The sequence below is a fragment of the Arenimonas sp. genome, from assembly GCF_044353605.1.
GTDB lineage: Bacteria > Pseudomonadota > Gammaproteobacteria > Xanthomonadales > Xanthomonadaceae > Arenimonas.
On sequence record NZ_JBILBO010000003.1, the window covers coordinates 55,772 to 166,424 of the forward strand.

At 58.4% G+C, this 110,653-nt stretch carries 119 protein-coding genes and 5 tRNA genes (2 of these 124 cut by a window edge); 41 read left to right on the plus strand and 83 right to left on the minus strand.

The window, feature by feature from the left end; all coding sequences use genetic code 11:
* Positions 1–192, plus strand: the 3' portion of a protein-coding gene (gene yhbY, locus ACIQ1A_RS02670) for a ribosome assembly RNA-binding protein YhbY (RefSeq protein WP_297799403.1). The gene continues 114 nt to the left of window position 1, outside the view; the window shows 192 of its 306 coding nt (coding positions 115–306); the start codon falls outside the window, past its left edge; its stop codon occupies positions 190–192.
* Entirely contained in the window at positions 192–566 is a 375-nt protein-coding gene (locus ACIQ1A_RS02675; RefSeq protein WP_395769535.1) for an Mth938-like domain-containing protein, read from the plus strand. Before yhbY ends, ACIQ1A_RS02675 begins: the two co-directional genes overlap by 1 nt.
* A gap of 13 nt (positions 567–579) precedes the next feature.
* On the opposite strand, the gene ACIQ1A_RS02680 is transcribed toward ACIQ1A_RS02675, so the two are convergent.
* Positions 580–1,965 carry an MBL fold metallo-hydrolase RNA specificity domain-containing protein gene (locus ACIQ1A_RS02680; protein ID WP_395769536.1) on the minus strand — a complete coding sequence of 462 codons (1,386 nt, stop codon included), beginning with the start codon at positions 1,963–1,965 and terminating at the stop codon, positions 580–582.
* 63 nt (positions 1,966–2,028) lie between these two features.
* A complete protein-coding gene (locus ACIQ1A_RS02685) occupies positions 2,029–4,119 on the minus strand; it encodes a S46 family peptidase (protein ID WP_395769669.1) in 2,091 nt (696 codons plus the stop codon).
* Between the two features lie 187 nt (positions 4,120–4,306).
* Between ACIQ1A_RS02685 and tdh the strand changes: the two genes are divergently transcribed.
* Positions 4,307–5,326, plus strand: coding sequence for an L-threonine 3-dehydrogenase (gene tdh, locus ACIQ1A_RS02690; protein ID WP_395769670.1), 1,020 nt, complete (start codon positions 4,307–4,309; stop codon positions 5,324–5,326).
* Positions 5,327–5,399: 73 nt separating this feature from the next.
* Here the strand turns inward: tdh and ACIQ1A_RS02695 are convergent, their stop codons facing one another.
* Entirely contained in the window at positions 5,400–6,083 is a 684-nt protein-coding gene (locus ACIQ1A_RS02695) for a TorF family putative porin (protein WP_395769537.1), read from the minus strand.
* A gap of 271 nt (positions 6,084–6,354) precedes the next feature.
* On the opposite strand from ACIQ1A_RS02695, the gene kbl reads away from it, so the two are divergent.
* On the plus strand, positions 6,355–7,551 hold the full coding sequence (gene kbl / locus ACIQ1A_RS02700; RefSeq protein WP_395769538.1) for a glycine C-acetyltransferase: 1,197 nt from the start codon (positions 6,355–6,357) through the stop codon (positions 7,549–7,551).
* Here kbl and ACIQ1A_RS02705 read toward each other — a convergent pair.
* Complete coding sequence (locus tag ACIQ1A_RS02705) at positions 7,534–8,304, minus strand: pseudouridine synthase (protein WP_395769539.1); 771 nt, start codon at positions 8,302–8,304, stop codon at positions 7,534–7,536. The two genes, kbl and ACIQ1A_RS02705, sit on opposite strands and share 18 nt — an antisense overlap.
* Here ACIQ1A_RS02705 and ACIQ1A_RS02710 point away from each other — a divergent pair.
* Genes ACIQ1A_RS02710 through ACIQ1A_RS02745 form a run of 8 tightly spaced genes read left to right on the plus strand, consistent with a single transcriptional unit; the run spans position 8,303 to position 15,327 of the window.
* Positions 8,303–8,749, plus strand: a complete 447-nt coding sequence (locus ACIQ1A_RS02710; RefSeq protein ID WP_395769540.1) for an OsmC family protein — start codon at positions 8,303–8,305, stop codon at positions 8,747–8,749. The two genes, ACIQ1A_RS02705 and ACIQ1A_RS02710, sit on opposite strands and share 2 nt — an antisense overlap.
* A gap of 42 nt (positions 8,750–8,791) precedes the next feature.
* Positions 8,792–9,706, plus strand: coding sequence for an acyl-CoA desaturase (locus tag ACIQ1A_RS02715; protein ID WP_395769541.1), 915 nt, complete (start codon positions 8,792–8,794; stop codon positions 9,704–9,706).
* Complete coding sequence (locus ACIQ1A_RS02720; protein WP_395769542.1) at positions 9,703–10,941, plus strand: NAD(P)/FAD-dependent oxidoreductase; 1,239 nt, start codon at positions 9,703–9,705, stop codon at positions 10,939–10,941. Before ACIQ1A_RS02715 ends, ACIQ1A_RS02720 begins: the two co-directional genes overlap by 4 nt.
* Positions 10,938–11,714, plus strand: coding sequence for a DUF1365 domain-containing protein (locus tag ACIQ1A_RS02725; RefSeq protein WP_395769543.1), 777 nt, complete (start codon positions 10,938–10,940; stop codon positions 11,712–11,714). Before ACIQ1A_RS02720 ends, ACIQ1A_RS02725 begins: the two co-directional genes overlap by 4 nt.
* Complete coding sequence (locus ACIQ1A_RS02730; protein ID WP_395769544.1) at positions 11,701–12,942, plus strand: class I SAM-dependent methyltransferase; 1,242 nt, start codon at positions 11,701–11,703, stop codon at positions 12,940–12,942. The genes ACIQ1A_RS02725 and ACIQ1A_RS02730 overlap by 14 nt, the downstream gene beginning before the upstream one ends.
* Positions 12,939–13,499, plus strand: coding sequence for a DUF2878 domain-containing protein (locus ACIQ1A_RS02735; RefSeq protein WP_395769545.1), 561 nt, complete (start codon positions 12,939–12,941; stop codon positions 13,497–13,499). The genes ACIQ1A_RS02730 and ACIQ1A_RS02735 overlap by 4 nt, the downstream gene beginning before the upstream one ends.
* Positions 13,496–14,290, plus strand: a complete 795-nt coding sequence (locus ACIQ1A_RS02740) for a DUF1295 domain-containing protein (protein WP_395769546.1) — start codon at positions 13,496–13,498, stop codon at positions 14,288–14,290. Before ACIQ1A_RS02735 ends, ACIQ1A_RS02740 begins: the two co-directional genes overlap by 4 nt.
* The gene (locus ACIQ1A_RS02745; RefSeq protein WP_395769547.1) at positions 14,287–15,327 is read left to right on the plus strand and encodes an SAM-dependent methyltransferase; all 1,041 of its coding nucleotides are present in this window, start codon (positions 14,287–14,289) and stop codon (positions 15,325–15,327) included. Before ACIQ1A_RS02740 ends, ACIQ1A_RS02745 begins: the two co-directional genes overlap by 4 nt.
* 31 nt (positions 15,328–15,358) lie before the next feature.
* On the opposite strand, the gene ACIQ1A_RS02750 is transcribed toward ACIQ1A_RS02745, so the two are convergent.
* Together ACIQ1A_RS02750 and ACIQ1A_RS02755 are read right to left on the minus strand one after the other, a co-directional pair.
* On the minus strand, positions 15,359–16,552 hold the full coding sequence (locus tag ACIQ1A_RS02750; RefSeq protein ID WP_395769672.1) for a hypothetical protein: 1,194 nt from the start codon (positions 16,550–16,552) through the stop codon (positions 15,359–15,361).
* A gap of 132 nt (positions 16,553–16,684) precedes the next feature.
* Entirely contained in the window at positions 16,685–17,743 is a 1,059-nt protein-coding gene (locus tag ACIQ1A_RS02755) for an outer membrane beta-barrel protein (RefSeq protein WP_395769548.1), read from the minus strand.
* 402 nt (positions 17,744–18,145) lie between these two features.
* Between ACIQ1A_RS02755 and ACIQ1A_RS02760 the strand changes: the two genes are divergently transcribed.
* On the plus strand, positions 18,146–20,170 hold the full coding sequence (locus tag ACIQ1A_RS02760; protein WP_395769549.1) for an FAD-dependent oxidoreductase: 2,025 nt from the start codon (positions 18,146–18,148) through the stop codon (positions 20,168–20,170).
* Positions 20,171–20,176: 6 nt separating this feature from the next.
* On the opposite strand, the gene ACIQ1A_RS02765 is transcribed toward ACIQ1A_RS02760, so the two are convergent.
* From ACIQ1A_RS02765 to ACIQ1A_RS02795, 7 genes are read right to left on the minus strand one after another with little or no spacing between them, the layout of a single operon-like run.
* Positions 20,177–20,632 carry an ion channel gene (locus ACIQ1A_RS02765; RefSeq protein ID WP_395769550.1) on the minus strand — a complete coding sequence of 152 codons (456 nt, stop codon included), beginning with the start codon at positions 20,630–20,632 and terminating at the stop codon, positions 20,177–20,179.
* Positions 20,629–21,843, minus strand: a complete 1,215-nt coding sequence (prpF, locus tag ACIQ1A_RS02770) for a 2-methylaconitate cis-trans isomerase PrpF (RefSeq protein WP_395769551.1) — start codon at positions 21,841–21,843, stop codon at positions 20,629–20,631. The genes ACIQ1A_RS02765 and prpF overlap by 4 nt, the downstream gene beginning before the upstream one ends.
* A gap of 1 nt (position 21,844) precedes the next feature.
* Positions 21,845–24,463, minus strand: a complete 2,619-nt coding sequence (gene acnD / locus ACIQ1A_RS02775) for a Fe/S-dependent 2-methylisocitrate dehydratase AcnD (RefSeq protein WP_395769552.1) — start codon at positions 24,461–24,463, stop codon at positions 21,845–21,847.
* Positions 24,460–25,605, minus strand: a complete 1,146-nt coding sequence (gene prpC / locus ACIQ1A_RS02780; protein ID WP_395769553.1) for a 2-methylcitrate synthase — start codon at positions 25,603–25,605, stop codon at positions 24,460–24,462. Before prpC ends, acnD begins: the two co-directional genes overlap by 4 nt.
* Positions 25,606–25,614: 9 nt before the next feature.
* Positions 25,615–26,490: a methylisocitrate lyase gene (gene prpB / locus ACIQ1A_RS02785; protein WP_395769554.1), complete on the minus strand. Its 876-nt coding sequence runs from the start codon at positions 26,488–26,490 to the stop codon at positions 25,615–25,617.
* Between the two features lie 46 nt (positions 26,491–26,536).
* Entirely contained in the window at positions 26,537–27,520 is a 984-nt protein-coding gene (locus ACIQ1A_RS02790; RefSeq protein WP_395769555.1) for a malate dehydrogenase, read from the minus strand.
* Between the two features lie 16 nt (positions 27,521–27,536).
* Positions 27,537–28,736, minus strand: a complete 1,200-nt coding sequence (locus ACIQ1A_RS02795) for an aminotransferase class I/II-fold pyridoxal phosphate-dependent enzyme (protein ID WP_395769556.1) — start codon at positions 28,734–28,736, stop codon at positions 27,537–27,539.
* A gap of 119 nt (positions 28,737–28,855) precedes the next feature.
* Between ACIQ1A_RS02795 and ACIQ1A_RS02800 the strand changes: the two genes are divergently transcribed.
* From ACIQ1A_RS02800 to ACIQ1A_RS02810, 3 genes are read left to right on the plus strand one after another with little or no spacing between them, the layout of a single operon-like run.
* On the plus strand, positions 28,856–29,611 hold the full coding sequence (locus ACIQ1A_RS02800) for a hypothetical protein (protein ID WP_395769557.1): 756 nt from the start codon (positions 28,856–28,858) through the stop codon (positions 29,609–29,611).
* Complete coding sequence (locus ACIQ1A_RS02805; RefSeq protein WP_395769558.1) at positions 29,608–30,771, plus strand: M48 family metalloprotease; 1,164 nt, start codon at positions 29,608–29,610, stop codon at positions 30,769–30,771. The genes ACIQ1A_RS02800 and ACIQ1A_RS02805 overlap by 4 nt, the downstream gene beginning before the upstream one ends.
* Complete coding sequence (locus ACIQ1A_RS02810) at positions 30,768–31,367, plus strand: hypothetical protein (protein WP_395769559.1); 600 nt, start codon at positions 30,768–30,770, stop codon at positions 31,365–31,367. The genes ACIQ1A_RS02805 and ACIQ1A_RS02810 overlap by 4 nt, the downstream gene beginning before the upstream one ends.
* Before the next feature lie 58 nt (positions 31,368–31,425).
* On the opposite strand, the gene ACIQ1A_RS02815 is transcribed toward ACIQ1A_RS02810, so the two are convergent.
* Entirely contained in the window at positions 31,426–31,932 is a 507-nt protein-coding gene (locus tag ACIQ1A_RS02815) for a peptidylprolyl isomerase (RefSeq protein WP_395769560.1), read from the minus strand.
* Between the two features lie 127 nt (positions 31,933–32,059).
* Here ACIQ1A_RS02815 and typA point away from each other — a divergent pair, with 127 nt between their 5' ends.
* From typA to ACIQ1A_RS02830, 3 genes are all read left to right on the plus strand, one after another.
* The gene (typA, locus tag ACIQ1A_RS02820; RefSeq protein WP_395769561.1) at positions 32,060–33,886 is read left to right on the plus strand and encodes a translational GTPase TypA; all 1,827 of its coding nucleotides are present in this window, start codon (positions 32,060–32,062) and stop codon (positions 33,884–33,886) included.
* Between the two features lie 62 nt (positions 33,887–33,948).
* The gene (locus tag ACIQ1A_RS02825; RefSeq protein ID WP_395769562.1) at positions 33,949–34,722 is read left to right on the plus strand and encodes a sulfite exporter TauE/SafE family protein; all 774 of its coding nucleotides are present in this window, start codon (positions 33,949–33,951) and stop codon (positions 34,720–34,722) included.
* Positions 34,723–34,817: 95 nt separating this feature from the next.
* Positions 34,818–35,315 (plus strand): TlpA family protein disulfide reductase, encoded by a 498-nt coding sequence (locus ACIQ1A_RS02830; protein ID WP_395769563.1) that lies wholly within the window; start codon positions 34,818–34,820, stop codon positions 35,313–35,315.
* A gap of 9 nt (positions 35,316–35,324) precedes the next feature.
* Here the strand turns inward: ACIQ1A_RS02830 and cysK are convergent, their stop codons facing one another.
* From cysK to ACIQ1A_RS03105, 55 genes are all read right to left on the minus strand, one after another.
* Complete coding sequence (cysK, locus tag ACIQ1A_RS02835) at positions 35,325–36,278, minus strand: cysteine synthase A (protein ID WP_395769564.1); 954 nt, start codon at positions 36,276–36,278, stop codon at positions 35,325–35,327.
* A 114-nt stretch (positions 36,279–36,392) separates the two neighbouring features.
* Positions 36,393–37,742: a class II 3-deoxy-7-phosphoheptulonate synthase gene (locus ACIQ1A_RS02840; RefSeq protein WP_395769565.1), complete on the minus strand. Its 1,350-nt coding sequence runs from the start codon at positions 37,740–37,742 to the stop codon at positions 36,393–36,395.
* 8 nt (positions 37,743–37,750) lie between these two features.
* A complete protein-coding gene (locus ACIQ1A_RS02845; protein WP_395769566.1) occupies positions 37,751–38,254 on the minus strand; it encodes a disulfide bond formation protein B in 504 nt (167 codons plus the stop codon).
* A 117-nt stretch (positions 38,255–38,371) separates the two neighbouring features.
* Positions 38,372–38,755, minus strand: a complete 384-nt coding sequence (gene rplQ / locus ACIQ1A_RS02850) for a 50S ribosomal protein L17 (protein WP_297799332.1) — start codon at positions 38,753–38,755, stop codon at positions 38,372–38,374.
* A 49-nt stretch (positions 38,756–38,804) separates the two neighbouring features.
* On the minus strand, positions 38,805–39,800 hold the full coding sequence (locus ACIQ1A_RS02855; protein ID WP_395769567.1) for a DNA-directed RNA polymerase subunit alpha: 996 nt from the start codon (positions 39,798–39,800) through the stop codon (positions 38,805–38,807).
* A gap of 24 nt (positions 39,801–39,824) precedes the next feature.
* On the minus strand, positions 39,825–40,451 hold the full coding sequence (gene rpsD / locus ACIQ1A_RS02860; RefSeq protein ID WP_297799329.1) for a 30S ribosomal protein S4: 627 nt from the start codon (positions 40,449–40,451) through the stop codon (positions 39,825–39,827).
* A 20-nt stretch (positions 40,452–40,471) separates the two neighbouring features.
* Complete coding sequence (rpsK, locus tag ACIQ1A_RS02865; protein WP_297799328.1) at positions 40,472–40,867, minus strand: 30S ribosomal protein S11; 396 nt, start codon at positions 40,865–40,867, stop codon at positions 40,472–40,474.
* Between the two features lie 12 nt (positions 40,868–40,879).
* Entirely contained in the window at positions 40,880–41,236 is a 357-nt protein-coding gene (gene rpsM, locus ACIQ1A_RS02870) for a 30S ribosomal protein S13 (protein ID WP_395769568.1), read from the minus strand.
* 196 nt (positions 41,237–41,432) lie between these two features.
* Positions 41,433–42,776, minus strand: coding sequence for a preprotein translocase subunit SecY (gene secY, locus ACIQ1A_RS02875; RefSeq protein ID WP_395769671.1), 1,344 nt, complete (start codon positions 42,774–42,776; stop codon positions 41,433–41,435).
* 31 nt (positions 42,777–42,807) lie between these two features.
* Positions 42,808–43,245 (minus strand): 50S ribosomal protein L15, encoded by a 438-nt coding sequence (gene rplO, locus ACIQ1A_RS02880; protein ID WP_395769569.1) that lies wholly within the window; start codon positions 43,243–43,245, stop codon positions 42,808–42,810.
* 20 nt (positions 43,246–43,265) lie between these two features.
* Positions 43,266–43,448, minus strand: a complete 183-nt coding sequence (rpmD, locus tag ACIQ1A_RS02885; RefSeq protein WP_297799320.1) for a 50S ribosomal protein L30 — start codon at positions 43,446–43,448, stop codon at positions 43,266–43,268.
* The gene (gene rpsE, locus ACIQ1A_RS02890) at positions 43,448–43,966 is read right to left on the minus strand and encodes a 30S ribosomal protein S5 (RefSeq protein ID WP_297799318.1); all 519 of its coding nucleotides are present in this window, start codon (positions 43,964–43,966) and stop codon (positions 43,448–43,450) included. Before rpsE ends, rpmD begins: the two co-directional genes overlap by 1 nt.
* Positions 43,967–44,069: 103 nt before the next feature.
* A complete protein-coding gene (gene rplR, locus ACIQ1A_RS02895) occupies positions 44,070–44,423 on the minus strand; it encodes a 50S ribosomal protein L18 (protein WP_297799316.1) in 354 nt (117 codons plus the stop codon).
* A gap of 32 nt (positions 44,424–44,455) precedes the next feature.
* Complete coding sequence (rplF, locus tag ACIQ1A_RS02900) at positions 44,456–44,983, minus strand: 50S ribosomal protein L6 (protein ID WP_395769570.1); 528 nt, start codon at positions 44,981–44,983, stop codon at positions 44,456–44,458.
* Between the two features lie 12 nt (positions 44,984–44,995).
* Entirely contained in the window at positions 44,996–45,391 is a 396-nt protein-coding gene (gene rpsH, locus ACIQ1A_RS02905; RefSeq protein WP_297799312.1) for a 30S ribosomal protein S8, read from the minus strand.
* A 53-nt stretch (positions 45,392–45,444) separates the two neighbouring features.
* The gene (gene rpsN, locus ACIQ1A_RS02910; protein WP_395769571.1) at positions 45,445–45,750 is read right to left on the minus strand and encodes a 30S ribosomal protein S14; all 306 of its coding nucleotides are present in this window, start codon (positions 45,748–45,750) and stop codon (positions 45,445–45,447) included.
* Positions 45,751–45,762: 12 nt separating this feature from the next.
* Complete coding sequence (gene rplE / locus ACIQ1A_RS02915; protein WP_395769572.1) at positions 45,763–46,308, minus strand: 50S ribosomal protein L5; 546 nt, start codon at positions 46,306–46,308, stop codon at positions 45,763–45,765.
* A gap of 11 nt (positions 46,309–46,319) precedes the next feature.
* Positions 46,320–46,634 (minus strand): 50S ribosomal protein L24, encoded by a 315-nt coding sequence (gene rplX, locus ACIQ1A_RS02920; protein ID WP_395769573.1) that lies wholly within the window; start codon positions 46,632–46,634, stop codon positions 46,320–46,322.
* A 14-nt stretch (positions 46,635–46,648) separates the two neighbouring features.
* Complete coding sequence (rplN, locus tag ACIQ1A_RS02925; RefSeq protein WP_188448695.1) at positions 46,649–47,017, minus strand: 50S ribosomal protein L14; 369 nt, start codon at positions 47,015–47,017, stop codon at positions 46,649–46,651.
* Positions 47,018–47,031: 14 nt separating this feature from the next.
* Positions 47,032–47,298: a 30S ribosomal protein S17 gene (rpsQ, locus tag ACIQ1A_RS02930; RefSeq protein WP_395769574.1), complete on the minus strand. Its 267-nt coding sequence runs from the start codon at positions 47,296–47,298 to the stop codon at positions 47,032–47,034.
* A gap of 14 nt (positions 47,299–47,312) precedes the next feature.
* The gene (gene rpmC / locus ACIQ1A_RS02935) at positions 47,313–47,498 is read right to left on the minus strand and encodes a 50S ribosomal protein L29 (protein WP_297799302.1); all 186 of its coding nucleotides are present in this window, start codon (positions 47,496–47,498) and stop codon (positions 47,313–47,315) included.
* Positions 47,498–47,911 carry a 50S ribosomal protein L16 gene (rplP, locus tag ACIQ1A_RS02940; RefSeq protein WP_188448688.1) on the minus strand — a complete coding sequence of 138 codons (414 nt, stop codon included), beginning with the start codon at positions 47,909–47,911 and terminating at the stop codon, positions 47,498–47,500. The genes rpmC and rplP overlap by 1 nt, the downstream gene beginning before the upstream one ends.
* A 5-nt stretch (positions 47,912–47,916) precedes the next feature.
* Positions 47,917–48,621: a 30S ribosomal protein S3 gene (rpsC, locus tag ACIQ1A_RS02945; RefSeq protein ID WP_297799298.1), complete on the minus strand. Its 705-nt coding sequence runs from the start codon at positions 48,619–48,621 to the stop codon at positions 47,917–47,919.
* Positions 48,622–48,629: 8 nt separating this feature from the next.
* Positions 48,630–48,971 (minus strand): 50S ribosomal protein L22, encoded by a 342-nt coding sequence (rplV, locus tag ACIQ1A_RS02950; protein ID WP_297799296.1) that lies wholly within the window; start codon positions 48,969–48,971, stop codon positions 48,630–48,632.
* 12 nt (positions 48,972–48,983) lie between these two features.
* The gene (gene rpsS, locus ACIQ1A_RS02955; protein WP_395769575.1) at positions 48,984–49,253 is read right to left on the minus strand and encodes a 30S ribosomal protein S19; all 270 of its coding nucleotides are present in this window, start codon (positions 49,251–49,253) and stop codon (positions 48,984–48,986) included.
* Between the two features lie 6 nt (positions 49,254–49,259).
* A complete protein-coding gene (gene rplB, locus ACIQ1A_RS02960) occupies positions 49,260–50,087 on the minus strand; it encodes a 50S ribosomal protein L2 (protein WP_297799292.1) in 828 nt (275 codons plus the stop codon).
* A gap of 10 nt (positions 50,088–50,097) precedes the next feature.
* Positions 50,098–50,391 carry a 50S ribosomal protein L23 gene (rplW, locus tag ACIQ1A_RS02965; protein ID WP_297799290.1) on the minus strand — a complete coding sequence of 98 codons (294 nt, stop codon included), beginning with the start codon at positions 50,389–50,391 and terminating at the stop codon, positions 50,098–50,100.
* Positions 50,388–50,990, minus strand: a complete 603-nt coding sequence (gene rplD, locus ACIQ1A_RS02970) for a 50S ribosomal protein L4 (protein WP_297799287.1) — start codon at positions 50,988–50,990, stop codon at positions 50,388–50,390. Before rplD ends, rplW begins: the two co-directional genes overlap by 4 nt.
* Positions 50,991–51,001: 11 nt before the next feature.
* Positions 51,002–51,652: a 50S ribosomal protein L3 gene (gene rplC / locus ACIQ1A_RS02975; protein WP_395769576.1), complete on the minus strand. Its 651-nt coding sequence runs from the start codon at positions 51,650–51,652 to the stop codon at positions 51,002–51,004.
* 8 nt (positions 51,653–51,660) lie between these two features.
* Positions 51,661–51,972: a 30S ribosomal protein S10 gene (rpsJ, locus tag ACIQ1A_RS02980; protein WP_188448671.1), complete on the minus strand. Its 312-nt coding sequence runs from the start codon at positions 51,970–51,972 to the stop codon at positions 51,661–51,663.
* Between the two features lie 239 nt (positions 51,973–52,211).
* A complete protein-coding gene (gene tuf, locus ACIQ1A_RS02985) occupies positions 52,212–53,402 on the minus strand; it encodes an elongation factor Tu (RefSeq protein ID WP_395769577.1) in 1,191 nt (396 codons plus the stop codon).
* Positions 53,403–53,429: 27 nt separating this feature from the next.
* Entirely contained in the window at positions 53,430–55,520 is a 2,091-nt protein-coding gene (fusA, locus tag ACIQ1A_RS02990) for an elongation factor G (RefSeq protein WP_395769578.1), read from the minus strand.
* Positions 55,521–55,541: 21 nt separating this feature from the next.
* Entirely contained in the window at positions 55,542–56,009 is a 468-nt protein-coding gene (rpsG, locus tag ACIQ1A_RS02995) for a 30S ribosomal protein S7 (RefSeq protein ID WP_395769579.1), read from the minus strand.
* Positions 56,010–56,065: 56 nt separating this feature from the next.
* Positions 56,066–56,437 carry a 30S ribosomal protein S12 gene (gene rpsL / locus ACIQ1A_RS03000; RefSeq protein WP_395769580.1) on the minus strand — a complete coding sequence of 124 codons (372 nt, stop codon included), beginning with the start codon at positions 56,435–56,437 and terminating at the stop codon, positions 56,066–56,068.
* Between the two features lie 183 nt (positions 56,438–56,620).
* The gene (gene rpoC, locus ACIQ1A_RS03005) at positions 56,621–60,829 is read right to left on the minus strand and encodes a DNA-directed RNA polymerase subunit beta' (RefSeq protein ID WP_395769581.1); all 4,209 of its coding nucleotides are present in this window, start codon (positions 60,827–60,829) and stop codon (positions 56,621–56,623) included.
* Positions 60,830–60,892: 63 nt separating this feature from the next.
* On the minus strand, positions 60,893–65,047 hold the full coding sequence (gene rpoB / locus ACIQ1A_RS03010) for a DNA-directed RNA polymerase subunit beta (RefSeq protein ID WP_395769582.1): 4,155 nt from the start codon (positions 65,045–65,047) through the stop codon (positions 60,893–60,895).
* A gap of 187 nt (positions 65,048–65,234) precedes the next feature.
* Positions 65,235–65,603, minus strand: a complete 369-nt coding sequence (rplL, locus tag ACIQ1A_RS03015; protein ID WP_395769583.1) for a 50S ribosomal protein L7/L12 — start codon at positions 65,601–65,603, stop codon at positions 65,235–65,237.
* Between the two features lie 58 nt (positions 65,604–65,661).
* A complete protein-coding gene (gene rplJ / locus ACIQ1A_RS03020; RefSeq protein WP_395769584.1) occupies positions 65,662–66,189 on the minus strand; it encodes a 50S ribosomal protein L10 in 528 nt (175 codons plus the stop codon).
* Between the two features lie 324 nt (positions 66,190–66,513).
* Positions 66,514–67,215: a 50S ribosomal protein L1 gene (gene rplA, locus ACIQ1A_RS03025; RefSeq protein WP_395769585.1), complete on the minus strand. Its 702-nt coding sequence runs from the start codon at positions 67,213–67,215 to the stop codon at positions 66,514–66,516.
* Between the two features lie 3 nt (positions 67,216–67,218).
* Complete coding sequence (rplK, locus tag ACIQ1A_RS03030) at positions 67,219–67,647, minus strand: 50S ribosomal protein L11 (RefSeq protein WP_395769586.1); 429 nt, start codon at positions 67,645–67,647, stop codon at positions 67,219–67,221.
* A gap of 94 nt (positions 67,648–67,741) precedes the next feature.
* Positions 67,742–68,302: a transcription termination/antitermination protein NusG gene (nusG, locus tag ACIQ1A_RS03035; protein ID WP_395769587.1), complete on the minus strand. Its 561-nt coding sequence runs from the start codon at positions 68,300–68,302 to the stop codon at positions 67,742–67,744.
* A gap of 10 nt (positions 68,303–68,312) precedes the next feature.
* On the minus strand, positions 68,313–68,690 hold the full coding sequence (secE, locus tag ACIQ1A_RS03040) for a preprotein translocase subunit SecE (RefSeq protein ID WP_395769588.1): 378 nt from the start codon (positions 68,688–68,690) through the stop codon (positions 68,313–68,315).
* Positions 68,691–68,716: 26 nt separating this feature from the next.
* Positions 68,717–68,792 (minus strand) — tRNA-Trp (locus ACIQ1A_RS03045).
* Positions 68,793–68,878: 86 nt separating this feature from the next.
* Complete coding sequence (gene tuf / locus ACIQ1A_RS03050) at positions 68,879–70,069, minus strand: elongation factor Tu (RefSeq protein ID WP_395769577.1); 1,191 nt, start codon at positions 70,067–70,069, stop codon at positions 68,879–68,881.
* 59 nt (positions 70,070–70,128) lie between these two features.
* Positions 70,129–70,204: transfer RNA gene (locus ACIQ1A_RS03055), tRNA-Thr, on the minus strand.
* Positions 70,205–70,239: 35 nt separating this feature from the next.
* Positions 70,240–70,313, minus strand: a tRNA-Gly gene (locus tag ACIQ1A_RS03060).
* Between the two features lie 37 nt (positions 70,314–70,350).
* Positions 70,351–70,436: transfer RNA gene (locus ACIQ1A_RS03065), tRNA-Tyr, on the minus strand.
* Between the two features lie 55 nt (positions 70,437–70,491).
* Positions 70,492–71,583, minus strand: a complete 1,092-nt coding sequence (gene ychF / locus ACIQ1A_RS03070; RefSeq protein ID WP_395769589.1) for a redox-regulated ATPase YchF — start codon at positions 71,581–71,583, stop codon at positions 70,492–70,494.
* Between the two features lie 28 nt (positions 71,584–71,611).
* Positions 71,612–72,196 carry an aminoacyl-tRNA hydrolase gene (gene pth / locus ACIQ1A_RS03075; protein ID WP_395769590.1) on the minus strand — a complete coding sequence of 195 codons (585 nt, stop codon included), beginning with the start codon at positions 72,194–72,196 and terminating at the stop codon, positions 71,612–71,614.
* Between the two features lie 48 nt (positions 72,197–72,244).
* On the minus strand, positions 72,245–72,928 hold the full coding sequence (locus ACIQ1A_RS03080) for a 50S ribosomal protein L25/general stress protein Ctc (protein WP_395769591.1): 684 nt from the start codon (positions 72,926–72,928) through the stop codon (positions 72,245–72,247).
* A 125-nt stretch (positions 72,929–73,053) separates the two neighbouring features.
* Positions 73,054–74,010, minus strand: a complete 957-nt coding sequence (locus ACIQ1A_RS03085) for a ribose-phosphate diphosphokinase (RefSeq protein WP_395769592.1) — start codon at positions 74,008–74,010, stop codon at positions 73,054–73,056.
* Positions 74,011–74,039: 29 nt separating this feature from the next.
* Positions 74,040–74,116: transfer RNA gene (locus tag ACIQ1A_RS03090), tRNA-Gln, on the minus strand.
* A 6-nt stretch (positions 74,117–74,122) separates the two neighbouring features.
* On the minus strand, positions 74,123–74,998 hold the full coding sequence (gene ispE / locus ACIQ1A_RS03095; RefSeq protein ID WP_395769593.1) for a 4-(cytidine 5'-diphospho)-2-C-methyl-D-erythritol kinase: 876 nt from the start codon (positions 74,996–74,998) through the stop codon (positions 74,123–74,125).
* Positions 74,991–75,566: an outer membrane lipoprotein LolB gene (locus ACIQ1A_RS03100; RefSeq protein ID WP_395769594.1), complete on the minus strand. Its 576-nt coding sequence runs from the start codon at positions 75,564–75,566 to the stop codon at positions 74,991–74,993. The genes ispE and ACIQ1A_RS03100 overlap by 8 nt, the downstream gene beginning before the upstream one ends.
* Entirely contained in the window at positions 75,563–77,146 is a 1,584-nt protein-coding gene (locus tag ACIQ1A_RS03105; RefSeq protein WP_395769595.1) for a hypothetical protein, read from the minus strand. Before ACIQ1A_RS03105 ends, ACIQ1A_RS03100 begins: the two co-directional genes overlap by 4 nt.
* 123 nt (positions 77,147–77,269) lie before the next feature.
* Between ACIQ1A_RS03105 and hemA the strand changes: the two genes are divergently transcribed.
* The 4 genes from hemA to ppk2 are packed head-to-tail and all read left to right on the plus strand — an operon-like array spanning position 77,270 to position 80,907.
* Positions 77,270–78,535 (plus strand): glutamyl-tRNA reductase, encoded by a 1,266-nt coding sequence (hemA, locus tag ACIQ1A_RS03110; RefSeq protein ID WP_395769596.1) that lies wholly within the window; start codon positions 77,270–77,272, stop codon positions 78,533–78,535.
* A complete protein-coding gene (gene prfA, locus ACIQ1A_RS03115) occupies positions 78,522–79,613 on the plus strand; it encodes a peptide chain release factor 1 (protein ID WP_395769597.1) in 1,092 nt (363 codons plus the stop codon). Before hemA ends, prfA begins: the two co-directional genes overlap by 14 nt.
* The gene (moaB, locus tag ACIQ1A_RS03120; RefSeq protein WP_395769598.1) at positions 79,610–80,116 is read left to right on the plus strand and encodes a molybdenum cofactor biosynthesis protein B; all 507 of its coding nucleotides are present in this window, start codon (positions 79,610–79,612) and stop codon (positions 80,114–80,116) included. Before prfA ends, moaB begins: the two co-directional genes overlap by 4 nt.
* A gap of 14 nt (positions 80,117–80,130) precedes the next feature.
* Positions 80,131–80,907: a polyphosphate kinase 2 gene (gene ppk2, locus ACIQ1A_RS03125; RefSeq protein WP_395769599.1), complete on the plus strand. Its 777-nt coding sequence runs from the start codon at positions 80,131–80,133 to the stop codon at positions 80,905–80,907.
* On the opposite strand, the gene ACIQ1A_RS03130 is transcribed toward ppk2, so the two are convergent.
* Positions 80,904–81,410: a TlpA family protein disulfide reductase gene (locus ACIQ1A_RS03130; protein WP_395769600.1), complete on the minus strand. Its 507-nt coding sequence runs from the start codon at positions 81,408–81,410 to the stop codon at positions 80,904–80,906. The two genes, ppk2 and ACIQ1A_RS03130, sit on opposite strands and share 4 nt — an antisense overlap.
* Positions 81,407–82,675: a YihY family inner membrane protein gene (locus ACIQ1A_RS03135; RefSeq protein WP_395769601.1), complete on the minus strand. Its 1,269-nt coding sequence runs from the start codon at positions 82,673–82,675 to the stop codon at positions 81,407–81,409. The genes ACIQ1A_RS03130 and ACIQ1A_RS03135 overlap by 4 nt, the downstream gene beginning before the upstream one ends.
* Before the next feature lie 37 nt (positions 82,676–82,712).
* Here ACIQ1A_RS03135 and wrbA point away from each other — a divergent pair, with 37 nt between their 5' ends.
* From wrbA to ACIQ1A_RS03150, 3 genes are read left to right on the plus strand one after another with little or no spacing between them, the layout of a single operon-like run.
* Positions 82,713–83,303 (plus strand): NAD(P)H:quinone oxidoreductase, encoded by a 591-nt coding sequence (gene wrbA / locus ACIQ1A_RS03140; RefSeq protein ID WP_395769602.1) that lies wholly within the window; start codon positions 82,713–82,715, stop codon positions 83,301–83,303.
* Positions 83,300–83,674 carry a DUF2069 domain-containing protein gene (locus ACIQ1A_RS03145; protein WP_395769603.1) on the plus strand — a complete coding sequence of 125 codons (375 nt, stop codon included), beginning with the start codon at positions 83,300–83,302 and terminating at the stop codon, positions 83,672–83,674. The genes wrbA and ACIQ1A_RS03145 overlap by 4 nt, the downstream gene beginning before the upstream one ends.
* 33 nt (positions 83,675–83,707) lie before the next feature.
* Positions 83,708–84,193, plus strand: a complete 486-nt coding sequence (locus tag ACIQ1A_RS03150) for an asparaginase domain-containing protein (protein WP_395769604.1) — start codon at positions 83,708–83,710, stop codon at positions 84,191–84,193.
* Positions 84,194–84,197: 4 nt separating this feature from the next.
* Here the strand turns inward: ACIQ1A_RS03150 and ACIQ1A_RS03155 are convergent, their stop codons facing one another.
* Both ACIQ1A_RS03155 and sufT read right to left on the minus strand, forming a co-directional pair.
* A complete protein-coding gene (locus ACIQ1A_RS03155) occupies positions 84,198–84,383 on the minus strand; it encodes a hypothetical protein (RefSeq protein WP_395769605.1) in 186 nt (61 codons plus the stop codon).
* Between the two features lie 452 nt (positions 84,384–84,835).
* Positions 84,836–85,396, minus strand: coding sequence for a putative Fe-S cluster assembly protein SufT (gene sufT / locus ACIQ1A_RS03160; protein WP_395769606.1), 561 nt, complete (start codon positions 85,394–85,396; stop codon positions 84,836–84,838).
* A gap of 50 nt (positions 85,397–85,446) precedes the next feature.
* Between sufT and ACIQ1A_RS03165 the strand changes: the two genes are divergently transcribed.
* Complete coding sequence (locus ACIQ1A_RS03165; protein WP_395769607.1) at positions 85,447–85,884, plus strand: hypothetical protein; 438 nt, start codon at positions 85,447–85,449, stop codon at positions 85,882–85,884.
* Here the strand turns inward: ACIQ1A_RS03165 and ACIQ1A_RS03170 are convergent.
* From ACIQ1A_RS03170 to ACIQ1A_RS03185, 4 genes are read right to left on the minus strand one after another with little or no spacing between them, the layout of a single operon-like run.
* Positions 85,859–87,262, minus strand: coding sequence for an NAD(P)(+) transhydrogenase (Re/Si-specific) subunit beta (locus ACIQ1A_RS03170; protein ID WP_395769608.1), 1,404 nt, complete (start codon positions 87,260–87,262; stop codon positions 85,859–85,861). The genes ACIQ1A_RS03165 and ACIQ1A_RS03170 overlap by 26 nt on opposite strands.
* Before the next feature lie 2 nt (positions 87,263–87,264).
* A complete protein-coding gene (locus tag ACIQ1A_RS03175) occupies positions 87,265–87,558 on the minus strand; it encodes an NAD(P) transhydrogenase subunit alpha (protein WP_395769609.1) in 294 nt (97 codons plus the stop codon).
* Positions 87,558–88,661: an NAD(P) transhydrogenase subunit alpha gene (locus tag ACIQ1A_RS03180; RefSeq protein WP_395769610.1), complete on the minus strand. Its 1,104-nt coding sequence runs from the start codon at positions 88,659–88,661 to the stop codon at positions 87,558–87,560. The genes ACIQ1A_RS03175 and ACIQ1A_RS03180 overlap by 1 nt, the downstream gene beginning before the upstream one ends.
* A 52-nt stretch (positions 88,662–88,713) precedes the next feature.
* The gene (locus ACIQ1A_RS03185) at positions 88,714–90,876 is read right to left on the minus strand and encodes a DUF1631 family protein (RefSeq protein ID WP_395769611.1); all 2,163 of its coding nucleotides are present in this window, start codon (positions 90,874–90,876) and stop codon (positions 88,714–88,716) included.
* Positions 90,877–91,148: 272 nt separating this feature from the next.
* On the opposite strand from ACIQ1A_RS03185, the gene ACIQ1A_RS03190 reads away from it, so the two are divergent.
* From ACIQ1A_RS03190 to ACIQ1A_RS03200, 3 genes are read left to right on the plus strand one after another with little or no spacing between them, the layout of a single operon-like run.
* Positions 91,149–91,610, plus strand: a complete 462-nt coding sequence (locus tag ACIQ1A_RS03190) for a nitroreductase (RefSeq protein ID WP_395769612.1) — start codon at positions 91,149–91,151, stop codon at positions 91,608–91,610.
* On the plus strand, positions 91,607–92,485 hold the full coding sequence (locus ACIQ1A_RS03195; RefSeq protein ID WP_395769613.1) for a 5'-3' exonuclease H3TH domain-containing protein: 879 nt from the start codon (positions 91,607–91,609) through the stop codon (positions 92,483–92,485). The genes ACIQ1A_RS03190 and ACIQ1A_RS03195 overlap by 4 nt, the downstream gene beginning before the upstream one ends.
* A 7-nt stretch (positions 92,486–92,492) precedes the next feature.
* Positions 92,493–93,026 carry an NUDIX hydrolase gene (locus tag ACIQ1A_RS03200; RefSeq protein WP_395769614.1) on the plus strand — a complete coding sequence of 178 codons (534 nt, stop codon included), beginning with the start codon at positions 92,493–92,495 and terminating at the stop codon, positions 93,024–93,026.
* On the opposite strand, the gene pip is transcribed toward ACIQ1A_RS03200, so the two are convergent.
* Positions 93,023–93,964, minus strand: coding sequence for a prolyl aminopeptidase (pip, locus tag ACIQ1A_RS03205; protein ID WP_395769615.1), 942 nt, complete (start codon positions 93,962–93,964; stop codon positions 93,023–93,025). The two genes, ACIQ1A_RS03200 and pip, sit on opposite strands and share 4 nt — an antisense overlap.
* Before the next feature lie 78 nt (positions 93,965–94,042).
* Between pip and ACIQ1A_RS03210 the strand changes: the two genes are divergently transcribed.
* Positions 94,043–94,702: an HNH endonuclease gene (locus tag ACIQ1A_RS03210; RefSeq protein WP_395769616.1), complete on the plus strand. Its 660-nt coding sequence runs from the start codon at positions 94,043–94,045 to the stop codon at positions 94,700–94,702.
* Positions 94,703–94,783: 81 nt separating this feature from the next.
* Positions 94,784–96,646: a 1-deoxy-D-xylulose-5-phosphate synthase gene (gene dxs, locus ACIQ1A_RS03215; protein WP_395769617.1), complete on the plus strand. Its 1,863-nt coding sequence runs from the start codon at positions 94,784–94,786 to the stop codon at positions 96,644–96,646.
* Here the strand turns inward: dxs and prmC are convergent.
* Entirely contained in the window at positions 96,643–97,476 is an 834-nt protein-coding gene (gene prmC / locus ACIQ1A_RS03220; RefSeq protein WP_395769618.1) for a peptide chain release factor N(5)-glutamine methyltransferase, read from the minus strand. The two genes, dxs and prmC, sit on opposite strands and share 4 nt — an antisense overlap.
* Before the next feature lie 99 nt (positions 97,477–97,575).
* Here prmC and ACIQ1A_RS03225 point away from each other — a divergent pair, with 99 nt between their 5' ends.
* The 5 genes from ACIQ1A_RS03225 (at position 97,576) to ACIQ1A_RS03245 (ending at position 102,969) form a co-directional block, all read left to right on the plus strand.
* Positions 97,576–98,496 (plus strand): LysR substrate-binding domain-containing protein, encoded by a 921-nt coding sequence (locus tag ACIQ1A_RS03225; RefSeq protein WP_395769619.1) that lies wholly within the window; start codon positions 97,576–97,578, stop codon positions 98,494–98,496.
* A gap of 70 nt (positions 98,497–98,566) precedes the next feature.
* The gene (locus tag ACIQ1A_RS03230) at positions 98,567–100,294 is read left to right on the plus strand and encodes a glutamine--tRNA ligase/YqeY domain fusion protein (protein WP_395769620.1); all 1,728 of its coding nucleotides are present in this window, start codon (positions 98,567–98,569) and stop codon (positions 100,292–100,294) included.
* A 3-nt stretch (positions 100,295–100,297) separates the two neighbouring features.
* Positions 100,298–100,855, plus strand: coding sequence for a nucleoside deaminase (locus ACIQ1A_RS03235; protein WP_395769621.1), 558 nt, complete (start codon positions 100,298–100,300; stop codon positions 100,853–100,855).
* On the plus strand, positions 100,830–101,897 hold the full coding sequence (rlmM, locus tag ACIQ1A_RS03240; protein WP_395769622.1) for a 23S rRNA (cytidine(2498)-2'-O)-methyltransferase RlmM: 1,068 nt from the start codon (positions 100,830–100,832) through the stop codon (positions 101,895–101,897). Before ACIQ1A_RS03235 ends, rlmM begins: the two co-directional genes overlap by 26 nt.
* 10 nt (positions 101,898–101,907) lie before the next feature.
* Positions 101,908–102,969, plus strand: coding sequence for a branched-chain amino acid aminotransferase (locus ACIQ1A_RS03245; protein WP_395769623.1), 1,062 nt, complete (start codon positions 101,908–101,910; stop codon positions 102,967–102,969).
* Positions 102,970–102,976: 7 nt separating this feature from the next.
* On the opposite strand, the gene ACIQ1A_RS03250 is transcribed toward ACIQ1A_RS03245, so the two are convergent.
* Positions 102,977–103,837 (minus strand): sterol desaturase family protein, encoded by an 861-nt coding sequence (locus tag ACIQ1A_RS03250; protein WP_395769624.1) that lies wholly within the window; start codon positions 103,835–103,837, stop codon positions 102,977–102,979.
* Positions 103,838–103,959: 122 nt separating this feature from the next.
* On the opposite strand from ACIQ1A_RS03250, the gene ACIQ1A_RS03255 reads away from it, so the two are divergent.
* Positions 103,960–104,568 (plus strand): hypothetical protein, encoded by a 609-nt coding sequence (locus tag ACIQ1A_RS03255; protein ID WP_395769625.1) that lies wholly within the window; start codon positions 103,960–103,962, stop codon positions 104,566–104,568.
* On the opposite strand, the gene ACIQ1A_RS03260 is transcribed toward ACIQ1A_RS03255, so the two are convergent.
* Positions 104,550–105,722, minus strand: a complete 1,173-nt coding sequence (locus ACIQ1A_RS03260) for an FAD-dependent oxidoreductase (protein WP_395769626.1) — start codon at positions 105,720–105,722, stop codon at positions 104,550–104,552. The two genes, ACIQ1A_RS03255 and ACIQ1A_RS03260, sit on opposite strands and share 19 nt — an antisense overlap.
* Positions 105,719–106,897 (minus strand): 2-octaprenyl-6-methoxyphenyl hydroxylase, encoded by a 1,179-nt coding sequence (gene ubiH / locus ACIQ1A_RS03265; protein WP_395769627.1) that lies wholly within the window; start codon positions 106,895–106,897, stop codon positions 105,719–105,721. Before ubiH ends, ACIQ1A_RS03260 begins: the two co-directional genes overlap by 4 nt.
* Positions 106,898–106,989: 92 nt before the next feature.
* Between ubiH and ACIQ1A_RS03270 the strand changes: the two genes are divergently transcribed.
* Entirely contained in the window at positions 106,990–107,550 is a 561-nt protein-coding gene (locus ACIQ1A_RS03270) for a DUF6580 family putative transport protein (protein ID WP_395769628.1), read from the plus strand.
* Positions 107,550–108,104, plus strand: coding sequence for a cob(I)yrinic acid a,c-diamide adenosyltransferase (locus ACIQ1A_RS03275; protein ID WP_395769629.1), 555 nt, complete (start codon positions 107,550–107,552; stop codon positions 108,102–108,104). The genes ACIQ1A_RS03270 and ACIQ1A_RS03275 overlap by 1 nt, the downstream gene beginning before the upstream one ends.
* Here the strand turns inward: ACIQ1A_RS03275 and msrB are convergent.
* Positions 108,101–108,496, minus strand: a complete 396-nt coding sequence (gene msrB, locus ACIQ1A_RS03280) for a peptide-methionine (R)-S-oxide reductase MsrB (protein WP_395769630.1) — start codon at positions 108,494–108,496, stop codon at positions 108,101–108,103. The genes ACIQ1A_RS03275 and msrB overlap by 4 nt on opposite strands.
* Positions 108,497–108,562: 66 nt before the next feature.
* Between msrB and lptD the strand changes: the two genes are divergently transcribed.
* Positions 108,563–110,653, plus strand: partial view of an LPS assembly protein LptD gene (lptD, locus tag ACIQ1A_RS03285; protein WP_395769631.1) — the 5' portion only. 120 nt of this gene lie beyond the right edge of the window; only the first 2,091 of its 2,211 coding nucleotides appear in the window; it begins with the start codon at positions 108,563–108,565; its stop codon lies beyond the right edge, outside the window.

Here is a 110,653-nt window from a genome sequence, read left to right on the forward strand (position 1 = left end):
CTGGACGGCGCTCTGGAGCGGCATGAGTTGCTGAAAGTGAAATTTGCTGCCGATGACCGCGACACACGTGACGCCTGGATCGCGCATCTGGTCGAACAGTCGAAGGCGGACCTGGTCGCCCGCATTGGCAATATCGTGGTACTGTTCCGCCGCAGCAAAGACAAGCCCTTGATTATCCTTCCCAAGGCCTGATGCAGATTTCACTGGAAAACCCGGATTATCGTTATATCTGCCGGGGCGTCAGTGCCTCGGGAGTTCGGGTGAATGACCGGGAAATCAGCACCAGTTTTCTACTGGGGCCGAACGTGCTGGTTGAAAACTGGCCATTGACCGATATTGGAACGCCTGCCCCCGAGGCCTGGGAGGCCGTTTTGGCGCTGAAACCATCGCTGTTCATTCTCGGCACCGGGGACAGCCAGATTTTCCCCGAACCGAAGCATCTGGCCTTCTTTCTGCAGCGCGGCATCGGCTTTGAAGTGATGAACAATGCTGCTGCGGCAAGGACCTTCAACATCCTGGCCCAAGAGGGCCGCAATGTCGTGGCGGGTTTCATCCTTCCGGGCTGATTGGTGCCGAGCCTCAGACCGTCATTGTTTCGGCATACGCAGGAATCACTGCATCCACATCGAAACGCATTTTCAGCGACAACGCGCAGGCTTTACGGGCATCGTCCTCACCGTGGACCAGGGCGATGCGGGGGTGTTCTGAAAAAGCACCGTACCAGTCCAGCAGGCCGGCCTGGTCGGTATGCGCCGACAGACCGCCGATGGTATGACGGTGCGCTTTGATTTTGATGTCATCACCGAACAGCTTGATCGAATCGATGCCGTCGACCAGAAGCCTGCCGAGAGTGCCGACCGACTGGTAACCGACAAACAGAATATGGTTCTTGGCACTGCCCAGATTGTGGCGCAGGTGATGTCGGATACGGCCGCCGTTGCACATGCCGGAGCCGGCGATGATGATGCAGCCACCGTTGTGCTCGTTGATGGCTTTGGAGTCTTCGACATCGGCGGTGTATTTCAGGTTGGGCAGCCGGAACGGATGCTGCTTGCCATGGAACATGGCCTTGGCATCGTCGTCGAACAATTCATCGTGGCGGTCATAGATATCAATGACTTTCGATGCCATCGGACTGTCCATGAACATGCGCCAGCGGCCGAGCTTCCAGTCCTCAAAGTGTTTTGCGAACCAGTACAGAAGCTCCTGGCTGCGCCCGACAGCGAAGGCCGGAATCAGGATGTTTCCGCCGGCCTTCCAGGCGGACTCGAAAATCTCACCCAGTTCCTGTACCGTAGCAGCACGCTCTCGATGCAGACGACCGCCATAGGTGGACTCCATCAGCACCAGATCGGCCTGCTGGAAGGGGTCTGGATCGCAAAGGATAGGCGTATTCAGTGGCCCGACATCGCCGGAGAACACCAAGGTGCGGGTTTCACCGCCCTCTACCGCCTGAATCCGGACACTGGCCGAACCGAGGATATGCCCGGCATCCTGAAGGGTGACCGTTACGCCCGGAAAGAGCGTTTCCGGCTTGCGGTAATCGAGTCTTTCCAGCTGGCGAACCACTTGGCCGACATCGTGACGGGTAAACAATGGCTTGTGGTGGTTATGACCGTCTTTACGGAACCGGTTGCGGCGCTCGGCATCCATCACGGCGAGCGACGCAGCATCCTCAAGCATTACCGGCAGCAGATCGGCTGTGGCGCGGTGGGTATAGATGGGGCCGTGATAGCCGAACTGTGACAGCACCGGCAGCCGGCCGCAGTGATCAATATGGGCATGGCTGAGAATGACGGCATCAATGGTCTTGACGTCGAAGTCGAAGGGTAATGCATTTTTGGCCTCTTCAATTTTACTGCCCTGGATCATGCCGCAATCGAGCAATATCCGCTTGCCAGCGGCCTCCACCAGATGACAGGATCCGGTAACAGCGCCGGCAGCGCCAAATACAGTGACCTTCATGTTCCACTCCTTGCTTGCATGCAATCCATACTAACAAAAAAGCCGGCTTGCGCCGGCTTTGGTTTATTTGCGGGATTCTTTGATTTCACGGAGCACATTCGGAGCCGGGAAAGCCTTGTCGATGATCCACAGCATGTAACGGGAGTCCACCGAAATCATCCGGTTGAGACTACCGTCATAGACCCAGTTGGAACTGACCGATTCCCAATTGCCATCAAACGCCAGACCGACCAGTTCGCCCTTGCCATTCATGACCGGCGATCCGGAGTTGCCGCCGGTGATGTCGAGGTTCGACAGGAAATTAACCGGCAAGGTACCGAGCTTGCTGTCAGCATAGCTCCCGTAATCCTTGGCAGCAACCAGATCCAGCACGCGCTTGGGTGCATTGAACGGTTCGTCCTTGCCCGCTTTTGCCGCCATGCCTTCAGCGGTGGTGAACGGCACATAGACCGCACCATCCTGAGGCTTGTAACCGGTGACATTGCCGTAGGTCAGACGCAGACTGCTGTTGGCATCCGGGTAGACCGCTTCGCCACGGCTGCGCTTGTAATCAATGACCGCCTGCAGATAGACCGGACGGTACTTGGCGTATTCGCCGCTGCGTGACTTGCCAGTATTTTCCACAGCCAACAGGCTGGGATACAGGGCGACCGCCAGTTTCACGATGCTGTCGTTGCTGGCTTCGAAATCGCTTTTACCGGCCTTCAGCCATTTTTCGCGCTCAACCAATTCGCCATAGCGCGTACCCGCGTATAGCGTATTCACCGTACGATCAACGGCAGCCTGATCATTGCCGCCCAGCCAGGCGTCCAAGGCCGGATTGCGCGAGCCCGCCGGAAGCTGGATGTACTGGCCAAGCCAGAAGGACATCAGCTGTTTTTCCATCGCCGGATGGTAGCGGTTCTGCAGTTCACGCACGCCGCCCTCAATGCGGGCGCGGTCGCGTTCCTGATAGCCCGGAGTGCGTTCGGCATTCGGCTTGGTGTTTTCCACCGCGAGCCGGTAGAGGCCGCGGGCATTGCCCAGCAGGCCCAGATTGGCAATCGATCCGACAACGGTATCCCGTTCCTGCGTCGCACGGTCCTGCATGTGAAGCGCCACAAGTTTGGCATGGGCATCGCGCGCGGCTTTACCTTTGGCGCCCTGCTTGTCGAGCCAATCCATTACGGCTTTTTCATCAGCGCGCTTGATGGCGGCGGCCCCGCTTTTGCGGAAGCCGAGCAGCTGGCCGTCATAGTTCTTCAGGGTATTTTCCCAGCCACGCACGGTATTGGCGTATTTGATTTCGATGTCCTTGTCGGTCTTTCCCGCGGCGTGCACAAGATCACGGACATTCTTCAAGTTCCGGCTGATGTAAGGGTAGGACCAGTTCTCGGTATTCTCGAATTCGGCCGCAAGTGCGTAGCGGTTGGTGCGGCCCGGATACCCTGCAACCATGACGAAATCGCCCTCGCGCAACGGATCGGCCGCCACGCGCAGCCAGTGCTTGTTGCGGTAGGGAATATTGTCTTTCGCGAATGCCGCCGGCTTGCCGTCCTTGCCGACGTAGGCGCGGATCAGGGTGAAATCACCGGTATGGCGCGGCCACATCCAGTTGTCGACTTCGCCGCCGTAATTGCCGATGCTGCCCGGAGGCGCATACACCAGACGCACATCGCGGATTTCAATCTGTTTGAACAGACGGTACTGCACCCCGCCGAAAAAGCTGGACACCGTGCAACGGTAACCGGCCTCGGCTTCGCACTCGGCCACAATGGCCTTGCTGGTGTTTTCCAGCGCCGCTTGGCGTTGCAGACCATCCATGCCTTCATTGACGGCGGCGTTCATGCGCGTGCTGACGTCGGTGATGGAATCCATGACGAAGATCCGGGAGTTCGGACCGGCATTGACTTCATCGGCATTCGTTTTGGCAATGAAGCCGTTACTGAGCAGATCATTCTGCGGAGTCGAATTCAGCTGGATACCGCCGTAGGCACAATGGTGGTTGGTGGCGACCAGACCATTCGGGGAAATGAAGGAGGCGGTACATCCGCCCAGACTGACCACGGCGCCCATCGGCTGCCCAGTCAAATCAGCGAACTCCGACGGGCTAAGGACCAATCCGGCTTTTTTCAACGGCCCGGCAATTTCGCCCAGTTGCTGCGGGACCCACATGCCCTCGTCAGCCTGAACGGATACCCCAGCCAACAGCATCAATGACAACAGTTTGATTCGCATACAACAGAACCTCTTTTCGGATTAAAACCCAATTATCCAACAAATCCGCATCAAGAGGGCGTCAATCGGCGAGCCGGGGCGTATAATGTGCGCCTTGAACCGGGAGCACCTTATGTCCGCCATGATGAAAGCCTTAGTCAAACGCCACGCCGAGAAAGGAATCTGGATGGAGCAGGTGCCCGTCCCAGAGGCCGGCCCCAACGAAGTCCTGATCAAGCTCGAAAAGACCGCCATCTGCGGTACCGATCTGCATATTTACAAATGGGACGAATGGAGCCAGCGCACCATCAAACCCGGCTTGGTCATCGGTCATGAATTCGTTGGGCGTATCGCGGCCATCGGTCCGGGTGTCACCGGCTATCAGCTCGGCGACCGGGTCTCGGCCGAGGGGCATATCGTCTGCGGCCATTGCCGCAATTGCCGGGCCGGCCGACAGCACCTGTGTCCGAACACCGTCGGCATCGGGGTCAACCGCAACGGCGCCTTCGCCGAATACATCGTGATGCCCGCTTCCAATCTCTGGCCGATTCCCGATCAGATTCCGAGCGAACTGGCCGCATTTTTCGATCCCTACGGCAATGCCGCACACTGCGCGTTGGAATTCGACGTGATCGGTGAAGATGTCCTGATTACCGGCGCCGGTCCGATCGGCATCATCGCTGCCGGCATCTGCAAACACATCGGTGCGCGCAATGTGGTGGTGACCGATGTCAATGATTACCGCTTGAAGCTCGCTGCGGACATGGGGGCAACCCGCGTCGTCAACGTTTCAAAGCAAAGCCTAAAGGACGTGATGGCCGAGCTGCACATGGAAGGTTTCGATGTCGGCCTTGAAATGAGCGGCGTACCGCAGGCCTTCAATGACATGCTCGACTGCATGTACCACGGCGGCAAGGTCGCCCTACTCGGCATTCTGCCCAAAGGCGCCGGCGTTGACTGGGACCGCATCATCTTCAAGGGTCTGACGGTGCAAGGTATTTACGGTCGCCGAATGTACGAAACCTGGTACAAGATGACCCAAATGGTATTGACCGGCTTTCCGCTGCAAAAGGTGCTGACCCACCAAGTCCACATTGACGACTTCCAGAAAGGCTTCGACTTGATGGAAGCCGGCGTCTGCGGCAAGGTCGTCTGCAGCTGGTAAGTGCTCGAAGCTAAAAAATCAGGATAAAAAAAGGGCGCCGGAGCGCCCCTTTTCATTTGCATCGGCTGAATTATTAACCGCCGATCTTGACGCTCAGCACGACAGAGTCGGAAGCGTTGAAGTTCAGGTTGGTGTCGTAGTAGTTCAGACCGAATTCCAGCGCGCCGAAGCTCTTGCTGACGCCGACGTTCCAGTCATTGTAGTCGCCAGCATCGGCGAAGGTACGGCCGAAACCGGCGTTCAGACTGTAATCGTTACCCAGATCCCAGTTGTTGCCGAGGTTCACATAGGTCACGTTTTCGCCGGTGTTGCTGTAGTCGTTGGTATAACCGACGGTCAGGGTGGCGACATCGTTCATGGCGAACTTGGTGATCAGTTCGTTGTAATCGATGTTGCCGTAGGTGGATTCCGCACCGTGGTAGGTGTAGCGGGTCAGCATGACATCGAGGTTGAACTTGTCACCCAGATCGGTGTTGTAACCGACATAGGCATCCAGTTCGATGGACGGACCGTCAGCTGCTTGGAAGTCGACGTTCGAACCCCAGGCGCCGGCGTAGAAGCCGCTGTCACCGAAGGCATAGTCGAGACCGCCCTGGAAGGCGACGTCACGGTTGGATTGGGAAACGCCGCGGAACACGTAATCGGAAACGATGCCGGCATTCCAGCTCAAGTTGGATTCTTCGGCTTCTTGGGCGAAGGAAACAGCCGGAGCTGCGAGCAGAGCGGCCAGAATGGCGGCTTTCAGATTCTTTTGCATTGAGATATCTCCAATGGTTTAGTTTAACAACAAGGCGGAATATGCCCCCTGCATACCAGTTTTAAACCAGTTAGCTGGCAACGATGTTAACGTATTTTTAGCAATCTGGGTAGCATGTTGTTGTTTATTCAACACTATTTAAGTTCCATTCAGAATTCAACATCACTTCAATGTCGGCAAATATAAATAATATAAATATATATTTCAATATGTTATGGAATTAGAGGGCCATTCGGCTGTAAAATAGGGCTTTCTTTAATGAGCGTCCACCATGAACAAAAGCGCCCTGGAATTCTATCAATCCGAGCTGGACAGCATTGAAAAACAGGGGCTGCTGAAGCGGGAACGCATCATCACCAGCGCCCAGTCCGCCGAAATCCAGCTGGAAGATGGCCGGACCGTGCTGAATTTCTGTGCCAACAACTACCTCGGATTGGCCGATAACCCCGACATCATCCAATCGGCCAAGGAGGCCCTCGACACGCATGGTTTCGGCATGGCCTCGGTCCGCTTCATCTGCGGGACCCAGGATCTGCACAAAACGCTTGAAGCCCGGATTGCGGCATTCTTCGGAACCGAGGACGCCATTTTGTACGCAGCCTGTTTCGACGCCAACGGCGGTCTTTACGAACCCTTGCTTGGCGAAAACGATGCCGTGATTTCCGACGCCCTGAACCATGCTTCAATCATCGACGGTGTCCGCCTCTGCAAGGCCAAACGCTTCCGTTATGACAACTGCGACATGGCCGGCCTGGAGGCCCAGCTTCAGGCCGCCGATGCCGCCGGTTGCCAGATCAAACTGATTACCAGCGATGGCGTGTTCTCGATGGACGGTTCGATTGCGCCGCTTGCCGAACTGACCGCACTCGCGGAGAAATACAACGCCCTGGTGCACATCGATGAATGCCATGCCACCGGCTTTCTGGGTGCCAGCGGGCGCGGTTCGGCTGAAGTACACGGGGTCATGGACAAAATCGACATCTTCACCGGCACGCTGGGCAAATCGCTCGGTGGCGCACTGGGTGGCTTCACCACCGGGCCGAAAGCGGTCATTGAACTGCTGCGCCAGCGCTCGCGGCCCTACCTTTTTTCAAATTCGCTGCCGCCGCCGGTGGTTGCCGCCGGCATCCGGGTTTTCGACATGCTGGCCGGTGCCGATGATCTGCGTCGGAAGCTCGAGGACAATACCCGAATCTTCCGTGAACAGATGACTCTCGCGGGCTTCACCATCAAACCCGGCACCCATCCGATTGTGCCGGTCATGCTGTTCGATGCGGTTCTGGCACAGGAATTCGCCCGACGTCTGCTCGATGAAGGCATTTACGCGGTCGGCTTCTTTTTTCCGGTGGTAGCCCAGGGACAGGCACGTATTCGCACGCAGATGAGTGCCGCGCATAGCCGTGAACACCTCGAGCGTGCGGTCGCCGCCTTCACGAAAGTCGGTCGCGAGCTAGGCGTGATTCAATAAAGTCAAATCATCCTCGGTCAGTTTTCGCCATTGCCCTTTCGGCAAACTGCCGAGCGGAAGCGCGCCGATGGCGGTTCGAATCAGGCGCAGCACACCGATGTCGAAGCCCTCGAGCAGCCGGCGTATCTGCCGGTTGCGCCCCTCATCAAGGACGATTTCCAGCCAGGCATTCTTTTGACCCTGACGAAGCAACTCAATGCGCTTGGCCGCGAGGAATCCGACTTCGGTCTGCACACCCGCTCTAAGACGTTTCAGCAGGCCCTGATCAGGAACGCAATCAATCTGGACATGATAGGTTTTATCCGGACCGGATTCCGGACTGGTAATGCCGGCAGCCCAGGCCGGATCATTGCAGAACAACAGCAGGCCTTCACTGGCTTTATCCAGTCTGCCGACCGGTGAGAGCCAAGGCATGTCTTCAGGCAAATAGTCGTAGACCGTGGCCCGCTGCTTTTCGTCCGAACGCGTGGTCAACAGACCGCGGGGCTTGTTCAGCATGATGGCCATGAATTGGCGGGTTTCAGCATGCCCTGCTCCGGTTTCAATGCGATCAAGACCCATGCGCACCGGATATTCTGGGTCACGGATGATTTTACCGTTAACCCGCACCATTCCGCCCATGATCTGCCGTGCAGCCTCGGTTCGGGAGGCCAGGCCCATTTTTGAAATTGCTCTTGCCAGGCCATGGCGTTTACTGGAAGCGGAAGCGGTAGTCATGCGTGTAGAATAAGTTAATCGAAAGGAGCACGCCATGGCAGAACACACCGCTGAAATCCACTGGACTGCAAAACCGCATGCCGACCAGCCCGACACCTTTTCCCGCGACCATACCGTTCGGCTGGAAAACGGCCATGAACTATTGAATTCTTCGGCGCCCGCCTATTTCGGAAACCCGTCCGCCTCGAATCCGGAAACCCTGCTGCTGGCGGCGCTGGCGTCCTGTCATATGCTGACCTTCCTGGCGATTGTCAGCAAGCGTGGATTCAGCGTGGCGGAGTATTCCGACCGTGCGGCGGGCACTCTGGGCAAGAATGCCGAAGGACGCATGGCCATCACCCATTGCACTCTGAGTCCGCAGATTACTTTTTCTGGCGAAAATCAACCCAGTGCCGAGGAATTGCAGCGATTCCATGACAGCGCACACCGAAACTGCTTCATCGCCAACAGCCTCAGTTGTACCGTCGATATCATCGCCTGACCCTTCACGGCGGTATCACCGCACCAACGCGAAAATGCCACAATGATACCCAAATCGTCCCGCACCGCATCCATCATTGCCTGGTTCGACAGTGATGCCGTCGATGGCTCAGCCGCCAAGGGTATTGCCTGGCTCCGCGTTATTCCCTTCATCGCGCTGCATATCGCCTGCTTTGCTGTGTTTTGGGTCGGTTACTCCCACACTGCACTGATTGCGATGCTTCTGGCCTACGCCGTCCGCATGTTCGCCATTACCGGCTTCTATCACCGCTATTTTTCCCATAAAACCTTCAAAACACATGCCTGGATGGAAGCCCTGTTCGCCTTCATCGGCGCCAGCAGCGCGCAGCGTGGTGCGCTGTGGTGGGCTGCCCACCACCGCAAGCACCATCGCCATTCCGATACCGAACATGATCTGCACAGCCCGCGCCACGGGTTCTGGCAAAGCCACATGCTCTGGTTCCTCAACCACCATGCATTCACAACCGACTATTCGGTGATACAGGACTTTGCCAAACGCCCCATACTGCGCTGGCTCAACCGGTTCGATATGCTTGCCCCGTTCGTACTCGCCATCTTCATGTACGGAACCGGCGCCCTGCTCGAGCATATCGCGCCGCAACTGGGCACCTCCGGCCCACAGCTGCTGGTCTGGGGCTTCGTGGTGTCGACTGTGCTGTTGTTCCATGTCACGGTCAGCATCAACTCGGTAGCCCATGTCTGGGGGCGCCGACGCTATCAAACCGGAGATGACAGCCGAAACAATGCCCTGCTGGCTTTACTTACTTTCGGCGAGGGCTGGCACAACAACCACCACCACTACCCGAACAGCGCCCGTCAGGGCTTTTTCTGGTGGGAATTCGACCTGACCTACCTGACACTGCGCAGCATGCAGGTGCTGGGCCTGACCTGGGACCTCAAACCCGTTCCGGTCCACGTCAAACGGCAATCGGCATGAAAATCGCGGTCATCGGCAGTGGCATCGCGGGCATCAGTGCCGCCTGGGCCTTGTGCAGGCAGCATGAAGTCGTGTTGTTTGAAAAGGAAAATCGCTTGGGTGGGCATACCCACACCCATGACATCGCCATGGATGGAAAAAATTACCGCATCGACTCGGGCTTCATCGTCCACAACCCGGAAAACTATCCGCTGTTCAGCGCCTTCCTGAAAGAGCTGGGTGTGCCGACCAAAACCACCGAGATGAGTTTCGCCGTCCATAACCGTGTGCTCGGCATGTTCTATAATGCGCACGATCTGGGCGGCCTGTTCTGCCAGAGGCGCAATCTAGTGTCACCCGCTTTCTGGCGCATGCTGAGTGAAATCCGCCGCTTTTATGCGGAATGCCCTGCCCTGCTGGCCTCTGATGAGGACGGCCCCGCGCTGGGTGACTATCTCCATGCCAACGGATACAGCACCTTTTTCATCGAAAACCACCTGATTCCCATGGCCAGCGCGCTGTGGTCCTCGCCGAGCCAGCGCATCCTGGACTTTCCTGCAAAGTATCTGGTGGCATTCATGGCCAACCACCATATGCTGCAGATCACTGACCGGCCGCTTTGGCGGGTACTTGAGAACGGATCCAGCAGTTACATTGAAAAGATTTCCAGAGTATGGCCGGTCACGGTACGTCTGGATTCACCGGTTCGACGGGTGCTTCGCAGCGATGACGCCGTTGCCGTTACCACCGATCACGCTACCGAGCATTTCGACCAGGTCGTGTTCGCCAGTCACAGCGACCAAACCCTGATGATGCTGGCCGATGCCGACACCCGTGAGCGCGAGATTCTCGGCGCCATCCGCTATCAAGCCAACGAAACCATACTGCACTGCGATGCTTCGGTTTTGCCACCGGACCGGCGCGCGTGGGCAGCATGGAATGCCGATATCCCCAGCAATCCGGATGCACCGTGCACGGTGAGTTACTGCATGAACATTCTGCAGGGAATTGAAAGCCCCGAGCCGTTCATCGTCAGCCTGAATCAACGCAACCAGATTGACCCCGCCAAGATCCTAGCGGTCATGCAATACCACCACCCGGTCTATGACCATGCTATGGTCCGTGCGCAATTCCGGCAAAATGAAATCCAGGGCAAACGCCGGAGTTGGTTCTGCGGTGCCTACTGGGGCTTCGGATTCCATGAAGACGGATTCCGTAGCGGCCATGAGGTTGCCGAAGGCATTCTCGCCTTATGATCCAGGTGCAGACCGATGCGATTTACGTCGGACATATCGGTCACCGCCGTTTCACTCTGAAACCGCATGCCTTCCGTTACCGCATTTTCCAGCTGTATCTCGACATCAGCCGCATCGAACAGACGCTGAAGCCTTTCTGGTTCTGCTCGATCGGACGCTTCAACTGGCTCGGCTACCGGCGCTCGGATTATTTCGGGGACACGTCCCTGCCACTGGATACCGCCGTACGCCGGCATGTGCAGAGCGAAACGGGAACCACGCACGAGGGGCCGATCTTTCTGCTCAGCCATCTGCGGGTTTTTGGCTTTGTCATCAATCCCGTCAGCTTCTACTATGGCTACGCTCCGGATGGATTTACGCTGCGCTGGATTCTGGCGGAAATCACCAATACCCCCTGGGGCGAACGCTACAGCTATTTTCTGCCAATGGATTCTGCCGGCGGCAAGGATGGTGCAGGCTGCTGGCATTTCCCGAAACGTTTTCATGTCTCGCCGTTCCTGCCGATGGCTCTTGACTACGATTGGCGATTCAGCCGGCCGGATGATCGTCTGGCTGTTTACATGCGGGTCGAGCAGGCCGGAGAAAAGCAATTTGACGCGACCTTGACCCTGCAACGGCGACAATTGACTGTAGCAAACCTGCTACGCCAGCTCCTGCTGCAACCCTGGATGAGCGCCACGGTGGCGTTCGGCATTTACTGGAATGCGCTGCGGCTCTGGCTGAAGCGGGTTCCCTTCCATTCCCATCCCAAGGCCGACCATGATCCGAACTGACTCCGACACCATAACCAGCGGGCACCGACTGACCGGTATCGATGCCGTGGTGCGCAACCAGGTTCTGGGAAAACTCAGCAATCTCCAGCATGGCCATCTGAAGGTTTGTGAGAGTGGCGTGTGCCGGATATACGGTGACGAGGGCCTACCCGGATTCGGCACACTGACCGTCAAGGATGGTCGTTTTTACAGCAAACTCGCTTTTGGGGGGTCAGTCGGATCAGCCGAATCCTACATGGACGGCGACTGGCAGACGGATGACCTGGTCGGGCTGATGCGTCTCCTGATTCGTAACCGAAACCTGTTGGATGCCATGGAGGGCGGTGGCGCACGTTTCGCCGGATGGCTGATGAAAGCCGCGCATGCGCTGCGGCGCAATACCCGCAGTGGCAGCCGTAAAAACATCGCAGCCCACTATGACCTCGGCAATGCACTGTTCGAACTTTTTCTTGATCCGAGCCTGATGTATTCTTCGGCCGTATTCGATCAAGAGGGTATGACGCTCGAGCAGGCATCCCAGCGTAAACTGCAGTTGATCTGCGAGAAACTGGAACTGCGCGCCGATGACCATCTGATTGAAATCGGCACCGGCTGGGGCGGCATGGCCATTTATGCCGCCAAGCACACCGGATGCCGAGCCACCACCACCACGATCTCACAGGAGCAATATGACCTGGCGAAGGCGCGAGTCGAGGCAGAAGGCCTTCAGGACCGCATCACCCTCCTGTTCGAGGATTACCGCGACCTCGATGGCCAATTCGACAAGCTCGTTTCAATCGAAATGATCGAAGCCATCGGTCATCAGTTCCAGGACACCTATTTCGCCAAATGCGCCAGTCTGCTGAAGCCTGGGGGCAAGGCACTGATTCAGGCCATTACCATCGAAGACCATCGCTACCAACAAGCGCTGGATAGTGTTGATTTCATCAAGCGCTATATCTTCCCCGGAAGCTACATCCCCTGCGTGAGCGCCATGGTCTCGTCCGCGGCCCAAGCTGGAAAACTGCGCCTTCTCGACCTCCAGGACATCGGTGACAGCTACGCCAAGACCATCCACGCCTGGCGTGAGCGTTTCCTGTCCCGGGAGTCAGATGTATTGGCGCTCGGTTATGATCGGCGATTTCTGCGCATGTGGGATTTCTATCTGGCCTACTGCGAGGCAGGCTTCCTGGAGCAATCCATCAGTGACGTGCATCTGCTCTTAGGCAAGGAACGGTATCCCGCATGAACACTATCAAGCTACCGCCCTGGACCTGGACCGTACTGAATGTCATCGGCTTCCAGGCGGTCTGGCTGGTCAGCGTCATCAGCGCCGGGCGCGGGGTCTGGTGGCCCGGCCTGGTCGTCGCGGCAGTATTTGCCGTACTTACGCTCGCATTCACTCCGGAACGCCACCGGGATCTGCGTACCTTGTGCATCGCACTGCCTGTGGGCTTCGCCATGGACAGCATTCTCGTGCAATCGCAGTGCCTGCAGTTCGCCAGCCCCTACCCAATCCCCGGTCTGGCGCCGATTTGGATCATGGCGCTCTGGCTGGGCTTCGCGCTGACCCTAAACCACTCGTTGCGTAGCATCTACGCGAAAGCACTGCCCACCTTCCTGTTCGGTCTACTGGGTGGTCCTGTCGCCTATGGCATCGCATCAATGCGATTCGAAGCGATGTCGATCCAGGGAGGAACCCTGCAATGTGCGATCTGGGTCGGTCTGGTCTGGGGCTTCGGCCTGAGCGCGATTCGCTGGATTGATTTGCGCAGCTCACTCTTCACAAAAGGACAGACCGCATGAGCTTACTTTTGACCATTTCCATCATTTTCGGATTCAGTGCTGCAGCTATGGCTCTGGTCTGGATGCTTGCCCTGAAAATCCGAAATATCGGCATCGTGGATGTCGCATGGGCAGGCCTGATGGCACTCGCAGGTATTTTTTGCGCCCTTGTAGCGGAAGGTTCAGTCATGGCCCGACTTTCGGTAGGCCTGTTTTCCGGATTGTGGGGACTGCGTTTATTCCTTTCGCTGTATGTGCGCGTGCGCCATGAACCCGAAGATGGTCGCTATCAGGCCTTGCGTGCAGCCTGGAATGGCAGTCCGGCGAAACTGTTCGTGTTCTTCCAAGGCCAGGCAGTCATCGTGGCTTTGTTCAGCCTTCCGTTCATTGCCGCCGCCAACAATCCAAACGTGAGTCTCGACTTCTGGTTTCTCGCTGCCGTTGCTGTCTTTGTAATCAGCGTTGCCGGAGAGTCGCTGGCTGACCGGCAACTGGCGGCATTCCGGGGCAATGCCGCCAACCGCGGGAAAACCTGCCGGAGTGGAATGTGGGCATGGTCGCGGCATCCAAATTATTTTTTCGAATGGCTGCACTGGTTCGCCTACCTGTTTCTCGCCATCGGTAGTCCGCAGTTCTGGCTGAGCCTGATCGGACCGGTGGTCATGCTGGCCTTCCTGTACCGCGTCAGCGGCATCCCGTGGACCGAAGCCCAGGCGTTGCGCTCCCGCGGCGATGACTACCGGCGTTACCAGAACGAGGTCAGCGCTTTCTTTCCCCTGCCCCCGAAGCCATCCAAAAACGGAGCCTTATGAGCCTTATCGATTTCGCCGAACGCGGTCTGTTGCCGGATGCGCTCATCCGACATGGCATCCGACAACTCTGCCGTCAACGACTGCAGGACGAAGGACTTGCCGATGCCGGAAGCGCGGATGCGCGATTCAACCAACTGATTGCCGAACTGAAATCCAGTCCGATTGCCATCGAGACCCAGGCGGCCAACGAACAGCACTACGAACTTCCGACGGAGTTTTTCCAGCTTTGTCTGGGTAAACGCCTGAAGTATTCATCGGCATTTTATCCCGAGGGCAATGAGTCGCTCGATGCCGCCGAGGAGCAAATGCTGCGGATGTACGGCGAACGCGCGGAATTGGCCGATGGTCAGGACATCCTGGAGCTCGGTTGCGGCTGGGGTTCGCTGACGCTGTGGATGGCGGAACAATATCCGAATGCACGCATTACCGCCGTCTCGAATTCGGCCACGCAGCGGGCCCATATCGAGGAGCGTTGTGTGGAACGCGGATTTAGCAATGTCACCGTGCTGACACGCGACGTCAACGTGCTGGATTTCGAAAGCGACCGGTTCGACCGTTGCGTTTCGGTGGAGATGTTCGAGCACATGCGCAACTACCGCAGTCTATTGAACGGCATCAGCCGCTGGCTGAAACCGGACGGCAAACTGTTCGTACACATCTTCGTGCACCGCTACCTGATGTATCCGTTCGAGACCGGCGGCGATGACAACTGGATGGGCCGCTACTTCTTCACCGGGGGCCTGATGCCCTCGGCAGATACCCTGCTGCATTTTTCCGAGGATCTGTCCGTCGAACAGCGTTGGCTGGTTCCGGGCCGCCACTATGCCCGCACCAGCAATCAATGGCTGGAAAACCAGGACCGCAACCGCGCACGTATTCTGGAAATCCTTACTGAAACCTACGGCGCACAAAACGCTGCAGTCTGGTCTCAGCGCTGGCGCATGTTCTGGATGGCCTGCGCCGAACTGTTCGCTTACAACGACGGCAACGAGTGGATGGTGGCGCACTACCGCTTCACCAATAAAAAACCCGGCTGAGCCGGGTTTTTCATCTTCATCGTCGGTCGTTTCAGCCGCCATCTTTTTTGGCATTAGCCGGCGGCGCTTCCACCGGTTTGGCTGGAACAATCCGGATGCCCTGTGCTTTCATCCAGGCATCGAAATCCTCCGGCGTCATTTTCTTGCCGTCCTGGGTCATGTTGAAACGCACCTCTTTCGGCTTCGGTGCTTCTTCCGCAGCCGGCGTTTCCACAACCGCAGGCTTCGGTGCCACCGACTTCTTCTCATTGGAACGTTTAGCCTCTTGCTTTGCAGCGGTCGATGCAGCAGCCGGCTTGGGCGTGGTTACCGTATTGGCTTTCTTGGCAACAACGTCCGTTTTTTTTGCCGCCGCTTTGGTGGCGGCCTTGGTTGCGCGCTGCTCTTCGATTTTCGCAAGAGCCGCCTTTTCCTGGGCCGCCGCTGCATTCAAATCGAGAGGTACAAGCATGGACAGGTCTTTCGCAGCATCGGGAACCGATTTACCGGCAACGAATGCTTGGTTAATCTGAATTGTCGACCATGGTTCAGCAGTTACTTTTAACGGGTTTTTGTCCAACACCATGAAATCGGCGGATTGTCCGACCTGCAAGCCGACAGGCCGGTTATCCGGATTCTGTATGCCGCTTTTCAGTGTTTTATAAGCATCACGGGAATAGCTCTGTTTGGCGACTGCGCTGGCCAACACGCGCTGCAGTGACGATTCGACCAGGATGACGGATGTTTCCTTAAACGCCATATCGAGATCCGCTTCCGTCAGCGTGACAATGGCCGGATCATAGCCCGTGCAGAACAGTCCCGACCCAGACGCAACGCGCTCGACCGTTGCGGCTTTCAGGGCAGCGATCAGATCTTCCTTGGTCTTGAAGTTCGGTTCTTGCCAGCAGTTCGGAATGTTTGAGACTCCTTGCAAGGCCAGGTCCTGCTGTACGCCGGTGACGATGGCAGGAATCAGGGTAGCGCCTGCCAGGTCGACTTGAAGGGTTGCCTTGCCGATCAATTTATCGGCTTCGGCCTTGGTGCCGACGAAGCTGATTTTGCCGTCCTTGACCGCCAGCGCTTCCACATAGGTGGGCTGCTCACCGGCCGTGGTCAGGATATCGCCCCCGGAATAAACCGAATCGGCGGCGTTTTCAGGTTCACGCGCACAACCCGAAAGCACCGCGACGGCAAGCAACACCGGTAGACGGAGTTTATTCAGGGCATTGAGACTTGGAATGGACATGATCGTTTCCTTGCGTCGACAAGATTCGGGAGGCCTGTAACAGCCGGTACCCAACAATATACCGAGTCGGTCGCGTGTAGACAATAAAAAAGCCCGGCCGAAGCCGGGCTTTTTCGTGACGCTTTGAACCGCTTAGTTCTGAACGTTCAGTTCGGTACGGCGGTTGGTTTCGCTCTTACAAGCCGGCGAGGTTTGCTCGGTGGCTTCCAGCGGACGGCTTTCGCCATAACCGTTCGGACCCGCCAGACGGCCGGCATCGATGCCTTTGCTGGTCAGGTAGTCATACACGGTTTGCGAACGGCGCTGCGACAGGCCTTGGTTGTAGGTGTCTTTGCCGCAAAGGTCGGTGTGACCGGCGACTTCAACACGCAATTCCGGGTACTTGGCCAGCACGGCAACGGCTTCATCAAGAATCGCGACCGCATCAGGACGCAGGGTGGCTTTATCGAAGTCGAAGTTCACGCCTTTCAGGTCGATGCTCAGCTTGACCGGGCAACCGTCGGCGCCGATAGTCTGGCCAGCTTCCGAGTTCGGGCACTTGTCGTTGCAATCGTTGACGCCGTCATTGTCACCGTCAAGGGTGTCGCAGGTCGGAGCGGCAACCACCGGAGCGGCAAGGTCGCCCAGCTTCACGAGAATCGAAGCAGCGGCATACAGGTCGACGAAACCACCGATGTCACCAACGAATTGGTCGTTTTCGGTGTGGCTGTCGTAACGGGCACCGGCTTCCACGCGGAAGTCAACGCGCTTGCGACGGTCGGTTTCGATACCGGCACCGAGCTTGGCAGCCCATTCGGCGCCATCATAGACACCGTCGGCGATATTGTGATCGGTTGCACCCAGACCACCAACGATGTAGGGATCCCAGGCGCGGCCGTCTTTGGTGAAGTAGTAACGGGCGTTCAGGAAAATCGAATTGAGATCCCAGTTCACATCGCCGCTGATCGGATCGATGTCGAGGTTCGGGCTGGCTTGATCATAGGCCAGTTCCAGACCGAAGTTTTCGGACAGACGCTTACCGATGCCGACGCCGTAAAGTTCGGAGTTGGACACATCAAGACGTTCGCTATCGGTACCGAGAACGCCGAGGGTGCCGGAAATGTACCAGCGATCATCGAATTCCTGGGCAGCAGCAGCTTGCGAGAAGCCGACGGCGCTGAGAAGAGCAAGGCCAAGTAGATTTTTCTTCATTTTTACATCTCCATTTTACATGTGGAAAATAGCTACAAATCGATACAGGCGTAAGCGCCCGCAGTGTCAACGACCGTAAACCCTGTTCGAATCGTTAACGCCAAAATAACACTTTTGGGAGAAATTGCAAGCCTTTAGGGGGAAAAGTTCCATAAATTTTCACATCTCCTTTCTTCGAGTTCCTTAGCCATTTCTTATACATACAGGGACTTTTCCGCTACCGTAATCCCCCGCTCATTCTCTATGAAGCCCTTTCCAAGCCACCTAACTATCGTCCGATTCCACTGATCGCCGAGACGACACACCTGATCGGGAGAGCCTGTTTTTTCTCATTTTTTTAACTATACTTAGGCGTATGGTTTGCGGAATCCGCATCACCTCCCAATAAAGAAGGCATGCCCCATGAATCCTCCCGCATTCCAGAACCTGTTCCGTCCGCTCGACCTTGGTTTCTGTACCCTGCCTAACCGCATTCTCATGGGGTCCATGCATACCGGTCTAGAAGACAAGCGCGCCGACTATCCGAAACTGGCCGCCTACTTCAGGGAGCGTGCCGAAGGCGGTGCCGGCTTGATGGTCACAGGAGGCATCGCTCCGAACATCCGTGGTTGGCTCAAACCCTTCGGCGGCAAACTGAGCTGGCGGCTTGAAGTGGCCCCGCACCGTCAGGTCACTGACGCAGTACATGGAGCCGGAGGACGAATCGCCATGCAAATCCTGCATGCCGGGCGATACGGATACCACCCCCTGTCCGTATCCTCCATGGCCAAAAAGGCGCCGATCAACCCGTTCACGCCGCAGGCCCTGAGCGCCCGTGGCATTGAAAAGACCATCCGTGATTACGTTCAGAGCGCATTACTGGCCCGAGAAGCCGGCTATGACGGCGTTGAAGTCATGGGATCCGAAGGCTACTTGATCAACCAGTTCGTCTCCCCACAGCTGAACGGCCGCAGTGATGACTGGGGCGGTGATGCCGCGAAGCGCCGTCGTTTCGCGGTGGAAATCGTTACCCGGATGCGTGAGGCCGTTGGTCCGGATTTCATCATCATTTACCGTCTCTCCATGCTGGAGCTGGTCCCCGAAGGCCTGGCATGGCCGGAAATCGTGGAACAGGCCAAAGCGATCGAAGCGGCCGGCGCCACCATCATCAACACCGGTATCGGCTGGCATGAGGCGCGGGTACCGACCATCGCCACGTCGGTGCCGCGCGCGGCCTTCGCCGGAGTCACCGCCAAGCTAAAGCCGCATGTGAAGCTGCCGCTGGTCGCCACCAACCGCATCAACATGCCCGATGTCGCCGAGCAGATTCTCGCCGAGGGCCAGGCCGACATGATATCCATGGCGCGCCCCCTGCTGGCCGATGCACAATGGCCGAACAAGGCCAGAACCGGAAAAACGCACCTCATCAACACCTGTATCGCCTGCAATCAGGCCTGCCTCGATCACGTCTTCGAGAACAAAAAAGCCTCCTGCCTGGTGAATCCGCGTGCCTGCCGTGAAACCGAATTGAATTACTTACCAATCACGTCGAAAAAACGCATCGCGGTCGTGGGTGCAGGACCGGCCGGTCTGAGTTTCGCCACCGTCGCCGCCGGACGCGGCCACGACGTCACGCTATTTGATGCGGCTTCGGAAATCGGTGGGCAATTCAACTACGCCAAGCGCATTCCCGGCAAAGAGGAGTTCCACGAGACCCTGCGCTATTACGGCAATCTGCTGACCGAAGCCGGCGTTACCGTGAAACTCGGGCACACCCTGGATGCGACTCAGCTGCAACAGGCCGGATTCGACGAGATCGTGATTGCCACCGGCATTATGCCGCGCGACCTGCACCTGTCGGGCAGCGATCATCCGAAAGTCCTCGGCTACCTTGACGTGCTGCGTGATAACGCACCAGTCGGCAAATCGGTCGCCATCATCGGCGCCGGCGGCATCGGATTCGATGTGGCCGAGTTCCTTCTGCATACGCAATCGGCAAGCCTTGACCCACGTCGCTGGATGCAGGAATGGGGTGTCGATCCCTCGTTCGAAAGCAAAGGCGGGCTGTGCAAAGCCGAACCGCATGAATCCAATCGGCAGATCTGGTTACTTCAACGCAGTGCCGGAAAACCCGGAGCGCGTTTGGGCAAGACCACCGGATGGATTCACCGCGCGGCGCTCAAGATGGGTGGCGTACAGGCTTGGGGCGGCATTGAATACGTGGCTGTCGATGATGCCGGCCTGCATATAAAAAAAGATGGCGAGGCCATGGTGTTGCCGGTCGATCATGTCATCGTTTGCGCGGGTCAGGAACCCCGCCGGACGCTCCATGACGCATTGCAGGGACTCGGTCTCAGCTCGCACCTCATCGGCGGCGCCGAGCAGGCGGGAGAGCTGGATGCCAAGCGCGCAATTGCACAAGGCGCTGAGCTGGCGTCACGCCTCTGAACGGAATCACTTCCGCCAGTAGCGCTCCATCTCCAAGTAGGTGAACGACGCCGACCAGGTGATTAGCACAAATCCGGTCAGCGACATGGTGCCGGCGATGAAGCGGAGCGGACCCACCGGAACGACATCGCCGAATCCAACCGTGGTATAGGTCATTGCTGATAGATATACTGCATCGAAGAGATGCAGCGGGTTAGCACCCACAACATATCCAGTCCCGGGAAACATGGTTAAAAGCCATACGGCTGCCCCGAAAATCCAGATTTCGGTGACATGAAGGGCTAGCACTGAAAAAATTGAATACAGCACTTTACGCCGGGAATGCAGTTCACGGCGCTTGGTCAGCCAGTTGGAAATCAGCGCCAGACCCTCATAGTGCACGAGAACAGCAAGACTGACCGCGAGGGTGGTCGCGCAGATCACGACGGTATTGGCTTGCCAATCACCGTAAAGGGTAATCATGGGCTTTCCGGAGCGCTGTAGGCATTGTCTTGCGGCACTCTCAGCAGCCCTTGCATCAGTACACGCGCGCTGCGGCTCATGATAGCTTTGCGTACTGTCCACCGCCCGTCGTTATGTCGTGCCTCTGCACCCACACGCAAGGTGCCGCTGGGGTGCCCGAAGCGAACAGACGGATGCAGGTCGCCGCCGGCCGCCCGGTTCACCACCGTACCGGGAATGGCCGCCGCCGTCGCAATGGCCACGGCGCAGGTACCCATCATGGCGTGATGCAGTTTTCCCATCGATAACGCCCGCACCTGCAGATCAGTCTCGGCAGCCGCAATGCGCTTGCCGCTGCTGGTGATGTAATCCGCCGGCGGGGCCACGAAAGCCACTTTTGGCGTGTGCTGACGTGAAACGGCATCCGTCACGGTTTTAATCAATCCCATACGTACTGCACCATGGGCTCGGATGCTTTCGAACATGGCCAGCGCTTTGGCATCGCTGTTAATGGTGTCCTGCAGCTCGATACCGGTGTAGCCGATGTCGGCGGCATTGATGAACACAGTCGGGATACCGGCGTTGATCAGGGTCGCTTCAAGAGTGCCGATGCCGGGGACTTCCAGCGAATCGGTCAAATTGCCGGTCGGAAACATGGATCCGCCGCTCTCGTCTTCCCCCTCATCAGCCGGATCGATGAACTCGAGCACGATTTCAGCGGCCGGGAAAGTGACGCCATCGAGTTCAAAATCACCGATCTCCTGTACTTCACCGCCACGAACCGGAACGTGCGCCAGAATGGTCTTGCCGATATTGGCTTGCCAGATGCGGACGGTACAGATGCCATCATGCGGCACACGCGACGGATCAAGCATGCCATGGGCGATGGCGAAGGGTCCGACTGCTGCAGACAGATTGCCGCAGTTGCCGCTCCAGTCGACGAAGGCGGTGTCGATGGCGACCTGGCCGTACAGATAGTCGACATCATGATCGGGCACGCTGGCTTCGGAAATGATGACGCATTTGCTGGTGCTCGACGTCGCCCCGCCCATGCCATCGGTGTGTTTGCCGTAAGGATCGGGCGAACCGATGACCCGCATCAGCAGGGCATCGCGGGCACCGCCGGGCTGCTGCGCTGCCTTTGGCAGATCCTGTAACCGGAAGAACACGCCCTTGGACGTCCCGCCACGCATGTAGGTGGCCGGAATACGGAGCTGAGGCGCTGTGTTCATGTCAGCTTTCCTTTGTCGCGTCGAGGAAGTCCTGGGCGAAACGTTGAAGCACGCCGCCGGCTTCATAGATGGAAACCTCTTCATCCGAATCCAGGCGGCAAATCACGGGCACTTCAAGCAAATCACCGTTTCGTCGATGGATAATCAGGGTCATACGCGCACCGGGTTTTCGATCGCCGCGGACATCAAAGGTTTCACTGCCATCAATGCCGTGGGTGAGCCGTGACTCGCTCGGAAGAAATTCCAGCGGCAGCACACCCATGCCGATCAGGTTGGTCCGGTGAATACGCTCGAAGCCTTCGGCAACGATCGCCTCCACACCGGCAAGACGGACACCTTTGGCCGCCCAATCTCGCGAGCTGCCTTGGCCGTAATCGGCACCGGCGATGATGATCAACGGCTGCTTGCGGGCCATGTAGGCTTCAATGGCTTCCCACATGCGGGTGACCCGCCCTTCCGGCTCGATACGGGCCAAAGAGCCCTGCTGCACTTTTCCATCCGAATCCCGCACCATTTCGTTGAGCAGTTTCGGATTGGCGAAAGTCGCGCGCTGTGCTGTCAGATGGTCGCCGCGATGGGTGGCATAGGAGTTGAAATCCTCTTCAGGCACGCCCATGCCCGCCAGGTATTCACCGGCGGCACTATCCAGCATGATGGCATTGGATGGCGACAGATGGTCGGTAGTGATGTTGTCGCCGAGCACCGCCAAAGGCCGCATGCCCTGCAGCGTGCGCTCACCGGCCAATGCCCCTTCCCAATAAGGCGGACGGCGGATGTAGGTGCTCATCGGGCGCCAATCATACAGCGGTTCAACCGGATTCCCACTTTCAATTCGCGCCGTGAACATGGGTTCGTACACCCGCCGGAACTGTTCCGGTTTGACACTGGTCTTGACCACCGCATCGATTTCTTCATCGCTCGGCCAGATATCGCGGAGCAATACCGGGTTGCCCTGTGCATCGATGCCCAGCGGGTCCTTTTCGATGTCGAAGCGAACCGTGCCGGCGATGGCATAGGCAATCACCAACGGCGGCGAGGCCAAAAAAGCCTGCTTAGCATAGGGGTGGATGCGTCCGTCGAAATTGCGGTTGCCCGACAGCACAGCGGTCGCATACAGGTCACGCTCGATGATTTCCTGCTGAATCGCCGGTTCCAGAGCGCCACTCATGCCGTTGCAGGTCGTGCAGGCGAAGGCCACGATGCCGAATCCGAGCTGCTCAAGATCATCGAGCAGACCGGCCTCTTTCAGATACAGCTCGACGACTTTGGAACCGGGCGCCAATGACGATTTCACCCACGGCTTGCGGCACAGACCCTTGGCATTGGCATTGCGCGCCAACAGAGCGGCAGCGATGACGTTGCGCGGATTCGAGGTGTTGGTGCAGGAGGTAATGGCGGCGATGATGACCGCGCCGTCCGGCATCAGACCGCTTGCCTCATCGGATCTGCCCTCATCCAGCTTGGCGGAATCGGCGATACCGCGCTCGGCCAAAGCACTGGTCGGCAAGCGTTTGTGCGGATTGGAAGGACCGGCCATGTTGCGCACGACCGTGGACAGGTCGAAATGCAGCGTGCGCTCATAGTGCGCATCCGCCAGCATGTCGGCCCACAGTCCGGTCGCTTTCGCATAGGTTTCAACCAAGGCCACCTGCGCATTGCTGCGGCCGGTCAGCCGCAGGTACTCCAAGGTATTTTCGTCGATGAAAAACATTGCGGCGGTGGCGCCGTACTCCGGGGCCATGTTGGAAATCGTGGCGCGGTCGCCGATGGTCAGTGCCGAAGCGCCCTCACCGCGGAATTCGAGATAGGCGCCGACGACCTTGGATTGCCGGAGGAACTCGGTCAGCGCCAGTACGACGTCGGTGGCAGTGATGCCGGGTTGCGGTCTTCCCGCCAGTTCAATACCGATGATTTCGGGCGTGCGCATCCAGGAGGCACGGCCGAGCATGACGCTTTCGGCTTCCAGACCCCCCACACCGACAGCAATGACGCCGAGGGCATCCACGTGCGGCGTGTGGCTGTCGGTACCCACACAGGTGTCCGGAAATGCCACCCCGCCCTGCACCTGGACCACCGGTGACATTTTTTCCAGATTGATCTGGTGCATGATGCCGTTGCCGGGCGGAATGACTTCAACGTTGTGAAAAGCCTGTTTAGTCCAGTCAATGAAATGAAAACGATCTTCATTGCGGCGATCTTCAATGGCGCGGTTCTTGGCGAATGCATCCGGATCGTAACCGCCGCACTCGACGGCAAGCGAATGGTCGACTATCAGCTGGACCGGCACCACCGGATTGACTTGCGCCGGATCGCCGCCCATGTCCGCAATGGCATCGCGCAGGCCGGCCAGATCGACCAAAGCGGTCTGGCCGAGAATGTCATGGCAGACCACACGCGCGGGAAACCAAGGGAAGTCCAGATCGCGCCTGTTGTCGATCAGCTGGCGGAGAAAGTCATCCCGGCGCGACGGCGCGGCGCGCCGTACGATGTTTTCCGCATGCACACGCGCGGTGTAAGGCATGCGCGCATATGCACCTGGCTGCATGGCTTCAACGGCCGCCTGCACATCGAAATAATCAAGTGTGGTATTCGGCAGGCGCTTGCGGTAGTCGGTATTCATCGTTTCTCGATTGGAACATACACGCGGTCTTCTTCGCCGATATAATTCGCGCTCGGGCGGATTATTTTGCCGTCAATGCGCTGCTCGATGACATGCGCCGACCAGCCGGAGGTGCGTGCTATGACGAATAATGGCGTGAACATGGCCGTCGGAATGCCCATCATGTGATAGGCCGAAGCCGAATACCAGTCGAGATTCGGGAACATCTTTTTCATGTCCCACATCAGCGTCTCGATCCGTTCGGATATATCGAAAAGATTCCGGTTTCCGCCCTCGGTGCAGAGTGCCCGTGAAATTTCCTTGATGATCGGATTGCGCGGATCACCGATGGTGTACACCGGATGCCCGAAACCGATGACGATTTCCTTGCGTTCGACCCGGGCCCGGATATCAGATTCGGCGTCATCCGGCGAATCATAGCGCGCGATGATTTCCATCGCCACTTCGTTGGCGCCGCCGTGCTTCGGGCCGCGCAAGGCACCGATGGCGCCAGTAATGCAGCTGAACATGTCGGAACCGGTTCCGGCAATGACGCGCCCGGTGAAGGTCGAGGCATTGAATTCGTGTTCGGCATACAGGATCAGCGAACGGTCCAATGCCCTTGCGTGGGATTCACCGGGTACCGCGTCATGCAGCAGATGCAGGAAATGCGCAGCGATGGAATCGTCGTCGGTTTCAACGTTTATCCTGCGGCCGTTGCGGGTGAATTGCCACCAATAGATAAGCATCGAACCAAAAGAAGCCATCAAACGATCCGCGATGTCCTTGGCTTCCGCTTCAGTGTGGCCGTCGCTTTCAGGCAGCACGTTGCCGAGCATGGAACAACCGGTTCGCATCACATCCATCGGATGGGAGTTGGCCGGAATAAGCTCCAAAGCATTCATCACCAACTTCGGCAGACCGCGTAAGCCCTTTAATTTTGTTTTATATGCGGCCAACTGAGCTGCATTCGGCAATTCGCCATGCACCAGCAGATGCGCCACTTCCTCGAAGCTGGCGTTTTCGGCCAGATCCTTGATGTCGTAACCGCGGTAATGCAAGTCATTGCCGCTGCGGCCGACTGTGCATAAAGCGGTGTTGCCGGCGGCCGTTCCACTGAGTGCAACGGATTTTTTGGCTTTCGGGAGCACTTGTTCAGTCATGGGCATTCCTTATTTCTTGTCGGCGAATAACGTGTCTAGTTTGTCTTCATAGCTGTGGTAATTCAGGAAATCATACAGTTCGGCGCGGGTCTGCAAGGTATCGATGATGTTTTTCTGGGTGCCGTCGCGGCGGACGGTTTCGTAGAAATTCAGCGCGGCCTTGTTCATGGCGCGATAGGCGCCGCAACAATACAGGGCGATGTCCACGCCGGCATCGCGCAGTTCATCGGTGGTGTAGAACGGCGTCGAGCCGAATTCGGTCAGGTTGGCCAGAATCGGTACCTTCACCGCCGCTTTGAATTTGCGGTAATCCTCAAGCGAGCTCATCGCTTCCGGGAAAATCATGTCGGCCCCGGCCTCGACATAAGCCACAGCACGTTCTATGGCGGCATCCAGACCTTCAACGGCGGCGGCGTCGGTACGCGCCATCAGTACGAAGCCCGAATCGATACGAGCGTCGACGGCGGCTTTGACGCGGTCGGTCATTTCCTGCAGGCTGACCACTTCCTTGCCGGGCCGATGACCACAACGCTTCTGGCCGACCTGGTCTTCCATGTGCACGGCAGCCACACCGATGCGCTCGAAACTGCGGATGGTGCGGGCGATATTGAATGCCCCGCCCCAGCCGGTGTCGATATCGACCAGCAACGGCATGCCGGTAGCGTCGACGATGCGACGGGCATCGGTGAGCACGTCTTCCATGGTGCTGATGCCCAGATCTGGAATACCGAGCGAGTTGGCGGCAACGCCGCCGCCGGAAAGATACAGGGCCTTGTAACCCGTGCGTTTGGCCATCAGGCCGGCATAGGCGGTGATGGCGCCCATCACCTGCAAGGGTGATTCTTCGGCGACTGCAAGACGGAATGATTGGCCGGGTGTTTGCATTGAATGCCCCTAAAGTGTGAAAGGCGGCCGAAGCCGCCTTTCGGAATTACAGCAGATTGGCAACGCCGGCGCGTTCCTCTTCCAGCTCGGCCAGGGTTTTGTCCATCGCGGCGCGGCTGAAGGCATCGACCGGTAGGCCTTCGATGCGGCTGTATTCACCGTTGGCGCAGGTCACCGGCACGCCGTACATGACACCCTCGGGAATACCGTAGCTGCCATCGGACGGAACGCCCATGGTGACCCACTTGCCGTTGGTGCCAAGCACCCAGTCACGGATGTGATCGATGGCAGCATTGGCGGCAGAGGCCGCCGACGACAGACCGCGTGCTTCGATGATGGCGGCACCGCGTTTACCGACCTGCGGGATGAAGGTATTGGCATTCCAGTCGGCATCGTTGATCTTGTCTTTCAGGGAAACACCGCCAGCGGTAGCGAAGCGATAGTCCGGATACATGGTCGGGCTGTGATTGCCCCAGACCACCATCTTCTCGATGTCACCGACCGCAACACCGGCTTTGCCCGCCAGCTGGCTGAGCGCGCGGTTATGATCAAGACGCAGCATGGCGGTAAAGTTCTTTGCCGGCAGGTCCGGCGCCGACTTCATCGCGATGTAAGCGTTGGTGTTGGCCGGATTGCCGACCACCAGCACCTTGACGTTGCGCGAAGCGACGGCATTCAGGGCCTTGCCCTGCACAGTGAAGATCTTGGCGTTTTCCAGCAGCAGGTCCTTGCGCTCCATGCCCGGTCCGCGCGGACGGGCGCCGACCAGCAAAGCGACGTCGACATCTTTGAATGCGACCATCGGATCATCGGTACCGACCATGCCGGCCAGCAACGGGAACGCGCAGTCTTCCAGTTCCATCATCACGCCCTTGAGCGCGGCTTGGGCTTTTTCCATCGGCAATTCGAGCATCTGCAGGATGACCGGCTGGTCCTTGCCCAGCATTTCGCCGGAGGCGATGCGGAACAGCAGGGAATAACCGATTTGGCCGGCAGCGCCGGTCACAGCAACACGGATGGGGGCTTTCATGGGGTTCTCTCCGGGATTAGGTCAATTCAGTGAAAAATTCAACGAAGCGTTTCAGGCCTTCCGGCAACTGTGCGCTCGGGCAGGTATAGGAAATACGCAAGGACTTCGGTTCGCCGAAGGCGGAACCGGGAACGCAGGCCACGCCTTTGGCATCCAGCAGCGCGTTGCAGAAATCGACATCGTTGCCGATAACTTTGCCGTCATGCGATTTTCCGAAGGCGCTGGAAATATCGGGGAATACGTAGAACGCACCCTGCGGCCGCGGACAGACCAGACCCGGAATCGAATTCATGGCATCCATCACCATGTCGCGCTTGCGCTGGAATTCGGCGTTCTTCTCGGTCGGCACATCCTGCGGGCCGGTCAAGGCAGCCACGGCAGCGGCGGTGACCACTTCCGGAATATTGGTGATGTGGTTCGAATTCAGGGTGGTGATGGCCTTGGCAACGCTTTCCGGTCCGGCAATGAAACCGACGCGCCAGCCGGGCATGCCATAGGTCTTGGACAGCGAATCAACGAAGATCACGCGTTCGCGCAGCTCGGGACGGAACTGGATGAAGTTGTGGTAACCCAGACCGTCAAACACCATGCGGTGATAAATGTCGTCGGCGATGATCCAGGTGTCGGGATACTTGACCAACACCTCGGCCAGCGCCGCGATTTCGGCTTTGTTGTAAACCATGCCGGTCGGATTGTTCGGGTTGTTGAACAAAAAAACTTTGGGCTTCTGCTGCAAAGCCGCATCCAGCTGTTCCGGCGTGATCTTGTAATTCTGGCTGGCCGGGCATTTCAGATGCAGAGTTTTCGCATTCAGGATATCGGCGATGTCCTGGTAGGTGGTCCAGTACGGCACCGCGAAGGCGATGGTATCGCCTTCATCCAGCAAGGCTTCGGCCAAGTTGTAGAGAATGTGCTTGGCGCCGATGCCGGTCGCGATATTTGCGCGGGCATAGCCAGTGAGTCCGGCGCACTCGATATGTCCCAGGAAGGCATCCAGCAGAACATCCGCACCCCGGTTGGATCCGTATTGACCGGAATCCTTGGCGAGTGCTTCGGCCGCCGCCGCGTAAATATGCGGACCGGGCAGGAAGTTCGGGACGCCGATGGAAAAGCTGATGATGTCGCGGCCTGATGCCTTCAGGGCTTTGGCCTTTTCAGCGACCGCCATGATGGCGGAGGGTTTGGCGCGGCCGATGCGCTGGGCGAGTGCAGGCATGATGCGGTTCCGGAATTTGTTGTGGAAAATCGGTGACATATCATATCATGACGACAAGCCGCGCATGGTCCGGCTGCCGCCATCCGGCGCCTTCCGGTCCGGCCACCACGGGGAATAACATGTTGATTCGCCACAGTACGGCAAGGATTGCAGCACTCCTCTTCGGCATGCTTTGCAGCAGCATCAGTATTGCCGCCGGAAATGCCAGAACTGCAACAGGCCCAAACGGCGAACCGATCAAGATCCATGGCAGTCTGGTCATCATCGAACCCGACATCGAATTGACCGAAGTCAGTGCCGGCGGCCTTCAGGAGCCCCGTCGGGAATGGACCGCGGCGGCGCGGACGAACTACCCGGTGGTGGTCAAACAGCTGTTGGCGCATGAAAACGGCCCCGCAGTCAGCATTTACGATGTTCCCGATGACACGCTGCCCGGATCGCGGCTCGGTCAGATGTTGCGACTTAATCAGGAAGTGTCGATGAGCATCGCCCAGTATTCAGCCGCTGGCAGCGTGCTGGCTACCAAAAAAGACCCGCTGACCGGAAAACCCCTGCATGACTGGCAGTTGGGTCAAGGCGTACAGGAAATCCGAACAGCGACCGGCGCCGATTATGCCCTGTTCACCTATGTCCGCGACAGTTATGCCAGCTCCGGACGCACCGCTTTGCGCACCTTTGCCCTGATTGCCGGTGCCGCCATGGGCGCCTATGTCGATATCGGCGGCGGAATGCAGGTTGGCGTGGCCAGCGTGGTCGATCTGCGCACCGGACAGATCGTTTGGCACAACCTGATGGTCAAACAGAGCGGTGATCTGCGCGATGCCGAGGGCGCGCGTGCAGCAGTCAAGCAACTACTGAAGGACTTACCCCTATGAGACTCGCCGGCGCCGTGCTCTGCGCATTTTTGGCGCTCGTTCCAACGGTGCAAGCAGTCGATGCGCCTGCACTGAAACCGGGCGAAAAACCGCAGCCCGGCAGCACTGAAGCCGAGCTCTGGTACGGCATGGACCAGGCCGAGAAGCAAATCCGGGACTCGCCGCTTCGCGTCACCGACCCCGCACTCAACGGCTATGTGCAGGAAGTGCTCTGCGAGGTCACCGCGGATTACTGCAAAGACCTGCGCCTCTACATCATCGACGTGCCGGTATTCAACGCCTCCATGGCGCCGAACGGCGTGGTTCTGGTATTTTCCGGAGCGCTGCTGCGCATGCAGGATGAAGCCGAGCTCGCTCTGGTGCTCGGCCATGAATTCGCCCATTACCGCCAGCGCCACAGCCTGCAGAGCTGGGACAAAGCCAAGGACACCACGGCCTTTCTCGCCACCTTCGGCGTGCTGACCTGGGTCGGCGGCGCAGGCTTGGCCGGCGGCATCGCCCAGATGGCGGGCCTGGCCAATATGATGCAGTTCTCACGCGATAAGGAACGCGAAGCCGATGATATCGGCTTCGAAATCGTCAGTGAACTCGGCTATGACCCGCAGGCCGGCGTTCGCATCTGGCAGCGCATGCAGAATGAGGAAAAAGCCAATGTCCGCGCCAAGCACAGTCCGGTTTTCGCAAGCCATCCGAAAACCTCAGAACGCCTGGAGGACATGGCGGCGGCAGCGGCAGGCTATAAAGGCACTTTCAAGACAAACCAACAGGCCTTCGATGTCGCCACCGAGCCCTATTTGCAGAACTGGCTGGAAGCCGAATTGAGCCGCCGCATGTATGACACCAGTATCCAGGTCATCCGCGACCTGCGCGCCGGTGCGCGGCCGGAACTGGAAGGCATCTATGATTTCTACCAAGGCGAGGCGCTGCGTCGCCGCAAAAAGCCCGGCGATCTCGAACAAGCCGATATTCTCTACACGCGCGCTGTCAGTAATGCCAATGCACCGGCCGAGGTCTGGCGTGAATACGGCTTTGCCATGGAACGCAGCAGAAAGCGCGACGAAGCACTTTTCGCCTTGAAATCCTATCTTGCCAAGAAACCGGAAGCCGGCGACCGCCTGTTCATTGAACAGGACATCGTCCGACTGGAGACCAAACCATGAGCGTGAACTGCGTACGACTTTTTTTTCTTGCCATTGCGGCCGCTTTACTCAGCGCCTGCGCCAGCAGCGGCGGCAGTCTGCAGAAAGCGGGATCGACGGCGGAAGTTTACGGCATGGTCATTACCAGCGATCTTAACTGGTCACGCATAAAAATGCCGCGACAGGAACTGTGGACCATCGATGGCCCGGGACTCAACAGTCTCATCCTGCTGCCGGACACCAAACCGGGCGAACATGTGTTCCATCTGGCCAAGGAACGAAAATCCAGGCCGGACGGCCCTTGGTACCGTAGCGGCATGCGACCGGATGAACTGCGTGATGTCATTCTGGATGCCATTCGTGAGCAGGGCTGGGCCGATGTCGAGAGCAGCAACTTCAGACCACATGGATTCTCCGGCACACCGGGGGTACGCTTCGATGTCCAGCAGACCAGTCCGGAAGGACTGCGTTACAAGGCAAGTGTCGGCGCTTTCGAGCGCAATGGCCGCTTAACCGTGCTGTATTGGAAAGCTCCAGAAGAATATTATTATGGGCGCGATATGCAAGCCGTCAATCGGCTGATTGATTCCATCGGTTTCATTCCGGCAAACCCATAAACGGAACCGGGCGCCGAAGCGCCCGATTCATTTCAAACCGTCTTACTCTGGCGCGGCCTCAGCCGTTCAGAATGGCGTTCCACTGGCTGATGCGCTCGGCCTGCGAAGCCAGAAGCACGGAAGCATCACCTTCAATGACCGCGGCCTGGATGACATCGCCCTGACGGATGGCATCGACTACCGCTTGATCGGCATCGGAAACCACTTCACCGAAAACGGTGTGCTTGCCGTCCAGCCAATCGGTCGCGGTGTGGGTAATGAAGAACTGGCTGCCATTGGTGCCAGGACCGGCATTGGCCATCGACAGCATGCCGGCTTTGCCATGGCGCGCTTTCGGGCTGCATTCATCTTCGAAACGGTAGCCAGGACCGCCATTGCCGACGCCATTCGGGCAACCGCCTTGAATCATGAAATCCGGAATCACCCGATGGAATTTCAGGCCGTTGTAATAGCCGCGCTGGATCAGGTTGACAAAATTGGCCACGGTCAGCGGCGCGATGTCGGCGAACAGCTTCAGGCGAATGGTGCCTTGGTCGGTGGTCAGAACGGCGGTTAAATCGGACATGGCACACTCCGGAATCAATGAATAAGGGTTGAATAGGATGCCATAAATCGCCTTAACATGCCCTAACAGGGTATAATAATCGGCTTACTTACTTACCGTATATGCCGACTCCAGGCAGCCCTTCCCTATGTCCATTGAAAACCTCCGCAATATCGCCATCGTCGCCCACGTCGATCACGGCAAGACCACTCTCGTCGATTGCCTGCTGAAGCAGTCGGGCACCTTCAGCGAACGTACGATCACCACCGAGCGGATGATGGACAGCAACGATCAGGAAAAAGAACGCGGCATCACCATCCTGTCGAAGAACACCGCGATCAACTGGAACGGCAACCGCATCAATATCGTCGACACCCCCGGCCACGCCGACTTCGGCGGAGAGGTCGAGCGCGTGCTGTCGATGGTCGATTCGGTACTTATTCTGGTCGACGCCATGGACGGCCCGATGCCGCAGACCCGCTTCGTGACCCAGAAGGCATTCGCGATGGGCTTCAACCCGATCGTGGTCATCAACAAGATCGACCGACCGGGCGCGCGTCCGGACTGGGTCATCGATCAAGTGTTCGACCTGTTCGACAAGCTCGGCGCCACCAACGAGCAGCTCGACTTCCCGATTGTTTATGCCTCGGCACTGCACGGCTATGCCAGCCTGGACGATTCGGCCCGCGATGGCGACATGACCCCGCTTTACGAAGCGATCATGAAGCATGTTCCCGCTCCGAAAGTCGATCTGGACGGTCCGTTCCAGATGCGCGTCAGCCAGCTTGATTACAACAACTTCGTCGGCCTGATCGGCGTCGGCCGCATCCAGCGCGGCAAGGTCCGCACCAACATGTCGGTCAGCGTGGTCGACCGCCAAGGCAAGAAGCGTCAGGGCAAGGTGCTGCAGGTGCTCGGCTTCCTCGGCCTGGAACGCGTTGAAGTAGCTGATGCCGAAGCCGGTGATATCGTCGCCATTTCCGGTGTCGCCGACTTGAGCATTTCCGACACCATCTGCGCCCTGGAAACTCCGGAAGCCTTGCCGGCCCTGACCGTCGACGAGCCGACCATCTCGATGACTTTCCAGGTCAACAACTCCCCGTTCGCCGGCAGCAAAGACCACAGCGGCGGCAAATTCATCACCAGCCGTCAGATCCGCGAGCGCCTCGAGCGCGAAACCCTGCATAACGTCGCACTGAAGGTCGAGGAAGGCTCGGATCCGGATAAATTCCTGGTGTCCGGCCGCGGCGAACTGCATCTGTCCGTGCTCATCGAAACCATGCGCCGCGAAGGCTTCGAACTTGCCGTGTCGCGCCCGGAAGTCATCATCAAGGAAGTCGACGGCCAACTCATGGAGCCAATCGAACAGCTGGTGGTCGATATCGAAGAAGTCCACCAAGGTGGCGTCATGGAGAAACTCGGTATCCGTAAGGCCCAGCTCAAGAACATGGAGTCCGACGGCAAAGGCCGCGCACGTCTCGACTACATGATTCCGGCGCGGGGCCTGATCGGCTTCCAGAACGAGTTCCGTACCCTGACCCAAGGTTCGGGCCTGTTATTCCATGTATTCGACCACTACGGTCCGAAAGAACAGGGTGCCATTGCCAAACGCACCAATGGCGTGATGATTGCCAATGCCCCGGGTGCCACTCCGGCTTATTCGCTTGGTCCATTGCAGGATCGCGGCAAGCTGTTCGCCGCTGAAGGCGATAATGTTTACGAAGGCCAGCTGATCGGCATTCACTCCAAGGACAACGACCTCACCGTCAACGCCATCAAGGCCAAGCCACTGACCAACATGCGCGCATCCGGTAAAGACGATGCCATCAAACTCAGCCCGGCCATCAAATACACGCTCGAACAGGCCCTGGACTTCATTGAAGACGACGAACTGGTGGAAGTGACTCCCAAGGAAATCCGTCTGCGCAAGAAGCATCTGACCGAAAACGAGCGCAAGCGCGCCAGCCGTAGCTGATTGAAAACCCCGCGCAAGCGGGGTTTTTGTTTATGCTGTAATTCGGATTTGCCGGAGACTCCATGGAAATCGATACCACGCTCTGGCTATTGACCGCCCTCGCCGGCTTTGCCGCCGGCCTGATTGACAGCATCGTCGGTGGTGGCGGGCTGGTACTGACGCCGGCCATGCTCAATCTGCATCCGGGGTTGAGTATCCTGCAGGCCATCGGTACCCAGCGCACCAGCTCGATCATGGGGACTTCGGTCGCGGCCTGGAATTATCTGCGAAAAATCCATGTCGAGCGCCGCATCATCCTGCCGGCCTGTGTCGCCGCCATGACTGCGTCCGCCATTGGCGTGCAATTTGCCAAACGCATCGATCCGGAAGTCCTGAAATGGACTGTTTTGATTCTTTGCGTGGTGCTGGCGATATATACGGCACTGAAAAAGGATCTTGGCATGAAAGAAGATCGACGCTTCCACCCAAAACATGAAAGCATCGCCGCCATTGCCATCGGAGCAAGCACCGGTTTTTACAATGGCCTGATCGGGCCGGGCACCGGCACCATCATGGTATTCGCCTTCGTCAGCTTTCTCGGACTCGACTTCCTCAAATCCTCGGCGGTATCCAAAGCGGCCAATGTCTCGGCCGATATCAGCTCCTGGACCGTGCTGTTGCTGAGTGGATTCGTGCTTTGGGTTCTGGCGCTGCCATTGATAATCGGCAATATGCTGGGAAGCTATATCGGCAGCCACTTGGCCATCCGCAAAGGCCAGGCTTTCGTTCGGGCCGTCTTCCTTGTCATTGTACTGGCTCTCATTGCCCGTCAGGTCTGGCAACTGACCATGGCCTGAGTGATCGTTTGCGGACTGACTACGTATGCAGGGGCTTGTGTGCCGGCCTTCAGACTGCATAAATTAGTGCATCCCTTTCAGCCCCTGGATTGCCCATGATGCGTTTGCTCATTTTCCCCTTGATACTGATGCTGTCCGGAATTTGCGAGGCCAAACTTTCGGTCGGTGACCCTGCCCCCTTCCGCCTTGGCAAGAACGCCAAAAGTGGCGAGGAAGTCATCCTGCAGGATTATGCCGGCAAGATTACCGTAGTGCACTTCTGGGCCACCTGGTGCGATTACTGCTTCAAGAGTCTGCCCGCCATGGAATACATGCAGGAGCAGCTTGGTCTGGCCAATCTTCAGGTGGTTTCCATCGCGGTGAAGGACGAAGCGAAATCTGTCAACAAAATCACCGCCGAGCTCAAGGAGCTGTCGATGGTGTCTGCAGTGGATAAAACAGGCAAAGCCATGGAGGCCTTCGGTGACGATTACATGCCGAATGTCTGGATCATCGGCCGCGATGGAAAAATCGCCGCGCAGACCCAGGTCAAGAACGACGAGGATCTAAAGAAGGCCATCAAGTTGGTCGAAGCCACTCTGCGGGCAAAGTAATGCACTTCTTTAGAGACTGGCCAGCCACTCGTCATCCGAGCCTTCGTTGACGCCTTCGAACAGGAAGGTGCTCAGATAACGCTCGCCGGTATCGGGCAACATCGCCAAGATGACAGCGCCTTCGGGTGCCGATTCAGCGACCTTCAAGGCCGCCGCAAAAGTCGCCCCAGCTGAAATCCCCACGAACAAGCCCTCTTCGGCTGCCAGACGGCGGGCCGTGTCGCGCGCGGTAATGTCATCCACCGGGATGTTGTCATCGGGTACGGCGCGGTTGAGCACAGCCGGGACGAAGTCTGGCGTCCACCCTTGGATTTTGTGCGGTTGCCATTCGTTGCCGGCCAACAGCTGCGCGCCAGCTGGTTCGGTGGTGACGATGCGCACTTCAGGTCGGGCCACTTTCAGCACTTCACCGACGCCTGTGAGCGTGCCGCCCGTACCCCAGCCACTGACGAAATAATCCAGACGCTCACCGGCGAAATCGCGCAGGATCTCGGCCGCCGTGGTATTGCGATGGTAGGCCGGATTGGCGGGATTCTCGAATTGACGGGCAAGAAACCAGCCGTGTTTATCGGCAAGCTCCTGGGCACGACGCACCATGCCGCTACCACGTTCGGTGGCAGGCGTAAGAATGACCTTGCCGCCATAGGCACGGATGAGTTTACGTCGCTCCATCGAAAAAGTTTCGCTCATCACCGCTACGAACGGATAACCGCGGGCGGCGCAGACCATGGCCAAAGCGACACCGGTATTGCCGGAAGTCGCTTCGACGACCGTCTGCCCCGGTTTCAGGGTTCCGCCCTTTTCGGCATCGATGACGATGGCGTAAGCCAGACGGTCCTTGACCGAACCTCCGGGATTGAAGAATTCGACTTTGGCCAGCATCCTGACATGCCGCGGCGCGATGCGCTCAAGACGGACAACGGGCGTACGTCCGATGGTATCGAGGATGGAGTCATGAATCATGGCGGCGACCTTCAAGGAGGGAGAGTGATGAATCTATCCCCATTCAGGGCTGGTGTAAATTACAAATCACCGCGCCGTCTATAAGCACTTGTTTATATGCCCAGGCGTTTCTTTCTAGCGCAAGCTGCCTTGCTTATGAACGATCGACATGGCGATCTCAAGCGACTGTTCGTAATTCAGGCGCGGATCGACAGAGGACATATACGCCCTTTCAAGATCGACCTCAAGTAAATCACGCGCGCCTCCGAGACATTCCGTCACGTTCTCACCGGTCAGCTCCAGATGTACGCCGCCCAAATGCGATCCTACGGCAGCATGTACATCGAAACTGCGTTCAAGCTCGGCCTTGATATTGTCGAATCGGCGGGTTTTGTACCCATTGGAAGTGGATTCGGTATTGCCGTGCATCGGATCGCAGACCCAAAGCACGCGTGCGCCGGCGGATTTCACGGCACGGATCAGGCGCGGAAGCTCCTTGTCGACATTATCGGCACCGAGTCGGTGGATCAAGGTCAGTCGGCCCGGTTCATTGTCCGGGTTGAGTGTTTCGCACAAGCCTGCGATCTGCGCGTCGGTGACACCCGCTGAAATCTTGATGCCGATCGGATTGGCGATGCCACGGAAATAGGCGACATGGGCGCCGTCGAGCTGCGCGGTGCGCATGCCGATCCAAGGGAAATGGGTAGACAAGTTGAACCAACCATCCTGGCGCGGCACACGACGGGTCAAGGCTTCCTCGTAGGGCAGCAACAGTGCTTCATGCGAGGTGTAGAAATCGGTGCGGTTGACGTTGTGCGCCGGCTCGCCGGAAATGGTTTCCATGAAACGGATGGCATCGCCGACCGACTGCACGAGTTTGTTGTACTGGTCCGCCTGCGGCGACTGCGATACCCAACCCAGATTCCAGTACTCCGGATGATGCAAATCGGCAAAACCGCCATCGATCAATGCGCGCACGAAATTCATGGTCATGGCCGAACGCGCATGGCCTTTGACCATCCGGCGCGGATCAGATACACGGGCCGATTCGGTGAACTCGGGACCGTTGATGAAATCACCCCGGTAACTGGGCAGGGTAATGCCGTCTTTGGTTTCCAGGTCAGCGGAGCGCGGCTTGGCGTATTGCCCGGCGAAACGCCCGACACGCACCACCGGTTTGCGCAGTCCATGTACCAATACCAGACTCATCTGCAGCAGAACCTTCAGGCGGTTCGAAATGAGTCCGGACTCGCAATCGGCGAAGCTTTCCGCGCAATCACCGCCTTGAAGCAGGAAACTGCGCCCTTCTTGGGCATCCGCGATGCGCTGTTTGAGCGCGAGGATTTCAGAGGACGTCACCAGTGGCGGCAACAACGACAGTTCCGCCTGTACCGTTTCCAATGCTGAGGCATCAGGATAGTTCGGTTGCTGCAACGCGGTGAAATTCCGCCAGCTGGCCGGTTGCCAGGCGTTATTATTCGGCATTTCAGTTCTCAGGATTTACGGATGGCGGGATAGACGGCAAGAGCAATGACACCGATGTACAGAACGAGCGTCCACATCGGCATGCTGAATCCAAGGAATGACCAGTCGATTTTGGCGCACTCGCCGGAGCCCTTGAATACGGTTGTCAGCGCATCACGCAAGGGCATGGCATCAATGATGTAACCCAAATCCATGCCGCCGCAGAAGGCGCGCGGATCCGAAGGAGCAAGCTGGATGGCGACATGACGGCCGGCAATCAACAGACCGCCCAGTGCGCTCAGCGAGACCAAGCTGGCGTGGATGCGCCGCCAAGCGCGTGATTTCGGATTGTGCAAGGCGCCGATGAGGAAAAACACACCTGCGGCAATGAAAGCGACCCGCTGCAGGATACACAACGGGCACGGTTGCATCAGCATGTGATACTGCACGTACAAAGCATAAGCGATGGCACCGAAACAACCAATGGCGCCAAGGAAGTAGTAGGTACGGAAAGACCAGCTCAGGGGATTCATCAGGGACTTCATTTCAGCGGATTTCTCCATTAACACTACCGTTTTTACCCGCAATTGGCAAAGACTTTTGCAAAAAAAAGCCCCGGAAACCGGGGCTTTTTTGGACACAGTTAACGCTTATTCAGCGGCTGCGGCCGAAGCCTGCGGACGGTCGACCAGCTCGACGTACGCCATCGGAGCATTGTCGCCGGGACGGAAACCGCATTTCATGATGCGCAGATAGCCACCCGGACGTTCCTTGTAACGCGGGCCGAGTTCAACGAACAGCTTGCCGACGGCTTCTTTATCACGCAGACGCGACATAGCAAGACGACGATTGGCAACGCCATCGATTTTACCGATGGTGATTAGCGGCTCAGCCACGCGGCGGAGTTCCTTGGCTTTCGGCAAGGTGGTACGGATCAGTTCGTGCTTGAACAGGGAAGCCGCCATGTTGACGAACATCGCTTCGCGGTGGGCACTGGTGCGGCTGAATTTACGGCCGGATTTTTGGTGACGCATGGTCGTGATTCCTAATCGGAGCGCGGATAGATGTCCGCGCTGTGTTTAATTAACCCAACATTCCCAGCTGGTGGCTGGCCGGCGGCCAGTTTTCCAGCTTCTGACCGAGGGTGAAGCCACGCTGGGCCAGCACATCCTTGATCTCGGTGAGGGATTTCTTGCCCAAGTTCGGGGCCTTCAACAGTTCGACTTCCGTGCGCTGGACCAGATCACCGATGTAATAGATATTTTCGGCTTTCAGGCAGTTGGCGGAGCGGACGGTCAGTTCCAGATCATCGATCGGACGCAGCAGAACAGGATCAACGCCCGGACCTGCCGGTTTCTTGTCCTGATCGGCACGCTTGGTGAAGTCACCGAACACCGACAGTTGGTCGGTCAGGATGTCGGCCGCGGTGCGGATGGCGTCTTCGGCATCGATGGTACCGTTGGTTTCGATATCGAGAACCAGTTTGTCCAGATCGGTGCGCTGCTCGACACGGGCGGCAACCACTTCGTAGGCCACGCGACGGACCGGCGAGAAGCTGGCATCGAGGACGAGGCGTCCGATGGTGCGGGTTTCATCATCCGGGCGGCGGCGTGCCGAAGCCGGCTGGTAGCCGAAGCCACGCTCGACCTTGAGACGCATGCTGATCGAGGCATCCTTGGTCAGCGTGCAGATCACGTGCTCCGGATTCAGGATTTCGACCGTATGGTCAGCCTTGATGTCACCGGCAGTCACTTCACCCGCGCCCGATTTGCTGAGGGCCAGGGTGGTGTGATCGACGCCGTTAAGGCGCAGGGCGACATCTTTCAGGTTGAGCAGGACTTCGAGCACATCTTCCTGCAAGCCTTCAATGGTGCTGTATTCGTGCAACACTCCGTCGATTTCGACTTCAGTGATGGCGAAGCCGGGAATCGAGGACAGCAGGACGCGGCGAAGCGCATTGCCGAGGGTGTGGCCGTAGCCGCGTTCCAACGGCTCGATCACAACTTTCGCGCGGTGGGCACTACTACGTTCAATGACTGGGCCGCGCGGACGCAGCACTTGGTGGGCAGTTACCGTCATGGGTGATGACACTCCTGAAGAATATTACTTCGAGTACAGTTCGACGATCAGCGCTTCATTGATGTCCGAAGGCAGATCCGCGCGGTCCGGAATCGCTTTGAACACGCCGGAGAATTTGTTGCTGTCCACTTCACACCAGCTCGGGACGAGGTCCATCTGCTGGGCAAGGTTCAGCGCTTCCTGCACATTCAAGTGCTTTTTCGCGCGTTCGGTCAGTTCGATGCTGTCGCCAGCCTTGACCTGATAAGACGGCAGGTTGACGCTCTTGCCGTTGACCAGGATGGCCTTGTGCGACACCAGCTGACGGGCAGCCGGACGGGTGACTGCGAAGCCCATACGGTAAACCACGTTGTCGAGACGGGTTTCCAGGATCTGCAGCAGCATCTCACCGGTGTTGCCTTTGCGGCGGGCAGCTTTCGCGTAGTAACCGCGGAACTGACGCTCCAGCAAACCATAGATACGCTTGACCTTCTGCTTTTCACGCAACTGGGTCGCGTAATCCGACAGCTTGCCTTTCTTGGCGGCGCCGTGCTGACCGGGTTTCTGTTCGAGTTTGCACTTCGAATCGAGGGCACGTGCCGGGCTTTTCAGACTGAGGTCTGCGCCTTCGCGACGTGACAGTTTACATTTAGGACCAATATAACGAGCCATGACTTATTGTTCTCCTTCCCTTAGACGCGGCGCTTTTTAGGCGGACGGCACCCGTTGTGCGGGATTGGGGTCACGTCGATGATGTTCATGATTTTGTATCCGCATGCATTCAATGCGCGGACGGCGGATTCACGGCCCGGACCCGGACCTTTGATGCGGACTTCCAGGGTTTTCACGCCGTAATCCAAGGCGGTTTTGCCGGCCTTTTCCGAGGCGACCTGAGCCGCGAAAGGAGTGGATTTGCGCGAACCGCGGAAACCGGCACCACCGGAGGTGGCCCAGCTCAGAGCATTGCCCTGACGGTCGGTGATCGTGATGATCGTGTTGTTGAAGGAAGCGTGGACGTGGGCGACGCCGTCGGTGACGACGCGCTTGATCTTCTTCTTCGCTTTGGTGGCAGCTGCAGCTTTGCTCATGTGCGTACTTCCTTACTTCTTGATGGCTTTACGCGGACCCTTGCGGGTACGGGCGTTGGTACGCGTGCGCTGGCCACGCAGCGGCAGACCGCGACGGTGACGCAGGCCACGGTAGCAACCGAGGTCCATCAGACGTTTAATCGAAATGCCGACTTCGCGACGCAAGTCGCCTTCGACCGTGAATTTGGCCACTTCCAGACGGAGTTTTTCAACTTCCGGCTCGGACAGGTCCCGGATCTTGGTGGAGGGACTGACGCCCGCCGACTCGCAGACCGATTTGGAACGGGTGCGACCAATACCATAAATGCTTTGCAGGCCAACCCAGACATGCTTCTGAGCAGGCAAATTGACACCAGCTATGCGCGCCATCAGGCGTTCTCCGTAAAAGATTCACCGCGAGGGGAATCGAAAATTATAACAGGGCTTCGGGTTAATTAAAAGTCCCGGCGGTTAATACCGCCTGAACCTGGCATAGGGAGTGTGCCTATGCTCCAGCGACAAGACCGTGGTGGCTGGCCTTTCGACCAACCGCCCCGCGCTACTCCAGCGCAGGGCATCCATGGGCTTACCCGCGCGCGAAGCTGCCGCGCGAGCCGCTCTTCAAATTGGCCTTCTTCATCAGGCCTTCGTACTGATGGGAAACCAAGTGCGCCTGAACCTGCGCCGTGAAATCCATCACCACAACCACCACGATGAGAAGCGACGTACCTCCGAAAGCGAACGGGACGTTAAACCCGGCGCGCATCAGCTCCGGGGTCAAACAGACCAGCACCAGATACAGGCCGCCGATCATGGTCAAACGTGTGAGCACACCGTCAATGTAATCGGCCGTAGCCTTTCCTGGACGGATGCCCGGAATCAGAGCGCCGGACTTCTTCAGGTTATCCGCGGTTTCCTGGGAATTGAACACCAGGGCGGTATAGAAGAAGGCGAAACCGAGAATCAGAGCGCCGTATAATAGCATATGCAGCGGCTCATTGGGCGCCAAAGCCTGCGAAACTGACTGCAGTCCGCGGAATAGCATGCCACGCCAGCCTTCGGCCTGGGCCGCATCCGTACTCATCCAGGTCGATATGGTCGCCGGGAACAGAATCAGGCTGGAGGCGAAGATGGCCGGAATGACGCCGGACATGTTCAGTTTCAGCGGGAGATGCGAGCTCTGATTCATGTAAGCCTGACGGCCACCCTGACGCCGGGCGTAATTCACGGTAATACGGCGTTGGCCGCGCTCCATGAACACCACGAAATAAGTGACGCCAAGCACCAAAGCGATAATCACGAAAATCGCGAACACGCTGATGTCGCCGCTGGAAACCTGCTGTAAGGTGCCAATCATGGCTGAAGGCAGACCTGCCACGATACCCGCGAAGATGATCAGCGAGACGCCGTTACCGATACCACGTTCGGTAATCTGCTCACCCAGCCACATCAGGAACATGGTGCCGGCAGTCAATGAAACAACCGCAGTGACCATGAATCCGACGCCGGGATCATATACTGCGCCCGGCTGTGCCTGTAGCCAGCTGACAATACCGAAGCTCTGGAAAATGGCCAAGGGAATGGCACCGAGACGGGAATACTGGGTCAGCTTACGTCGACCGGCCTCCCCTTCCTTCTTCAGCGCCTTCCAGGGTTCATACATCTGCCCCATCAGCTGGACGATGATGGACGAGGAGATGTAAGGAACCACGTTCAGCGCCAACAGGCTGAAGCGATGCAGGGCGCCGCCGGAGAACATGTTGAACATGTCCACGATGGTGCCTTTCTGACTCTCCATGAGCTGCAGCATGACTTCCGGATTGACGCCCGGTACCGGAATATAGCTGCCGATACGGAATACAATCAGGGCCAAAACCACGAACATGAGGCGCTGGCGGAGCTCGGTGAATTTACCGAGCTGGCCGAACATGGATGACGCTGAACTTGCTTGTGACAAGGGATTACTCCGTTACCGAACCGCCGGCGGCTTCAATGGCAGCTTTGGCACCTGCGGTGACCAGAACTCCCTTCAGCACGAACTTCTTGGTGATTTCACCTTTCTTGACGATCTTGGCCTGCTTAGCCTTGGCCGGAACCAGCTTGGCAGCGCGCAGAGCGGCAAAATCGATTTCGGCGATATCCAGCTTCTCCAGCTGATACAGCAGCACTTCAGCGGTGTCGTTTTTCAGCTTGGAGCGGAAACCGACTTTCGGCAGGCGCTTTTTGAGCGGCATCTGGCCGCCTTCAAAGCCCGGCTTGATCTTGCCTTTACCGGTACGGGCGAACGAGCCTTTATGGCCGCGACCGGCAGTCTTGCCGAGACCCGAACCGATACCGCGACCGACACGGACGCGCTCTTTACGGGCGCCGGGTGCGGGAGACAGGGTATTTAATTGCATATGATTTCTCCTAAGCCCGATTACGATTCAACGCGAACCAGGTAGTGCAGCTGATTGATCAGGCCGCGCACCGAAGGGGAATCCTTCAATTCACGGACATCGTTGATTTTATTCAGGCCCAGGGCCTTGACGGACAGGCGATGGCGCTGTTGGCAGCCACGCAGGCCTTTGACCAGGCGGACCTTGACGGTTTTCTCGGACATTAGACGATCTCCTCAACTTTCTTGCCGCGTTTGGCGGCAATGCGCGACGGCGACTGCATGACCGTCAGACCTTTGACGGTCGCACGAACCAGATTGATCGGGTTGCGCGAACCGATGGCCTTGGCCAACACGTTCTTGACACCGACCGCTTCGAATACGGCGCGCATGGCACCGCCGGCGATCACGCCGGTACCTTCGGAGGCCGGCTGCATGTAGACGCGGGCTGCACCGTGGCCGGACTTGACCGGATGCCACAGGGTACCTTCATTCAGATCAACGCTGATCATGGTCTTGCGGGCTTGGTCCATCGACTTCTGGATGGCAACCGGGACTTCGCGGGCTTTGCCGTAGCCGAAGCCGATTTTTCCGGAACCGTCGCCGACCACGGTCAGGGCGGTAAAGGTGAATTGACGGCCGCCTTTGACGGTTTTGGATACACGGTTTACGGCGACCAGCTTCTCGATGAAGCCGTCTTCGCTTTCCGCATTGCGGTTACGTTCGCGTTCGTTGCTGCTCATGTGAGCTCCTAATCAGTTTAAAAATTGTACGGCTTGGCCGCTTATGGTTGTATGAAACTGGGCGGAAACCGAAGTTTCCGCCGGGCACTGCTTCGGGTAAATCTTAGAACTGCAGACCGCCTTCACGGGCTGCTTCGGCCAGAGCCTTGATGCGGCCGTGGTAGCGGTAACCGGAACGGTCGAAGGCGACGCGTTCGATACCGGCGGCACGGGCTTTCTCGGCAATGGCGCGGCCGACCTTGGCGGCGGCATCGACGTTCTTGCAGTTGGCAAGACCGTTTTTGACGTCGGCCTGGACGGTCGAAGCGGAAGCCAGAACTTTCGAGCCGTCGGCAGTGAACACCTGGGCGTAAATGTGCTGACCGGAACGCAGAACCGACAGACGTGCCACACCCAGATCACGGATATGCGAACGGGTGGTTTTGGCGCGGCGGAGACGGGCAATATTCTTTTTCATGGTAGGGACCTCGAGGATGCCGAAAACCTTAATTAGGCTTTCTTAGCTTCCTTCATAATGATTTTCTCGCCGGCGTAACGGATGCCTTTGCCTTTGTACGGCTCGGGTTTACGGTAAGCGCGGATCTTGGCTGCAACTTCACCGATCAACTGCTTGTCGGCGCCCGAAATCAGGATTTCGGTCTGCGTCGGCGTGGTGATAGTGATGCCGGCAGGCGCGGTGAACACGACCGGATGCGAGAAGCCCAGGCTCAGGTTCAGATTGCTGCCTTCGACGGCGGCGCGGTAACCCACGCCGACCAGTTCCAGTTTGCGGGTGAAGCCTTCCGAGACGCCGGTGACCATGTTGGCCAGAATGGCGCGCAGGGTACCGGTCAGGGCGATGCTTTCATCGTTGGCGGGGGTCAGCAGGATCTGGCCGTTATCGACGGCAACGTCAACATTGGACGGCTTGGCGATGTTCAGGGTGCCTTTCGGACCCTTGACTTCGATGTTGCCATCGACGGACTTCAGTTCAACGCCCTTGGTGAGCGCGATTGGCTTTTTGGCGACGCGTGACATGGTGCGTTCTCCTTAGGCCACGAGGCAGATGACTTCGCCGCCGACACCCGCAGAGCGGGCCTGGCGATCGGTCATCAGACCTTTCGATGTGGAAATGATGGCAACGCCGAGACCGCCGAGCACGCTCGGGATGCCGTCTTTGCCACGGTACTGGCGCAGGCCTGAGCGGGAAACGCGTTCCAGACGCTCGATGACCGGACGGCCTTCGTAGTATTTCAGGGCGATTTCGAGTTTCGCGGCGGCTTTTTCACCGATGACACGGAAGTCGCCGATATAGCCTTCGGCTTTCAGCACGTCGGCGATGGCGAGCTTCATTTTCGAAGCCGGCATCGAGACCTGGGGTTTACCGACGGCAAGTGCGTTCTTGATGCGCACCAGCATGTCGGCGATTGGATCAGTCATGCTCATTGGAAATATCCTTGTTGATTAAAGCATCGATATCCGCGATCTTTCGATTGCGATTACCAGCTGGCCTTGCGCAGGCCGGGAACGTCGCCACGCATGGTGGCTTCGCGCAGTTTGTTACGGCCGAGACCGAACTTGCTGTACACGCCGCGTGAGCGGCCGGTGATTTCGCAGCGGTTGCGGACGCGTGCCGGCGAGGAATCGCGCGGCAGCTTCTGCAGTTTGGTGACGGCTGCTTCTTTTTCTTCGTACGAAGCGGTGGTGCTGGCGATGATCTTCTTCAGATCGGCGCGCTTGCCGGCGTACTTCTGGACCAGTTTCTTCCGCTTGATATCGCGGTTTACCATTGACGTCTTAGCCATATGTGCCTCGGATCAGTTACGGAAGGGAAAACCGAAGGCTTCGAGCAATGCCTTGGCTTCTTCGTTGGTTTTGGCGGTGGTGGTCACGGCGATATCCATGCCGCGCATCGCGTCGACGGCGTCGAAGTCGATTTCCGGGAAGATGATCTGTTCCTTGATGCCCATGTTGTAGTTGCCACGGCCATCGAAAGAGCGGCCATTGACACCACGGAAGTCGCGCACACGCGGCAACGAGATATTGATGAAACGATCCAGGAATTCGAACATCTTGTCGCGGCGCAGGGTGACCTTGCAGCCGATCGGCCAGCCGTCACGGATCTTGAAGCTGGCCACCGAAACGCGGGCGTTGGTGACAATCGGCTTCTGACCGGAGATCTTGGCCATGTCGGCCACGGCGTTTTCCAGGATTTTCTTGTTGCCGACAGCTTCACCGACACCCATGTTCAGGGTGATTTTGCTCAGGCGCGGCACTTCCATCACGTTCTTGTAACCGAACTTTTCAATCATTTTCGGCACAACGACGTCTTTGTAGATTTTTTCCAAACGGGTATTGCTCATGTCATCATTCCTCAGGCGTCAATCGCCTCACCGCTCGAGCGGAACACACGCAGTTTGCGTCCATCCTCGAGCACTTTAAAACCAACTTTCTCGCCCTTGCCCGAAACCGGGTTCAGCAGCATGACGTTGGACACGTGAATGGGAGCCTCGCGCTCGATGATGCCGCCGGCCTGGCCGGTCTGCGGGTTGGCTTTGGTATGGCGTTTGATGATGTTGATGTTCTGCACGACGACTTTTTCGCCGGCGATACGCACAACTTCACCTTTTTTGCCTTTGTCGGAACCGGCGATTACAATCACCTGGTCGCCTTTACGGATACGGTTCATAGTTCTTCCTTCGCTCAGAGCACTTCAGGGGCCAGCGAAACAATCTTCATGAACTTCTCGGTGCGCAGCTCGCGGGTTACTGGCCCGAAGATGCGGGTACCGATCGGTTCCTGCTTGTTGTTCAGCAGCACGGCGGCGTTGCCGTCAAAGCGGATCAGCGAACCGTCGCCACGACGCACACCCGAACGGGTGCGAACCACGACGGCGTCGTACACTTCGCCTTTCTTGACCTTGCCGCGCGGAATGGCATCCTTCACGGTCACTTTGATGATGTCACCGATATGGGCATAACGGCGCTTGGAACCGCCGAGCACCTTGATGCACATCATTTCCTTGGCGCCGGAATTGTCGGCGGCTTCGAGGTAGCTTTGTACCTGGATCATACTCGGTCTCCTCGTTATTCGGCGACTGCGCGGGTGATCACTTCGACCACCTGCCAGTTCTTGGTTTTGGACATAGGACGGCACTCGGCCACGCGCACCAGATCGCCTTCATTGCAGGCATTGGTTTCGTCGTGGGCATGCAGCTTGGTCGAGCGGCGCAGGTACTTGCCGTAGAGGGCATGCTTGACCTGGCGTTCAACGAGCACCGTTACCGTTTTATTCATTTTGTTGCTGACAACACGTCCTTCGACGGTGCGCAACTGCTTAGTCTTCTCGGTCATGGTAAAGGCCCTGATTACTTGGAGTTCGCCAACAGCATGTTGACGCGCGCGATTTCGCGGCGGACACGGCTGATGTCGTGGGTTTTGGCTAACTGGCCCGTGGCTTTCTGCATGCGGAGCGAAAATTGCTCTTTGTGCAGGTCCAACAGGTGGGCCTTGAGATCAGCCGGATTTTTCTGACGCAGTTCTTTAAGTTCCATTAGCGCACCGTCCGGACCACGAAAGTGGTCTGTACTGAGAGTTTGGCGGCAGCCAGACGGAACGCTTCACGTGCCGTGGCTTCCGGAATGCCTTCGATTTCATACAGCATGCGGCCGGGCTGGATCGGAGCGACCCAATACTCGACGTTGCCCTTACCGGCGCCCATGCGGACCTCGATGGGCTTCTTGGTGATCGGCTTGTCCGGGAACACGCGGATCCAGAGCTTGCCGCCGCGCTTGACGTAGCGGCTCACCGTACGACGGGCAGCTTCGATCTGACGGGCGGTCAGCGCACCGTGGGTGGTCGCTTTCAAGCCGTATTCGCCGAAGCTGACGGCCGAGGCGTTCCAGCTCAAGCCGTCGTTACGGCCTTTGAACTGTTTGCGGTATTTGGTACGTTTCGGTTGCAACATTTCAATTACCTCGCTTCACGGGCAGGACGCGAAGAACGCTGGGGAGCGGCATCTTCAACTTTTTCCTGGCCAACTTGGCTGAAGTCGAACACTTCGCCTTTGTAGATCCACACCTTGACGCCGATGATGCCGTAGGTGGTGGACGCTTCGGCGGTGCCGTAGTCGATATCGGCGCGCAGGGTGTGCAGCGGCACACGGCCTTCGCGATACCATTCCGAACGGGCGATTTCAGCGCCGTTCAGACGACCGCCGACATTGACCTTGATCCCCAGGGCGCCGAGACGCATGGCGTTGCCGACGGCGCGTTTCATGGCGCGGCGGAACATGATGCGACGCTCAAGCTGCTGGGCAATCGATTCGGCTACCAGTTGGGCGTCGAGTTCGGGCTTGCGGACTTCCGCGACGTTGATGTGCGCCGGAACGCCCATGACATCGGAGACTTCCTTCTTCAACTTCTCGATGTCCTCACCGCGCTTACCAATCACTACACCCGGACGAGCGGTGTGAATGGTCACGCGTGCCGTTTTGGCCGGACGCTCGATGGTGATTTTGGAGATGCCGGCCTGAGCCAGCTTCTTGCGCAGCATGGCGCGGACTTTCAGGTCCGCAACCAGGAACTGGCCGTATTCGCCTTTCTTGGCGAACCATTTGGAATTCCAGTCTTTGGAGATGCCAAGACGGATGCCGGTAGGATGTACTTTATGACCCATGACTGCCCTTAACCTTTTTTACCGGAACCCACCACCACAGTGATGTGGCTGGTGCGTTTGGAAATACGAGTGCCGCGGCCTTTAGCGCGGGCCATGAAACGTTTCAGGATCGGACCTTCGTCGACCATGATGGTGGCGACTTTCAGTTCATCGACGTCCGCGCCGTTGTTGTTCTCGGCGTTGGCGGTGGCAGACCACAGCACTTTGTAGATGATGTGAGCGGCTTTCTTATCGCTGAACTTCAGCAGGTCCAGAGCGCGTGACACCGGCAGACCACGGACCTGGTCGGCGACCAGACGGGCTTTCTGCGGCGAGATGCGGCTGGAGCGGAGGATAGCTTTTGCATTCATGACCTATACTCCTTATTTACCGGACTTCTTGTCGCCGCCGTGACCTTTGAAGGTACGGGTCAGCGCGAATTCGCCCAGTTTATGACCAACCATGTTTTCGTTCACGAGAACCGGAACATGCACCTTGCCGTTATGCACGGCAATGGTGAATCCGACCATTTCGGGAAGAACCATGGAACGACGCGACCAAGTCTTGATCGGCTTTTTGCTGGTGCCCGCGGTTTCCACTTTTTTAATCAAGTGGTGATCAACGAACGGACCTTTCTTTAATGAACGTGCCATTGCCTATCAACCTCTGCGATCGCGCACGATGAACTTCTGGGTGCGCTTGTTCTTACGAGTTTTGTAACCCTTGGCCGGAGTGCCCCATGGGGAGACCGGATGTGGATTACCCTGACCTGCTTTCGCCTCACCACCGCCGTGCGGATGGTCGACCGGGTTCATGGCCGCACCGCGGACGGTCGGCTTGATACCGCGCCAACGCTTGGCACCGGCTTTACCCAGTTTTTCCAGGCTGTGCTCGACGTTGCCGACTTCACCGATGGTGGCGTAGCAATCGACCGGCACTTTGCGCATTTCACCCGAACGCAGACGCAGCGTGGCGTAACCGCCTTCACGGGTAATCAGCTGGGCACCGGCACCAGCGGCACGGGCCATCTGTGCGCCCTTGCCTGGCTTCATTTCGATGCAATGCACGGTCGAACCGATCGGCATATTGCGCAGCGGCAGAGCGTTGCCGGCCTTAATCGGCGCTTCTTTGCCGGCAATCAGCTGATCGCCGACCTGCAGGCCTTTCGGCGCGATGATATAACGGCGCTCACCGTCGGCATAGCACAGCAGTGCGATGTGGGCAGTGCGGTTCGGATCATATTCAATGCGCTCAACGCGGGCAGGAATGCCCTCTTTGTTACGCTTGAAGTCGATGATCCGGTAGGCCTGCTTGTGACCGCCGCCGATGTGACGGGTGGTAATGCGACCGTGGTTGTTACGACCACCGGTTTTGGATTTCTTCTCAGTCAGCGCTTCCAGCGGACCGCCCTTATGCAGGCCGGCGGTGGAAACACGGACCATGGCGCGACGGCCAGGCGAAGTGGGTTTAAATGTCATCAATGCCATGGGTTCTGCCTCAGGCCTTTGCCATTACGTCGATCGATTGGCCTTCGGCCAAGCGAACGTAAGCTTTACGCCAGTCACCGCGACGGCCGGCGCGATTACGGAAGGACTTGTTCTTGCCCTTCACGTTCAACACGTTGACCGATTCGACTTTGACACTGAACAACGACTCAACGGCGGACTTGACGTCGGCCTTGGTCGCGTTCTGGGCTACTTCGAACACGTACTGGTTGTCTTCTTGGATCCGGGCGGTCTTTTCGGACACGCGCGGGGCGCGGATTACTTGGAGCAGTTTTGCGGTGCTCATGCCAGCCACTCCTCTACTTTCTTGACGGCTTCAGCGGTCATGACCACGTGCTGGGCACCGACCAGAGCGGCCGGATCCAGTCCCTGGACGTCGCGGATCTGCACGTACGGGATGTTGCGGGCGGCCAGATACAGGTTTTCCGAACCGCTTTCAGTGACGATCAGCGGGCTGCCGACCTTCATTTCAGCAAGCTTGGCAACCAGGGCCTTGGTTTTCGGCTCGGCAACATCGAGGCTGTCGACCACGGTCAGACGCGACTGGCGGTTCAATTCCGACAGGATCACGCTGATGGCGGCGCGGTACATCTTCTTGTTGACCTTCTGCTCGAAGCTACGTGGCTTGGCAGCAAACGTCACGCCACCGCCGATGAAAATCGGAGCGCGATAATCGCCGTGACGTGCACCGCCGCCCTTCTGCTTCTTGAATTTCTTGGTGGTGCCTGAAACTTCGGCACGCGACAGCTGCGCCTTGGTACCGGCACGACCGGCGTTGCGGAATGCAACGACGACCTGATGCACCAGATCACGATTGAATTCGCGACCGAAGACCGCGTCGGAAACCGACAGGGCTTGGGCGCTACCTACTACTGAGAGTTCCATGATTTGACTCCTCAACCCTTGGTGCCGGGACGGACGATGAGATCGCCGCCGGGGGCGCCCGGAACAGCGCCGCGAACCGCAATCAGACCGCGCTCAGCATCGACTTTGATGACTTCGAGGTTCTGCGTGCTTTGGTTCACTGCACCCATGTGGCCGGACATTTTTTTGCCCGGGAAAACGCGACCTGGGGTCTGACGCTGACCAATCGAACCCGGGGAACGATGGGACAGCGAGTTACCGTGGGTAGCGTCGCCCATTTTGAAGTTGTAACGCTTGATCGTGCCTTGGAAGCCTTTACCCTTGGTCACGCCCTGCACGTCAACGATCTGACCAACCGAGAAGATGTCGGCTTTGATTTCGCCGCCCACTTCGAAGTTGCCGAGATCTTTGGCATCGACACGGAATTCCCAAAGACCGCGACCCGACTCCACTTTCGCCTTGGCGTAGTGGCCGGTCAGCGGCTTGCTGACCAAAGAGGCGCGCTTGGCACCAGCAGTAACCTGCACGGCTGAATAGCCATCGGTCTCGGCGGTTTTGATCTGGGTAATGCGATTCGGGGTGGCTTCGATCAGCGTTACCGGCACAGACTGGCCGTCTTCAGTGAAGACGCGGGTCATGCCGGCCTTGCGGCCAACCAAACCTAATTGATATTTAACGGTCATGTCCTACCTCAGCTCAGCTTGATCTGGACATCGACGCCAGCGGCGAGCTCGAGCTTCATGAGCGCGTCGACGGTCTTGTCGTTCGGGTCAACGATATCCAGCACGCGCTTGTGCGTACGGGTTTCGTATTGGTCGCGCGCGTCCTTGTCGACGTGCGGCGAAACGAGGATGGTGTAACGTTCGATTTTGGTCGGCAGCGGAATCGGACCGCGCACTTGGGCGCCGGTACGTTTCGCGGTTTCGACAATCTCGCTGGCTGAGCGATCAATGAGACGATGATCGTACGCTTTCAGCCGGATTCGGATTTTTTGATCCGCCATGGCGAATTCCTTCAGTTATAAAGAGCGACAGAATCGGGAACACAGACGGTCCCGACCCCCTAAAAAAGCTCAGCTGATCGATACCTGATCCACTGAGCCGGTAATTGTAATACGCGCGAGAGCTGTCTGTCAACAGCGCGAACCCGTATCTTTACCCGTCCTGGGTGCGAACTCGAGGTACATCCTTGTCCTCATTTCGCTTGTGTTCAGCCGGCCGAGGCCGGCTGAGGGCAAATCAGTTACTTGATGACTTTGGCCACCACGCCGGCGCCGACGGTACGGCCGCCTTCGCGGATCGCGAAACGCAGGCCTTCGGTCATGGCAATCGGGGCAATCAGGCTCACCACCATCTTCACGTTGTCACCCGGCATTACCATTTCCACGCCTTCCGGCAACTGGCAAGCGCCGGTCACGTCGGTGGTGCGGAAATAGAACTGCGGACGGTAACCTTTGAAGAACGGAGTATGACGGCCGCCTTCGTCCTTGCTCAGCACGTAAACTTCGGCTTCGAAGTCGGTGTGCGGGGTGATCGAACCCGGCTTGCACAGCACTTGGCCGCGCTCGACGTCGTCACGCTTGGTGCCGCGCAGCAGCAGACCGGCATTGTCGCCCGCCTGACCCTGGTCCAGCAGCTTGCGGAACATTTCCACGCCGGTCACCGTCGTCTTCTGGGTCGGACGGATACCGACGATTTCGATTTCTTCGCCGACCTTGATCACGCCGCACTCGATACGGCCGGTCACCACGGTGCCGCGGCCCGAGATCGAGAACACGTCTTCCACCGGCATCAGGAACGGCTTGTCGATTTCACGCTGCGGTTCCGGAATCCAGGTGTCCAGAGCGTCGACCAGCTTGATGATCGACGGAACGCCGATTTCCGATTGGTCGCCTTCCAGCGCCAGACGGGCCGAACCGGCGATGATCGGAGTGTCGTCGCCCGGGAAATCGTACTTGCTCAGCAGTTCACGGACTTCCATTTCGACCAGCTCGAGCAGCTCGGCGTCGTCGACCATGTCGGCCTTGTTCAGGAACACCACGATGTAAGGCACGCCAACCTGGCGCGACAGCAGGATGTGTTCGCGGGTCTGCGGCATCGGGCCGTCAGCGGCCGAGCACACCAGAATCGCGCCGTCCATCTGGGCAGCACCGGTAATCATGTTCTTCACATAGTCGGCGTGTCCCGGGCAATCCACGTGCGCGTAGTGACGGTTTTCCGATTCGTATTCCACGTGGGCAGTCGAAATCGTAATGCCGCGCGCTTTTTCTTCCGGAGCCGCGTCAATCTGGTCGTAACCCTTGAACTCGCCGCCGAAACGCTCCGCGCCGACCTTCGTCAGGGCTGCAGTCAGCGTGGTCTTGCCATGATCCACGTGGCCGATGGTGCCCACGTTCACGTGGGGCTTGGTACGTTCGAACTTACCTTTTGACATGTCAGTTAATCCTTAATATTCAATAAATTAAGATTTTTTCATCACGGCTTCGGCGATATTGGTCGGCGCCTCGGCATAGTGATCGAATTCCATAGTGAAGGTGGCGCGGCCCTGCGACATGGAGCGCATCGCGGTGGCGTAACCGAACATTTCACCCAGCGGAACCATGGCGTTGATGACCTTGCCCGACGGCGTGTCATCAGAACCCTGCAACAGGCCGCGACGACGGGAAAGATCGCCCATCACATCACCCATGTAGTCTTCCGGGGTAACCACTTCGACTTTCATGATCGGTTCGAGCAGCGCCGGGTTGGCTTTGTTGAATGCTTCCTTGAACGCCATCGAGCCGGCGACTTTGAATGCCATTTCGTTGGAGTCGACGTCGTGGTAAGAACCATCAACGGCACGGATTTTGATATCAACGACCGGGAAGCCGGCCAGAACGCCGTTTTTCATGGCTTCCTGGATGCCCTTGTCGGCGGCAGTCACGTATTCTTTCGGAACCACGCCACCGACGATGGCGTTTTCGAACGAATAACCGGCACCGCGTTCCTGCGGTTCCATCTCGATCACGATGTGACCATATTGACCACGACCGCCGGACTGGCGAACGAACTTGCCTTCCTGCTTGACGGCCTTGCGAATCGCTTCGCGGTAGGCTACCTGCGGCTTGCCGACGTTGGCTTCCACGTTGAATTCGCGCTTCATGCGGTCAACCAGGATTTCCAGATGCAGCTCGCCCATGCCGGAGATGATGGTTTGACCGGACTCTTCATCGGTACGGACGCGGAACGAAGGATCTTCCTGGGCCAGACGGCCGAGGGCGATACCCATTTTTTCCTGATCGGCTTTGGTCTTCGGTTCGACCGCCATCGAGATGACGGGCTCCGGGAAGATCATGCGCTCGAGCGTGATGACGTGGTCCATGGAGCACAAGGTGTCACCGGTAGTGACGTCTTTGAGGCCCACGGCGGCAGCGATGTCGCCGGAAAGCACTTCCTTGATTTCCTCGCGCTCATTGGCATGCATCTGCAGAATACGGCCGATGCGCTCTTTTTTGCTCTTGACCGGGTTATACACCTGGTCGCCTGCATTCAGGGTGCCGGAGTAGACGCGGAAGAAGGTCAGCGAACCCACGAACGGGTCGGTCATGATCTTGAATGCCAAGGCAGAGAACGGCTCTTTGTCGCCGACCTTGCGGATGGCTTCCTGCTCTTTCTCGTCGATACCCTTGACCGGCGGACGGTTATCCGGCGACGGCAGGTAATGCACGACGGCATCGAGCATGGCCTGCACGCCTTTGTTCTTGAACGCGGTACCGGCGAACATCGGGATGATTTCGCAGGTCAGGGTACGGGCACGGATGCCTTCCATGATCTGTTCTTCCGACAGCTCGCCGTTTTCCAGATAGGTGTTCATCAGGTCTTCGGAGGCTTCAGCAGCGGCTTCCACCATGAATTCACGCATGGTTTTGCATTCATCGGCCAGATGGGCCGGAATCTCGCCATAAGTGAAGGTCGTGCCGTTATTGGTCATGTCCCAGATGATCGCTTTCATTTTCAGCAGATCAACCACGCCTTCGAAGTTTTCTTCGGCGCCGATCGGCATCTGCATCGGGACCGGATAGGCACCCAGACGCGCTTTCAGCTGCTCGACGACCTTGAAGAAGTTGGCACCGGTGCGGTCCATCTTGTTGACGAAGGCCAGACGCGGCACGGAGTACTTGGAAGCCTGGCGCCAGACGGTCTCGGACTGCGGCTGCACGCCGCCGACGGCGCACAGCACGAATACCGCACCGTCGAGCACGCGCAGGGAACGTTCGACTTCGATGGTGAAGTCCACGTGTCCGGGGGTGTCGATGATGTTGAAGCGGTGCTGCTGCATCGACTTGTCCATGCCCGACCAGAAACAGGTCGTGGCTGCGGAAGTAATGGTGATGCCGCGTTCCTGCTCCTGCTCCATCCAGTCCATGGTGGCTGCGCCATCATGCACTTCACCGATTTTGTGGTTCACACCGGTGTAGAACAGAATGCGTTCAGTGGTTGTGGTTTTGCCGGCATCGATATGAGCCATGATGCCGAAGTTGCGATAACGATCAATTGGGGTGGTACGTGCCACGATGAGATTCCTTCTCGAAAATTACCAGCGGAAATGGGAGAACGCTTTGTTGGCTTCCGCCATGCGGTGGGTCTCTTCGCGTTTCTTCACGGCGCCGCCGCGGTTTTCGGAAGCTTCCAGCAGTTCGCCGGCAAGTTTCGCAGGCATGGTGTTTTCGCCGCGCTTACGGGCGGATTCGATGACCCAACGCATCGCCAAAGCGGTACGGCGGGTGGCACGAACTTCAACCGGAACCTGATAAGTGGCGCCGCCGACACGACGGGACTTCACTTCGACCGCCGGAGCGACGTTGCTCAGGGCCTTCTCGACCAGCGCCAGGGAATCGGCATTTTTCTGGCCGATGACGTCCATTGCGCCGTAGACGATTTTTTCGGCGACGGATTTCTTGCCGCTGACCATCACCATGTTGATGAAGCGGGCGATCATTTGGCTTCCGTGCTTCGGATCAGGAAGGACCGAACGGGTACCGGGGGAACCTTTACGTGACATGTTTAGTGCCTTAATTTAAATAATGAGATGAATGTTGCAGGCGGTTGCCGGCAGAATTACTTCGGACGCTTGGCGCCGTATTTGGAACGGCTCTGGCGGCGCTTGGCGACACCGGAAGCATCCAACGAACCGCGCACGGTGTGGTAACGCACACCCGGCAGATCTTTGACACGGCCGCCGCGGATCAGCACGACGCTGTGTTCCTGCAGATTGTGGCCTTCGCCACCGATGTAGCTGATGACCTCGAAACCATTGGTCAAGCGCACTTTCGCCACTTTACGCAGGGCCGAGTTCGGCTTCTTCGGGGTAGTGGTGTAGACGCGGGTGCAGACGCCACGGCGTTGCGGGCAGTTCGCCAGGGCCGGGGAAGCGCTTTTGTACGTATTGGACTGGCGCGGCTTGCGGACCAGTTGATTAACAGTCGCCATTTGATATAAATCCTGCGAAACAAAAAGGACTGACCGGGAACCCGGCCAGAATAGACGGAAAATTATAAATTGTATTGCCGCCGTTGTCAAACCTGACAACTGAACAATCCCCCAATCCCTGGCGGTAACGCAAGCCGCATCCATGCGGCTTTTGGACGGGCGGCCGAGGCCGCCCGGGGTGTCTTATTCGACGACTTCGCCGACCACTTCCTCACCCTCGGCCGAAGCCAACGGTGCCGCCAGCACTTCCAGGTCGCTGTCGCTGATCTGGGCATGGTCGCGGCGGCGCTGGTTGTGGTACGCCAGACCGGTACCGGCCGGGATCAGACGACCGACGATGACGTTTTCCTTCAGGCCACGCAGCGCATCGTGGGTGCCGCGGACGGCGGCATCGGTCAACACGCGGGTGGTTTCCTGGAAGGATGCGGCCGAAATGAACGATTCCGTAGCCAGCGAGGCCTTGGTAATACCCAGCAAAACAGGGGTAAACTTCGGCAAAATGCTGTTATTTGCGTTCAACTTGACGTTTTCTTCCAAGGCGCGGATCTTCTCGACCTGCTCACCGGCCATGAACTTGCTGTCGCCGGCATCGAGGATTTCGACCTTGCGCAGCATCTGACGGGTGATGGTCTCGATGTGCTTGTCGTTGATCTTGACGCCCTGCAGACGGTACACGTCCTGGATTTCCTTGACCAGATAGGCGGCCAGCTCTTCGACGCCCTTCAGGCGCAGAATATCCTGCGGATTCGGCTCGCCGTCCACGATGATTTCGCCCTTCTCGACATGCTCGCCTTCGAACACAGCGATCTGGCGGTACTTCGGAATCAGCTCTTCGTGCTCGTTGCCTTCCAGATCGGTGATGATCAGGCGCTGCTTGCCTTTGGTTTCCTTGCCCATGCTCACGATACCGGAGACTTCGGCCATGATGGCGGAATCCTTCGGCTTGCGGGCTTCGAACAGGTCGGCCACGCGCGGCAGACCACCGGTGATGTCGCGGGTTTTCGAGGCTTCCTGCGGCACTTTGGTGATGACGTCGCCGACGCCGACTTTCTCGCCGTCATGCAGGTTCACGATCGAACGCGGCGGCAGCATGTACTGGGCCGGCAGATCGGTACCCGGGATGCTCAGGTCGTTGCCTTTGGCGTCCACGATGCGCACGATAGGACGCAGGTCCTTGCCCTGCCCGCCCCGGCGCTTCGGATCGGTGATTTCCAGCGAAGCCAGACCGGTCAGGTCATCGGTCTTTTCGATCACGGTGACACCGTCGACGAAATCGACGAATTTCACGAAACCGGCGACTTCCGACACGATAGGGTGGTTATGCGGATCCCATTTGACCACGGTTTGGCCGGATTTGACCTGGGCGCCGTCCTTGACCGAAATGTTGGCGCCGTAAGGCAGCTTGTAACGCTCGCGCTCACGGCCGGTCGGATCGAGTACCGAGATTTCACCCGAACGCGATACCGCGACCAGGTGGCCATCGGCATGGGTCACGTATTTCAGGTTGTTGAACTTGACCGAACCGGTGGTTTTGACGGTCACGTTGTCGATGGCGGCGGCACGCGATGCGGCGCCACCGATATGGAAGGTCCGCATGGTCAGCTGCGTACCCGGCTCACCGATCGATTGCGCGGCGACCACGCCGACGGCTTCACCGATGTTGACCAGGTGACCACGGCCCAGATCGCGGCCATAGCACATGGAGCAGACACCGAAAGCGCTTTCACAGGTAATGGAGGAACGGACCTTGATGGTCTGCACGCCGCCGGCCTCGAGCTTGTCGACCCAGCCTTCATCAAGCAGGGTATTGCGCGTGACGATCGGATCTTCATCATTGCCCGGCAGGAACACGTCTTCAGCCACGACGCGGCCCAGAACGCGGTCGCGCAGCGGTTCGACAACATCGCCGCCTTCCACGATCGGCGTCATGGTCAGACCGGCCTTGGTGCCGCAGTCGACTTCGGTCACCACCACATCCTGCGCCACATCGACCAGACGACGGGTCAGGTAACCCGAGTTCGCGGTCTTCAGCGCGGTATCGGCCAGACCTTTACGCGCACCGTGGGTCGAGATGAAGTACTGAAGCACGTTCAGACCTTCGCGGAAGTTCGCGGTAATCGGCGTCTCGATGATCGAGCCGTCCGGCTTGGCCATCAGGCCGCGCATACCGGCCAGCTGGCGGATCTGGGCCTGCGAACCGCGGGCGCCGGAGTCGGCCATGATGTAAATCGAGTTCATCGACTTCTGGGTGATGGTCTCGCCCTTGGCGTTCTGCACCTTCTCCCAGCCGATGGTGTCCATCATCGCCTTGGCGATGCGTTCATTGGCGCGCGACCAGATGTCGACCACTTTGTTGTAGCGTTCGCCGGCGGTGACCAGACCCTGTTGATACTGTTCCTGGATTTCCAGAACTTCCTTCTCGGCTTCGGCCAGAAGGGTTTTCTTCTCATCCGGAATGATCATGTCGTTGATGCCGACCGAGACGCCGGCCTTGGTCGCGAAAGCGAAGCCGGTGTACATCAGTTTGTCGGCGAAAATAACCGTCGGCTTCAGGCCGAGCATGCGGTACGAGGTATTGATCAGGCGGCTGATGTTTTTCTTGGTCAGTTCGGTGTTGGCATAGGCGAACGGCAGGCCTTTCGGCAGGATATCGGCCAGCAGTGCACGACCGACGCTGGTTTCCACCACGGCCTTGGTCGCAATCATTTCACCGGCATCGTTCATTTCATCGCGCTGCAGACGGACTTTCACCTTGGCGTGCAGTTCAACCACTTTGTTGTCATAGGCGCGCTTGACTTCGGCAACGTTGGCGAAAATCATGCCTTCGCCCTGTTTGCCTTCGAGGGCGCGGGTCATGTAATACAGACCGAGCACGACGTCCTGCGACGGAACGATGATCGGCTCGCCGTTGGCCGGCGACAGGATGTTGTTCGACGACATCATCAGGGCGCGCGCTTCCAGCTGGGCTTCGAGGCTCAGCGGCACGTGAACGGCCATCTGGTCACCGTCGAAGTCGGCGTTGAATGCGGTACAGACCAGCGGATGCAGCTGGATGGCCTTGCCTTCGACCAGCACCGGCTCGAACGCCTGGATGCCCAGACGGTGAAGGGTCGGCGCGCGGTTCAGCAACACCGGATGTTCGCGGATGACGTCTTCCAGGATGTCCCAGACTACGGCTTCTTCGCGCTCAACCAGCTTCTTGGCGGCTTTGATGGTGGTGGCGATGCCCTGACGCTGCAGTTTGGCGAAGATGAAGGGCTTGAACAGCTCCAGTGCCATTTTCTTCGGCAGACCGCACTCGTGCAGACGCAGGGTCGGACCGACCACGATGACCGAACGACCGGAGTAGTCAACGCGCTTGCCGAGCAGATTCTGGCGGAAGCGGCCTTGTTTGCCTTTGATCATGTCGGCCAGGGATTTCAGCGGACGCTTGTTGGTGCCTGTGATGGCACGGCCGCGGCGGCCATTGTCCATCAGGGCATCGACCGATTCCTGCAGCATGCGTTTTTCATTGCGCACGATGATGTCCGGTGCGCTCAGTTCCAGCAGGCGGTGCAGGCGGTTGTTACGGTTGATCACGCGGCGGTAAAGATCGTTGAGATCGGAGGTCGCGAAGCGGCCGCCGTCCAGCGGTACCAGCGGACGCAGATCCGGCGGCAGCACCGGAAGCACGGTGAGTACCATCCACTCCGGACGGTTGCCGGACTCGATGAAGGACTCGACCAGCTTGATGCGCTTGGTCAGACGCTTCTGCTTGGTGTCGGAATTGGTTGAGCTGATCTCTTCCTTCAGGCGGATGACTTCAGCATGCAGGTCGATGGTCGACAGTAGCTGGTGCACCGCTTCGGCGCCCATCTTGGCTTCGAACTCATCACCATGCTCGTGTTGTGCTTCCATGTACTGCTCTTCGGTCAGCAACTGGCCACGGTCAAGCGGGGTCAGGCCCGGCTCGATGACCACGTAGGCTTCGAAGTACAGCACGCGCTCAATGTCGCGCAGGGTCATGTCCAGCATCAAGCCGATGCGGGACGGCAGCGACTTCAGGAACCAGATGTGGGCGGTCGGGCTGGCCAGTTCGATGTGGCCCATGCGCTCGCGGCGTACCTTGGTGAGGGTCACTTCGGTGCCGCACTTCTCGCAGACCACGCCACGGTGCTTCATGCGCTTGTATTTGCCGCACAGGCATTCGTAGTCCTTGACCGGTCCGAAGATGGCGGCGCAGAACAGGCCGTCACGCTCGGGCTTGAAGGTGCGGTAATTGATGGTTTCCGGCTTTTTAACTTCGCCGAAGGACCAGGAACGGATCATGTCCGGCGAGGCCAGCGCGATTTTGATGCCGTCGAATTCGAGGCTCTGGCGCTGCTGGTTGAACAGATTAAGCAAATCTTTCATGGTTGTCTCCAAATGGTGGGGCCTTATCTCGGACAAGGCCCCGGGTCATGTTCTTTTCGGCGATTATTTCTCGTCAAGCTCGATGTTGATGCCCAAGGATCGGATTTCCTTGACCAGCACATTGAACGACTCCGGAATACCGGCGACGGTTTCGTGCTCGCTGTCGACGATGTTTTTGTACATCGCGTTGCGGCCTTGGACGTCGTCGGATTTCACCGTCAGCATTTCCTGCAGGGTGTAGGCGGCACCATAGGCCTCCAACGCCCAGACTTCCATTTCGCCGAAGCGCTGGCCGCCGAACTGCGCCTTGCCGCCCAGCGGCTGCTGGGTAACCAGGGAGTACGGTCCGGTCGAACGGGCGTGCATTTTGTCGTCGACCAGGTGGTTCAGCTTCAGCATGTGCATGTAGCCGACGGTGACCGGACGATCGAATGCTTCGCCGGTACGGCCGTCGAACAGCTGGGCCTGACCGGATTCCGGCAGATCGGCCAGTTTCAGCATGGACTTGATTTCCGACTCGGCGGCACCGTCGAATACCGGTGTCGCCATCGGCACACCGTCGGTCAGGTTACCGGCTAGACGCAACAGCTCCTTGTCGGTGAACTTGGACAGATCGACGCGCTGTTTCTTGGTTTCAGCCTGATCATGGTTGTAAATCTGGTCCAGGAACTTGCGCAGATCTTCGACCTTGCGCTGGTCGTCCAGCATCTTCTGGATCTTCTGGCCCAGGCCTTTGGCAGCCCAGCCCAGATGCACTTCCAGAATCTGTCCGATGTTCATCCGGCTCGGCACGCCCAGCGGGTTAAGCAGGATGTCCACGGTCTTGCCGTCGACCATGTACGGCATGTCTTCAACCGGCTTGATCATCGAGACCACGCCCTTGTTACCGTGACGGCCGGCCATCTTGTCGCCCGGCTGGATGCGGCGCTTGACGGCGACATAGACCTTGACAGTCTTCAGCACGCCCGGCGGCAGATCGTCACCCTGGGTGATCTTGCGGCGCTTGTCCTGGAAGCGTTTTTCGAACTCGGCCTTGTGGGCTTCGATCTGCTTCTTGGCATTATCGAGGAAATCAACGGCCTCTTCTTCTTTCATGCGGATGTCGAAGCGCTCGTCCTTTTTCAGGCCGGCCAGATATTCCTTGGTGATTTCGGTGCCTTTCTTCAGGCCGTTCGGACCACCATTGGCAACACGACCGATCAGCTGGGAATCCAGACGGCTATAGATGGCGCCTTCGAGGATGCGGAACTGGTCGTCGAAATCCTTCTTGACGCTTTTGACTTCGGCATCTTCGATTTGCTTGGCACGCTTGTCCTTCTCAACGCCGTCGCGGGTAAACACTTGCACATCGATGACCGTGCCGTCCATGCCCGGCGGAACCCGCAGCGAGCTGTCCTTCACATCGGAGGCTTTTTCGCCAAAGATGGCGCGCAGCAGTTTTTCTTCCGGGGTCAGCTGGCTTTCGCCTTTCGGGGTGACCTTGCCGACCAGGATGTCGCCGGCACGCACTTCAGCGCCGATGTAGACCACGCCGGACTCATCCAGACGGCCGAGTGCGCTTTCCGACACATTCGGGATATCGGCGGAAATTTCCTCCGGTCCCAACTTGGTGTCACGGGCGGCCACGGTCAGTTCTTCAATGTGGATGGTGGTGTAGCGATCCTCTTCGACCACGCGCTCGGAAAGCAGAATGGAGTCTTCGAAGTTGTAACCATTCCAGGGCATGAACGCGACCAGCATGTTCTGACCCAGAGCCAGTTCACCGATATCGGTCGACGGTCCATCAGCCAGCACGTCGCCGCGCTCGATGCGATCACCGACGCGCACCAGCGGACGCTGGTTGATGCAGGTGTTCTGGTTGGAACGGGTGTATTTCACCAGATTGTAGATATCGACACCGGCGTCATTGGCGCCGATTTCCTTTTCATTGGCACGCACCACGATGCGGGCGGCATCGACCTGGTCGACCACGCCGCCGCGCAGGGCGTTAACGGTCACGCCGGAGTCACGGGCCACGGCGCGTTCGATGCCGGTGCCGACCAGCGGCTTCTGGCTACGCAGGGTCGGAACGGCCTGGCGTTGCATGTTCGCACCCATCAGGGCGCGGTTGGCGTCGTCGTGCTCGATGAACGGTACCAAGGCCGCAGCCACCGATACCGACTGCATCGGCGAAACGTCCATGTACTGGATTTCCGACGGCGGTTTCAGCAGGGTGTCGGCTTGGTAGCGGCAGGTCACGTATTCGTTTTTGAATTTACCTTTCGGGTCCAGCTCGGCATTGGCCTGGGCGATGGCGTATTCGTACTCCTCGATGGCCGACAGGAATTCGACCTTGTCGGTCACGATGCCGTTTTCGACCTTGCGGTATGGAGTTTCCAGAAAACCGTACTTGTTGGAACGGGCATACACGGCCAAGGAGTTGATCAGACCGATGTTCGGGCCTTCAGGAGTTTCGATGGTGCAGACGCGGCCGTAGTGGGTCGGGTGAACGTCACGCACTTCGAAGCCGGCACGTTCGCGAGTCAGGCCGCCCGGGCCAAGAGCCGACACGCGGCGCTTGTGGGTGACTTCCGAGAGCGGATTGTTCTGGTCCATGAACTGCGACAGCTGCGACGAACCGAAGAATTCCTTCAGTGCGGCGGCAACCGGCTTGGCATTGATCAGTTCCTGCGGCGACAGATCGTCGGCTTCGGCCATCGACAGACGCTCTTTGACAGCGCGCTCGACGCGGACCAAGCCGACGCGGAATACGTTCTCGGCCATTTCACCGACCGAACGCACGCGGCGGTTGCCCAGATGGTCGATGTCGTCGGTGACGCCACGGCCATTGCGGATTTCGCAAAGGGTATTAATGACTTCGAGGATATCGGAGGTCTTGCCGTAGTTGGCAACCAGACCCTTGGCGGTTTCATCGCTGCGCTCGCTGAAATACTGGAAATCGTAGAGCACTTCGGCACCGGTGACTTCCTTACGACCGACACGACGGTTGAACTTCATGCGGCCGACCGAGGACAGATCGTAGCGTTCGAAGGTAAAGAACAGGTTATAGAACAGGTTCTGCGCGGCATCCTTGGTCGGCGGCTCACCCGGACGCATCATACGGTAGATTTCAACCAGGGCTTCCAGCTGCGTTTTCGACGGATCGATGCGCAGGGTGTTGGAAATGAAGGGGCCGCGATCGAGATCGTTGACCCAGAGCGTTCCGATGGTTGCGATGTTGTGCTTACGCAGCTTGGCCAGTTTGGCTTCGTCCAGCTCGTCGTTGGCGGTGGCAATCAGTTCGCCAGTAGCGGCGTCGATGACATCATGCGACAGGATGCGGCCAATCAGGTAATCGTCCGGCACTTCCAAAGTTGCGATGTTCTTTTTCTCGAGATCCTTCACATGACGGGCGGTGATGCGCTTGCCGGCTTCGACCACGACCTCGCCTTTCACCACGAGATCGAAGTTCAGGGTTTCGCCGCGCAGACGTTCGGCGACCAGTTCCAGTTCAACACCGTCCTTTTTTGAAATATGGAACGTGTTGATTTCGAAGAAGTGATTCAGGATCTGTTCGTTGTTGTAACCCAGCGCACGCAGCAGAATGGTGACCGGCAACTTGCGGCGACGGTCGATTCGGGTGAACACGCAGTCTTTGGCATCGAATTCGAAATCCAGCCAGGAACCGCGGTACGGAATCACACGGGCCGAGTGCAGCAGTTTGCCGGAGCTGTGGGTTTTGCCGCGGTCATGGTCGAAGAACACGCCCGGGCTGCGGTGCAGCTGCGACACGATCACGCGCTCGGTACCGTTGATGATGAAGGTGGCATTGCCGGTCATCAGCGGCAGATCGCCCATGAACACTTCCTGTTCCTTGACGTACTTGACGGCCTTGTTGGACGATTCACGGTCGTAAATGACCAGGCGGACTTTGACGCGCAACGGTGCACCGTAGGTCTGCCCGCGCGAGCGGCATTCGCGTTCGTCAAACGCCGGCTCACCGAGGGTGTAGCTGACGTATTCGAGCGCGGCATTGCCGGAAAAACTGACAATCGGGAAAACCGATTTCAGTGCGGCATGCAGACCGCGGTCGTCATGACCGTCGGATTTCGACGAGTCCTGCAGGAATTCCCGGTAGGAATCCATCTGGATAGCCAGCAGATAAGGCACGTCAAGGACCGGGCGGTTCTTGCCGAAATCTTTACGGATGCGCTTTTTCTCAGTCAGGGAATACGTCATGTGAGCTACCACCTTTGTCAGTGCCAATTGGATTGGCGGGTTTACGACGGAATACTTTGCTAAATCGCCACGGATGCCGGCTTAGCAGAACATTCCGGTCGATCGGAATTCGAAAACAGGGAGAGGCCGGGGGTTTTCACCCCCAGCCTTTCCTTTACTGATGCAAGTCAGCGACGGCAAGCGTCGATTACTTGACTTCAACCGTGGCGCCGGCTGCTTCGAGTTCTTTCTTGAACTTGTCAGCGTCGGCCTTGGACACGGCTTCTTTGACGATACCGGTGGCTTCAACCAGGTCTTTCGCTTCTTTTAAACCAAGGCCAGTGATGGCACGAACGGCTTTAATAACTTCAACTTTCTTCTCGCCGGCAGCTTTCAGGACAACCGTGAATTCGGTTTGTTCTTCAACAGCGGCAGCAGCAGCGGCAGGGCCTGCAGCGGCTACTGGAGCGGCGGCGGAAACGCCGAATTTTTCTTCGATGGCACGAACGAGTTCCATTACTTCCATCAAGGTCTTGGTGGCGATCGCTTCAACGATTTGGTCATTGGAAAGGGACATTGTATTTACCTCTGAATTTAATTACTGGATTGTTTGAGAATGCGTTTTCGTGAATGCTTCAAGCTTCGGCCGGAGCCTCGACCACGGCCTTTTCGCCGCCGCCTTGCTTGTCGGCAACAGCCTTGACCGCACGAGCGAACATCGCCGCTGGTTCGGAAAGGGCGCGTGCCAACATCGACAACGCTTGATCGCGGGTTGGCAGCGAAGCCAGCACTTCAATGTGCGAGGCCGGGTAGATCTTGCCGCCAATGGAAACGATCTTCGCTTTTAGCTTGTCGTTGATCTTTACGTATTCCTTGATAAGACGGCTGGCAGCGCCAGGGTCTTCCATCGAGAACGCATACAGCAACGGGCCGGTCAGAGAATCTTTTACGTTCTCGAATTCGGTACCGCTGACGGCACGCTCAGCCAGGGTGTTCTTGACAACTTTCAAGTACACGCCGGTTTCGCGAGCCTTCTTGCGCATGGAGGTCATTTGACCAACCGTGACGCCTGCGTACTCTGCAGCAACCAAGGATTGAGCTTTCGATGCAACGTCTGCAATTTCAGCGACTACTTCGTGCTTCTGTGACAGATTGAGAGCCATTGTTACTCCTTCAATTGAAATCCACTTTCGGCTCCTGCCGATTGTGGTCCGAGGGCGATATCGATCCTTCGATACCGGGGACGTATGTCCCAGTGGTGGCCGTTCCAGAAAATCCAGATTTCGGCACCATCTACGCAGGTAGGGGTTACCCCACGATTAAACCTATCCGCTAACACCGCATCGAATCCATGCCAATCCAGCATCCCTGCCCGATTACGATGTGCGCCATAGGCACCTACGGTCTTTGATGGCTTGCCGCCCTTGCAGGCGACTTGCCTTCAAATTCATGACGGACGGGGCGACACTCCCGTCCGCGTAAAACGATTACTTCAAGGTCAGCGAGGACTGGTCGATGACAACGCCGACGCCCATGGTGGAGCTCAGCGAAATCTTCTGCAGATACTGTCCTTTGGCCGAAGACGGCTTGGCCTTGATCAGGTCCTGCAGCAGCGCATTGAGGTTGTTGCTCAGTGCGTCGACGGCGAAGTTGGCCTTGCCGATGGTGCAGTGGATGATACCGGCCTTGTCGGTACGGTAACGGACCTGGCCGGCTTTGGCGTTGCGAACGGCTTCGGCAGGATTCGGCGATACGGTGCCGACTTTCGGGTTCGGCATCAGGCCGCGCGGGCCGAGAACCTGGCCGAGCTTACCGACGACGCGCATGGCGTCCGGGGTCGCGATCACGACGTCATAGTTCAGATCACCAGCCAGCATTTTGTCGGCCAGATCGTCCATACCGACAACTTCAGCACCGGCAGCCAGGGCTTCATCGGCCTTGGCACCGGCCGGGCAGAACACGGCGACACGCACCGATTTGCCGGTACCGGCCGGGAGTACGGTGGCGCCACGGACCTGCTGATCGGACTTCTTGGCATCAACGCCGAGACGCACGGCGACGTCGATCGATTCGACGAACTTGGCGTTGGCATTGGCCTGCAGAAGCTTCAGGGCCTCTTCGAGCGGATAGGATTTGCCGGCAACCACGGTTGCCTGCAGTGCTTTGAAACGTTTGGTCAGCTTTGCCATGTCTTAGCCCTCCACCACGAGACCCATGCTGCGCGCGCTGCCGGCGATGGTACGCACGGCGGCATCAAGCGAAGCAGCGGTCAGATCGGGTTCTTTCGCTTTCACGATGTCTTCCAGTTGTTGACGGGTCACCTTGCCCACCTTTTCGGTGTTCGGACGCTTGGAGCCCGAGGTGATGCCCACGGCCTTCTTGAGAAGCACGGAAGCCGGGGTACTCTTGGTGACGAAGGTGAAGGTACGATCGGAATAAGCGGTGATGATCACCGGCGTCGGCAGGCCCGGCTCCAGTTTGGAGGTCGCGGCGTTGAACGCTTTACAGAATTCCATGATATTGAGACCGCGTTGGCCCAGTGCGGGACCGACCGGCGGACTCGGGTTTGCCTGCCCGGCTTTCACCTGCAGTTTGATGTAACCGACTACTTTCTTTGCCATGTTGTTTACTCCTGGAGTTCAAACGTCTGCACGCCTAGGGCTGCGGGACTCCTCCTTACGCTTGAAAACGGAACACCCGAAGGCGCTCCGGCCTTTAGGCCTTTTCCACCTGGCCGAACTCGAGTTCGACGGGAGTGGAACGGCCGAAAATCATTACCGCCACGCGCAGGCGGCTCTTTTCGTAATTGATTTCTTCGACAGTGCCGTTGAAATCATTGAAAGGACCATCGACCACGCGGATCAGTTGTCCCGGTTCGAACAGAACTTTCGGGCGCGGCTTGTCAACACCATCCTGCACGCGTTGCAGAATGACATCGGCCTCGGTGTCTTTAATCGGCAGCGGGCGCTCGCGCGTGCCACCGATGAAGCCCAGCACCTTCGGGGTTTCCTTGATCAAATGCCAGCTTTCATTGTCAATCAGCGGCACGGTGCCTTCGGTGCTCGTTTCAATCTGTACAAGCACATAGCCCGGGAAGAACTTCCGATCGGACTTACGCTTCTGACCGCCACGCATCTCGACGACTTCTTCGGTCGGCACGAGAACCTGGCCGAATTTGTCCTGCATGCCAGCGCGCTCGATACGGGACAGCAGGCTCCGCTGGACCTGGTGCTCGAAGCCCGAATAGGCGTGTACAACATACCAACGCTTGCTCACAGAGAACTCCTTAACTGCCCAACAGCAATTTGATCAGCCACGATATGACGAAGTCGAAACCGGACAGAATCAGACTGATCAACAGAACAACGACCAACACCATGCCGGTAATCCGGTAGGATTCCTCACGCGTCGGCCAGACCACCTTACGCAGTTCGAACAGCGAATCCGAGAAAAACTCCCGGGCTTCGCGACCCTTGGCAGTCAAACCGTAAACAACCAGCGCCAACCCGAAACCGACGGCTACCAACAGCCCCCGGATGACGCCCGACCACTGCGGCATCATGTAGAACACCGCGACACCGGCTGCAGCGATCAATACGGCCAAGGCGTACTTGCCATAATCCAAGACGCTGGTTCCACTCTGATTTTCGACTTTTGTATTCATTCGCACTCTTGATCTAACACCCGAAGTGGCACGCCAGGAGGGACTCGAACCCCCAACCTGCGGTTTTGGAGACCGCTGCTCTGCCAATTGAGCTACTGGCGTACATGCTTATTTAACGGGCGATGGCGGACCGTTTCCGGTCCGCCATTATGGGTTGTGCCGGCACACAAAGCGTGCCGGCAAATCAGTTACTTGATGACTTTGGCCACCACGCCGGCGCCGACGGTACGGCCGCCTTCGCGGATCGCGAAACGCAGGCCTTCGGTCATGGCAATCGGGGCAATCAGGCTCACCACCATCTTCACGTTGTCACCCGGCATTACCATTTCCACGCCTTCCGGCAACTGGCAAGCGCCGGTCACGTCGGTGGTGCGGAAATAGAACTGCGGACGGTAACCTTTGAAGAACGGAGTATGACGGCCGCCTTCGTCCTTGCTCAGCACGTAAACTTCGGCTTCGAAGTCGGTGTGCGGGGTGATCGAACCCGGCTTGCACAGCACTTGGCCGCGCTCGACGTCGTCACGCTTGGTGCCGCGCAGCAGCAGACCGGCATTGTCGCCCGCCTGACCCTGGTCCAGCAGCTTGCGGAACATTTCCACGCCGGTCACCGTCGTCTTCTGGGTCGGACGGATACCGACGATTTCGATTTCTTCGCCGACCTTGATCACGCCGCACTCGATACGGCCGGTCACCACGGTGCCGCGGCCCGAGATCGAGAACACGTCTTCCACCGGCATCAGGAACGGCTTGTCGATTTCACGCTGCGGTTCCGGAATCCAGGTGTCCAGAGCGTCGACCAGCTTGATGATCGACGGAACGCCGATTTCCGATTGGTCGCCTTCCAGCGCCAGACGGGCCGAACCGGCGATGATCGGAGTGTCGTCGCCCGGGAAATCGTACTTGCTCAGCAGTTCACGGACTTCCATTTCGACCAGCTCGAGCAGCTCGGCGTCGTCGACCATGTCGGCCTTGTTCAGGAACACCACGATGTAAGGCACGCCAACCTGGCGCGACAGCAGGATGTGTTCGCGGGTCTGCGGCATCGGGCCGTCAGCGGCCGAGCACACCAGAATCGCGCCGTCCATCTGGGCAGCACCGGTAATCATGTTCTTCACATAGTCGGCGTGTCCCGGGCAATCCACGTGCGCGTAGTGACGGTTTTCCGATTCGTATTCCACGTGGGCAGTCGAAATCGTAATGCCGCGCGCTTTTTCTTCCGGAGCCGCGTCAATCTGGTCGTAACCCTTGAACTCGCCGCCGAAACGCTCCGCGCCGACCTTCGTCAGGGCTGCAGTCAGCGTGGTCTTGCCATGATCCACGTGGCCGATGGTGCCCACGTTCACGTGGGGCTTGGTACGTTCGAACTTACCTTTTGACATGATGATCTCTCAAGCAAATTGTGGAATGGAGGCCAATCCGCGGGCGGACTGGGTGGAACTGGTGCTCACGAAAGGAATCGAACCTTCGACCTCTTCCTTACCAAGGAAGTGCTCTACCGACTGAGCTACGTGAGCGGCAATACAAAACAACAAAATCAAACGCGTTTTAATGGAGCGGGATAGGAGAATCGAACTCCTGCGATCAGTTTGGAAAACTGAGGTTCTACCATTAAACTAATCCCGCCTTTGCATCAAAGCTGGAACCGCACAAAAAAATAAACTGGTGGAGGGAGGTGGATTCGAACCACCGAAGGCGTAAGCCAGCAGATTTACAGTCTGCCCCCGTTGGCCGCTTGGGTATCCCTCCAGAGTTAGCCCGTTATTTTCGCTCGATATTCGGGCTTTGTCAACGCCTAAATGGCTCAGACATTAAACCGGAAGTGAAGGACATCGCCTTCCTGCACGAGGTAATCCTTGCCCTCCAGACGGAGGCGTCCGGCTTCCTTGGCACCGGCCTCGCCCCTGTATTGGATGAAATCGACAAATGCGACGGTTTCTGCCCGGATGAAGCCTTTTTCGAAATCGGTATGAATCACGGCGGCGGCCTGCGGGGCGGTGGCGCCCTTGTGGACCTGCCAGGCCCGGACCTCTTTGACCCCGGCCGTAAAGTAGGTCTGCATGCCCAAAAGCGTGTAACCGGCCCGGATGACCCGGTTCAGTCCCGGCTCGTCCAGCCCCAGATCGGTCAGGAACTCCTGGCGCTCATCGTCCTCGAGTTGGGATAGCTCCTCTTCGATGGCGGCACAGACGGGGACCACTTGGGCACCTTCAGCCTCGGCACGGGCACGGACCTTGTCCAGGTGGGGGTTGTTTTCGAAACCGTCCTCAAGCACGTTGGCCACATACATGACCGGTTTCAGGGTCAGCAGGAACAGATCACGCACCAGCGCCTTCTGTTCCGCATCCAGGCCCAGAGCACGTGCGGTTTTGCCAACGTCCAGCCCGTCTCGCAGGAGCTGCAACACCGGTTTGCGGGCGGCAGCGTCCTTATCACCGGCCTTGGCCAGCTTTTCGGTGCGCAACAGGGCTTTATCGACGGAATCCAGATCCGCCAGAGCCAGCTCGGTATCAATGGTTTCAATATCGGAAATCGGATCGACTTTGCCGTTCACATGCACGATTTCGCCATGTTCGAAGCACCGCACTACATGCGCTATGGCATCCACTTCACGGATATGCGCCAGGAATTTATTGCCCAACCCCTCGCCTTTCGAGGCTCCGGCAACCAAACCGGCGATGTCGACGAATTCGAACGAGGTCGGAATGACTTTTTGTGGCTTGATGATTTCCGCCAACTGCGCCAATCGCGGATCCGGGACCGGCACCACGCCAGTATTGGGCTCGATGGTGCAGAACGGAAAGTTCGCGGCAGCAATGCCGGCCTTGGTTAAGGCATTGAAAAGAGTAGATTTTCCGACGTTCGGCAAGCCGACGATACCGCATTTGATACCCATTGTTAACCTCTATATGTTGCCGACTGCGTCACTTCGCCGCCGGTGTATGTAACTGTTTCATGGCGTCATTGATACGCCCATCGGCCAACATCGGCACGACACCAATGGCCGTATCGACCGCCTGCAATATCGCAACCGCATCCTCCGCGCCCGGCCGGCCGAGCACCCAGGGCGTGACCTTGTCTTTGTGTCCCGGATGGCCGATTCCGATCCGGAGACGATGGAATCCGCCATGACCGAGCTGGGCCATGGTATCGCGCAGACCGTTCTGTCCGCCATGGCCGCCATCAAACTTCAGGCGCGCGGTTCCCGGCGCCAAGTCGAGTTCGTCATGGACCAACAGACAGGCGGCCGGATCGATTTTCCAGTAATGCAGGCCCGCAACCACCGGACGACCCGAGACGTTCATGAACGTCAACGGCTTCAACAAGTGCATACTGTGTCCGGACACTGTGATTTTGGCGGTCTCCGCCTGTAATTTTTTGTCGGTGTTCCAGCGCGCCTGATATTTCTCGGCCAGCGCATCAATAAACCAAAACCCGGCATTGTGCCGGGTTCGGGCGTATTCGGATCCGGGATTGCCCAGACCGACGATAAGCGAAATCGCTTCCATAACCGGATGCCGCCCCTGCCGGAAACCCGACAGCGGCGGCAATACCCATTACTTCTTCTTGGCAGGCGCAGCGGCCGGAGCAGCGGCGGCTTTGGCGGCCTTGGTCGACGGCACTTCGGCACCGGCTTCCGGTGCAGCGGTGTCTTCTTCCTGGCCACGGGCATGCTTGGCGATGACGACCGCCAGATCATGCTCTTTGCCGAGCTTCAGCGCAGGCAGAGTGACGCCTTCCGGCAGTTTCAGCGCCGATATGTGCACGATATCGCCGGCGGTCAGGGCCGAAAGGTCGACCTCGATGAATTCCGGCAGGTTGCGCGGCAGGCAGACGATGGTGATTTCGTTCAGCTCGTGGGTGACGATCACGCCGGCGGTTTTACCAGCCGGGGATTTTTCCTGGTTCAGGAAGTGCAGCGGCACGTTGAAACGGATGGCTTCGTTTTCATCGATGCGCTGAAAATCCAAATGCATGATCTGCTGTTTGAACGGATGACGCTGCATATCGCGCAACAGGACGCGCTGGCCCTTGCCGTCGACGTTCAGGGTGAGAATCGAGGCGTAGAACCACTCATTCTGGCTGATATGCCAGAGATGGTTGTGTTCGACCTGGATTGATTCCGGAGTGGCGCTGCCGCCATACACGATGGCGGGCACCTGGCCGGCATGACGGAGGCGGCGGCTCGCACCTTTGCCTTCATCCTTGCGGGCACTTGCATTGAGTTGATGTTCTGACATAAAAATCACCTTAATTGACTTACGTTAAACCGCCTCGCGACGGGGAGTGCGCTCATTCGCGACCAAATGAGCAAGGTTTGGGTTTTTGCCGTGCGCATGCGCCCGGCACCCACCCACAAAAAGAATCAATCGACGTACAGCGAACTGACCGACTCGCCCAGCGCGATGCGCCGGATGGTTTCGGCCAGCACTTCGGCCACGCTCAGCTGGCGGATACGGCCACAGGCCTTGGCCGCGTCGCTGAGCGGAATGGTATCGGTCACAACCAGTTCATCCAACGCCGAGTTGGTGACATTGGCAATCGCGGCACCGGATAGAACCGCGTGAGTACAGTACGCCACGACCTTGACCGCGCCCTGCGCCTTGAGGGCGTTGGCGGCGGCGCACAGGGTGCCGGCGGTATCCACGATATCGTCGACCATGACGCAGGTCTTGCCGGACACATCACCGATGATGTTCATCACCGTGGCCACGTTGGCACGCGGCCGACGCTTGTCGATGATGGCCAAATCGGCGTCATCCAGACGCTTGGCAATGGCACGCGCACGCACCACACCGCCGACGTCGGGCGAGACCACGATGATGTTGTCGGTGCCGTGGTTGCGCCAGATATCGGCAAGCAACAGCGGCGAAGCGTAAACATTATCGACGTGGCAGTCGAAAAAGCCTTGAATCTGTTCGGCGTGCAGGTCCATGGTGATGACGCGATCGGTATTGACCACGCTGAACATCTTGGCGGCGACCTTGGCAGTAATCGGCACCCGGGCAGAGCGTGGGCGGCGGTCCTGGCGGGCATAACCGAAATAAGGCACGACGGCGGTGACGCTGTTGGCGGCGGCGCGGTTAAGCGCATCGATCAGCGCCAGCAGCTCCATCAGATGTTCGGCCGACGGGGCGTTGGTCGGCTGAATGACGAAAACATCCTGGGCACGGACGTTTTCTTCGATTTCGACCTGCACTTCGCCATCGGAGAATTTGCCGACCAGGGCTTTGCCCATGGGCACGCCGAGTTCGCGACACACCGCTTGCGCCAAGGGGCGATTCGCATTACCCGAAAAAACGAGCATGTTTTGCTTACTCATCGTTGGCCCTTGACGCATTGTTCAGAAATTGGCTGGGGCGGTAGGATTCGAACCTACGAATGCCGGGATCAAAACCCGGTGCCTTGGGCCTCTTGGCGACGCCCCAATTTCTTCATGTAATGGATTCGTGCCGCGCAAGCCGCAAGGCCTGCAACAACGTCGACTCCGCTGCTGACGACACCACCCAAGAGCGGTAGCCTTCAGGCAATCCGGCCTGAGCTTCCAGCGCCGCTTCTTTCGAATCGAAACGCAGGAAACACCCGCCTCCGGTACCGGTAAGCGCAACTTTGCCGAAGCCCGCCATGGCCGCAAACACCGAATCGATCCGGGGTTGCAGCGCGCGGACTACCGGTTCAAATGCGTTATCGAGCAACGAACCACTTACGTAGCCCGCTATTTTCACCAATTTTTGGTCGCGCGTCAATTGCGACGATTGAAAAAGTTCAGCCGTCGGCACGTGCACGCCGCTATCAATCAATAAAAACCATGCCTGCGGGAGCTGAATCGGCGTTAAGCGTTCACCCACCCCTTCCGCCCAGGCATTTTGCCCATGCACGAATACAGGCACATCGGCCCCAAGGGTAAGACCAATCTCCGCCAAGCGTGCTTCGGGCAAATTCAATCCCCACAGGTGATTGAGAACCAGAAGCACGGTAGCAGCATCGCTCGACCCGCCACCGAAGCCTCCGCCGAGGGGAATCTGCTTGTCAATCGCGATCTCCACCCCGAGCGGGCAATCGGTAGCCGTCTTCAGTGCCTTGGCAGCACGCACGGTGATATCCAGCGCCTCCGGCACGTCATAACCGGGGACTTCGAGCCGGCTGATTCGGCCGTCCAGGCGCACCCGAAGGCGTACGGTATCCCCCCAGTCAAGCAGCTGGAACACGGTTTGCAGGCAATGGTAGCCGTCACTGCGGCGGCCGGTGATGCGTAAAAACAGGTTGATTTTGGCCGGTGCCGGCCAGGAGCTCCAGCCGGGTTCAGTCACGGGGCAGCTCCTGCCACTGATCAATTACCAGCCGAAGACGGGTCTGGCCACGTTCAATGATGATCATGCCCGGCAAGCGCACGGGTTCATCACGCCAGTCGGCATAGCGCCAGGACCAGTCGGCGATACGCACGGACCCGGTGGATGCGGAAGCGTTCCATTCCGGCTTTTCCGGCCAGAATGCCCGCAAGCCCTCAGGCAATGGCGGCAAAGGTGCCGGCACCTGCAACAGCTCAGCCAAAAGCGCCTCGGACGGCCCGGATTTCAGCGGCTGGCCGCCCGCATCCAAGATCTGGGCCTGATTCGCATCAACGCGCAAATGGGCTGACCCCATGGCCAACGGCCCGGTCACCCGGACATCCGAGGTTTCGCCGGTCTGACGCCATTGGATGCGAGCCGAACCGCCTTTTCCGGCACGGGCGTAAGCCAGACGGCCGGTAAAGGCCCAGTTGGCATTCGCGGTCAGATATTCCTCACGCGCCGCTTCACTTCGGACAGGATCCGGACGACTGACAACGGACGTACAGCCAGCCAGAAGCAGCAGGGCCGGCAAAACCAAGGCTTTCAACGCATCTGCTCCTGCAGCGCCAGTAATTCGGCTTCCGAGGCATCCAGCTGGAGACCCTTTTCAAGGTAGACTTGTGCCTGCTGGCGGTCGCCGATGCGCAGAAACACCTGGCCCAGATGGCCAGCGGTAACGGCCGACGGCGTCAGCTGCCAGGCTTTCTGAAGGTGGATCAGCGCCTCCTTGTCCCTGCCCAGACGGAACAGGACATAGCCATAGCTGTCGAGGATTTCAGGCTGTTCGGGCGACAGAAGAAATGCCTGGGCAAGCGGTTTATAAGCGGCACGCGGCTTATTCAGCTCCTTGGCCAGTGTGAAGCCATAGGCATTGAGGGCATCGGCGTCCGCGGGTGCTGCTTTCAGAATGGTTTGCAATTCCGACATGGCAGGTTCAAGCCGGTCCTGGCCGAACAAACGCATGGCGAACTGATAACGCAATGGATTGGCCTGCGGCCAAAGCGCAAGCCCGCGACGGTATACGGCATTGAGCACCTCGTCATCACGTTCATCACTGCGCAGAATGCGGTGGAACTGGACTTCAGTCTGGAAGGCGTCGCGGCGGATTTCATCGGATAAGCCGGTATCTGCGGCAACCGCCTGTAATTGGGCGAATGCCGCTTCCCGTTTCCCTTGTCGGAATAGCACCACCGCCAGGCGGACGCTGGCGGTGGTCGGCACACCGGCCGCCAAGGCCTCGCGGTAATTGGTTTCCGCCTCCGGCCAGTCTTTCAGAAGTTCTCTGAGTGAGCCCAGCAGCACCGGGCGCTGAAAATCGTCCAAAGCGGCATCTTTGCGGATCTGCGCCAACAATTCGCGTGCCTTCGCGTCATCCATGGCACGGCCGAGTAAAACAATCCGCTGGTAATAGGTGCCGCCATCCTGCGGCAAGACTTCTAGCCATCGCCGGTTCTGTTCCGCATCTCCGGCCTTCTGTGCCAGCACCAGAACGCTGCGTCGTTGCCACTCACTCAAATCCAATGGATCGAGCCGCTGCAGACGGCGCTTGCAGGCATCGGCGGCACCGTCAACGCACTCACGGAGAGTAGCGGCCAGAGATGCTTCTGTACTTTTGGGCGGCAGCCCGCCTTGCAAGCGGTCCGCCAACTCCTCGAGTCGCCATAGATAGGCGAACTGGAACAGTTCGAATCGTTCTGCCGGAGTCAAATCCGGACGGTCTGCATAGATGGCCAACGCCGCAGAAAGCACCGCCTGATGACGGGCAGCATAGGTTTCGGCGACTGCACGGGATGCGTAGAGGCCACGCTCATCCGAATGCCGGAGCAGTGACTGCCAGGCCTGTTGCGCCGAATCGCTTCGGCCCGCCTGCAGTGCTCTTTCAAAACGTTGTCGGATGAGATCGATCTGGGGGGCCTCAGCCAGGGCTGGCGCGCCGTCCAAATTGGCCAGCCACGCCGTTTCGCCCAGCACGGTCGCCAACTGACTACCGCGCAGGAGCTCATCTGCACTGAGCTGCGCGGGGGCTTGCAATCGATAATAGGAAAAGGCCTGATTGAACTGACCGGACTGGAACTGGAACTCGCTTTGCAGCAAGGCCTCCAGCCGGTCGGCCGGCAATGCGGGCATATCGGCGCGCCCGGCTGAAGGGAAAAGTGCCGGCAATAAGGCAAACACGGCGCTGAAGGCAATTGGACGCATACAACACAGTGTACACAGGCTAAAATAAACCGTCATTGCCTGAGCCCCACTATGTCCCTGTTTGTCCTTGGCTTGAATCACCAGACCGCGCCGGTTGACCTGCGCGAGCGCGTGAGCGTGTCGGACAGCCAGCAAAGCCAGGCACTTGCGGCTCTGATGCAAGTGCCCGGTGTCGAACAGGCCGTATTACTCAGCACCTGCAACCGGACTGAAATCTACAGCCATATCGCCCCCGAACATGAATCGGCACTGGCGCGCTGGTTGGCCGAACATCACGGCATCGCACCCGAGACCCTCAGCCACTACCTGTATCAGCATCAGGACGAGCAGGCGGTAAGGCATCTGTTCAGAGTGGCATCCGGTCTCGACTCCCTCATCATGGGCGAGCCGCAGATCCTCGGACAGGTCAAACAGGCTTGGTCCATGGCCCGTCAGCAACAGAGCGTGCACGGCCTGCTCGACCGCCTGTTCCAGCAGACCTTCGCCACAGCCAAACGCATCCGGACCGAGACCCGTATCGGCGCGCATCCGGTGTCCGTCGCCTATGCCAGCGTGAAATTGGCCCGGCAACTGTTCAGTCAACTCGACCAATCCAGCGTGATGCTGATCGGTGCCGGCGAGACCATCGAACTGGCGGCACAGCATCTGGCACAGGCGAATGTGAAACGGATGGTCATCGCGAACCGGACGCTGGAGCACGCCCAGGCCCTCGCCTCCCGCTTCTCGGCGTACGCACTCCCTTTGTCAGATGCCGCCAAACATCTGGCCGAGGCGGATATCGTCATCAGCGCCACCGCCAGTCCGGTGGCGGTGCTGCACGCCGACGACATCGCCGCCGCCATCACTCAGCGCCGCCACAAACCGATGCTATTGATCGATCTGGCGGTACCACGTGACATCGCGCCCGAAGCCGCGGATCTGGACGATGTCTACCTGTATACGGTGGATGACCTCGACCATGTGCTCGAAGAAGGCCGTGCATTCCGTCAACAGGCCGCAGTGGAAGCGGAAGCACTCATCTCTCTGCATGCCGAGCATTTCTTTGCGGAAATGAAAGCCATGGAACACCAGGGAGGCCTGCTGAAGCTTCGCCAGCGCGCCGAACACGAGCGCGACCTGCAGCTGGAAAAAGCACGACAGGCACTGGCCCGCGGCGAAGACACCGATGCGGTTCTTGAAATGCTGGCCAACCAGCTCAGCAACAAATTCCTGCATGCCCCCACGGCAGTTTTGAAACAGGCGGCACGTGACGGCGATACCGCACTGATGCGTGCCGCCGAACAGATTTTCCAGCTCGACTCCGATGCTCAGCCCTAAACTTCTGCGTAAACTCGAACATCTGGCGGAACGGCACGAGGAAGTCGGGCGCTTATTGTCGGATCCGGCCGTCATCGGCAGCAACACCCGTTTCCGTGAACTCTCCCAGGAATATGCGCAGCTGGATCCGGTGACTTCCGGACTGAGCGCCTATGATCAGGCACGGCGTGATCTCGAACAGGCGGAAGCCTGGCGGTCGGACCCGGAGATGCGCGATCTTGCCGAGGAAGAAATTCCCCGTCTTAAAGCGGCCATGCAGCATCTCGAATCGCGGCTCGGATTGTTGCTGATTCCGGCTGACACGCGTGACGAGGCCAATCTGTTCCTGGAAATCCGCGCCGGCACCGGCGGTGACGAGGCTGCGATTTTCGCTGGAGATCTGTTCCGCATGTATGCGCGCTACGCCGAACGCAAACGCTGGCCGCTGGAAATTCTGTCGAGCAATCCGGGTGAACACGGCGGTTACCGGGAAATCATTGCGCGCATCGAGGGCAAAGGCGCGTTCTCGAAATTCAAATTCGAATCGGGGACGCACCGCGTGCAACGCGTACCCGACACGGAAACCCAGGGGCGCATCCACACCTCGGCAGCAACCGTTGCCATCCTCCCGGAGATGGACGAAGTCACAGATATCGATATCCCGCCGGGTGATATCCGTACTGACACCTTCCGGGCCTCCGGTGCCGGCGGCCAGCACGTCAACAAAACCGATTCGGCTATTCGCATCACCCATTTGCCAACCGGCCTCGTGGTCGAGTGCCAGGATGAGCGCAGCCAGCACAAAAACCGTGCACGGGCGATGAGTCTGCTGAAGGCGCGTCTGCTCGATGAACAACGGGCAAAACAGAATGCGGCTCAGGCCGAGTCACGACGGCTGCAGGTTGGCAGCGGCGACCGGAGCCAACGCATACGCACCTATAATTTTCCGCAGGGACGCATCACTGACCATCGCGTGGAGGGCTTGACTCTCTATCGGCTTCCGGAAATCATTGCCGGTGACCTTGATGAGCTGATCGAACGGCTGACGGTCGAAAACCAGGCCGACGAACTGAAACTACTGACCGAGGGCAATCCATGACAACCGGACTCCATCTGTGCGTGCTTACCATCAGCGACAGCCGGACCGAAACCGACGACGCCTCCGGTTCATTCCTGTGCGAAGCACTGCAGACAGACGGCCACCACCTGTACGCGCGAGGCCTGCTGCCTGATGACAAGTACCGCATCCGCGCCCTGCTCTCGCAGTGGATTGCCGACCCTGCAGTGGACGGCATTCTGTGTACCGGCGGCACCGGCTTTACCGGACGTGACAGCACGCCCGAAGCGGTTCAGCCTCTGCTCGACAAGGAAATGCCGGGCTTCGGCGAACTGTTCCGTCATCTAAGCTATGCTGATATCGGCACCTCCAGCCTGCAATCGCGGGCCTTGGCCGGCCTGGCCAACGGCGTATTCATCTTCTGTCTGCCCGGATCAACCGGAGCCTGTCGTTTGGCCTGGAACGAGATCCTCCGCCATCAATTGAACCATGCCACCAAGCCCTGTAATCTGGCAACATTGAAACCGCGACTGCACGAACGCTGAGCCCATGAGGCCGCATGTCCAAGAAAATCGGAAAAAAAGAATACGAAACCGAATTGGCCAAGCTCCAGATCGAACTCAACCGCATCACGCACTGGGTGCAGAAAAACGGCAAACGCGTCGTGGTTCTAGTCGAAGGTCGCGACACCGCAGGCAAGGGTGGCGTAATCGCCGCCATCAAGGCTCATATGAACAGCCGCTCGTGCCGGACCGTGGCGCTGGGCAAGCCAACGGAAGCTGAGGCCAGTCAGTGGTATTTCCAGCGGTATCTGGCGCACCTGCCTGCGGCCGGGGAGTTCGTATTTTTCGACCGCAGTTGGTACAACCGGGCCGGGGTCGATAAGGTGATGGGGTTTTGCACACCACAACAAACCAAAGACTTCCTGAAGCAGGTGCCGGTTCTGGAAAAAATGTTGGTTGACGACGGCATCCTAGTGTTCAAATACTGGCTCACCGTCGATCAGGACGAGCAGGAGGAACGCTTCCGTGAGCGGCTTGATGATCCACTCAAACAGTGGAAGCTGTCGCCGGTAGATATCCTCTCCCGTGCCAAGTACGATGACTACACTGCCGCACGTGAAACCATGCTGGAAGCAACGCACACCAAACATGCGCCATGGACGTTGGTCGATTTCAACAGTCAGAAGCTCGGACGCCTGAACCTGATCCGGCATTTCATCGCAAACTTTCCGGATGATTCGGTGAAAGTCATCACCCCGGAGTGGAAACCGCTATCAGGCAAGCCGCGAAAGGAACAATACCGCGTCCCGCCTAAACCGATCAAAGCCAATTAATTAGCGGGCGGTCCGATTACCTCGGCCAGATCCGCCGAAGTCACCGGACCCAGGAAGGTCTTGACCACCTTCCCTCCGGGCGCAATCAGAACGGTCATCGGCAGGCCACGCGGTGTTTCAAAGTGCTCCGGCGGATTGTAGACATCGATGATGGCGAACGGATAATCAATCGGATGCTCTTTCAGAAATGCAGTCATATCGTCCCGCTCGATTTCCTCATAAGCCAAGCCGATGAACTGCACATCCTTCCGGGATTTGGCGAATGCGTTGAAATCCGGAATTTCCTTGAGACAAGGGGCGCACCAGGTCGCCCAGAAATTCACCACCACCCATTTGCCACGGTGTTCGGCAAGATCGAATTTGCCGCCTTGGAAAGTTTCCACGGTGAGCGCCGGCGTCTGTTTAGAGGCCACAAACGCCGCTTCCGGGGATGCAGCGGGTTTATCGCTGCAGGCGGCCAGAACGAGGACCAGCAGCGCCATAAAAAGGGATTTTTGGATCATGGTGCGGAAACCTCGGTAAAACAAAGGGACAAAGGGCGTTCGAGTGGCGCTTTGAGGGACCCGCGCAGAACTTCGATTATTGGCAGTATAAGCGCATCGATGTCATCGCCCTGCGAAGGCAGGTCGATGTCTTCCACTGGAATTCGCAGACCGAGACCCTGATGCAGGTCTTTCAGGGTATGTTCGGATAATGAACCACTGAGCCACCAATGGTCATGGCTGTCGCTCGCAATCAGTCCCATGCCGGCAAGACCGGCCAAATAACTGCGCATCATCGGCTCGGCGATATTGGGCTCCAGCAAGGCCAGGCTGTTGAATGGCAGATGGATACGTTGGGTACGGGCTTGCTGGAAACGGGCGACCAGGCGCAGAACCCAATAAAAATCGAGCCCTTTGGCGGCCCGAACGGCTTTGGGCCGGTAGCGGAATGAGGCCAGGGATGCGGTCAAGGAGGCACCGAACAAGACAACCAGCCACACCGCATATAGCCAGACCAGGGTGATGGGCACCACGGCCATGGCACCGTAAATATGCCGGAATGAAACGGACTGAAGGTAAATCGCGAAAAGCCATTTCAGCAATTCGAACAGAACCGTGGCGATGATGCCGCCGGTCAGCGCATAGCGCAGAGGAACCGATCGATGCGGTATCAACCAGTAGGCGGCACTGAACCCGATGAATTCGATCAACACCGGTGCGAGCACCAGTCCAACGCCATCCAGATATCCGGGGGTGTAATCGGCCAAATTGATGTACACACTCAGCGCTGAATTCAGCGCCAACAGGGAAACCACGCACAGGGATCCGGCCGTCAATAATCCCCAATAGGCCAGAAAGCGCAGGAGTTTCGGCTTCGGTGCCGGCACCCGCCAAATCCGATTGAAGGCCTTCTCCACGCTCCACATGGTCAAACCGACCGACAGCAGCAACGCCAAAACGCCTTTTGCCGGCAAGGTCCGGGTGCTGTCGGTGAAAGTGCGCAGACTCTGCTCGAGGTTGTCGGCAACACCCGGCACGAAATTATCGAACATGAAATCGACCAGGTTCTGCGTCCACTGGTCGAAAATTGGAAAGGCCGCCAGTACGGCAAATACCACGGCGGCGAACGGCACCACCGCCAGAATGCTGGTATAGGAAAGCGATCCTGCCGATTCGAAGCAGCGGTCATCGATGAAGCGTTTGAGAAGATGGCGTGCAAAATTGCCGATTTTATCGACATTATGTGCATGCGGACCTTCCAATAGCTTTGTTTTGAGCCTGTGCATTGTTAAAGTATAGCAATGCCCACAGCCAGGCGCTGACATGACCGAAATCCTCATCCTCTACTACAGCCGGAACGGCTCGGTCGAGCAACTCGCGAACTTGATCGCCCGCGGTGTCGAAGAAAGCGGATGCGTGGCTCGTCTGCGCTGCGTTCCGGCAGTTTCGGCCAATCACCTTGCCACCGAACCTGCGGTTCCCGAGACCGGTGCGCCCTTCGTGACCAAACAGGATCTCGCCGATTGTGCCGGCCTGATTCTCGGCAGCCCTACCCGTTTCGGCAACATGGCGGCGCCGATGAAATACTTCTGGGACGGCACCGGTGCCGAATGGGCCAGCGGAACCTTGGCCGCCAAACCGGCGGCGGTATTCACTTCAACGGCGACCATGCACGGTGGTCAGGAATCGACACTGCTGAGCATGCTGCTGCCGCTATTGCATCATGGCTGCCTGCTGGTCGGCATCCCGTTCACCGAGTCCCGTCTGTCCAGTACCCGGACCGGCGGCACACCCTACGGTGCCAGCCATGTCAGTGGCGGCGACGGCAAACAACCGTTCAGCGAAGACGAAACCGAGTTGGCGAAAGCACTCGGTCGCCGAGTCGGTGGCATTGCACTGAAGCTGGGCGCATGAACGCACTCGTTTCCCGTGCCAGCCTGGCCAAACGCTATGCCGTTCTTGGCATATTCAGCCTGCTGATCTGGATGGTCGCCTGGCTGACCTGGCTTTCGCCATCTGAGGTGCTCCCTAAGTCGGTTGCGACCGGACTGGCCGTAGCACCGATGCTTCCAGCTGCCCTGCTCGCCCTGTTTCGTCGACCATCTGCGGTATTCTGGGGCGGCATCGCAGCATTGTTGTACTTCTGTCATGCCATTACCGAGCTTTGGACAGTGCCGGACACCTGGCCGATGCCATTGGTGGAATTGCTTCTGTCGCTTTGGATCATCTTCGCCGGCAATTGGGACGGACTGAAAGCCAAACTGTTCAAGCGCGGCGATACCTGAAGCCGGTAAAATAGCGACAACCTGGAGATGTGCATGAATTCCCTTCTGATCCTGACCACCGGCGGTACCATCGACAAGATTTATTTCGATGACAAATCCGACTATCAAGTCGGTGAACCGCAGATCGGCCGGATTCTCAAAGAACTGGGTGTGGTGATTCCATTCACCGTGGTACCGGTGATGCGCAAGGATTCACTGCACATCAATCAAGCGGACCGCGAGTTGCTGAAGGCAACCATCGAAAACCGTGATGAATCCCGTATCCTGATTACCCATGGCACCGACACCATGGTGGAAACGGCCAAGGTGCTGTCGGCGATTCCCGGAAAAACGATGGTGCTGACCGGCGCCCTCAATCCGGCCAGCTTCCGAGGATCGGATGCCGAATTCAATATCGGCACCGCTGTCGGCGCGGTACAAAGCCTGCCGCCTGGCGTTTACATCGCCATGAATGGCTGCATCTGGGATCCGGCCAAGGTCAAGAAGAACGTTTCAGCAAACCGCTTCGAAGCGCTTTAACGGCCTATTTCGCCAGCTCTTTCATCAGAACATGCCAGTGCTTTAGACCCCGGGCGACAGTCGACACCGGCACACGCTCGTTCAGGCCGTGCGAATAATCATCTTCCGGCCGGACATAGGCGCCTGAAACCCCGTAGGAAGGTATTCCGGCGGCCCTGAAATACAGACTGTCGGTCGCTCCGGAAGACATGCCCGGCACACATCACGAGCGCCAGAGCCGCAAGCCTGCTTGCCTGTGCGGGATTGAAGTGAAGATATGCATTGGAAAATGCAGGCACCAGCGGACGACGGACAGACTTCATAGAAAGAATCCTCATGTGCTGCCGTTCCTGGTCGAGGTACCGCAACGCAATAGCTGTGTTGAAAAATGAATTTTGCGTGAATCGAAAGTGAATACTGTAGTCATCGCAAGAGAGACGGTATATGGGCAAAATGCTTACATGTACCCGCAACTGCAACTCCCCTGCAAGATCCCCTGACAAATAATAAAGTGGCTACTGTGCACCACATCACAGATTGTAGACTGCGATTATAGACAAAACCGAACGGCTTTGTAACATTTTTGTGAACTTATACAATAAGTTACTAATAGCGTCAGTATGTGACGCTGAAGGGCAAAAACGACCTCTAATGAATGTTAACTTATAACATTCCCGTCTCAAGCTGCGCGGCCTCACTCATCATGTGCCGGCCCCATGGCGGATCGAACACCAGATCCACATCGGCCTCGATGATGGTCGGGACACGCTCGACCTTGGTCCGGACATCATCGACGAGGACATCCCCCATGCCGCAGGCCGGTGCGGTCAGGGTCATTTGGATGGCGGCCTTGCGCTGGCCATCCGGGAGGCGCTCGATCTGACAGTCGTAAATCAACCCCAATTCGACCACATTGATCGGGATTTCCGGGTCAAAACAGGTCCGCAGTTGCTGCCAGACCAGCTTTTCCACCGCATCGTCGTCTTCGGTATCGGCCAATTCCAGGGGTTTGGGGGCGGTCTTACCGATGGCATCGGCGTTTTCACCGGCAACACGGAAAAGATTGCCCTCGACAAATACCGTGAACGAACCACCCAAGGCTTGGGTGATGTATCCGACCGTACCGGCCGGAAGCGAGACATTATCCCCCTGTGGAACCAGCACAACGTCGCAATCACGTTCGAATTTGATGGGCTCGCTGGTGCGTGAGTACGACACAATCATATTTCCAGAGGGTAAACTGGTGGCTAGTTTACTGGAATCCTTCCAATACCGTGTCAACGTCGCGACATTCCCTGTTCAAACCCCTGATCATCAGTCTGCTGGCCGCACTGGCCATGATGGCGGTATGGTTCACGTTATCCGCAGGCGCCGATGATGCGCTGTGTTGGTTCGCGCTGGTCGCGGCAGCCGACATCGCTTTGCTGGAACGATGGATGCGCTCACGCGACCAACGCAGTCCGGCCTGGATTGCACCGGTTCTGACTTTCCTGTGTTGTCTGGCAAGCCTTTGGCTGATTACCGCACTGAACGTGAGCTTCGCGACAGGTTTCGGCCTGCATACCAGCGCAGGCGGCATGGGTTTCGGCCTGTTCGGCAATCTGCTGGCGATGCGCTTACAGCCCTTGGATTGGTCGTTATTGGCTGCATCGCCGGTTCTTGCCTTGGTGTTGGCCAAGACCGGAATCAGTGGCCGCCGTCAATCGCCTTGATTTCGGCAACCAGTTCCGCCACTGCCTTGGCACCGTCGCCGTAGAGCATGCGGGTGTTGTCGGCGTAGAACAGGGCATTCTCGATGCCGGCGAAACCGGTGCCCTTGCCACGCTTGATCACCACCGTGTTCTTCGAGTTCACCACATCCAGAATCGGCATGCCGAAGATCGGAGAGGACGGATCGGTCTTCGCCACCGGATTGACCACGTCATTGGCGCCGATGACCAGAGAGACATCAGTCACCCCGAACTCGGGATTGATGTCGTCCATATCCGCGATCAGATCATAGGGAACACCGGCTTCGGCGAGCAGCACATTCATATGGCCCGGCATGCGGCCGGCGACCGGATGGATGGCGAAGCGGACCTTGACGCCGCGTTTCTGCAACAGCTGGGTCAGCTCCCAGACTTTATGCTGCGCCTGCGCGACCGCCAGACCGTAACCCGGAACGATGACCACACGTTCTGCATAGGCCATCATCGCCGCGACATCAGCGGCATCAATGGGTTTCTGCGCTCCAGTGATTTCCGCAGCCTCGCCCTGCTGGCCGAAGCTTCCAAACAAGACGCTGGAGATGGAACGGTTCATCGCCTTGGCCATCAGCTGGGTCAGCATAGTGCCGGCCGCGCCGACCACCATGCCGGCGATGATCAGTGCCTCGATGCCCAGCACATAGCCTTCGAATGCCACGGCCAGCCCGGTCAATGCGTTGTAAAGCGAAATCACCACCGGCATGTCGGCGCCGCCGATCGGCAGCGTCATCAACAGGCCAACCGCCAACGCCAGCACGAAGAATCCGAGGATGACCGGCTGCTGCAGCCAAAGCATGGACATCACACCCAGAACCAGAGCACCGATGAAGACCAGAAGATTGAATGCCTGCTGGCCGGGGAAAGTAAATCGTTTGTCCATGCGCCCGTCGAGCTTTGCCCAGGCAATTAATGAGCCGGTCAGGGAAATGGATCCAATCAGCGAACCGATGACGGCGAACACGACGGCGGCACGCGGTGCTGACCCGGATGCGGCGGAGAACTTCAGGAGCTCTACCAGACCGATGGCCGCTGCGGAACCGCCGCCCATGCCGTTGTAAAGCGCAACCATCTGCGGCATGTCGGTCATCGCGACTTTCTTTCCGGAGACCCATGCCGCCACGGTACCCAGAGCGAGGGCAGCCAGAATCAAGGGCAGATTATGCAGCGTTTGACCGGAATCATCTTTATAGAAAAAACTGGCGACGGTGGCCAGCACCATGCCTGCGCCGGCCCACTGGATGCCGCTGCGGGCACTGAGCGGCGAAGCCATGCGCTTGATACCGAGAATGAAAAGTAGCGCTGCCACCAGGAAAGCGGTGCGGACCAGCAATGCGGTGATGTCCATGGTCAGCCCTCCTTCGGTCCGGACGGCTTGAACATTTCAAGCATGCGCTCGGTCACCACATAGCCACCCGCGGCGTTTCCGGCCCCGAGCACCACCGCGATGAATCCAATGACCTTCTCGAGCGTGCTGTCGGCATGGCCAAGCACGACGATGGCGCCAACCAGCACGATGCCGTGCACGAAGTTGGAACCGGACATCAGTGGCGTATGCAGGATGACCGGTACCCGGCCGATAATTTCATAGCCGGTGAATGCCGCCAATATGAATACATACAAATAGAGAAAACCGTCCATCATCAAGCTCCTTGCGCCGGTTCGGCACCGTCATGGGCGATGCAGGTCTTGGCGACCAACTCATCTTCAAACGGAATCTTGAGCGTTCCGTCCTCGACAATCATCAACGTGAGGAAATTCAAAAGATTGCGGGCATACATCTCGCTGGCATGCACGGCACCCATGCTGGCCAGATTCAGCGGCCCGGCAACCAGCACGCCGTTGCAGTCTTTCTCTTCGCCTGGTTCGGTCAAACTGCAGTTACCGCCGGTTTCGGCAGCAAGATCAACGATGACGCTACCGCGCCGCATGCCGGCAACCATGGCCTCGGTGATGATTTTGGGTGCAGGACGACCCGGGACGGCGGCGGTGGTCACGATGACGTCGACCTGTTTAAGGTGTTCGGCAAGCCGCTCCTGCTGCAATGCGCGCTCTTCATCGGTCAACGCACGCGCATAGCCTCCTTCTCCTGCAGCACTGACGCCAAGATCGAGAAATTTTCCGCCGAGCGATTCAATCTGCTCCCGGGTTTCCGGGCGCACATCGAAACCTTCAACCTGGGCGCCCAGTCGTCTGGCTGTGGCGATGGCCTGCAAACCGGCAACGCCGGCGCCGACAATCAGGACTTTCGATGGCCGTATTGTGCCGGCGGCGGTGGTCAACATCGGGAAAAACCGGGGCGCCAACTGCGCGGCAATCAACACAGCTTTATAGCCGGCCATGCCGGCCTGCGAGCTGAGGATATCCATGGCCTGGGCACGGGTCGTCCGCGGCAGTTTTTCGAGGGCGAATGCGGAGAGACGTTGCTGCAGATAGATCGGCAGAGGCGAATCGCTGCGGTGCGGCGCCAAGGCACCGATGAGAATGCTGCCCGGTTTCAGTGCAGCCAGGGATTCAGCATCCGGTGTTTGGACACACAGCAACACATCGGCCTGGGCCAGTACCGAAGCGCGATCTGCCACCAAGGCATCGGTGTAATCGGTATCGGCAAACCCGGCGGAAAGTCCGGCGCCGTGTTCAATGGCGATCCGAACGCCTTTGGACGACAGTTTGCGCGCGGTTTCTGGCGTCAGCGCGATGCGACGCTCACCGGCGGCATGTTCACGAATGATGGCGACAATGGTCATGGCTGTGCCCTCCTCGGCACAGCCCTATCCTACTGGATTTGCACTACGGCCGTCAGCTGAAATCGGCTTTCAGGCGATGCAGGACGCGATCAAGGGTCTGTTCGAACACGTTTTCTTCGGCATGGATGATCAACTTGCCCTGTTTTTTCATCTGGGCAAGTTCTTCCACCGAAACCACCAGCACGCGCACACCCCGGCGATTCACGAACATCAGACGCGAGGAAATCGGACTGATCCAGGCCAGTTTGATCGGTGAGAAACTGCCGTTGCTGCCTTCCAGCTGCAGCCAGCCGCCGATGGGCAGACTGCGGAAGTATTCGACATCCGCCTCGTCGAATTCAATGGCGTTCTTGTCATAGGCCAGGTGCAAGCCGAAGCTGGCCTTGGGCGCAGACGTTTCGGCAACCGCAACCACTTCCGTAACCGGAACGCCGGACATCGGCTGGTACATGCAGACCTCATCGGTCATCTTCTGGATGAACGCGGAGGAGGTGTCCGCCATCACGCCCGAGCTGGACAACACCGACTCGATGGCGGTGCGATGCCGCTGCATCGGTTGCAGACGCGCCGAAGGCGGCTGGGTCGAAAGCATGGCAAGGATGTCGTCGGCCAACTGAAGGGCCAGAGACCAGGACTGGCTGTCCTCGCCTTCGCGCAGGGCAATCATGGACAGATGATGCGTCCAATATCGGCTAAAGAATTCGGAAACACTCACCGGCAGACCGCTGTTCAACGAACGCTGCTGCAGCTCCCTTGCCGCCAGCATACGGGCATTCTCAAGACGTTCTTGGCCGCGCTGTGCCTCTTTGGCCCGCTTCTCGGCAAGTTCGATACGGCGCTGGTGCTGATCGAGGTACGAGCGCATTTCCACTTCAAGGGTTTCGAAAATGGCGATGTCTTCATTGAACCCGGCAACCAGACGGTCTACAGTGACCTCCGCCCGATTCAGCAGATCACGCTCCTGCGCGCCGTCACCCTGATTGCCTTCGACCGCTTCGGCAAGCGCGTTCAGCAGCTTGCGGGCCGGATGGGCTTTGGTCAGGAACAGGCGACGGTCGAGCACGGCCGCTTTGGCGTAAGGCACGATCAGACGCGACATCAGGCTCTTGGCTTCTTCCTGGAAATCACGCTCGGTCATCAGCACGTCGAACAGCATGCCGACCAGATCGACCGCGTCTTCGTCGTCTTGGTTGATTTCGACGACATCCGGTGCCAGGCCGATCTTGCGGGTATTGCCGAGCATGGCCGATTTCAGCATGGCCGACAGGGACAGTTCGTTGTTGGTCAGCGCCAAAGCAACGGCTTCGGGCAGAATGCGCTGCATGGACGATAGCAGTGCGATGGTTTCGTTTTTCTGCAGCTTGCGGCGCGATGATCCGTTGGCGGGGGTGCCTGCCATCGCTGGATCCTGGTAATAGCCATGTTGCGGGCGCCAGCTGTGCAGATGGCTGCACAGTTCACGGAACAGCGCCTGCTCGGTCGCGCCCTCTCCGATTTCCGGAGCGTCATCGAAATGACGGTAGTGTTGGGCAGTCGCGGCATTCTGCGGCGGAACCGCTGCACGCTCGGTGTGAACGACGCGCTCGACCGCCGGGTCGGAGGCACGGGAAGCGCGCAAGGACTGCAGATGCGGCAAAATGCCGTGCTTCACCATCGGCTCGTTCGACTCATCCAGAAGTTCGGGCAATGCCGACAGCAAGGCCGTTTCGAAATTCCGGAACAGCATGAAACGGATTTTGGTCGGCAACTCCACACCGGCCAGTGCCGCCTTCAGATATTCAGCCAGCTGCTTCTCGGAGAGCGGCGCATTGATTTTTTTCGCAGCCTGCATCCCGAACAGGGCGCACAGGCGCAGGCAAGTGATGGTGATGCCGTCATTCGCGGCACGCACAACCGCCTCGGAAACCAGCTCACTGTTGACCACATCATCGATATCTTCGATATCGACCAGTGCCAGTCCGGCGGGATGTTCAGAGCCGGCTTTGAGTTTGCCCTGGAATTTTCCGAACGCGGCGTCAACGGCACGCGAGAACTGGTGCTCGACGGTCTGACTGGCAGTGCGGAAAAGACGCAGGTTTTCGATGTTCGGCGAGCCTATGGTCGATTGATCCTGCTGGCAGACATCGTAGAGGAAGGAATCGGTGGTGGCCACGGCGTTGGCAATGATGCGCACCAAGCGGCTTTTTGCGGCGGCATGCACACGGCCGTAGATCATGTCGCCATCTGGCTAGGCAACCGTCGGCATCGAAATTCCGGACTCATCAATCACGAATAATTCCCCACGTTACTGATTGAAATCATAACGGAACACGCCTGCACGGTCTGTGAACCCGGTCACACTCGGCTAAACAATATAAGGACACTGGTGATAAACTGTTCATGATGACTTCCACATTACCCTTAATTTCAAGAATTTCAACCCCCTGCAAGCATTTAGCCGCACCAGGACCTGACCGCCGATGCCTGCTGTCGCTCCTGGCCGAGGCCGTGCATGTTCCCGACCATGGTCGCCTCAGGCCCTGGCGCTTCATCCTGATTGAAGGGGATGCACGGGCAAGGATCGGCGAGGTTCTGTTCGATCGGGTGCAAAAAGCCGTTCCGGACGCCTCCGCCGTACGCCTTGAAAAAGAACGGACCCGGTTTTCCTTCGCACCCTGCATCGTGGCGGTAGTGCTGAGTCCGGTGAAAGGCCATAAGGTCCCTGAAATCGAGCAGTTTCTTTCCGGCGGTGCGGTCTGCATGAGCCTGTTGCATGCCGCACATCAGGCCGGCTTCGGCGCGCAGTGGCTGACCGGCTTTGCCGCCTATGACCGCGAAGTCTTGGCAGCTGTAGGCATAGCCGAGAATGAAAGCCTGCTCGGTTACATCCACATCGGCACCCGCATGGAAACCGCGCCCGAACGCGAGCGCCCCGATCCGGCCGCGCTGCTGACCGTGGCCGCACCATGAGGCCGCTGTACCTGGTCGATTCCAGCATGTACGTGTTCCGGGCCTGGTTTTCCATGCCCCGTGAATTCTTCGATGTCGAGCAGAATCCGACCAACGCCGTTCAGGGCTTTACCCGCTTCGTCTGCGAACTGGTCGAACGCGAAAAACCCGAGTACATCATCTTCGCCTTCGACGAATCGCTCGACAGCAACTTCCGCAACGAACTGTATCCCGCCTACAAAGCCAATCGCGATCCGGCACCTGAGGAACTCAAGAAGCAGTTCGATTACTGCAAACGCCTGTGCCGGGCGCTGGGTTTCCAGGTCTTGGCCGACGGTTATTACGAGGCGGACGACCTGATCGGCAGCGCCTTGACCCGCGCCCGTGCCGAAGGCCGCCCGAGCCTGATTCTGTCGGCCGACAAAGACCTGTCGCAACTGCTCGGTGAGCACGACGTACAGTGGGATTACGCCAAAAACGAGCGTTGGCAATTGGCCGGAGTCAAGGCCAAGCATGGTGTGCATGCGCATCAACTGGCGGATTACCTCGGTCTGACCGGCGATGCGGTGGACAACATTCCCGGTGTCCCGGGCATCGGCCCGAAGACGGCAGCCACCCTGCTCGGCCATTTCGGGACGCTCGATGCACTGCTCGAAAAGATTGACGAAATCCCCTACCTGCGCCTGCGATCAGCCGCCATGCATGCGGCCAAGCTGCGCGAACACCGCGAGATGGCCCTGCTCTGCCGCAAGCTGGCGACCATCCGCTGCGACATACCGTTGCCGGAAGACACCGAACTCGGTTCACGCCGGGCCAAGGATGAGGACGGGCTGATGATACTGATTGAGCAACTCCGGCTGGGCCCGCTGACGCGGCGGCGCCTGTTGTCCCTATAATGCCAAGATGAGCGGAAAAACCACCATCCACGAAGGCAAGTATCTGCGCTTCTGTGTCGAGAATCATTGGGAATATGCCGAGCGCACCAACGCCGGCTCTGCCGTGATCATCATCGCCAGAACGCCGGAAGACAAACTGCTGTTCGTCGAGCAGTTCCGCATCCCGATGGGATGCAATACCATCGAAATGCCGGCGGGGCTAGTCGGCGACCTGGACGCGTCGGACACCCTCGAGCTGGCGGCTAAACGGGAACTTCTGGAAGAAACCGGTTGGCAGGCCAATGCCGTGCAGGTGCTGATGATCGGCCCGACTTCAGCCGGCCTGAGCAACGAAATGATCGCCTTCGTTCGCGCCACCGGCCTCACCCGCATCCACGCCGGGGGCGGCGATGACACCGAGAACATCACCGTGCATGAAGTGCCGGTGGCCGAAGCGGCCACTTGGCTGACGCAGAAAATGGCCGAAGGCTATTCGATGGATCCGAAACTGTGGGCCGGACTTTGGCTACTTGACCGGAATCCGGACGGAACTCCGGTCTAACGGAAGGAATCGGTGGCCTCCACCAAGGCCGCGGTATTCTCGGCTTCGAATGCCGCATGCCCCGATGCCGGCGAAATCACCAACTTGGCTTCAGGCCACACCGCATGCAGATCGATGGCGTTCTGCACTGGGCAGACCACATCGTAACGGCCATGCACGATGACGCCGGGAATATGACGGATTTTGTGGGTATCACGCAGCAGTTGGTCATCGACCTCGAAAAAGCCCTTGTTCACGAAGTAATGGTTTTCGATGCGTGCGAAGCTGAGGGCGAAATGCGGATCTTCGAAGGAATCAATGGACGCCGGTTCGGGAATCAAGGTGCTGGTGGCACCTTCCCAGACCGACCAGGCCTTGGCCGCCGCTAAGCGTACCTCTTCATCGGGTGACGTCAGGCGCCGGTGATAGGCCGCAATGAAATCGCCACGCTCGGCTTCTGGTATCAGATCGCGGTAGGGTTGCCAGGCTTCCGGAAACAATCGGTGGGCACCGCTCTGGTAAAACCATTCCAGTTCCCAGCGGCGCAGCATGAAGATGCCGCGCAACACCAGCTCGGTCACCCGCTCCGGGTGGGTCTGCGCATAGGCCAACGCGAGCGTGGAACCCCAGCTACCGCCGAACACCTGCCAGCGGTCAATGCCCAGATGCACGCGCAGTTTTTCGATATCGGCCACCAGATCCCAGGTGCTGTTGTCGGTCAGATCGGCATGCGGCGCGGACCGCCCGGATCCGCGTTGGTCAAACAGGATGATGCGGTAGGCGGACGGATCATGGAAACGGCGCATGTTGTCGCTGCAGCCTGCACCGGGGCCGCCATGCAGGAATACGGCAGGCTTGCCTTCCGGATTGCCGCACTCTTCGAAATACAGAGTATGCCGGCCATCGACGGCCAACATGCCGGTCCGGTAGGGTTCGATCAGCGGGTACAGTGTGCGCATGTCAGCCTCATGACGGAATTTGCGTCAGTTTAGCGCAAAGAGGCTTGCACTTCCCGAAACTTGCGTTATGCTCAAGACATGGATTCGCCCACGCCAAAACTGGCTCTAGTGGGCGCCGGGATGATCAGCCCCCCGGCCGGGCAACTACCCCCCAACGATTCCCGCGTACCACGCGTTCTTTCCCTTGATGCCCATGGCCATATCTTGAATTGGATGCATTGGCAGGATGCCGTCTGCCTGTATGTGCGCGGCGCCGTGTCCTGGACACTGGGCGAACCGTGCATGACCGTACATGGTGGCCGCAACCGTCTGACCGGCGAACAGAGTGTCGTTGAATTGCATCCCATCGTCGCGGCACGCGGGCATGCCAACTTCCGAAGCTACCTGCCCTCACCGGCACTGACCAACCCCGCCTTGTTCGCGCGCGACAAACAACTCTGCCTTTACTGCGGCAAGGAATATTCCAAACATATCCTGACCCGCGACCATGTCCATCCGATTTCACAAGGCGGACGCGATACCTGGGAAAATGTGGTCAGTTCGTGTTTCCGTTGCAACTCCAAAAAAGGCGGCCGTACTCCCCAGCAAGCCAATATGCCACTGCTGGCCATTCCGTACCGGCCGAGCTGGGTCGAGCACTTGATTCTGTCCAATCGCAATATTCTGGCCGACCAGATGGCCTTCTTAAAGCAGCATCTACCGAAACATCCCCGTGGCGAGACCTTCGCCATTCAATGAGTTAGGCCCAATCACAACCGACAAGCCTTGCCGTCAACGGCCAAGTGCAAGACAATAACGCACAGACTTCGAGCCGAGACGATGGACCGCGACCGCTACCCACTGCTTTCCCAGCTGCCCACACCCGACCACCTGCGCAAGCTTCCGGAAAGCGATTTGCCGGCTGTGGCTGATGAACTGCGGGCCTACCTGATCGAAACGGTCAGCCAAGTCGGCGGACATTTCGGGGCCGGTCTCGGCGTAGTCGAGCTCACCGTAGCCCTGCATTACCTTTACCAAACTCCCGATGACAAGCTGGTCTGGGATGTCGGCCATCAATGTTATCCGCATAAAATCCTGACCGGCCGCGCCGAAACCATCCATACCGTGAAGAAAAAAGACGGCGTGGCACCATTCCCGCGCCGCGAAGAAAGCCCTTACGACACCTTCGGCGTCGGACACTCCTCCACCTCCATCTCCGCCGCGCTCGGCATGGCCGTGGCCGCGCAACGCACCGGCGAAAACCGCCGCTTCGTTGCCGTCATCGGTGACGGCGCAATGACCGCCGGCATGGCTTTCGAAGCCCTCAATCACGCCGGAGGCATGAATCCGGAACCGGATGTGCTGGTGATCCTCAACGACAACCAGATGTCGATTTCCGAAAACGTCGGTGGCATGACCAAAATGCTCGGCAAGATGATGGCCAGCCGAACCTTGAACGCTGTACGCGAAAGCGGCAAGAAAATCCTCGGTGATAAAAACAAACCGGCCGCAAAATTCGTCCGGCGCTGGGAGGAACACTGGAAAGGCATGTTCGTTCCCTCCACATTGTTCGAGGAAATGGGCTTCCATTACAACGGCCCGATCGACGGGCATGACCTGCCGGCCCTGCTGAATGCCTTGAAAACCTGCAAGGAATTGAAAGGCCCGCAGCTGCTGCATGTCATGACGACCAAGGGCAAGGGCTACAACCCGGCCGAAGGTGATCAGATCGAGTACCACGCAGTCTCTCCGTTCGATCCCAGCATCGGCGTGCAGAAGAAGGCGCCAGGCAAGCCGACCTATACCTCGATATTCGGTGACTGGCTGTGTGACATGGCCGTCGCCGATCCGAAACTGATGGGCATCACCCCGGCCATGCGTGAAGGATCCGGATTGGTGCGTTTCTCACAGGAGTTCCCGCTGCGTTATTTCGACACCGCCATCGCCGAACAGCATGCCGTGACCTTTGCTGCCGGCCTAGCCTGCGAAGGTGCGAAGCCGGTGGTGGCGATTTATTCGAGCTTCCTGCAACGGGCCTATGACCAATTGATCCATGACGTGGCGCTGCAGAATCTGGATGTACTGTTCGCCATCGACCGCGCCGGCCTGGTCGGCCCGGACGGCGCCACCCACTCCGGCAGCTTCGATATCAGCTTTCTGCGTTGCATACCGAACATGGTGATCATGACGCCTTCGGATGAGCGCGAATGCCGGTTGATGCTCAGTACCGGGTTCCACTACCCCGGCCCGGCCGCCGTGCGCTATCCGCGCGGCTCCGGCACCGGCATCGCCGCCGGCAACGATCTCGGCACCCTCTCCCTCGGCAAGGCACGCGTCGTGCGCCGCGGCAACACACTGGCTCTACTCGCTTTCGGCAGCGTACTGCCGGCAGCGGCGAAGATTGCCGAAAGCATCGATGCAACCTTGGTCGACATGCGTTTCGTCAAACCTTTGGATGAAGCCCTGTTGCGTGAATTGGCCGGAAGCCATGCCCGTTTCGTCACCGTCGAGGACAACGCCGTCATGGGCGGTGCCGGCAGCGCCGTCAGTGAATTCTTCAGGGCTGAGGGCGTCGCTGCTGACCTCCTGCAGTTGGGCCTGCCCGATCACTATCAGGAACACGCCAGTCGAGAAGAATTACTGGCTGAAGCGGGTATCGACAGCAAGGGCATACTCGCCGCCATTACGGCACGCTGGCTTTAACCAAGGCGCCCCAGACTGACGCGGTCGCGTCCTTCCAGATCGGGTTCCGTTTGCACCTCGGTGAACCCGGCGGCTTCAAGTAACGCACGCACCGCAGCCCTCTGCTGCCAGCCGTGCTCCAGCAACAACCAGCCGCCGGGCAGGAGATGTTGACCGGCCTGAGCCGCAATCACGCGGATATCGTCCAAGCCATCCGGACCGGATGCCAAGGCTGAACGCGGCTCGAAGCGCAGATCTCCCAGGCTCAGATGGACATCATCGTTCTCGATGTAAGGCGGATTGCTCACAATCACATCGAAGCGGCGGCCGCCAAGGCCGCTGAACCAATCGCTATGTTCAAAAAAAACATTTGCGAGCCGCAGTTGCCGGCCATTGGCTGAAGCGACGGCGAGCGCGGCCGGCGAGATGTCGACAGCCGTGACTTGACTCAATGGCCGCTCGCTGGCAATGGCCAGGGCCACAGCGCCGGAACCGGTTCCAAGATCGAGTACTGCGGCCGGACGGCCGGGATGCAGGAAGGCCAATGCCAACTCGACCAAGCGTTCGGTTTCGGGCCGCGGAATCAGCGTATCGGCATTGACTTTCAGGTCAAGCGACCAAAAGCCGCGCTGTCCGGTCAGGTAGGCCACCGGCTCACCGGCTTTGCGACGGGCCTGCAGACCCCTGAACACCTCCCGATGCGCCGGCGCTAGTTCGTCATCGGCATGGGCATACAGCCAGACACGCGGTTTCTCCAATACATGCGCTAGCAAGTACTCGGCGTCAGTACGATCCATGCCGTCCGGCAGAGATTCGATGGCCTCCCGAAGGGCTGCAGCGATGGTTGTCATGCCACTAGCTTACCGCAGGGCGACCGAAACAGGATGAGATTGATATGCTCTAACAATCAATTCTATACTTGACATAGGTTTTATGAATAAGGGCACCGCATGAATCTCCGCGATTTACGTTATTTCGTAGCCCTTGCCGATACCCGGCACTTCGGCCGCGCCGCTGAATCCTGTTTCGTCAGCCAACCTACGCTTTCCACGCAGCTCAAGAAGCTCGAGGAAGAGCTCGGCGTTGCCCTGATCGAACGCGCACCGCGCAACATCCTTCTGACTCCCGCCGGCGAACAGATTCTCAAACATGCGCGACAGGCGCTTGCCCAAGTCAGCCAGATGCATGAAATCGCCAAACACATCAAAGATCCGGAGGCTGCTTCGGTGCGTTTGGGAATCTTTCCGACATTGGCGCCGTATCTCCTGCCGCATGTGGTACCCAAACTCCGGAAGCGCTTCCCGCATCTGGAACTGTTGTTGATTGAAGAGAAAACCGAAGCGCTGATTCAACAGCTGCGCAGTGGCATGATCGATGCCGCCATCCTGGCAGAGCCGGTAAGCGATGAACACTTCGAAGCCATGCACCTTTTCACCGAACCCTTCGTGCTTGCTTTGCCGGAAAAACATCCGCTCACACGGCAGCGCACGCTTGGCATGGGCGAATTGGAACAACAACATCTGCTGCTGCTGGAAGACGGCCATTGCCTGCGGGACCAGGCTCTGGATGTCTGTGCACTGTCCGGTGCCGGTGAAAAAGAGGGGTTCCGGGCCACCAGTCTGGAAACCCTGCGACAGATGGTGGCGGCCGGCGTTGGTATTACCTTGCTGCCCATGCTGGCAGTTCAACCGCCGGTCCCTGAATCGCCGCACATTCGTCTGATGCCGTTCCGCGACCCCGCACCGACACGTCGCATCTCACTGTACTGGCGTAAAAGTTCAGTTCGCGCCGAGTTCCTGACCGACATCGGCCGGCAGGTTTCCGAACTGCCCAAATCGCTGTTCGAAATGCGCCCCCGAAAGCCCGGCTGACCCGCTTTCCAAAGGGGCGCGCGGGCTCCGAACAGGGTAAAATAGCCGTTTTCGCCATCTGAACGCGGACATGAACAGCACGAACCCGAACACAGCCCCCGAAAAGAACGATTTCATCCGCCAGATCATCCGTGACGATCTGGCTTCGGGAAAGCACAGCAGGATCCGCACACGGTTTCCACCGGAGCCGAATGGCTACCTGCATATCGGTCATGCCAAGAGCATCTGCCTGAACTTCGGCATCGGCCGTGAATTCGATGGATTGGTGAATTTGCGCTTCGATGACACCAACCCCTCCAAAGAGGACCTGGAATTCGTCGCTTCCATCCAGGACGATGTGCGTTGGCTCGGTTTCGAGTGGAATGAGCTGAGGCATGCCTCCGATTATTTCGAAGTGTTCTACCGCAGCGCGCTCAAGCTCATTGACGATGGCAAGGCCTATGTGTGCGATTTGAATGCAGACGAAGTGCGCGAATACCGCGGCACCCTGACCCAGGCCGGCCGCAACTCCCCCTACCGTGATCGCAGCGTGGCCGAAAACCGCGACCTCTTCGAACGCATGCGTTCGGGCGAATTCGCCGACGGCTCGCGCACCCTGCGTGCGAAAATCGACATGGCCAGTGGCAACATCAACATGCGCGATCCGGCGCTCTATCGTATCCGTAAGATTCCGCACCAAAATACCGGCGATGCCTGGCCGATCTATCCGATGTACGACTATGCCCACTGCATCTCGGATGCGCTCGAGGGCATCACCCATTCCCTGTGTACGCTGGAATTCGAAGACCACCGCCCGCTTTATGACTGGTGCGTGGACAACATCGATCTTCCCCATCATCCGCAGCTCTGGCAGCCGCTGGTCGATGCCGGCTTCGATAGCCAGGTGGCGAAGCCCCGGCAGATCGAGTTTTCACGCCTGAACATCAACTACACCGTGATGAGCAAACGTAAGTTGCTGGCATTGGTCAACGATGGTCTGGTGTCGGGATGGGATGATCCGCGCATGCCGACACTGTCCGGCTTGCGCCGCCGCGGCACGCCGCCGGCAGCGCTGCGCCTGTTCGCCGACCGCATCGGCATCAGCAAGCAGAATTCCGTAATCGACTTCTCGGTGCTGGAAAACTGCGTGCGTGAAACCCTGGACGAAAGTGCAGAGCGGCGCATGGCGGTGGTTCATCCGATCAAACTGGTCATCACCAATCTGTCGGCGGATCATCTCGAAATGCTGTCGATGGCGAATCATCCGAAAAACGATGATTGCGGCAGACGCGAGGTACCTTTCTCCAACGTGCTCTGGATCGACGCCGAAGACTTCATGGAAACCCCGACACCCGGATATCACCGTCTCACCCAGGGTGCCGATGTCCGCCTGCGCGGCGTCGGTATCGTGACCTGCGATGAGGTCATCATTACCGATGGTACCGTGAGTGAACTGCGATGCCGGCTCGATCTGGAATCGCGTCCGGGCATGGAGGGCTCCAAACGCAAAGTAAAGGGCACCATCCATTGGGTCTGCGTCAAGCACGCGGTTGCGGCCGAATTCCGTCTGTTCGACCGCCTGTTTACGGTCGAAAATCCGGACAACGACGAAGGCGGAAGTTATCAGGATTACCTCAATCCACTTTCGGCGCAGGTCGCCAACGGCTTCGTGGAACCGGCCGCCGCCGCCGCGATTCCGGAGCAGAGCTTCCAGTTCGAACGCCAGGGCTATTTCGTTGCCGACCGCCATGATCACCGTCCTGACAAGCCGGTATTCAACCGCAGCGTGACCCTGCGCGACACCTGGGCCGTGAAATAACCCGTGCCACATGACCACGTCCATCTGACGCTGCCGGCATGGATTGCCGATGAAATCGGCACCGAAACCGTTTATCCGGATGACCTGTCGAAAATGGCCTTGGCCGTCCGTCTGTCGTCACGCAACGTTCGCGAAACCAGCGGTGGACCATTCGGTGCGGCGCTGTTTACCGACACGGGGCGGCTTTTGGGTGTCGGCGTAAACCGGGTTGTGAGTCAGAACTGCTCGCTGGCGCATGCCGAAATGCTGGCCTTTGCCACGGCACAGCAGGCAATGAACCGGTTCCGACTGAATCAGAACGGTGAGCGAATTGTGCTCGCCACCTCTTCACAGCCTTGCGCCATGTGTTACGGCGCCTCGTTCTGGGCGGGCATTGATGCCGTCCTGATTGGCGCCCGTGCCGATGACGTTCAGTCCTTGGCTGGCTTCGACGAAGGGCCGTTACCGGCCGACTGGATTGGAGAATGGCAGAAACGCGGCATCAATGTGCGCCGGGACATTCTGCGCGAAGACGCCTGCGCGGTCTTGAAAGCCTATGGGGAATCCGGCCTTGTCTACTGAAGGCCTACTGGCCTATTGCCGTCCCGGTTTCGAACCGGACCTTGCGGCGGAGCTTTCGCACCATGCCGGCGCGCTGGGATTGCCGGTCTATGCCAAAACCGAACGTGGCAGCGCATTCGTCATGCTGCTTGGAGCACCACGGGAAACACTGGCTGAGTCAATTCGCCTGGAACAACTCATTTTCGCGCGGCAGAAATATGCGCTGATCGATGAACTGACCGATCTCGACATCGCCGACCGCGTGAGCCCGGTGATCGACGCCCTCGGGGGCAAGGGCCGCTATGGTGAACTGTCGGTGGAAACTCCCGACTCCGACGCCGCGCGGCCGCTGGCGGGACTTGCCAAGTCCTTCGGCAATGCGCTGCGGCCGGCGCTGCGCAAACGCGGATTGCTGACCGATAAGCCGAATGCGAAATTACCGCAACTGCATGTGATCTTCCTGAGCAACCGCCACCTGCTGTTGGCCAGCTCGACCGAAAATGACCGATCCCCCTGGCCGATGGGCATTCCACGCCTGAAGCAGGACTCGCGGGCACCGAGCCGCTCGGCGATGAAGCTGGACGAGGCCATTCTGTGCCTGATGACACCGGCGGAACGCCTGAATCTTATTGCCGCCGGCATGCAGGCCGCCGATCTGGGCGCAGCGCCCGGTGGCTGGAGTTGGGTACTGGCCAAGAACCAGCTGCATGTGAGCGCCATCGACAACGGCCCCATGAGTCCGGATGCCTTGGCCACCGGTCTGATCGAACACATCCGCGCCGATGGCTTCCACTGGCAACCGCAACGCCCAATCGACTGGATGGTGTGCGATATGGTGGAAACGCCCAGCAAAGTCGCCAAACGCATGGCGCAGTGGTTCGCCAACGGCTGGTGCCGCAATGCCATTTTCAACCTGAAGCTGCCGATGAAAAAACGCTGGGAGGAAACCGCGCTGTGTCTGGATCTGTTCCAGAGCCAATGCGGCCGTCCCGTCCTCATCCGGGCCCGGCAGCTGTATCATGACCGCGAAGAAATCACCGTATTCGTGCACGCCCTCAAATGATGATCCTGCCATGACCCTCGATATCGACACCCGCCGTACCGAACACTCCCGCATCGCGGAAATCGACTGGAACCACCTGCCGTTTGGACGTATCTACAGCGACCACATGATGATGATGGATTTCCGCGGCGGCGCCTGGCAGAAGCCGGCCATCGTGCCATTCGGCCCAATCAGCCTGCACCCGGGCAATGCCACCCTGCACTACGGTCAGAGCATATTCGAAGGCATGAAAGCCATCCGTGGCCATGACGGGCGCATAACCCTGTTCCGACCCGAACTCAATGCCAAGCGCTTCAATGAATCCTGCCAGCGCCTGTGCATGCCCGGCATTCCCGAAGCCACTTTCATCGAACTGGTCAAGGCGCATGCCCGTTTCGAACGCGACTGGGTTCCTGCAAACGACAATGCGGCGCTGTACCTGCGCCCGTTCATCTTCGCCACGGATGAGGCGCTCGGCGTCAGACCCTCGGAAACCTACAAATTCATGATTCTGTCCTGCCCGGCCGGCGCCTACTACGCCGAACCGCTGTCGGTGAAGATCGAGGAACGCTACACGCGCGCGGCCGAAGGCGGCGTGGGTCGGGCGAAAACCGCCGGCAACTATGCCGCATCGCTGCTGCCGACCAAACTGGCCAATGACGAAGGCTTCCAGCAGCTGATCTGGACCGACGGCAAGGAGCACAAATACATCGAGGAATCGGGCACCATGAATGTGGTGTTCGTCATCGACGGCACCCTGATCACGCCCTCAGAAGACTCCGACACCATTCTGCGCAGCGTGGTCAAACGCTCGGTGGTGGATCTGGCCAGACATTGGGGCATTCCGGTAGAGGAACGCCGCATCTCAGTCGAGGAAGTGATTAACGCAATCCGTGAGGGCCGGATCGAAGACGCTTTCGGCGCCGGCACCGCCGCGACCATCGCACCGATTGCACGCATCGGCTTCCGCGGAGAAATTTTCGATCTTCCACACGTCGCGGAACGCGTGGTTTCGAAACGCATCAAAACCTATCTGGATGGCATCAAGCACGGTGACGTACCTGACGAATTGAACTGGTGCGTCGAAATCTGATCCGTAGTCAGCTCGCGGCCGGCTCCTCGTAAGGTTTGCCGCCGGGGATCAGCGCTGAATGCGCGCGGCGCGAACGGAACAGTGGGTAGAACAGCTGCACCCACCAGGATTCACGGCCGAACAACTGGTCGTCGCGCAGCCCGACTTCGGCCGGGAATTGCTGGGTAATATGCGCCGTCCCGAACAGAACGTCCCAGAAGAACAGCAGATTGCCGAAATTGCCTTTGTAATGGCCGATACCGTCGTTGTCGTACATGGCGTGATGCGCATAATGCGTGCTCGGGGTCGAGACCGTGCGTTGCACCAGCCACATCAGCGGCTTCAGAGCCTTGATCCGGTAAAGCGGCGCATCCCACTTGACCGCTGAATGCGCACCGGTGATCACCGCCAGTTTGATCACGATGTATGCCAGATAGACTTCGGCGAATCCAAGGAAAATCAAAATCCCTGAGATCCAGAGCCCCGGCATGCACAGGTAGTAGAAGAAGTTATTGCGGTAGATGATGCGTGCGCTCATGTATTGCGGCGAATGGTGCGCCCGATGTAAGGGCCAGAGCAGCGGCGAATGCGAGATCCGGTGCCACCAGTACTGGGTCATGTCATCACCGATCAACAGCATGGCGGCCATGGCGTACCAGGGCAGCGCGGCCAGGGCGTCGCGGTAATCGGGAAAAGCGTAGTCGCCCAGTGATCCGACGACAAAGAAAATGAACGGCTGGGTCAGCCCGGCCAACAACACCATGCTGAGCAGGTCGATGACATTATCACCCTTGCCGGTCTTGAAATTTTTCACCCTGCCGAGGACATATTCGAGCAGTACGAACCCGACCAAAAGGGAAATCAGCAGCAGATTTTGCGTGGTGCTCATGGAGGCTCTGGACTGGTGGCTTTCTGCGATTAAATCGGATTGCCCATCACATTGCAAGTACATGCATTGACCCAATGACCCGCATCCGATGTAATGACCGTATCCATCAACGGAATTCGGCCATGAACAGCTTGCGCAAATTCATCATCAATACCTTAACCGGCGGCGTGTTCTTCTTACTGCCCATCACTGTCGTGCTGATCATACTTAAAAAAATACATGAAGTACTGATACTGATCCTCAAGCCGGTGGCGGCTCGCTTGCCTGACGACATGATGGGATTCGATGGTCCTCAGACCATGGCGGTTTTGGTTCTGGTGATAATTTGTTTTATGTCCGGACTTCTGTTCCGTTCAAGAAAACTCAGGACGTTCATCGAGAAGCTGGAAGACAATTTCCTGTCGGCGATTCCGGGTTACACCTTCGTTACCAACATGGTGGCCGATAAACTTAACTATAAAGACGACGATGCCTTCAAACCGGTATTGGTGCCCCAGGGCGAATCACTGGCGTTCGGATTCCTGATTGAAGAATCCGATGGCCTCAGTTCGGTTTATGTGCCTGGTGCGCCCGACTTCAAATCCGGCAGTCTCCAGATTTTTACCAGCAATCAGGTTGAGCGTCTGGATGTCCCGCCGATCGAAGTCAGCCGCAGTCTGAAACGGCTCGGACGTGATAGCTTGGCTCTCGTGGCACGAGGCAGAAAACGCTCTCAAAGCCCTGCCGCGTAGCGTGCCATGGCGTTCTTGATCGGGCCAATACGATCACCCAGACCCAAGACTCGGCCACGCAGCAGGGACAGCGCCATGTTGTCGTTTGAAAACACACGATTGATGTTTTCAAAGGCCAAGGCGGCCACGGAATTTTCCGAATAGCGTGTTCGTGCCCAGCGTGCCAGCTGAGCGCCATCGAGGGCGTCACCGGTCTTGCGTGCGGATGCCGTGAACGCATCGCGCAATGCGGAAACATCGCGCAGCCCCAGATTCACGCCCTGACCCGCCAGAGGATGCACGGCATGCGCAGCATCGCCAAGCAACAGCGTACGGCCCTTGATCATGGTCTTGGCCAGCCGGCGACGCAGTGGAAAGGCGGCACGGACCGAAAGCAGGCGTGTTTGTCCGAGCGTGCCGGCAAAGGCCGAATCGAGAGCGCGGCAGAAGTTTTCGGGCCCGGTCTGCAAAAGCCTGTCCGCTTCGGTCTGCGGCAAGCTCCAGACAATCGAACAACAGTGGTCTCCGAACGGCAGAAAAGCCAGAGGGCCGGTGTCCAGGAAGCGCTGCCATGCCGTATTTTCATGATTGCGTTCGGTGTGAACGAATGCCACCACACCTTTCTGTCCGTAATCGTGGTCATCGGTTGCGATGCCGAGCAGCCCGCGAACCTTGGAGGCGGCGCCATCGGCACCGATGGCAAGCCGTGCACGCAACTCCGTACCGCTCTGCAATTCGATGCAGACTTCCGTTTCCGTTTGCTGTAGTTGGCTGATCTTATCGGGGCAAAAGCGCTGGATGTTCGGTTCGCGGATGACTGCCTGCCAAAGCACCTCAACCAATGCGTCATTCTCGAGAATGTGTCCCAGATACGGGCGCCCGAGATCTCCGGCATTGAACCGCAGCGGGGTCGAATGCACCGCATCGAAAACGGTCATCCCCGAATACGGATAAGCACGACGGGCGATGACATCCTGCCAGAGACCGAAGGATTCAATCAGTGTCTGATTATCCAGCGCCAATGCCACCACGCGCAGATCGGGCTCGTTCGTTTGCCAGGCTTTCGGCGCATGCGCTTCCACCAGCGCCACCTGAAATCCCTGCCGTGCCGCCATCAGGGCGGCACTTAAGCCGACCATGCCGCCGCCAACCACAACGACATCCAAGGGCTTCATAGTACGTCCTCGAAACTCGTGGCACCCCGGTAACCCATGGCGCCGGAGACCAATTCTGCGGCCATCACCGGAGCCGAACCCAATGCGCCCAATGCCAAAGACCGCATGAGATGCGCGGGCAGTCCCGGATTGGCGGTCATCCGGGCCAAGCCATCGCTGAATGCCAGGGTACGCGAGCGATCATCCTGACGTGACGCGGCATAGGTTTCGGCGGTGGTTCCGCTCAACCCATCAGTCACCAGAATTCGCGCCAACGAAAGCGCATCGCGCAGACCCAAATTGAAACCTTGTGCACCGATCGGGTGGATGGTTTGTGCGGCATTGCCCATCAAAACTGCGCCCGGAGCATGCAAGCGCTCGGCCAAAACCTGTTTCAGCGTGTAAAAAGTCCGCTTTCCGGTTTCACGGATTTTCCCGACACGCCAACCGAAACGGCTCTGGAAATAGGCGGCATAGCGGACATCATCCAGACTGGCGATGTCCGCAGCCTTGGCGCTGGCGACCCCGCAGATGGCGCCGTAAGCGCCGTCGGCCATCGGCAGGAGCGCCACCGGACCCTGTTCACTGAATCGCTCATAAGCCGTGCCGTCGTTGGCCTGATCAGCCCGCAAGGAACAGACAAACAGCGTTTGGCCGTAATCGTGACTGCGGATTCCAATGCCGGCAGCATGACGGATGAAGGAGTCGGTACCATCGGCGGCGACCACCAAGCGGGCTGAAATGGCCTGCTCACCGCCCGGAACCGCCAAGGTCAGCTGTGCGCCATCGGCATCGAATCGGCAAGCCGAAACCCGGGCCGGGCATATGCGACGGGTCTGTTGCAGGGTCTGGACACGTTTGGCCAATGCCACTCCCAAATCCTGAGCCAGTACGATGGCACCGAATGCTACATGTCCGAATTCGGAGGCCTCCAGCAGCGTGCGCCCGAAATCGCCGGTCCGGCTGATATGGATACGCCGTATCGGCGTTGGTAGCGCCGACAACATCGTCAGGACGCCCAAGCGGTCCAAGGCATCCATGCTGCGCTGCGCCAGAGCCAACTTGCGTTGGTCAAAACCCGGCGGCACTTCCGGCGTGTCGGCCGCTTCAATGAGCGCCACCGTCAGACCGCTGCGCTCCAATGCACAGGCCAGACTGGATCCGACCAGCCCGCCACCGACAATGGCGATATCCACATTTTCAGAAGCCTGGGGCGCCACGAGTTCTCTCAAATCCTGCTGAATAAGGTATTCTATTACCGATTACTTTTTCCTGCTTCGAGAACCGTATGCCGAACCGTCCGCTTGCCCTCAATCTCACCGTGCTGACCGGCATGATTCTGGCGGTGGCACTGACACGGTTGATTCCGCATCCGCCGAATTTCTCGCCGGTTGAAGCCATGGCATTGTTCGGTGGCGCCTATTTCGCCCGTAAATCGCTGGCCATTCTCGTTCCGCTGGTCGCCCTGTTCATTTCGGACCTCGCCCTGGGCCTCATGATGGGTGGCGAATATTTCAGCTATTTCGTTTCGGCCGGTTTCTGGTTGGTTTATCTCACCATCGCGGCGCTGAGCGTGCTCGGTTTCGGCCTGCGCGACCGGATCTCAGCTCTGCGTGTCGGCAGCTACAGCCTTGCCGGCGCGCTGATTTTCTTTCTGGTCACCAATTTCGGCGTCTGGTACGGGTCTGCTTTCTTTCCGCAGACCGTCGCCGGATTGGCAGCCGCTTACACCGCCGGCCTGCCCTTCTTCCAGAACGGCCTGCTGGGTACCCTGTTCTATGCCACCGTCCTATTCGGCGGCTATGAGCTTCTGAAGCAGCGTCTTCCGGAAATACGTCAAACCGCCTGATGGGTAACCGACTGACCAAGATTTATACCAAAACCGGTGATGATGGATCCACCGGTCTGGGCGATGGTAGCCGCGTCTCCAAGGATTCCGCACGGGTTGCGGCTTACGGAACCGTGGATGAGGCCAACTCGGCCATCGGCCTGATACTGGCATGCGAAATACCCCAAGACGTCCGCGACCTGCTGGTATCGGTCCAGCATCATCTGTTCGATCTCGGCGGTGAACTCTGCATACCGGGACACGCGGCCATTTTTGATGCCGACATCGACCATCTCGAACAACAACTGGATGCGTTCAATGCCGATCTGCCTGCGCTGAAGGATTTCATCCTGCCGGGCGGCGGCATGGCGGCCAGCCACTGCCATCTGGCCCGCACCATCAGCCGTCGCGCCGAACGCGAAGTGGTGACGCTTTCGCGCCACGATGCGGTAAGACCGGAAGCGATCCGCTACCTGAACCGGCTGTCGGATCTGCTCTTCGTCCTGGCTCGCGTTCTGGCCCGCGCCAGTGGACATGGCGAAGTTCTCTGGAACCACGAGCGCCGAAAATCCTAATCCGCGGGTTTGAACTCCAGTGCGGCTGAATTGATGCAGTAGCGCAAGCCGGTGGGCTTCGGGCCGTCGGTAAAGACATGGCCCAAATGAGAACCGCACCCGGCACACTGTACTTCGGTGCGGCGCATTCCATGGGAATCATCGAATTCGAGCTTTAAGGCCTTCGCATCCGCCGGCTGGAAATAACTCGGCCAACCGCTACCGGAGTCGAATTTACTGTCAGAGGCGAACAGCTTAGCCTCACAAGCCACGCAGTGATACATGCCTGATGCATGGTGATCCCAGTATTTTCCGCTGAACGGGGGTTCGGTTGCCGAACAGCGGCAAACCGCGTACTGCTCCGGGCTCAGCCGTGCGCGCCAATCGGCATCGGTTTTGGTGTTTTCAGTCATATCCAGGGCCGCCTAAGCCAGCTATTAAAGGGTAAAATACATCATAACTACCGATTGGGGTCATGCGTGCGCCGAACCCGTTTATTCCTTGCCTGTCTGAGCCTGCTTGCCACTGTGGATGCACAGGCCCAGAATCAAGAAGCCGACGGCACCAATTGGCAATTGTGCGCTAATCCCGATTATTTGCCACTATTCCAACCGCTGACCGATGACACGACCGACCCTGCAAGCCAGCCCGCGGACATCAGCTCGGACAATCTGGACATCGGTACGCGTGACCAATCCCTTTTCGAGGGCAATGTCGAATTGCGCAGAGGCAGTGAATGGCTCGCCACAGATGCCTTGCGCTTCGACCATGCCAGCCAGACCTACCGCACCGAAGGTCCGGTAAAGTTCCAAAACAACGCACTGCGCATGACCGCCAAGACCGCCGAGGGCAACCAGAAAACCGGTGACATCGCACTCAGCGGACTGAACTACCAGTTCCATGAAAGCAATGGCAACGGCAGTGCCGATAAAGTCCTTGTGCAAAATGACGGCAGTCGCCTCACCGGCGCCAATTTCTCGACCTGTCCAAGCAATCAGCGGCAATGGCAATTCATTGCTGATGAAATCAAGGTCAACGACAAAACCCACCAAGGGGTGGCAAAAAACGTCAAACTGGAAGTGGGTGGCGTCCCCATTCTTTGGTTGCCGGCAATGCGCTTCCCCACGGATAGCGCGCGCGCATCAGGCTTGCTCTCTCCCAAAATCGGTCAGGACAGCCTGAACGGCTTTGACATCTCGGTCCCGGTGTACCTCAATCTGGCACCGAACTACGATGCCACCCTGACCCCGCGCTATCTGAGCGAACGGGGCTGGATGCTGGGTGCTGAATTCCGATATTTAACGCAGGACAATGCCGGCATTTTCGACGGCAGCTATCTTCCCGGCGATGATATCCGGGGCGGCGACCGCTATCGGATCGGCTGGGAACACTTCACGGCAATCAACCGGGCCTGGTATTTCCAGAGCAGCCTGAATACGGTCAGCGATGTGTTTTACTTCTCCGATTTCGGAAGTTCGATCACCGAAACCTCGACAGCGCTGCTGAAAAGCGAGCTGGGCTTTCACGGGCGCGGAAAATACTGGAATCTCGACCTGACTGCTGCCAACTGGGAAATCGCCAATCCGACCCAGGCACCGGGCTCGGAACCCTACCGGCGCTTGCCGCGTCTGGCCTTGAGTGGCAGCAAACCGATACGCCCCTGGCTGGAGGCCGGCTTGAACGCGGAAGCCGTGGTTTTCGATCATGACGTGCTGAACGACGGCCGCCGGATCGATGTCACCCCTTTCATCAAATTCCCGCTAAGCGGCGGTAACTGGTTCGCCACCCCAAGCCTGAGCTGGCGGCAGACCGAGTACTGGATTGACCCGGATCCGTTCGATGTCACCGCGCCCACGCGACTGACCCGCGGGCTGGGTATTTTCAGTCTGGATGCCGGCGCTTATTTCGAAAGGCCAGCGACCTTTGCCGGCCTGGATTTCATCCAGACCCTCGAACCCCGGCTGTTCTACCTGAATGTGCCGTACCGTGACCAGAACGACATTCCGGCATTCGACACCCAGCCACTGACCTTCATGTGGCCTTCCCTGTTCCGGGAAAACCGTTATGGCGGGGCCGATCGACAAACCGATGCCAACCAACTGACCACCGCGCTGACCACCCGCTTCCTGAGCTCGGATTCCGGGAAGGAGCGCATGAACTTCAGCTTAGGTCGCATCACCTACTTCAGCACACCGAAGGTGACCCTGCCCGGCGAACCGGCCCAACCCGCCGATGGTTCGGCCTGGGTTGCCGAGGCCAACATCCGGCTCAGCGACGAATGGCAGATCGGCGTGACCCAGCATTGGAACCCGGCCGACCGCAATACCGAGCTGTCTTCGATCCGCGGCTATTGGTCGCGTCCGAACGGACTTCAATTCAATGCCGGCTACCGTTTCCGCAAGGACTTTGCGGAACAAACCGACTTCGCCGCGGTCCTACCCATCAACGACAACTGGCGGATCATGGGGCGCTGGAGTTACTCGCTCCGTGACAATCAGAACCTCGACAGTCTGCTGGGTTTCGAATGGCGCAGCTGCTGTATGGCATTCCGGGTATTCGGACGCCGCTAT

Excerpts from the sequence above, each read along its gene's own strand:
- ACIQ1A_RS02675 (WP_395769535.1), top strand. The coding sequence starts at position 192 with ATGCAGATTTCACTGGAAAACCCGGATTATCGTTATATCTGCCGGGGC.
- ACIQ1A_RS02680 (WP_395769536.1), bottom strand. The coding sequence starts at position 1,965 with ATGAAGGTCACTGTATTTGGCGCTGCCGGCGCTGTTACCGGATCCTGT.
- ACIQ1A_RS02685 (WP_395769669.1), bottom strand. The coding sequence starts at position 4,119 with ATGTGGGTCCCGCAGCAACTGGGCGAAATTGCCGGGCCGTTGAAAAAA.
- tdh (WP_395769670.1), top strand. The coding sequence starts at position 4,307 with ATGAAAGCCTTAGTCAAACGCCACGCCGAGAAAGGAATCTGGATGGAG.
- ACIQ1A_RS02695 (WP_395769537.1), bottom strand. The coding sequence starts at position 6,083 with ATGCAAAAGAATCTGAAAGCCGCCATTCTGGCCGCTCTGCTCGCAGCT.
- kbl (WP_395769538.1), top strand. The coding sequence starts at position 6,355 with ATGAACAAAAGCGCCCTGGAATTCTATCAATCCGAGCTGGACAGCATT.
- ACIQ1A_RS02710 (WP_395769540.1), top strand. The coding sequence starts at position 8,303 with ATGGCAGAACACACCGCTGAAATCCACTGGACTGCAAAACCGCATGCC.
- ACIQ1A_RS02705 (WP_395769539.1), bottom strand. The coding sequence starts at position 8,304 with ATGGCGTGCTCCTTTCGATTAACTTATTCTACACGCATGACTACCGCT.
- ACIQ1A_RS02715 (WP_395769541.1), top strand. The coding sequence starts at position 8,792 with ATGATACCCAAATCGTCCCGCACCGCATCCATCATTGCCTGGTTCGAC.
- ACIQ1A_RS02720 (WP_395769542.1), top strand. The coding sequence starts at position 9,703 with ATGAAAATCGCGGTCATCGGCAGTGGCATCGCGGGCATCAGTGCCGCC.
- ACIQ1A_RS02725 (WP_395769543.1), top strand. The coding sequence starts at position 10,938 with ATGATCCAGGTGCAGACCGATGCGATTTACGTCGGACATATCGGTCAC.
- ACIQ1A_RS02730 (WP_395769544.1), top strand. The coding sequence starts at position 11,701 with ATGATCCGAACTGACTCCGACACCATAACCAGCGGGCACCGACTGACC.
- ACIQ1A_RS02735 (WP_395769545.1), top strand. The coding sequence starts at position 12,939 with ATGAACACTATCAAGCTACCGCCCTGGACCTGGACCGTACTGAATGTC.
- ACIQ1A_RS02740 (WP_395769546.1), top strand. The coding sequence starts at position 13,496 with ATGAGCTTACTTTTGACCATTTCCATCATTTTCGGATTCAGTGCTGCA.
- ACIQ1A_RS02745 (WP_395769547.1), top strand. The coding sequence starts at position 14,287 with ATGAGCCTTATCGATTTCGCCGAACGCGGTCTGTTGCCGGATGCGCTC.
- ACIQ1A_RS02750 (WP_395769672.1), bottom strand. The coding sequence starts at position 16,552 with ATGTCCATTCCAAGTCTCAATGCCCTGAATAAACTCCGTCTACCGGTG.
- ACIQ1A_RS02755 (WP_395769548.1), bottom strand. The coding sequence starts at position 17,743 with ATGAAGAAAAATCTACTTGGCCTTGCTCTTCTCAGCGCCGTCGGCTTC.
- ACIQ1A_RS02760 (WP_395769549.1), top strand. The coding sequence starts at position 18,146 with ATGAATCCTCCCGCATTCCAGAACCTGTTCCGTCCGCTCGACCTTGGT.
- ACIQ1A_RS02765 (WP_395769550.1), bottom strand. The coding sequence starts at position 20,632 with ATGATTACCCTTTACGGTGATTGGCAAGCCAATACCGTCGTGATCTGC.
- prpF (WP_395769551.1), bottom strand. The coding sequence starts at position 21,843 with ATGAACACAGCGCCTCAGCTCCGTATTCCGGCCACCTACATGCGTGGC.
- acnD (WP_395769552.1), bottom strand. The coding sequence starts at position 24,463 with ATGAATACCGACTACCGCAAGCGCCTGCCGAATACCACACTTGATTAT.
- prpC (WP_395769553.1), bottom strand. The coding sequence starts at position 25,605 with ATGACTGAACAAGTGCTCCCGAAAGCCAAAAAATCCGTTGCACTCAGT.
- prpB (WP_395769554.1), bottom strand. The coding sequence starts at position 26,490 with ATGCAAACACCCGGCCAATCATTCCGTCTTGCAGTCGCCGAAGAATCA.
- ACIQ1A_RS02790 (WP_395769555.1), bottom strand. The coding sequence starts at position 27,520 with ATGAAAGCCCCCATCCGTGTTGCTGTGACCGGCGCTGCCGGCCAAATC.
- ACIQ1A_RS02795 (WP_395769556.1), bottom strand. The coding sequence starts at position 28,736 with ATGCCTGCACTCGCCCAGCGCATCGGCCGCGCCAAACCCTCCGCCATC.
- ACIQ1A_RS02800 (WP_395769557.1), top strand. The coding sequence starts at position 28,856 with ATGTTGATTCGCCACAGTACGGCAAGGATTGCAGCACTCCTCTTCGGC.
- ACIQ1A_RS02805 (WP_395769558.1), top strand. The coding sequence starts at position 29,608 with ATGAGACTCGCCGGCGCCGTGCTCTGCGCATTTTTGGCGCTCGTTCCA.
- ACIQ1A_RS02810 (WP_395769559.1), top strand. The coding sequence starts at position 30,768 with ATGAGCGTGAACTGCGTACGACTTTTTTTTCTTGCCATTGCGGCCGCT.
- ACIQ1A_RS02815 (WP_395769560.1), bottom strand. The coding sequence starts at position 31,932 with ATGTCCGATTTAACCGCCGTTCTGACCACCGACCAAGGCACCATTCGC.
- typA (WP_395769561.1), top strand. The coding sequence starts at position 32,060 with ATGTCCATTGAAAACCTCCGCAATATCGCCATCGTCGCCCACGTCGAT.
- ACIQ1A_RS02825 (WP_395769562.1), top strand. The coding sequence starts at position 33,949 with ATGGAAATCGATACCACGCTCTGGCTATTGACCGCCCTCGCCGGCTTT.
- ACIQ1A_RS02830 (WP_395769563.1), top strand. The coding sequence starts at position 34,818 with ATGATGCGTTTGCTCATTTTCCCCTTGATACTGATGCTGTCCGGAATT.
- cysK (WP_395769564.1), bottom strand. The coding sequence starts at position 36,278 with ATGATTCATGACTCCATCCTCGATACCATCGGACGTACGCCCGTTGTC.
- ACIQ1A_RS02840 (WP_395769565.1), bottom strand. The coding sequence starts at position 37,742 with ATGCCGAATAATAACGCCTGGCAACCGGCCAGCTGGCGGAATTTCACC.
- ACIQ1A_RS02845 (WP_395769566.1), bottom strand. The coding sequence starts at position 38,254 with ATGAATCCCCTGAGCTGGTCTTTCCGTACCTACTACTTCCTTGGCGCC.
- rplQ (WP_297799332.1), bottom strand. The coding sequence starts at position 38,755 with ATGCGTCACCAAAAATCCGGCCGTAAATTCAGCCGCACCAGTGCCCAC.
- ACIQ1A_RS02855 (WP_395769567.1), bottom strand. The coding sequence starts at position 39,800 with ATGACGGTAACTGCCCACCAAGTGCTGCGTCCGCGCGGCCCAGTCATT.
- rpsD (WP_297799329.1), bottom strand. The coding sequence starts at position 40,451 with ATGGCTCGTTATATTGGTCCTAAATGTAAACTGTCACGTCGCGAAGGC.
- rpsK (WP_297799328.1), bottom strand. The coding sequence starts at position 40,867 with ATGAGCAAAGCTGCAGCTGCCACCAAAGCGAAGAAGAAGATCAAGCGC.
- rpsM (WP_395769568.1), bottom strand. The coding sequence starts at position 41,236 with ATGGCGCGCATAGCTGGTGTCAATTTGCCTGCTCAGAAGCATGTCTGG.
- secY (WP_395769671.1), bottom strand. The coding sequence starts at position 42,776 with ATGTTCGGCCAGCTCGGTAAATTCACCGAGCTCCGCCAGCGCCTCATG.
- rplO (WP_395769569.1), bottom strand. The coding sequence starts at position 43,245 with ATGCAATTAAATACCCTGTCTCCCGCACCCGGCGCCCGTAAAGAGCGC.
- rpmD (WP_297799320.1), bottom strand. The coding sequence starts at position 43,448 with ATGTCCGAGAAAACCGTCAAGGTCCGCCTGGTCAAAGGCCTGCGTGGC.
- rpsE (WP_297799318.1), bottom strand. The coding sequence starts at position 43,966 with ATGAGCAGCAACGAACGCGAACGTAACCGCAATGCGGAAAGCGAAGAC.
- rplR (WP_297799316.1), bottom strand. The coding sequence starts at position 44,423 with ATGAAAAAGAATATTGCCCGTCTCCGCCGCGCCAAAACCACCCGTTCG.
- rplF (WP_395769570.1), bottom strand. The coding sequence starts at position 44,983 with ATGTCACGCGTCGCCAAAAAGCCAATCGCGCTCACCAAGGGCGTTGAA.
- rpsH (WP_297799312.1), bottom strand. The coding sequence starts at position 45,391 with ATGAGCATGACTGATCCAATCGCCGACATGCTGGTGCGCATCAAGAAC.
- rpsN (WP_395769571.1), bottom strand. The coding sequence starts at position 45,750 with ATGGCTAAGACGTCAATGGTAAACCGCGATATCAAGCGGAAGAAACTG.
- rplE (WP_395769572.1), bottom strand. The coding sequence starts at position 46,308 with ATGAGCAATACCCGTTTGGAAAAAATCTACAAAGACGTCGTTGTGCCG.
- rplX (WP_395769573.1), bottom strand. The coding sequence starts at position 46,634 with ATGAACCGTATCCGTAAAGGCGACCAGGTGATTGTAATCGCCGGTTCC.
- rplN (WP_188448695.1), bottom strand. The coding sequence starts at position 47,017 with ATGATCCAGGTACAAAGCTACCTCGAAGCCGCCGACAATTCCGGCGCC.
- rpsQ (WP_395769574.1), bottom strand. The coding sequence starts at position 47,298 with ATGACCGAGAAGACTAAGCAGTTGCGCACCGTCGAAGGACGTGTTGTC.
- rpmC (WP_297799302.1), bottom strand. The coding sequence starts at position 47,498 with ATGGAACTTAAAGAACTGCGTCAGAAAAATCCGGCTGATCTCAAGGCC.
- rplP (WP_188448688.1), bottom strand. The coding sequence starts at position 47,911 with ATGTTGCAACCGAAACGTACCAAATACCGCAAACAGTTCAAAGGCCGT.
- rpsC (WP_297799298.1), bottom strand. The coding sequence starts at position 48,621 with ATGGGTCATAAAGTACATCCTACCGGCATCCGTCTTGGCATCTCCAAA.
- rplV (WP_297799296.1), bottom strand. The coding sequence starts at position 48,971 with ATGAATGCAAAAGCTATCCTCCGCTCCAGCCGCATCTCGCCGCAGAAA.
- rpsS (WP_395769575.1), bottom strand. The coding sequence starts at position 49,253 with ATGGCACGTTCATTAAAGAAAGGTCCGTTCGTTGATCACCACTTGATT.
- rplB (WP_297799292.1), bottom strand. The coding sequence starts at position 50,087 with ATGGCATTGATGACATTTAAACCCACTTCGCCTGGCCGTCGCGCCATG.
- rplW (WP_297799290.1), bottom strand. The coding sequence starts at position 50,391 with ATGAGCACCGCAAAACTGCTCCAAGTAATCCGCGCCCCGCGCGTGTCC.
- rplD (WP_297799287.1), bottom strand. The coding sequence starts at position 50,990 with ATGGAACTCTCAGTAGTAGGTAGCGCCCAAGCCCTGTCGGTTTCCGAC.
- rplC (WP_395769576.1), bottom strand. The coding sequence starts at position 51,652 with ATGACCGTTAAATATCAATTAGGTTTGGTTGGCCGCAAGGCCGGCATG.
- rpsJ (WP_188448671.1), bottom strand. The coding sequence starts at position 51,972 with ATGGCGGATCAAAAAATCCGAATCCGGCTGAAAGCGTACGATCATCGT.
- tuf (WP_395769577.1), bottom strand. The coding sequence starts at position 53,402 with ATGTCAAAAGGTAAGTTCGAACGTACCAAGCCCCACGTGAACGTGGGC.
- rpsG (WP_395769579.1), bottom strand. The coding sequence starts at position 56,009 with ATGTCACGTAAAGGTTCCCCCGGTACCCGTTCGGTCCTTCCTGATCCG.
- rpsL (WP_395769580.1), bottom strand. The coding sequence starts at position 56,437 with ATGGCGACTGTTAATCAACTGGTCCGCAAGCCGCGCCAGTCCAATACG.
- rpoC (WP_395769581.1), bottom strand. The coding sequence starts at position 60,829 with ATGAAAGATTTGCTTAATCTGTTCAACCAGCAGCGCCAGAGCCTCGAA.
- rpoB (WP_395769582.1), bottom strand. The coding sequence starts at position 65,047 with ATGACGTATTCCCTGACTGAGAAAAAGCGCATCCGTAAAGATTTCGGC.
- rplL (WP_395769583.1), bottom strand. The coding sequence starts at position 65,603 with ATGTCCCTTTCCAATGACCAAATCGTTGAAGCGATCGCCACCAAGACC.
- rplJ (WP_395769584.1), bottom strand. The coding sequence starts at position 66,189 with ATGGCTCTCAATCTGTCACAGAAGCACGAAGTAGTCGCTGAAATTGCA.
- rplA (WP_395769585.1), bottom strand. The coding sequence starts at position 67,215 with ATGGCAAAGCTGACCAAACGTTTCAAAGCACTGCAGGCAACCGTGGTT.
- rplK (WP_395769586.1), bottom strand. The coding sequence starts at position 67,647 with ATGGCAAAGAAAGTAGTCGGTTACATCAAACTGCAGGTGAAAGCCGGG.
- secE (WP_395769588.1), bottom strand. The coding sequence starts at position 68,690 with ATGAATACAAAAGTCGAAAATCAGAGTGGAACCAGCGTCTTGGATTAT.
- tuf (WP_395769577.1), bottom strand. The coding sequence starts at position 70,069 with ATGTCAAAAGGTAAGTTCGAACGTACCAAGCCCCACGTGAACGTGGGC.
- ychF (WP_395769589.1), bottom strand. The coding sequence starts at position 71,583 with ATGGGTATCAAATGCGGTATCGTCGGCTTGCCGAACGTCGGAAAATCT.
- pth (WP_395769590.1), bottom strand. The coding sequence starts at position 72,196 with ATGGAAGCGATTTCGCTTATCGTCGGTCTGGGCAATCCCGGATCCGAA.
- ACIQ1A_RS03080 (WP_395769591.1), bottom strand. The coding sequence starts at position 72,928 with ATGTCAGAACATCAACTCAATGCAAGTGCCCGCAAGGATGAAGGCAAA.
- ACIQ1A_RS03085 (WP_395769592.1), bottom strand. The coding sequence starts at position 74,010 with ATGAGTAAGCAAAACATGCTCGTTTTTTCGGGTAATGCGAATCGCCCC.
- ACIQ1A_RS03105 (WP_395769595.1), bottom strand. The coding sequence starts at position 77,146 with ATGCCCGCATTGCCGGCCGACCGGCTGGAGGCCTTGCTGCAAAGCGAG.
- hemA (WP_395769596.1), top strand. The coding sequence starts at position 77,270 with ATGTCCCTGTTTGTCCTTGGCTTGAATCACCAGACCGCGCCGGTTGAC.
- prfA (WP_395769597.1), top strand. The coding sequence starts at position 78,522 with ATGCTCAGCCCTAAACTTCTGCGTAAACTCGAACATCTGGCGGAACGG.
- moaB (WP_395769598.1), top strand. The coding sequence starts at position 79,610 with ATGACAACCGGACTCCATCTGTGCGTGCTTACCATCAGCGACAGCCGG.
- ppk2 (WP_395769599.1), top strand. The coding sequence starts at position 80,131 with ATGTCCAAGAAAATCGGAAAAAAAGAATACGAAACCGAATTGGCCAAG.
- ACIQ1A_RS03130 (WP_395769600.1), bottom strand. The coding sequence starts at position 81,410 with ATGATCCAAAAATCCCTTTTTATGGCGCTGCTGGTCCTCGTTCTGGCC.
- ACIQ1A_RS03135 (WP_395769601.1), bottom strand. The coding sequence starts at position 82,675 with ATGCACAGGCTCAAAACAAAGCTATTGGAAGGTCCGCATGCACATAAT.
- wrbA (WP_395769602.1), top strand. The coding sequence starts at position 82,713 with ATGACCGAAATCCTCATCCTCTACTACAGCCGGAACGGCTCGGTCGAG.
- ACIQ1A_RS03145 (WP_395769603.1), top strand. The coding sequence starts at position 83,300 with ATGAACGCACTCGTTTCCCGTGCCAGCCTGGCCAAACGCTATGCCGTT.
- ACIQ1A_RS03150 (WP_395769604.1), top strand. The coding sequence starts at position 83,708 with ATGAATTCCCTTCTGATCCTGACCACCGGCGGTACCATCGACAAGATT.
- ACIQ1A_RS03155 (WP_395769605.1), bottom strand. The coding sequence starts at position 84,383 with ATGTCTTCCGGAGCGACCGACAGTCTGTATTTCAGGGCCGCCGGAATA.
- sufT (WP_395769606.1), bottom strand. The coding sequence starts at position 85,396 with ATGATTGTGTCGTACTCACGCACCAGCGAGCCCATCAAATTCGAACGT.
- ACIQ1A_RS03170 (WP_395769608.1), bottom strand. The coding sequence starts at position 87,262 with ATGGACATCACCGCATTGCTGGTCCGCACCGCTTTCCTGGTGGCAGCG.
- ACIQ1A_RS03175 (WP_395769609.1), bottom strand. The coding sequence starts at position 87,558 with ATGATGGACGGTTTTCTCTATTTGTATGTATTCATATTGGCGGCATTC.
- ACIQ1A_RS03180 (WP_395769610.1), bottom strand. The coding sequence starts at position 88,661 with ATGACCATTGTCGCCATCATTCGTGAACATGCCGCCGGTGAGCGTCGC.
- ACIQ1A_RS03185 (WP_395769611.1), bottom strand. The coding sequence starts at position 90,876 with ATGATCTACGGCCGTGTGCATGCCGCCGCAAAAAGCCGCTTGGTGCGC.
- ACIQ1A_RS03195 (WP_395769613.1), top strand. The coding sequence starts at position 91,607 with ATGAGGCCGCTGTACCTGGTCGATTCCAGCATGTACGTGTTCCGGGCC.
- ACIQ1A_RS03200 (WP_395769614.1), top strand. The coding sequence starts at position 92,493 with ATGAGCGGAAAAACCACCATCCACGAAGGCAAGTATCTGCGCTTCTGT.
- pip (WP_395769615.1), bottom strand. The coding sequence starts at position 93,964 with ATGCGCACACTGTACCCGCTGATCGAACCCTACCGGACCGGCATGTTG.
- ACIQ1A_RS03210 (WP_395769616.1), top strand. The coding sequence starts at position 94,043 with ATGGATTCGCCCACGCCAAAACTGGCTCTAGTGGGCGCCGGGATGATC.
- dxs (WP_395769617.1), top strand. The coding sequence starts at position 94,784 with ATGGACCGCGACCGCTACCCACTGCTTTCCCAGCTGCCCACACCCGAC.
- prmC (WP_395769618.1), bottom strand. The coding sequence starts at position 97,476 with ATGACAACCATCGCTGCAGCCCTTCGGGAGGCCATCGAATCTCTGCCG.
- ACIQ1A_RS03225 (WP_395769619.1), top strand. The coding sequence starts at position 97,576 with ATGAATCTCCGCGATTTACGTTATTTCGTAGCCCTTGCCGATACCCGG.
- ACIQ1A_RS03230 (WP_395769620.1), top strand. The coding sequence starts at position 98,567 with ATGAACAGCACGAACCCGAACACAGCCCCCGAAAAGAACGATTTCATC.
- rlmM (WP_395769622.1), top strand. The coding sequence starts at position 100,830 with ATGGGGAATCCGGCCTTGTCTACTGAAGGCCTACTGGCCTATTGCCGT.
- ACIQ1A_RS03245 (WP_395769623.1), top strand. The coding sequence starts at position 101,908 with ATGACCCTCGATATCGACACCCGCCGTACCGAACACTCCCGCATCGCG.
- ACIQ1A_RS03250 (WP_395769624.1), bottom strand. The coding sequence starts at position 103,837 with ATGAGCACCACGCAAAATCTGCTGCTGATTTCCCTTTTGGTCGGGTTC.
- ACIQ1A_RS03255 (WP_395769625.1), top strand. The coding sequence starts at position 103,960 with ATGAACAGCTTGCGCAAATTCATCATCAATACCTTAACCGGCGGCGTG.
- ACIQ1A_RS03260 (WP_395769626.1), bottom strand. The coding sequence starts at position 105,722 with ATGAAGCCCTTGGATGTCGTTGTGGTTGGCGGCGGCATGGTCGGCTTA.
- ACIQ1A_RS03270 (WP_395769628.1), top strand. The coding sequence starts at position 106,990 with ATGCCGAACCGTCCGCTTGCCCTCAATCTCACCGTGCTGACCGGCATG.
- ACIQ1A_RS03275 (WP_395769629.1), top strand. The coding sequence starts at position 107,550 with ATGGGTAACCGACTGACCAAGATTTATACCAAAACCGGTGATGATGGA.
- msrB (WP_395769630.1), bottom strand. The coding sequence starts at position 108,496 with ATGACTGAAAACACCAAAACCGATGCCGATTGGCGCGCACGGCTGAGC.